Source organism: Embleya sp. NPDC055664 (assembly GCF_053618075.1).
In genome coordinates this window covers 1-108,274 of record NZ_JBSHGZ010000039.1, presented here as the reverse complement: position 1 = coordinate 108,274, position 108,274 = coordinate 1, and the positions used below count along the sequence as shown (strand labels likewise).

Here is a 108,274-nt window from a genome sequence, read left to right as displayed (position 1 = left end):
TGACCGGCCAACTGCCACCGGTCCCGTTGTGCCCGTTGCGACCGAGCCAGTCGCGCAGCATGTTCCATTCCTTCTGCGCCGCCCAGAAGACGTCGGCGCAGCCGGTTTCCTTGCTCGACGCCTGGCCGTTGCCCCAGGAGTCGGTGGACTTGGAGAAGATCGTGCCGGTGCTGTAGTCGGCGCAGGTCAGGCCCGGCCGGTTCGGGTCGCGCAGGGAGTAGGTGCCGCCCGAGTTGGTGGTGTCGATGGTCAGCGGACTCGGGCCGTTCCACTGGCTGTTCGCGCTGCCGGCCTTCACGTCGTCGATCTGGTCGAGCACCGTGCCCGTGCTCGCGTCGACGAAAACGTGCAGGCGGCTGGGGGCGGTCGCGGTACGGCCGACGACCACGGTTTCCCAGGCGAGGTTGCTCACGCCGTCCTTGACCCGGACGACCAGGCGGTGCGATTCCACCTTGTCCACGGCGGCGAGCCGGGCCTTCGACGCCGCCTCCGCGGCGCTCGCGTCGATGGTGGCCGTGGTCTTCGCGGCTATGCGGGTACCGGTGGCGGACTGGGTCGCGCGGACCCGGCCCTGGTTGTCGGCCAGCACGACCGCGTCCCCGCCGACGACCGGCAGGCCGTGGTAGGTGCGTTCGTACGCGACCGAGTAGAGACCGTTGACCCAGGGGGTCACCGTCTGGCGCTGGTACTGCTCGTCGGGACCCTTGGCAAGGGTGTCCAGACCGCTGGAGACGGCCTGGTCGGCGGCGGCTACCGCCAATGCCTGCGAGCCGGGAGGGGGAGACGGGTCGGCGGACGCCGACTGTGCGGTGGTGGAGACCGCCAATCCGGCGAGTACGGCCAGGACAGTCCCGGCCGTCACCGTTTTGCGATTCATCGAGGCTCCTTGAGTGGAAGGTAAACCTCGACCACGAACCGGCCTTCGTCGTACGCGTATTCGCGACGTGAGCGAACCGCCGACGAGCGTGACCGCCGGGTTCGTGCCCGATCGGCAAACGCTCACACGGCCGCGGTGTCCCGAACAATGCGGCTTCGCGAGGTCGGCAAAATCTGTCAAACTCCTTATCGGGCAGGGAAGTTGCGCCCAACGGAGAATGTCTCCACGAAGTTTGCGCACCGGCTGCCCGACCCGGGTGGGCCGGGCAGCCGGCGTGTCCGCTTCAGCTCAGCGGCAGCTCCAGGTGGGACGGATCCTCGTCGGAGAGGGCGAGCGAGATCGTGCTGTCCGCGACGGTGGCGTCGCCGTAGAACGGATCGATCGTGTCGATGACCAGCATCACCCGGTGGCCGGCCCGCACGTCGTAGCCGGTTGCCTGGAGCGCGATGTCGACGGAGACCGGTCGGCCGCTCTCCCCGCGCAGCTCGGTGAACGGCGCGTGCGTGATGATGTGCGCGTTGTCCTCGGCGTCGACGTCGAACAGGTAGGCGATCAACGTCGATTCGGCCGCGTCGACCGTGTAGGTCAGGTGCAGCCGGGGGACGCCGCGCAGCTTGGCCGGCACCGGCAGCGGTGCGGTGGCCCATACGCCCGCGTGCGCCCGCTTGATCTCGGCGGTCGGGTAGATCTTCGGGTTGCCGGCCAGTTCCGCGTTCCCGGTCCCGATGATCTTGTCCGCGACGGTGGCCGGGGTGTCCGTACCCGCCGCGAAGGTGACCTCTCCGCCGGCGCCGGGTTTGTCGGACAGGATGCCGTCGCCGCCGTTCTGCGGCGCGGACAGGTACAGCCGCTCGGTGCGTCCGGTGACCGCGCCCCAGGTCGGCTGCCCCTCCAGGGCCTTGCTCCACATGATCTCGGTGACCACCTCGTCCTCGAGGTCGATGCCGGTGTCGACACCCAGGAGGTGGTGGTCGAACCACCGGTGGGCGTCCTCCCAGATCCGGTTCGGCAGGCCGATGATGCCCGACATCTCCGGCCCGGAGTGGTCGCCGATGGACAGCAGGAGGCGTTTGGGGCCGGTCAGCGCGTTGAACATGGTCAGCAGCTGGTTGGTCGGGAACAACGTCTCGTGCCACGCGTTCGCGAACAGGACGGGCAGTGGTTGCTCACGATTGTTGATCGCCTCGATGTGGTGGATGGGCGAGCGCTCCCTGGCCCACTCCAGGGTGCCCTCGATGTCCTCGTTGTCGCGCACGTTGTCGAACCGGGTGCGGGTGTCCTCGCTGAGCCGCTTCTCGTCCGCGGCTTTGCGCAGGGTCTCCACCGCGGCGATGTGCCGGGTCTCGTTCTCGTAGAACGCCGCGCCCAGGTCGCCCCACGTGCTCAGGGCCACCACCGCCGTCACCCGGGGATCGTGCGCGGCCACCAACTGACTGATGCCCGACCCGTACGAGTCGCCGAGGAAGCCGACGCCGGAGGCCTCACCCTCGATCCGGGACAACACGTACGTGAGCGCCGCGATACCGTCCTGGACGTCGAGCGGGCCGGCCACCTCGACGTTGCCCTTGGACAGGCCGAACCCCCGGGCGGTGTAGGCCAGTACGTGATATCCCCTGAGCGCGAACCGGGTTGCCTGGGCCACGTAGAGGAGCCAGCCGAAGTGCGTCCACGGGGACGGCATCACGACCACCGGCCGAGCCCGGCCCCCGGGGTGCAGCCAGAGCGCGCCGTCCAGTTCGGTGCCGCCCGCACCGGGCACCCGCACCGGGCTGAACCGGACCAGTGCCCGGGCCTCCTCGATCTCGGCGGCCCGCGCGGGCGCGAGCCGTGTGGTGTCCCCGCTCTCCAACGCCTCGACCAACTGTGCCAAGGTCGCCTCGTCCACTTCCGGATACAGGCTGGTCGTGTGCGTTTCGTGTGAACTCACGTCGATCCCTTCCCACTTCGCGAACGTTTCGGCCGGGGCGTGATCGACCGGGCATGGCGGTCGGTGTCCACCCGGCAACACAGTGTCAGCGAACGATGGTGCGTGTGGCCGGAATGCGTGGAAAATCCGAAGTGGTAGAGCCCGTTCCGGTGCCGCCCGAGCGCCGGACGTCCGCGACCTCGCGGCGGCCCGCTTCGCTACCCTCGGCCGATCTGCCGGAATCGTCGAGCGGGCCGACCCGCGGATCGGATGGCCAGTCATGAGCGTTCCCCCGGAAGCCGAGCAGGGGCGGACCACGGTGACGATCTCCGCCGGATCGCTTCGGGGCGTGGCCCTGGCCGCCGGCGTCCACCGCTGGCTGGGCATTCCGTACGCCGCTGCTCCGGTGGGGGAGTCGCGCTTCGAGCGGCCGGTCGCGCACCCGGGCTGGGCCGGCGTGCGTGACGCCGACACGATGGGCCCGACCGCGCCGCAGGCGCCGTACCGGGGAGCCCTGGGGGAACTGCTGCCGACGGTGGTGATCGAGGGCGACGAATACCTCAACCTCAACATCTGGGCGCCGGCCGACGCGAGCGGGCTGCCGGTGATGGTGTGGGTGCACGGCGGCTCGCTCGCGCACGGGGCGAACGCGCTGCCCGGCTACGACGGCGCGGCGTTCGCTCGCGACGGCGTGGTGTATGTCGCGGTGAACTACCGGCTGGCGTCGGAGGGTTTCTCCGTGCTCGACGGCGCGCCGCGCAATGTCGGCCTCGCCGACGTGGTCGCGGCGCTGCGCTGGGTTCAGGCGGAGATCGCGGCCTTCGGCGGCGATCCGGCGCGGGTGACCGTGTTCGGCGAGTCCGCCGGATCGATCCTGCTCGGGGCGCTGGTCGCGCACCCGGACGCCGAGGCGCTGTTCGCGCGCGCGATCCTGCAGAGCGGGATGCCGGACGCGTTGCCGCCCGCGAAGGCCGGGCGGATCACCGCGCTGGTGGCCAAGAGGCTGGGCCGTGCCGAGACCCGGGCGGCGTTCGCCGAGGTGCCGCCGGACGAACTGGTCGCCGCCGAACAGGCGGTCACCGCCGGCGGCACACCGATGACCGGCGGCGCGGGGTTCGCCCTGGCGATCGGCGACGACCTGGTGCCCGCCCACCCACAGGTGGCGCTGCCGGCCGGCGCGGGCTCCGGCATCGGGTTGCTGCTCGGTTCGAACACCGAGGAATACCGGTTGTGGTTCGTGCCCACCGGTCTGCTCGATCGGGTCGGGCCGGTGTTGTTCGCGGGCGCGCGGCTGAAGTTCCGGATCGGCCGGCGGATCCTGGCCGCGTACCGGGCGGCGCGACCCGGCGCCGGGCGCGGCGAACTGCTCGGCGCGTTGGCCACGGATCTCCTGGTCCGGCTACCGATCAACCGCCTCGCGGATGCCCGCCTGGATCGTGGAGTCACCACCCACGTCTACGAGTTCGCCTGGCGCAGCCCGGTGCGCGACCTCGGCGCCGCGCACGCGATGGAGTTGCCGTTCGTCTTCGATGGGCTCGACTCCGGCGCGTGGACCTCGCTCACCGGCGACGCGCCGCCGCAGTCCCTCGCCGACGAGATGCACGCCGCCTGGGTGCGGTTCGCCAAGACCGGTGATCCCGGCTGGGAACCGTGGGACGCGCGGCGGCCGGTACGGGTGTTCGACGCGCCGACCACGACCACCGTGCTCGCCCCGCGCGAGGCCGAACGCGCCGCCTGGGGCTGATCGCCGCCCCGGCCGCCCGCCCGACGGCGAGCCCGACGGCGGCGGGGCGCCCGAAACCATAGGCTTCCGTCCACCGGCGCGGCCGGTGGATGGTATCGACACGGTTGAGGGTGCACGGATGAGCGCGCGTTTCGAGGAACTCGACTGGCGGACGACGCCGATGGGCGAGATCAGTCTGCGCCGCAGGCGCGACCCGGTCTCCGGCGAGGACGTGCACGAGGTCAAGCTCGGCGACGAGTTCCTGATGTCCAGCCTGTTCACGGCGGGCGAGATCGCGCTGACCCGGCTGGGCCTGGCCGAGTTGCCCGACGTCGAACTCGACGTCGTGGTGGGCGGTCTGGGCCTGGGCTACACCGCTCGCGCGGCGCTGGACGATCCGCGCGTACGCGACCTGATCGTGGTCGACGCGCTCGGCGAGGTGATCGACTGGCACCGGCGCGGCCTGGTCCCGCTCGGCGCCGGCCTCGCGGGTGATCCCCGCTGCCGGCTGGTCCAGGGCGACTTCTTCGCACTGGCGGGCGAGGCGCGCGGGTTGGATCCGCGGGAGCCGGGTCGGCGCTTCCACGCGATCCTGCTGGACGTCGACCACTCCCCGCGCCACGTGCTGCACCCGAGCCACGCCGCGCTGTACCGGCCCGCCGGGCTGCGCGCGCTGGCCGATCGGCTGCGTCCGGGCGGGGTGTTCGCGCTGTGGTCCAACGACCCGCCGGACCTGGAGTTCGGCGCGGTGCTCGGCGAGGTCTTCGCCGACTCGGCCGCGCACGTCGTCGACTTCGACAACCCGCTCCAGGGCGGTACGGCCACCAACACCGTGTACGTGGCCCGCACATTGGAGGAGCCCGCGTCCTGACCCGCCGTGAGGGCCGGCCGACGGGTCGGGACGCGGGTCGGGGTATCGGGCCCGGCGACAGGGCACGCGCCGCCGGACCCGACCCCGGTCATCAGGCGCGCAGGTGGTCGATCGCCGCGCGGGCCGCAAGCCCGATCGAGGCATCGGCCGCGGGCGCGCGAAAGCCCAGCGACTCCAGGCGCAGGAACACGCCCACCGCGTAGCGCTTGCCGTCGGGGTACTCGACCACGCCGACCTCGTTGCGCACGCCCCACAGGGTGCCGGTCTTGCCGGAGACCCGGATCTCGTCCGCGAATCCCGACGCGAGCCGGTGCGGCCAGATCTGCCGGCCCATGATGTCGCGCACCTCGGCGCAGGCCTCGGCGGAGCCCGCCTCGTCCCGCCAGATCGCGGCGAGCAGCTTGGTGATCTCGCGCGGGGTGGTCGCGGCGGTGCGCTTCGGGTCGCGCACGGTCAGCGCGCGGATCTGCTCGGGCGTGGCCCGGGCGACCTGCTCGTCGACGTTGCCGCTCGGGTCGACACCCAGGTCGTTCAGCACCGACTCGAACAGGTCCTTGCAGCCGGTGACGGAGGTGTCTCGGCAGTCCAGCGCGTCGAGGGTGGCCCGCACGTTGTCCCGGCCGACCAGGCGCAGCACGATGTCGGTCGCCGCATTGTCGCTCTGGGTGATCATCATGAAGGCGAGGTCGCGCGCGCTCATCTCCACGTCGTACATACAGCCGTCGGTGCCGATGCCGTCGCCCTCGCGGTCGGCGGCGGTGACCAGGTGCCGACCGGCCCGGTCGAGCCGGCCGTCGGCGGCCTGGCGGGCGTACTCCAGGACGATCGGCACCTTCAGGACCGACGCGAGCACGACCGGGTCGTCGGCCTGGTAGGCGACCTCGTCGGCGGTGTCGAGGTCGCGTACGTGCAGGAAACCGTCGACCCGGGCCGCGTCGAAGATCGCCCGGATGCGCTGTGTGGGCTCTACCGGCTCTCGATCGGTGCTCATGTCCGCTCCGTATGGGTGGTCGGATGCCCCGAAGGGCCGGTCGCCGGTGGTGGTTGCCGTTCGGCGCCGATGTGGGGTGCCAGGGGAGGCGGTGCGGGTGGGTCCGTGGTCGGTCGGGTCGCCCGCGAGAAGGTGGTGCGCGCGTGTCGTGCGACCGCGGTCGGTCCGGTTCACGACCCCTCGGCGGCCCCTGCCGAGCATCGTCCTCCGCGGTATGACTCGGCGTCGGTGATTCGGACAGGTTCGCCGACCGTTCTTCGTCCGGGACGACGATTCGGGGGTTTGTGACGCTGCCTACCGTGATCGTCCTCTGCGGCACCCGCCGCCGCCTTCCGAGGAGGTATCCCACGATGGGACGATCCGATGTGCCCGGGGCCGCTGCCCGGGTGCTGCCGACTCCCGAGTACCTAGCGACCCGTCTCGGCGAGCTGGCCAAGCGTGGCAATATCCCCGGCGCGAGCGTCGCGGTACGAATGGGCGACGAGACGGTCGCGGCCGCCACCGGCGTGCTCGACACGGAGATCGCGTACCCGGCCACGACCGAGTCGATCTTCCAGGTCGGTTCGATCACCAAGGTGTGGACGGCGACGCTGATCATGCAGCTGGTCGACGAGGGCGTGCTCGACCTCGACGCACCGGTGCGCACCTACCTCGCCGACTTCAAGCTGCTCGACGAGGCTGCCGCGGCGAGCGTGACGGTTCGTCAACTGCTGTGCCACACCGCGGGGTTCGAGGGCGACCTGTTCGAGGACTTCGGTCCCGGTGACGACGCGGTGGCGGGGCTGGTCGGGCATCTGGCCGACCACGGCGGGCGACTGTTCGCGCCCGGCGAGATGTTCTCCTACTGCAACAGCGGATACGTCGCCCTCGGTCGGATCGTCGAGGTGCTGACCGGGCAGACGTGGGAGGCCACGCTGCGCGAGCGGATCACCGTCCCGCTCGGACTGACCCGGGTGGCGACCGGCGCCGCCGAGGCGATCCTGCACCGGGTGGCGATCGGGCACGTGGAGGGCCCCGACGGGACGAGCGTGAAGGCGCCGGTATGGCAGCTGCCCCGCTCCAACGCGCCGGCCGGCTCGACGCTGGCCACCACCGCGACCGACCTGGTCGCGTTCGCCGCCGCGCACGTCGCGCGCGGCCTGCTGCCGGACGGCACCCGCCTGCTGTCCGAGGCGTCGGCCCTGGCCATGCGCGAGTCGCAGGTGGACGTGCCCGACATCGGCGCGGTCGGCACCGCGTGGGGCCTGGGCTGGAATCTGTTCGACTGGGCGGGCGGCCCGGTGATCGGCCACGACGGCGGCACCCTCGGCCAGGCCGCGATCCTGCGAGTGGCCCCCGAAAGCGGCGTCTCGATCGCGATCCTGACCAACGGCGGCGACTTGGGCGTGATGTACGAGCTGGTCCGCGAGGTGTTGGCGAGCACCGCGGGCGTCGCCATGCCCGAGCCCGTGGTGCCGCCCGTCGACCCGCCGGTGGTGGACGCGCGCTTTTTCGTCGGTCGCTACGCGTCGCAGGTACTGGCGATGGACGTGGTCGAGTCGGAGCGCGGCTTCGAGCTGACCATGCGCACCCTGGGCACCGCGGCCGAGATGATGGGCGAGAGCGTCCGGACGACCGAACTGGTGGCCCGCGACGCCCGCACGCTGATCGCCGTCGAGGCGAAGGGCGGGCAGCACGACCAGTACGCCTTCGTCGGCGACGGCGACCGGGCGCGCTTCGTCCACATGACCCGCGCGCTGCCCCGGGTGGTGGTCGGCGAGCCGGCTGCCACGTCCGGTGCCGAGCGGGTCGACGTCGACTCCTGTAGCGGAGGCGCGCGATGAGACGGGCCTCGCGCGGGGCCGCCGCGGTCCTCGCGCTGGGCCTGTTCGCCGCCGGCTGCGGCGGGACCGGCGCGGGCGGGAGTTCGGGGGACGGCGACACCGTCACCGTCGCGATCCCCAGCGACCCCAACGACCTGAACCCGATGACGACGCTGACGTCGTTCGCGGTCATGATGAACCGCTTCTCGTACGACGCGCTGATCAACATCCGCTCCGACGGGCGGATCGTCTCCGGCGTCGCGGAGAAGTGGACCGCCGACGCGAACTCGGCGACCTTCACCCTCCGGCGCGACGTGACGTGCGCGAACGGCGCGCGGCTGAGCGCGGCCGATGTCGCCGCCCAGTACAACTACATCGTCGATCCGGCCAACAAGTCGCCGCTGTACGGCCTGATGGTGCCCCCCGGGGTCACCGCCATCGCCGACGACGTCGCCAACACGGTGACCCTCAATGCGTCCCTGCCGACCCCGTTCCTGATCCGCAGCACCTCGATGTTGCGTCTGGTGTGCCCCTCCTCGCTCAAGGACTCCGGCAAGTTGGCGCGCACCTCCGACGGCACCGGCCCCTACCTGCTGAGCGAGGTGGTCGCGGGCGACCACTTCACCTTCGTCAAGCGCCCCGGCTACACCTGGGGGCCGGACGGCGTCGACAACACCGGGTCGCCGGACCGGGTGGTCTTCAAGGTCGTCGGCAACGAGTCGACCCGGACCAACCTGCTGCTCGGCGGGCAACTCGACATCGCGTCGGTGATGGGCCCCGACCGGGGCCGGCTCAGCGCCGCCGGGGTCAAGGCGGTGATCGAGCGGGACCCGATGGGGATGCTGATCTTCAACGAGGCACCGAACCGGGTCACCGCCGACGTCCGGGTGCGCCGGGCCCTGCTGTCCGCGCTCGACCTCAAGCAGATCGGCGCGGTGGCCACCGGCGGCAAGGGCATGGCCCCGCTGCGGCTCGGGATCACGATGAGCCCACCCTGTACCGAGGACTCGGTCACCGGCAACCTCCCGCCGCACGACGTGGCGCAGGCCGCGGCGCTGATGCGCGAGGCCGGGTGGAAGAAGGTCGGTGGGCGCTGGAGCAAGGACGGCAAACAACTGTCGATCTCGATGCCGTATCCCGCCGTCTTCGGTACCCAACTCGTCTCGGCCGTCGAACTGGCGGTCAAGCAGTGGCAGTCGTTCGGGGCGAAGGTGAGCACTCAGCCGACCACCGCGTCGACCAACGCCTCGGTCCTGATGGGTGGCCAGTGGGAGGTCGCGTGGGCGCCGCTCTCGGTGACCACGCCCGACCAGGCCATCCCGTTCTTCAGCGGGGCCAAGCCCCCCGACGGGCTCAACTTCGGATCGCTCGACAACCCCGAATACCAGCGCCTCGTGGGCGAGGCGATGGCCAAGCCCGACACCACCGGCTGTCCCGAATGGACGGCCGCCGAATCCGAGTTGATCAAGCGCGGCGACGTGGTGACGTTCGTGGACTCGATGACTCCCTATTTCGTTCGGGGCTACAGCTTCGAACTCGACGGTGGCGGCGTGGTGCCGTCCTCCCTGCACAAGGTCGGTGGCCGATGAGCACCGCAACCCTGTCCGGCCGGGTCATGGACTTCCGTCTCGGCCCCTGGACCTCCTTCTTCCTGCGGCGCACCGGTCGCCTGGTGGTCTCGCTGGCCGCCCTGGTGACCGCCGCGTTCGCGATGATCCACTTCGTCCCCGGCGACCCCGTCCGCGGCGCCCTGGGCATGAACGCCACTCCCGAGGCGGTCGCCGCCCGCAAGGAACAACTGGGCCTGAACGACTCGCTGATCACCCAGTACAAACACTTCGTGAGCGGGCTCTTCCACGGCGACCTCGGCGAATCGATCACCGCCCGGGTCTCGGTGTCGAGCATGATCGGCGACCGGCTCCCCGCCACCCTGGAGATCGCGATCTACGCGTTCATCCTGGTCATGGTGGTGTCCATCCCGCTGGGCATGGCGATGGCCGTGTTCACCCTCAACGGCCGCCGGCGCCGCAGCGAACTGGCCTTCGCCTCCTCGACCGGGGCGATCGTGGCCATCCCGGAATTCCTCCTCGCCGTCGGCCTGGCCTCGGTGTTCGGCGTCAGCCTCGGCTGGTTCCCGGTGGCGCTGCGCGAGGGGCCGGACTCCTACGTGCTGCCCGTACTGGCCCTGGCCATCACCCCGATCGCCGCGCTGTCGCGGATCGTTCGGGTCGAGGCGCTGCGCGTGTTCGAGACCGACTACATGCGCACCGCCCGCGCCAAACGGCTGCCGACCCGCCTGCTCTACCTGCGGCACGCGCTGCCGAACCTGCTCACCTCTTCGCTCACCCTCGGCGGCCTGATCCTCAGCAGCCTGCTCGCGGGCACCGTGCTGATCGAGAACGTCTTCGCCTGGCCCGGCCTGGGCATGACCATCGTCCAGGCGATCCTGCAGAAGGACTATCCGCTCGTTCAGGGCATCGTGCTCGTCTACGGAGCCGCCGCGCTCGCGATCCACTTCGCGGTCGACCTCGCCGTCGCCGTCGCCGACCCCAAGTCCACGATTCGCGGGAGCTGACGATGTCCAAGGCCCCTAGACTGCGCGAGGCGCTGCGCACCCCGATGGGGATCGCCACGGCGATCCTCAGCTCCCTGATCCTGCTCGTGGCGATCTTCGGCCCGATGCTGGCCGGCGACACCGCCGACCGGATCGACACCGACGCGATCGGCCGACACAGCGGCTCCGAGCACCTGTTCGGTACCGACGCGCTCGGTCGCGACATCGCCGCCCGGGTGGTGGTGGCCACCCGACACACCCTCGAACTGACCCTGTTCGCCACGTTGATCGCGGTGCTCGGCGGGCTGATCCTGGGTGTGCTCCCGGCGGTGCTCGGCCGGCGCGCCGGCCGGCTGATCACCGCGACGGTCAACCTGCTCGTGGCCTTCCCCGGCCTGCTGTTCGTGCTCTTCCTCGCGGTCATCTTCGGCGTCGGCACCTTCTCCGCCGCCTTCGCCATCGGCCTGGGTGCGGCCCCGGCCACTGCCCGGCTCGTGCAGAACCTGACCGCCTCCATCGCCGGCACCGACTATGTGGCCGCGGCGCGGATCCTGGGCGTCGGCCGGTTCCGGATCATCGTGCGGCACATCCTGCCCAACATCGCCGAACCGGTCGCGCTGTTCGTCGCCCAGGTCGCCGCCGGCATCCTGGTCGCCTTCTCCGGCCTGTCCTTCCTCGGCCTGGGCGTGCAGGCGCCCGACTACGACTGGGGGCGTCTGCTCAACGAACAACTCGACCGGGTCATGGTCGACCCGATGTCGGCGGTCGGCCCCGGCGCCGCGATCGTGCTGACCGGCATCACCTTCGGCCTGATCGGCGAGGTGGTCGCGGGTGCCAGCGGTGGTCGCGGCGCGAACCGGCCCGAGGCCGAGCCGGTCGTCTCGATCGACGAACAAGACGCCGCCGAGGCGGAGTCGGCCCTGCTCCACGTGGACCACCTGCGCGTGCGCTTCCCCGGACACACCGCCGTACACGATGTGTGCCTCAGCGTCACCGAGGGCGAGGCGGTCGGCATCGTCGGCGAGTCCGGCTCGGGCAAGAGCCTGACCGCGCTGGCCGCGGCCGGACTGGTCCCGCACCCCGGCCGGGTCAGCGCCCGTACCCTGCGCTTCGCCGACCGGGACCTGAACCGCCAGGCGCCCAAAGGCACTTCGCTGGCCATGGTGTTCCAGGACCCGATGGCCTCGCTCAACCCGGCGCTCACCGTGGGCCGGCAACTCGCCGAGGTCGCCGAGGTGCACCACGGCGCCGGCCGCGCGGCGGCACTGACCCGAGCGGTCGCCCGACTCGGCGCGGTGGGCATCATCAACCCCGAACAGCGGGTCGCCAAGCGCCCGCACGAGTTCTCCGGCGGCATGCGCCAGCGCGTGATGATCGCGATGGGCCTGATGGGCGAGCCCCGACTGATCATCGCCGACGAGCCGACCACCGCCCTCGATGTCACCGTCCAGGCCCAGGTGTTGGCCCTGCTGCGGGACGTACGGACCGAATCCGGCGCCGCGTTGCTGCTCATCTCGCACGACATCGCCGTCGTGTCGCAGGTGTGCGACCGGGTCGTGGTGATGTACGCAGGCCGCATCGTCGAGGAACTGCCGGTCGGCGACCTGGCCGACGGCGTCGCTCACCCGTACTCCGCCGCGCTGATCGGCGCGGTGCCGACCATGACCACCGACCGGGACGTCCCGCTGGCGACCATCCCCGGCCGCCCGCCGGAGCCCGGCGAGGAGAGCGTGGGCTGCCCGTTCGCGCCGCGCTGCGCCCGGGCGAGCGACCGCTGCCGGACGGAGGAGCCGGTCCTGGAACGTATCGGCCCCGGACGCCGCGTGGCGTGCTGGGACCCGATCACCACCGCCGTGCAGGAACTGGAGGAGGTTCGATGAAAGCCGCAGGTACGGTTGCCCCGGTCGCGGCCGAGGCCGACGCAGCGCCCGCCGGGGCCGGCACGTCCGGTTCGCTCGAACTGCGCCACATCACGGTGCGCTACGGCCGTGGCCGCTCGGCGGTGACCGCCGTCGACGACGTGTCCCTGGAGGTGCCGGCGGGCCGCGTGGTCGGCCTGGTCGGCGGCTCCGGATCGGGCAAGTCCACCCTTGGCCGGGCCGCGGTCGGGCTGGTGCCGATCACCGCGGGCAACGTCCTGGTGGACGGCGTCGACCAGGGTCGGCGGCCCGGGCGCAGGCCGGTGCAACTGGTCTTCCAGGACCCGTTCGCGTCGCTGAATCCCCGGCTGAGCGTGGGCGCCTCGGTGGCCGAGGCGGTGCCGCGCGAGGACCGGGCGCGGCGGGCGGAGGAGGTGGCCCGGTATCTCGACCTGGTCGGGATCGACCCGGGGATGAGCACCCGACTTCCGCGCGCGCTCTCCGGCGGCCAACGGCAACGGGTGGCGCTGGCCCGCGCGTTGGCCGCGCGACCGGCGGTCCTGGTGGCGGACGAGGTCACCTCGGCGCTCGACGTCTCGGTCCAGGGCGCGGTGCTCAACCTGATCCGCGACCTGCAGCGCGAGCTGGGCTTCGCGATGTTGTTCATCACGCACAACCTGGCCGTGGTGCGCTACCTCGCGGACCGGATCGCGGTGATGGACCGGGGTGTCCTGGTCGAGGAGGGGCCGGCCGCACAGGTCCTGGAGGACCCCGAACACGAGTACACGCGGGCGCTGTTGTCGGGCGTACCGCGGATCGGCGAGCCGCTGCCGGAGGGCGCGGGCATCGAGGGCGCGCAGACCGGGGAAGTGGCGCGGGCCGCCTCCGACGCGGACGAGGGAACGGAGACCGGGAACCTATGACCCCGACACCGGCGGGCGCGCGGATCGGCGGCGACCTGTACCGTGCCGAACCCGAGCCCGCACCCGATTCCGGTGCGCTCCGCGACCGCGCGACCGCGGCGGCCGTCCGCGCGGCTCGTGCGGCGCACGTCGAGATCCGCCAACTGCACACGCTGGACGAGGTGTCCGAGGTGTGCAAGCTGCTGGACGGCATCTGGCAGGTGGACTCGGCGAACCCCATGATGTTGCCCGAACTGCTGATGGTCCTGGCGCATGCCGGCGGCTATGTGGCGGGCACCTACGAGGGCGACCGGTTGACCGGCGCCTGCGTGGCTCTGCTCGCCACCGACGGCCTGCACTCGCACATTGCGGGCGTGGACGTGCGCTCGCGCGGACGCGAGGTGGGCCACGCGCTCAAGGTGCACCAGCGCGCGTGGTGCCTGGACCGCGGGATCACCCGGATCAGCTGGACGTTCGACCCCCTGGTGGGGCGCAACGCGTTCTTCAATCTGGCCAAGCTCGGTGCGGTGCCCGCCGAGTACCTGGTCGACTTCTACGGGCGTTTGACCGACGCGTTCAACGCCGGTGACCATACCGATCGGCTGCTGGTGCGCTGGGATCTGACCGCCCCTGGGGTGGCCCTCGCCTGCGAGGGGATCCCGCAGCCGGTGGACGACGCGGCCGCTCCGGGGGAGGAGGGGGTCGCGGTCGCTCTGGACGTGGGGGCCGATGGTCGACCCGTGCTCGGGCGCACCGATGCCGACGTGGTGATCGTCCGGGTGCCGCGCGACATCGACGCCCTGCGGCGTACCGATACGGACGCCGTACTCTCGTGGCGGCTGGCGGTGCGCGAGGTGCTCGGCGGCCTGATGGGGGAGGGCCGCGTGGTGCGCGGCTTCGGACGGCTCGGGGGCTATGTCGTGGACCGGCGACGAGACGGGGACTGAGCACACCTCGGCTCGGTTCGACCCGAAGGGCTGTGACGCACATGGTCCGGTTCGGTTCGGCGGCACGTGCGGCCGTTGGATCGAACCGGGCGTGGGCCGGAGATTTCCCCACTTTCGGCCCAAGATCGTTTAGACTCCCGCACACGGATCGGCCACCGGCGACACGGCCGCTCCGGTGCGTTCGACGGGGGCTCGTGTCGACCGAATGGATCCCCTCGTGACGGACCTGACCGACAACCGGCCGATATCCGCTCGGGCCGCCGTGCCCGCCGACGCCTCGACGGACCCGCGATGACCGCGCGTCCGCGCGCCGTGCTCGGGCGCATCATCGACGACCTCGGCTCGACCCTGTTCGAGGTCGCCGCCGGCGAAGCGGACCCGAACCGCGAGGTCACCGGCGTTCTCATCCACGACCCGGGCGACGAACCCGCGCACCCGCCCGGTGCGGTGGTGCTCGGCGTCGCGGTCTACGGGTCCTCGGCGATCGCCACCCTGGTGCACCGCGCGGCGGCGCTGGCCGCGTCGGCCGTCGTGGTGCGCGGGCCGCTCGCGGTGGACGCGGAGATCCGGGACGCGGTGGCGCGGACCGGCGTGGTGGTGCTCGCGCTGACCCCCGGGGCGTCCTGGTCCCAGGTCGCCACGCTGCTGCGCTCGCTGCTCGCGGTGGACGAGATCGGCAGCTCGCAGACCGGCGAAACCCTGGACGGCGCACCCTCCGGCGACCTGTTCGCGCTGGTCAACGCGATCGCCGCGCTACTGGACGGGCCGGTCACGGTGGAGGACCGCAGCGGGCGCGTACTGGCCTTCTCCAGCCGCCAGGACGAGGCGGACGAGCCGCGGATCGCCACCATCCTGGACCGCCAGGTGCCCGCCGAGTGGTTGCGGATCCTGGAGGAGCGCGGCGCGTTCCAGGCGCTGTATCGCAGCGAGGGGCCGGTGTACCTGCCGGGCGTCTCCGACATGCCCCGGGTGGCCATCGCGGTGCGCGCCGGGGACGAGATCCTGGGCTCGATCTGGGTCGTGGTGCGCGGGCCGCTGTCCGCCGAGTTGCAGCGGTCGCTGATCGAGGCGGCCAAGGTGGTCGCGCTGCACCTGCTGCGCCGACGGGCGGGCGCCGACGTGGAGCGCCGGTTGCGCACCGACCTGTTGGCCACGGTGCTCGAAGGCGGGCCGGCGGCGGTGGACGCGGCGGGCCGACTCGGCCTGGCGCACCAGCCGGCGTGTGTGCTCGCGCTCGCGGTGGTGGGCGACGCGGCACCGGCCGAACGCACCGCCGAGGAGCACCGGATCGTCGACGCGCTGGCGCTGCACCTGGCGGCGGTACATCCGCGGACCGCGACGGCCCGGCTCGGCGGCTTCACCTACGCGATCCTGCCGACCGAGTCGGACGCGCGGGCGGTACGGCTGGCCGAGGAGTTCCTGGCCCGGATCGGCGGTCGGATCGAGGCGGTGGTGGGCATCGGCCGGGTGGCCGCCCGCGCCGTCGACCTGCCCTCGTCCCGGGCGGACGCCGATCGTGCGCTGCGCGTGTTGCGCTCGGGCCGATCCCCGCTGCGGGTGGCCAGGCTGTGCGACGTGTACGTGTCGTCGCTGCTGGTCGAGGTGGCCGACCGGGTGGCTGCCACGGACGACGCGCCGGCCGGGCCGGTGGCCCGACTGCGGGCCTACGACGCCGAACACGACACCCATCTCACCGAGACGTTGGCGGCGTGGCTGGACACGTTCGGCGACGTGACCGCCGCCGCGGCGGCGGTGCATGTGCACCCGAACACGTTCCGCTATCGGCTGCGCCGGTTGTCCGAGGTGGGCGCGATCGACCTCGCCGACGGCGACGCGCGCTTCGACGCGATGTTTCAGCTCCGGCTGTACGGGGTGCACGGGAGCGGCCCGGCACGCCGGTCGCTCGACGCGGCGCGGCTGGTGCCGACGCCGATGCGGGGGACGGTGGGGTAGGGCCTCGTCAGGTGCCGAGCGGTCCCGGTTCGATCAGGAACAGCGCCGCGTCGCCGGGGAAGGCCGGGGCGAAGTGTGCCTCGATGTCGACCGCCAAGCGGTGCAGCGCGTCGGCGAAGTCGCCGCCCACGTGGCTCGGGGTGCGCTCGGCGAACGGGTAGGGCGTGCCGTCCGCGCCCGCGGCCTCGGCGAGTTCGTCCGTGTACAGCAGCACCCGCTCGCCCCGGCCCGCCGCGACGGTCAGCTCCGGCGGGCGGAACGTGCCGGGCGTCAGCGCGCCGATCGGCGGGGTTGCGTAGATGGGTTCCAGGCCGAGCACCCGCCGGCCGACGACCAGGAGCGGGTTCGGATAGCCGCGGTTGACCAGGGTCAGCGAGCCGTCGCCGGCCGGGCCGCCGGCGCGCTCGACCAGCAGGAGGCGGACGAGGGGGCGATGGCCGCGCGCATGGTCCTCGCGCAGGGCCAGCGCGATCCGGTGGGAGACCTCGGCCGGCGAGGGCACCTCGGCGGCGGCCGCACCGAACGCGGCGATCACCTCCGCCGCCAGATCGGGCGCGCACAGCGGATCGCCGGCCACGTCACCAAAGAGCGCCCGGGCCCCCAGCGGCGTCTCGCGAATCTCGCCGAACCAGCACCGATCGGGTGGGTCGGCCGGCTCCGCCGGGCCGGCGATTCGCCGAGCGGCCACGCGCAGCCCATCGACCCGGGCAAGGGTGGTTTCCCCCACCCTCGGCGCGACGGCGTACCCGGCAGGCGCGGGATGCACACGATCACTCGACGTGCTGCTGGACGGATCGGACTCGGGCGGCTGCGCGTCGGTGCTCACGGATCTCCTCGCCGGCGGGATACCTCCGACCAGTGTCACCCACCCACGAACCCCCGAAACGCCCCCAACCCCACCCACCACCCCCAACACCCACCCCGCGCCCACCTGCACTTGCCCCGCGCCCGCCCGGGCCTGCCACGCACCTGCCCGGCGCCGCTTCGGGCTCGCCCCGCGCCCGCCCGGGCCTGCCACGCACCTGCCCGGCGCCGCTTCGGGCTCGCCCCGCGCCCGCCCGGGCCTGCCCGCACTTGCCCCGCGTCCGCTCGGCCCCGTCCCGCGCCGGTTCGGGCCCGCTCCGCGTCCGCCCGGGCCTGCCCCGCGTCCGCTCGGCCCCGTCCCGCGCCGTCCCGCGCCCACCCGGGGCGTCCCGCAGCTGCCCTGCGCCGGCTCGGGCCCGCCCCGTGCCCGCCTGCGCCAACCCGGGCCTCTCCCGCATTTGACCCGCGTCCGCTCGGGCCCGGCTCGCGCCCCGTGCCGCGTTCACCTGGGCCGTCTCGTGGTCGTGGCTCCGTGTCCCGTGGCCGGCTCGTGTTTGTCCATCGGGGAGGCTTTGGGGGTTTGGGGGGTGGGCAGGGTTGGGGGAGGAGAGGGGTTGGTGTGGTGAGTGGTGGGGTTGAGACCGGGGCCATGACCTCGTTCGACGAGATTTATGATCGGCCGGATCCCCGGGGGTTCTTTCGGGCGCTCGGGGCGTGGGGCTACCAGACGCCGCATCATGCGCAGGACGTGTTTCGGCGGCTCGTCGCCACCCGGGCTGAAGGTGCCGCGGGCGTTGCGGTCCTGGACATGTGTTGCTCGTACGGGATCAACGCGGCGCTGCTCAACCACGACGTGACCCTCGCCGAGTTGTACGACCGGTACCGCTCCGCGCCCATAGTCGCGATGGACACCGCCGAGCTGATCGAGGCCGACCGCGAGTGGTACGCCGCCCGCCGCCGCGCCGACGCGGTGTCCGTGATCGGCCTGGACGCGGCGGCCAACGCCATCGCCTACGCGCGCGCCGTCGGCCTGCTCGACGCCGGGTTCGCCGAGAACCTGGAGGTCGCGCCGCCCTCGCCGGAACTGCTCGCCGCCACGCGCCCGGTCGGCCTGATCACCGTCACCGGCGGCGCCAGCTTCCTGTCCCCGCGCAGCTTCCGCCCCTTCCTGACCGACGCCCCGGCACCCGTGTGGGTGGCCGCGTTCGTCCTGCGCACCGGCTCCTACCGAGCCATCGCCGACGGACTCACCGCCCACGGCCTGGTCACCGAGAAGTTCGGCCCGCACACCTTCCCGCAACGCCGCTTCACCAGCGAACGGGAACAGCGCTACGCCGTGGACGCGGTGATCGCCGCCGCCGAGGACCCCGAAGGCCGCGAATCCGCGGGCTGGTTCCACGCCGCGCTGCACCTGTCCCGCCCCGCGGACCACACCACCACGTTCCCCCTCGCCACCCTCCTGCCCGACGGGCCGCGGGAGTGGATCTGACCCGACGGGGGTTCGCAGACACGCGCTAGACGAAGCGGATGTGCCGCAACCCCGTCCAGGCCCGGCGTACCCGAGCCCGTGCGGGGGAGTCGGTGTTGGGCGCCAGGGTCAACCCGGTCGACTCGGCGATCAGGTCGGCCACCCTCGGCGTGTCGATGTGGTCGGTGTGGATGTGCTCCGCGAACTCCGGGCCGGCCAGGCGTTCCAGGCACAGATCGAGCCGGGCGACCGCGAAGCTCTCCCGCCGCAGCGGCGCCTCCCGGCCCGCCACCACGCGCACCGCCCGCCCGAAGCCGCGCTCGGCCAACCGCCGCAACACCGTGCCCCGCTCGGCCAACAGCGCGAAGTGCCGTACGTCGTGGCCCCGTTCGCGCAGCCGGCCGACGATCTCCCGGAAATAGTCCGGCTCGATCAGCGTCATCGGCGCCAACACCGGCCCCGGATGCCTGGCCAGGGTCAGATCCAGCACCTCGTACACCCCCTGCCGCCACGCCGGCAGATCCTGGAAGTCGCCGCGCAGCGCCCGCGGCGTCATCCGGTGCAGCCCGAAACCGACCTCCTCCGGGTCGCAGAGCACACTGCCCGGCAGCCGCCGGTGCAGCTCGTGCGCCGTCTGCGTCTTGCCGCCCCCGAAGGGGCCGTTGATCCAGATGAGCATGCGCACGACCTTAAGCCGCCGACGCCGACGACCTACAACTCCCGTACCGGCACGCCCGCGAGGAAGGCCGCGACGTCCTCGACCGCCTCGGCGTACGCCAGTTCGTAGTTGCCCCGCGTCGCATACCCGATGTGCGGGGTGAGCACGGTGTTGGGCGCGGCCAGGATCGGGTCGTCCGCCGGGATCGGCTCCACGGGATACACGTCCAGCCCGGCCCCCGCGATCCGGCCCTCGTGCAGCGCGGCCAGCAGCGCGTCCCGGTCCACGATCGGCGCGCGCGAGGTGTTGACCAGATACGCGGTCGGGCGCATCAGAGTCAGTTCGGCCGCGCCGACCAGCGACCTGGTCCGCTCGCTGTAGCGCACATGCACGGTGACGAAGTCGGCGCGCCGGAACAACTCCTCCTTGGCCACCACCTCGACGCCGACCGCCGCGCCCTGTTCGGCGGTGAGGTTGCTGCTCCAAGCCAGCACCCGCATCCCGAACGCGGCGCCGACCCGGGCCACTCGGGTGCCCAGCTTGCCCAGACCGACCACGCCGAGCGTGGCGCCGGCGAGGTCGACGCCCACGCCGCGTTGCCAGGTACCGGCCCGCAGGCTCGTCTCCTCGGCGCCGGTGCCCTTGGCCAGTTCGAGGATCAGCGCCCACGTCAACTCCGCCGCCGGATGCGGGAGCAGACTCGTGCCACAGACGGTGACGCCCCGGGCACGCGCCGCCTCGACATCGATCGCGGCGTTGTTCATCCCCGTGGTGATCAGCAGCCGCAACGCGGGCAGCCGGTCGAGCAGTTCCGCCGCAAACGCGGTGCGCTCACGCATCGCCACCACCGCGTCGAACCCCGACAGGCGCTCGACCAACGTGTCGGGGTCGCGTACATGGTCCGGGAAGAAGACCGCCTCGGTGTCGTCCGGCAGCTTGCCCCAGCAGTCGAGCGCTGCGGCCTGCCCCTGATAGTCGTCGATCACGGCCACTCGAAACACGTGCGCCCCCTCGCCTGCGGCCCCCGTCGCGCGGCTCGCCCGGCCGGACCGGGTCCGACCCTACCCGCGGTGTCGGCGAGGTCAGCCGAGGGCCGCCAGGCCCGTGCGCAGGTCCTCCAGGTTCATCACCGGCCGGACGGCGACCTTGGCGCCCATCTCGAAGAACGGTTCGGCGATGGACGGCAACTGGGAGGAGTCCTGCATGTCGAACACCAGCAGACACGTACGGTCGCCCTCGAACGCGGCGAAGTAGGCCGCCTCGGGGTTCACCCGCTCGACGATGGACTGGATACGTTTGCCCAGCGACCCGTCCGCGATCGCCTGGTTGCCCACCTCGGTGTTCATCCGTGCGGAGAGAAGCATGCGCATCGATCTCACCTGCGTTTCGGTACGGATCGCGCTCGACACTCGCCTCGGGCGTCGCGGAGGACTCGATCACGTACGTTTCCAGCGTCCTCCCGTGCTCCCACCTGTGCAAACGCCCGGGCGCGCGACCGCGTATCGGGTGTGCCGTCGGGTATGCGAAAGGTATGAACGCGCGACGTCGCGCTTCGAGCAGGCGCCCTCCCGGCAGCGAGGCGGCCCATCCCCGCAGCGACCTCCCCGCGCGTCGGGTCATGTCCCGGATCGCGCTGCCGTTCTTCGTGGTCGCGTGCGCGGCGTGCGCCGTGGCCGCCGCCGGGGACGTCGCCGACAACGTGCGCACCCTCTGGCTGATCGCGGCGATCGTCTGCGCCGTCACGGCCGTGATCGCCTGGATCGACCTGCGGGTGATCGCCCGCCGGATGCGCGAGGAACGGACCCGGTCCGGCCGACCCGGGTGAGTCGATCGCCCTCGACGCACGGTCGGCGCGTCGTGACGGGGGATTTTGCGCGCGCACCGTGGTCGGCGCCGCCGCCCGCCCCTCCACCGGCGCCGCCGCACGCCGCGCCCGGGACCTCGCCGGCGCTCGCCGTGTCCGCCGGGTGCGCGGTGCCGGGGGTGGCCGGGCGCGCCGGTCCCGTTCCGGGCCGGCCCGCCGATGCTCGGCCCGGTCTCCCCCGCTCGGGCTCACCCGTCGTGCCGAAGTCGCCCGATCAGTGGGTGAGTTGCACCCGCGGAGCAGCGGTGCCCGGTTCGGTGTGCGCGGTCTCCTCGGTGTGACCCACCCGCCAGTAGCCCATGAACGCGATCGCGCGGGGGTCCATGCCGCGTTCGTCCTTGAGGTGTCGGCGCAGCGCCCGCACCCGACCGGCCTCGCCCGCGAGCCACGCGTAGCCGTGCTCGGTCGGCGGCCGGGCGTCGCGGACCGCCTCCAGGAGGCGGTGGTCCCCGGCCGGCGCGCCACCCCGGTGCAGCCAATTCACCCGTACGCCGGGCGGCGCGGCCAACCGCTGGCGGTCCGCCTCGGTGGTCACCTCGACGAACACGCTCCCCTCGGCGTCGGCCGGCAACGACTCGACGATGGACCCGATCGCCGGCAGCGCCGCGTGGTCCCCGACCAGAAGCAGGCGCCGGCCCGCCGGCGGCTCGAAGCTGTAGCCCCCGTTGCGGGCGGCGGTCGGTCCCAGCACCTCGATCGGGTCCCCGGGGCGGGCCGCGCGCGCCCAGCGCGACGCCGGCCCGCCGGGCGTGTGCAGCGCGAAGTCGATGTCGATCTCGACCGGATCCGAACGGTGCGCGCGCACGGTGTAGGTGCGCTGGTACGGCCGGTCCGCCTCGGGGATCCGCGCCCACGCCTCGCGCCAGGTCAGGTCCGCCCGGGTGATTCGGGGTGCCGGTCGACCCTCGCGCGGGACGAACAGCTTGATCCGCTGATCCGGCCCGCCGGGCACGAAGCTCGCCAGGCGTGGGCCGGTCAGGGTGATCCGGACCGCGTTGCGGGTGATCGGGGTGTTGCGGACCACGGTGAGGTGGAAGGGCCGGTACAGCCGCGCACGACGTTCACGTTCGGTGGTGATGGGAACTCGCCCTCTCGGACACGGGTCGACCGGTGGACGACACGGGACGATGTCGGAGTTAGGTTAGCCTAACCGCGTAGGTTTCACGATCACCCGCGACGCGCCGACACAGAGCCGAACGGGCTTGGCAAGGGCCGGATTTGGCCAGGAGGTATGGCTAGCCTAAGTTGGTCCGGGTCCCCGGCCGGTCCGGGTCGGGACGCCCGGCGGCGGGTGTGTTCGCCGAGGGCGGGGCGTGCCCGGGCCCGGCGTCCGGATCGACGAGTCGACATGTCCGAGGGGGAGCGATCACGCATGCGGCTGTACCTGCTCGCGCTCAACCCCACCGACTCGGTGACCGACGGCTTCCTGCCCGCCGCCCACCGACTGGGCCTGGACGTCACCCTGCTCACCGACCCCGCGTACGCGCCGGCTCACCTCGCGGTGTGCGGCGGCCGGGATTTCGTCGAGGTCGTGGAGTGCGACGTCCGTGACTTTCGCGCGGTGATCGACCGGATCGCCGACGGCCCCCGCCCCGACGCGGTGTTCAGCAACAGCGACCACCTCCAGGTGCAAACCGCCCTGGCCGCCGCCTGGTTCGACCTCCCGGCCAAGGACTGGCGGGCCGCGCTGCACGCCAAGAACAAGGCGTACATGCGCCGACGACTGGCCGCGACGGGCGTCGACCCGGTCTGGGCCGCCGAACTGGCGCCGGAGCGGGACGCGAAGGAACTGCTCCCGCTCGACCCGCCGTTCCCGTGCGTGGTCAAACCCCGCGAGGGCGTCGCGGGCGAGGACGTGGTGCTGGTCGCCGACGACGGGCAACTCTTGGCGCGCTGCGCCGAGATCCGCTCCCGTCGGCCCGGCGCGGCGCTGGTGGTCGAGGAGTTCCTGAGCGGCGAGCTGTACACCCTGGAAACCCTCGGCGACCGGAACGGCACACGGGTCGTGGCCGGATTCCACACCCACCTGTCACCGCCACCACACTTCATCGAACTGCGGCTGGATCTGGTCCCGCACCCGCCTGCCGCGAGCACCGCCGGCGTACTGGCCCGGCTCGACGCGCTCGGCGTCGGATTCGGGGCCTGTCACACCGAGTTCGTGCTCCAGAACGGTCGCCCCCGGATCATCGAGGTCAACTACCGCGCCATCGGCGACCAGTGCGACCTGCTGCTCGCCGACGTCCTGGGCATCCCGCTCTTCGAGTACATCCTGCGCGTGCACCTCGGCGACGACCTCCCCGCCGACCTCGGCGCGCACACCGACCGGCACGCCCGCATCGACTGGCCGTGCGCGGACCGTGCCGGCGTGCTCACCACCGCTCCGGGCCGCGAGGACACCACCTCCGACGCGGGTGTGCGCACCGACTACCACCCGCTGCGGGCGATCGGCGAACGACACGAACTGCACCACTCCAACCGGGACTACCTCGGCGTGCTGCGCACGATCGGTACCGACCGGTCGGCGGTCGACCACGCGGCCGAGGCGTTCCTCGCCGACCGCACGTGGGGCATCACCCCGTGACCGAACCCGCCGTCGCCGACCCGGCGCCACCCGACCCGGCCCCGCGCGGCGCGTCGGCGAACGCCCCCGACGGCGAACAACTGCGACGCGTGCTCGACGCCGTGCTGCGCGAGGACATCCTCGGACTGCGCTCCACCGCCGAGACCCTGCACCGGCCCGACGGCACCTGGTTGCGGCTGAACGCCCCGCACGGCGCGGCGAGTTGGCTGATCCCCGTACGCCCCGACGGCTTCCAGTGCGAGTACGCGGCCCGCGAACCGCTCCTGCTCGCCGAACACGACGGCACTCGACTGACCACCACCGACGCCGTGTTGGCCACCCTGCGCGACCTGGCCGACCCCCGCGACCGGTCCGGCTTCGACGACTTCGCCGAGGAGTGCCGCCAGTCGGCCCGGGCCGGCCGCGTCATGGCCGACGCCCTCCCGGCAGTCCGGGCCCGGCTCGCCGCCGACCACGGCCCGGACCCGAGCACCTGGACCGGATTGCGCGCCGGCCCGGCCCTGGACACCCTCGCCGCACACCTCGACCACCCCATCCACCCGACCCCGCGCGCCCGTTCCGGCCTGGACCACGCGGCGCTGCGCCGCTACGCCCCCGAACACCACCCGACCTTCCGGCTGCGCTGGGCCCTACTCCCGCACGACGCGGCCACGCTCACCGGCACCCTGCCCGACTGGTGGCCCACCCCCACCACACTCGGCCGCCCCGACCTGGAACACAGCCGGCTCGCGTTGCCCGTACACCCCCTCACCCTCGACCGGCTCCCGGACCCGGCCGTGCCCACCGCGCCGGCCCACCTGGACGTACGCCCGACCCTGTCGATGCGCACCGTCGCGGTGCTCGACCACCCCGGCGTACACCTCAAGCTCCCGCTGCCGATCGCCACCCTCGGCATGCGCAACCGACGCACCATCAAACCCGGCACCCTCGTCGACGGCGCCGCCGGCCAACGCCTGCTCGCCGCCGTCCTGGACCACGAACCCCGCTTACGGGAACGGGTGTTGCTCGCCGACGAACAGACCCACCTGCACGCCGGCCACGAACTGCTCGCCGTCCTGGTGCGCCGCTACCCGAACCTGCCCGACGACACCCTCGTACTTCCCGTCGCCGCCCTGCTCGCCCGGGTACACGACGGCACGTCCGTCCTGGACCGGGTCGCCGAACGCTGGTACGACGGCGACCGGTTCGCGCTGCTCGACGCCTACCTCACGCTGCTCCTGGACTGGCAGACCACACTCTTCCGGTACGGCGTCGCACTCGAATCGCACCCGCAGAACCTCTCCCTCGTACTCGCCGACGACCGACCCGTGCGTCTCCTGCTCAAGGACAACGACGGCCCCCGGATCAACCGGGCCCGCTGCCCGGTCGAGCACGACGGCTTCGACGACCCGCGCACCTACAGCCCCGACGACGGGCCGCTCGCCGCCCTGTTCGTCACCATCACCGTGCATCTGTGCGCCGGCGCCCTGGCATTCGCCCTGTCGGACCCCGAACGCGCCCGACTGCTGCGCCTGGTGCGCGACCGGCTGGCGGAGATGGCGGATCCGTGGTTGCGCCGCCGGATCCTCGACGCGGATCGGCTCCCGATCAAGGCGATGGTCACCGCCGGGACCCTGCTCACCAAGGAGCGCTCCGGCGCGGCCGACATCAACAAGCACTACACGACCGGACCGAACTACCTGCGCCGGCCGGCCGAAACCCCGTAACAGCCGGAGCAGCCCGCCCACCCCACGGCCCGAGCCGCACACCTCGCACCGCACATCGCCCACCTCGCACCGCACATCGCGCATCCCGCACCTCGCACCTGCCAAGAACCGCCGGAGTCGCCCATGTCGCCGCAGTCGGCCCGACCCACGACCACCGCGGCCCCCGCCGCCCAGGCCCCGCCCGCGCCGCCCTCGGCCGACGACGCCGTCGCGCACACCCTGCTCAACTGTCTGCTCCGGGAGGTCTGCGGTCCCGAACGGCACAGCGTGGTCGAGCCCGACGGCGGTCACCTGCGGTTGTGGCTGGCCCGATCCGGTACCGAACTGCGGGTCCGGCTGCGACGCACCTCCCTCCTCGGCGACCACCGTTTCACCGGGCCGGTGAGCGAACGACGCGGGCCCGGCTGGCATGCGGTGTCCTGGTCCGAGTTGGGCCGGCGGGTGCACCGCGAACTGGGCATGCGTACCGGAGTGCCCAACGACGAGTTCCTGGGTCAACTCGCCTCCAGCCACGCGGGCGTGACCGCCGGGCTGGCCCGCCGCGCCGCGCCGCCCGCGTCGCGCTACCTGGAGTCGGAACAGGCGCTGCTGTTCGGACACCGCTTCCACCCCACCCCCAAGGCACGCGGCACCGACCCGACCACCTGGGCCGCCTACGCCCCCGAGGCCCGCGCCGAGTTCCGGCTGCGACACCTGGCCGTACGCAGCGAACTCGTCGCCCAGGAACACATATCCGCCGCCGACACCGCCGTCCTGGACCGGTTCGCCCCGGTGCCGGCCGGGTACACCCTGCTGCCCGCACACCCGTGGCAGTACGAACTCCTCGCCGGCCACCCACGCCTGCGCGCCGCACTGCTCCGCGGCGACATCCGCGACCTGGGCGAGGCCGGCCCGCACTTCGCCGCGACCGCGTCGGTACGCACCCTCGCCGGCGCCGGGGTGTTCCTCAAGTTCAGCCTGAACGTGCGCATCACCAACTGCGTACGCAAGAACGCCGCCTACGAACTGTCCGGCGCCGTCGCGCTCACCCGGGCGCTGGCCCCGATCGCGGGCCGCACCGCCGTGCGTTACCCGGACTTCACCCTCCTCGGCGAGCCCGCCTACCGCAGCCTGTCGGCGGACGTCGCCCCCGAACTCCTCGAGGGTTTCGGGGTGATCGTCCGCGACGGGATCGACGCGCGGCTGCGGCCCGGGACCACGCCGCTGCTCGCCGCCGCCGTCGCCGCCGAGTACCCGACCGGGTCCGCGCACCTGTCCCGACTGCTCGACGGCGCCGGGCCCGACGAGGCGCTGCACTGGTGGGAGGACTACCTGCGGCTGCTCGTCCCGCCGGTGCTGGCCCACTACTTCGCGCACGGCGTGGTCCTGGAACCGCACCTCCAGAACGTCCTGGTCGCGGTGGACGCCGGCGGTCGGCCCCGGCAGGTGCTGATGCGCGACATGGAGGGGACCAAGCTGCTCCCCGGGCCGCACGCCGCCGTGCTGGCCGCACTGCCACCGTCCGTGGCCGCGCCGATGACCTACGACGCCCGGCGCGGCTGGGACCGGGTGGTCTACTGCCTGCTGGTCAACAACATCGCCGAAATGCTCGCCGCGCTGGTCGACATCCATCCGCACCTGGAGGCCCGCTGCTGGGCACTGGTCCGCGCGGTCCTGGCCGAGTGCGCCGCCGAACACGGCGATCCAGAACCGCTGCGCGCGCTGCTCGCGGGCGCGCCGCTGCCCGCCAAGGCCAACCTCCTCGCCCGCTGGGAACGGCGCGCCGACCGCGAGGCGGAATACGTCCGCATCCCCGCGCCGCCGGTCGGGCCGACCCCCGACGGCACAGCCCGCACCCCCGTCCGGAGCATGCGATGATCCCCCCGCACATCCGCGCCCACGTCACCGATCTCGCCCCCGAGGCGCTGCCCGCGTACCTGTACGACCGGGCCGGGCTGCGGGCACACGCGGCGGCGGTGCGCGCCGCGCTGCCCGAGCGGGTCGAGGTGTACTACGCGGCAAAGGCCAACCCGGCACCGGAGATCCTGACCGCGCTGGACGGTTCGGTGACCGGCTTCGAGGTCTCCTCGGGCGGTGAACTCGCCCATGTACGCGCCCACGTGCCCGATGCCCGGATCGCCTTCGGCGGCCCGGGCAAGACCGACGCCGAGCTGATCGCCGCGCTGCGGGCGGGCGTCGAGCGCATCCACGTGGAGAGCCGGGCCGAACTGCACCGCCTGATCGTGCTCGCCACCCGGCATACGCCCGATCGCGACGTCGATGTGTTGCTCCGGGTCAATCTGCCCCTGGGCGGCGGCCTGTTGCGCGGCGCGGCGCTGACCATGGGCGGCGATCCGTCCCCGTTCGGCCTGGACCCGGACGACGCCGGGGCGTGCCTGTACCTGCTGCGCGGTCCGGACGCGGGCCGGGTCCGGGTGCGTGGGATCCATGCCCACCTGGCCAGCGGACTGGACGCGGACACCCAGGTCGCCGTCGCCGCGCGGATCGTCGACTGGACCCGAACGGTCGCCGACCGGCACCGGATCGCCCTGCCGGAGGTCAATGTCGGCGGCGGCATGGCGGTCGACTACACCGACCCCACCGCCCGCTTCGACTGGTCCCGCCTGGGCGCGGGTCTGGCCGAAATCCTGGCCGACCGTGCGGACTTGTCCCTGCGCGTCGAACCGGGTCGGGCGCTGACCGCCTACTGCGGTTGGTACGCCACCGAGGTGCTGGACCTCAAGCACAGCCACGGCGCGGCCTTCGCGGTGCTCCGCGGCGGCACCCACCACCTGCGCACCCCCGCGGCCAAGGGACACGACCAGCCCTTCGTCGTCCTGGAGAGCCCACACCCGTGGCCGCATCCGTGGCCGCGCCCGCGGACGACCGCCGCCGAGGTCACCCTGGTCGGCCAACTGTGCACTCCCAAGGACGTGTTCGCCCGCCGTCGCCCGGTCGCCCGACTGGCGGTCGGCGACCGCGTCGTGTTCGCGATGGCCGGCGCCTACGCGTGGAACATCTCCCACCACGACTTCCTGATGCACCCCCACCCGACGTTCCACCACCTGTGACGGAGTGCTGCGTGCACACGCCTGCGGCCCCAAGCCGGTCGGCTTCGGGCCGCAGGGTGGTCGCACGCGGTGCCGGCGCACGGTGGTCGGCCGGTCCGGTGTCGACGGTCAGTGCTCGCCCGGCTTGGTGCCGACCGTGGAGATCAGCCGCCAACCCGTGGTGACCAGGTCCGGTTGCAGCACGATCTCCTGGAAGCGGTCCAGGAGTTCGTCGGCCACACCCAACGCAAGGAGCTGGGGCCGAAGTTGCCGGGCGTTGCAGGCGTACAGGCGGTGCGCCGGGCCCGGGCCCGCGCAATCGGGTTCGGTACGCACCGCCCGGATCCCGGTCAACCCCGCCTCGGCGAACGCCTCGTGCGTGGACGCCGCCCATTCCAGGTCGGCGCCCCGGTTGCGCAGCACCGCCAGGATGCCCTCGACCACCTCGGTGAAGATCTTGGCGTCGGTCGAATCGGCGCAGTTCAGCACGCGCGGCGCGGTCGGGCAGAACCAGTCCTCCAGGACCAGTACGCCGCCCGGCTCCAGGGCCTCGACCAGGCGGGTCAGGATCTCCCGACGCTCGGGTATGTGCAGTAGCACCAGCCGGCCGTGGATGCCCAGGAACGGGCGCGGCGGCAGGGTGTCGGTGCGCAGGTCGAGCGGGAAGGTGTGGATGGGCGCGCCACCCGTCGGCGCGGACACCGAGCGTGCGGCCAGGTCGGTGGCGTGCACGGCGCCGGACGGGCCTATCCGGCGGGAGAGTTCGCGGGCGATGCTGCCCAGGCCGTACCCGATCTCCAGCCACTCCTGGCCGGTCGGGGTGTCGAGCGAGTCCAGCACCATTCGGGTGGTCGGGTCGAGCAGGCGTTGCAGGGTCTCCAACTGGTAGGTGATGTCGTCGGCTTCGGCGAACGCGTACAAGGCCGGCTCCTCGCGTGGGTGGGGTGGAGGGTGGGGAGGGAGGGCGGATCAGCCGCCCAGCACGGCCAGCTGCTCGACCGCGACATTGGCCCGCTTGGGACCGTCGTTGCGCACCTCGAAGCGGTACCACTGCTGCACCGGCGAATGGGTGGCCGGGTTCAGCTGCATCACGCCGCGCGGGCTGTCGATCTGACCGACGTTGCCCAGGGCGGTGTTCACCGCCTCGGGAGTGAGCGGCTTCTTCTGCGCGCGGACCGCGCCGATGGCGCTGTCCAGGGAGCGGGCGATGTCCCACGCGGCGACCGCGTAGATCGTCGGGCTGCGGTCGGGGTGGCGCTGCTGCCACGCGGCGACGAAGGCGCGGTTCGCCGGGTTGTCCAGATCCGCACCGTAGGTGGCGAACGTGGTGATGCCGGCGGCGGCGTCGGACTGGGCGTCGAGTTGGCGTCCCTCGGTCAGCGGACCACTTGCGTACAGCGGGAGTTTGGCCGCCTCGGACGCCCGGTACTGCTTCACGAAGTCGACCGCCGCGGTGCCGGCGTAGAAGGTGTAGACCGCCTTGGCGCCGCTCTGCGCGATCTTGTTCAGGTACGGCAGGAAGTTCTGCGTGCCGGGGAACGGGGTGAACGTGGTTTTGCCGTCCGGATTGGCCAGTGTGCCACCGGCTTTGGTGAACGACTCGGTGAAGCCCTTGAGTTGGTCCCAGCCACCCTGGTAGTCCGGGCCGATTGCGTAGACCGGGCCGTTGACGTGCTCCTTGACCCAGGGCCCCGCGGCGGCGCCGGCCTCGTAGGACTGGGTGTTGAACGACCAGACGTGCGCGGTCAGTTTGGGGTCGGGGAACTCGGGGCGACCGGCCACGCCCATCAGCGCGGTGTTGTTGGCGGCGGCGATCGGCAACACGCCGGCCACGCTGCCGCCGCTGACGATGCCGGTGATGGCCAACACGTTCTGCTGCTTGACCAGTTCGGTCGCGGCCGGGACGGCGGTCGGCGGTCCCGCGCCCTCGTCGCGCACCACGATGTCCGCCTTGAGGCCGCCGAGCTTGCCGCCGTGTGTGTCCCGGTACAGCTCGAGGCCGGCGCGGGTGTCCTCGCCGACCGCGGCGTAGGGGCCGGTGGCCGGGGTGAGCAGGCCGATCTTGGCCACCTCGTCGGCGGCCTTGCCCTTGTCGTTCCCCGCCGCGCTGCCCGAGCACGCGGACAGCACGAGGAGGAGCCCGGTGGCGAGGGCCACGGGGGTGCGAGTGGAGCGGATCCGTCTACGTATGGAGCTGCGCATGTCGGTCTCTCTCTCGGACTGGAAGAGCACGGACGGAAGGAGCGTGGACGGGGGTGCCGCCGGACGGGCCGGGCGCCGACCGTCGTGGCGCGGACGGGATGCGCGAAACGGAGTGCGCGAAACGGGGCGCGCGATACGGGTCGAACTCCCCTCGGGTCGGCGGCTCACCCGCGACGGCACGGGACGCGGGTCTCGGGGTGTCCCGGGACGTGCGGGAGCCACGCGGGGCGCGATGCGCCGGATCGGCCGGTGGGCCGGGCGCGCGAGTACGCCGGGCGACTCGGGCGGATGGCCGGATCGCTCGGTGGGGCAGCCGGGCCGTTCGGATCAGAAGACCCGGCTGGGGGCGGGCATACGCGCGGGTTGCGGCTGGAGGCCGCGGCCGCGCGCGAGCGGGGTCAGCGACGGGCCGACCCGCTCCATCAACGCGTGCATCGCCCGGATCAACCCGCCGACGTCGGCGTTCCAGGTGGTCGCCACGATCAGCGCGGAGGGGTGGACCTGTCCGTCCGGGCCCGGAGCGGTGTTGCCCATGGTGAGCAGCAGGCCGTGCTCGGCCTGCGACATCAGCACACTGACCGGCCCCAGGCCCATCAGGTCGGCGCTGTAGTCCTGCATGAGCAGGGCTCCGGGTGCGCTCGACGCGATCTTCTCGGCGTTCGCGAGCCATGCCGCCTGCGACGCCTCGTCGGGGCGTATTCGACCGGGCAGCGCGGCCTGGGCGACCAGCAGCGAGTCCCCGCTGGCGGCCACCGCGTGCAACACGTCGGGGGCGTGGTCGTGGACGAACTGGCGCATGAAGTCGTCGAGCACGCTCTGGTCGACGGCGGGCTCGGTCATGGGGATTCCTTGGGGGTCCGGGTGAAGGGCAGATCGCGGGCGCCGCGGCCGAAGGAGGCGGCGGCGGCGCTGGCCTGCGCGATGTCACGGGTGGGTGGGGCGCTACGACGGAACTGGGTCGGTTGGCCCGTGCGCCGTGCCCGCCGCGGCAGGCCCTGGGCGGTCAACTCGGGCGCGAGGTTGGCGGGGAGCGGGCCGCCGGCGATCGGGCCGGGCAGGTGCGGGTCGGCGCCGTTCGCGGCGTCGCCGAGCGCGTCGGCGGGGCTGCTGCCGCTGCCGTTGGCGGTGAGCGGGTACGGGCCGTTCGCGAAGGGGCTGTGGCCGTTCGGGCCGCTCGCGAAGGGGCTGTGGGGGCCGCCTGCGTTCGGGCCGCTGCCATTGGCGCCGACGGCGATGGCGGCGGGTGCGGGTCGCGGTGCGATCGGCCGGGCGCCGTTGTCCACCCGGCGGCGGTGCCGGCCGACGGAGGCGATGATCGCGTGCGGCAGCACGATGTCGACGACCGTGCCGCCGTCGGTGCCTGGCCGCAGTTCGACGTCGATGCCCAGCGGGCGGGCCTGGAGCGCGACCACGGTCAGACCGGTCTGGCGCAGCGACGGCAGCGCGTCCACGTCGGCCTTGAGCCGCCGGTTGAGCAGGTCCGGGTCGTGGTGGCCGACGCCCTGGTCCAGGATCCGTACCAACACGCCCGCCTCGGTGCGCGCGGCGGTGATCTCCACCTCGTGCCGGCCGGAGAAGCGGGCCGCGTTGTCGACGATCTCGCCGATGATCTGGGTGACCGCGCCGACCGTGTCGCCGGCGAGGGTCACCGAGGTCGGGATGCCCTTGAACGCGATGTCGGGCAGGCGTTCGTAGCTGGTCACCCGCTGGGCGCCGGCGCGGACCACCTCGTAGAGCGGGGTGTCCGGCCACAGCCGGTTCGGCGGTTGCCCACTGAGCACGGCGATCGAGTCGGCGAGCCGCTTGGTGCCCTCGTTGCCGTGGTCGACCTCGAAGACCGTACCGAGCTGATCGACCGTCAGATTGGATTCCTGGAGCCGGTCGAGCGCGCTGCTGACCCGACTGGTCTGCACCCGGATGCGCCGGGCGACGTCGCCGAGCGCGTCGTTGTACTCGCGCTGGGCCAGCACCAGCGAGGCGCTGTGCTCGACCGTGCTGTACGCGAGGGTGGTCAGCGCGCGGGCCAGGTCGGCGATCTCGTCGGCGCCGCGCTCGCGTTCGGGCTTGGCGCCGAGCATCTTGAGCGCGTACGTCCGACCCGTCTCGTGCGGGGCCAGCGCGTCGCGCCGGCGCAGGTCGGCCTCCACGGCGGGCAGCGTCTCCTGCGTCATCACGGTGACCCGCTCGGCCAGGGTCTGCAGGCGCCGGTGCAGCAGTCGCCCGAGCCAGGCGGCGGCCGCGGCGGCGGCGAGCACCGCGCCGATCAGCACCGCGCCCTGGATGCCGGCCAGCCACCACCGGTGGTCGGCCACGTCGGCCACCTCGCGGGCCACGTCGGCGTCGGCCTCCTGCTCCACCGACCATACGCGGTCGGCCCGTTCGGCCAATGCCGCGCGCCAGACCTCGGGCTCCAGCGGGCCGCGCGTGAGCGCGTCCTCGGTCTGCGCGACGCGGATCATCTCCGGACCGGACAACGATCGGGCCAGTTGTTCGCGCCACTTCGACGGCGCGGTCACCGCGAACGCCTCCAGCGCCTGGTCGTGCGCGGCGCGCGCGGTGGAGGAGGCCTTGAGGACCGGGCCACCGAGCGGGTCGGCGCCCAACGAGCGCAGCACGGTGACCTGTTGCTGGCCGAGCGCGGCCCGGGCCTGGGCGAGTGCGGTGATCGCGCGCAGCCGGCCTGCGGTCTCGCCGGACACGCCGGAGTCGAGGGCGACCCGGGCGCGCAGGTCCACGGTGGTGCCGATCCAGGCCCAATAGCGCACGGCCGCCGCCGAGGTGGCCACGCCGCGCTGGTCGACCTGCGCGCGCAGTCCCGGCAGGCCGCGCAGCGCGATGTCGACGGCGGCCAGCGCGTCGCGTTCGGCGGTGGAGACGGGTTCCAGGCCGCGACGGCGGTCCTGGTAGCGGCGGATGGCGGTCTCGCTCGCGGCGATCGCGGTGCGGTAGTCGGCGCTGGTGATCGGTCCGGGGCCGCGCGAGAGCAGGGTGACCGCGGCGGCGCTCTCGGCCTGGAGCCGGCGGCCCACCTCGCCCGCGTCGGCGGAGACGCGGACCAGGTCGTGCGCGTGGTCGGCGGCCCGAGCCTGCTCGACCATGTCCAGGATCGCCGATCCGGCGAAGAAGACCATGCCCGCGGAGGGCACGACGACCATGAGGGTGATCAGCCCGCGGACCCGGGGCCGGATCCGGGCGGCGAATCGAATCCGCAGCGGAGGACGGGAGTTCGGGTCGACGGTCGGCAGCGACGCGAAGACCGTGCCGGTGGGTGGCGAGGGGTCGGGCGGCGCGTCGGCGGTCGGCTGTGCCGCGCTCGCCTGGGCCGCGCTCGCCTTGCGGGAGGGACGTATCCTCATCATCCGTGTTCGCCCCTCGTGCCCGGTCGGGTGTGCGCGGGCGGGTTCGGCGTCGACGGGTGCCGCGGACCGGCGGTCACGGTCACGACCGCGGCCGGACCGCGGGCGGCGGACGTCGGGAGGAGCCGGTTCGGCCGGCCGGCGCGGGTCGCGTGGGCGACGTGAGCGGGACGGCGGAGTAATCGCAACACGGGTAGTGATCCCTGAACGATGGTCGGCGGGGGAGGACTTGCGACGAGCGGGGGCCCGCGGGCGGGCCGCCGGCGAAGGGTTGCGGCGGCGTCGACGCGGTCGGTTCCGGCGGCCGGTGGATCGTGGGCCGGTCCGGGACGGGGTGGTCCGGGATCGGCGGATCCGGTGGGGGTCTGCGCCCGGTTCGGGCCGATCGGGTCGCGATCGGCCGGTAGCGGCGCCTCCGCTTCCGGTTCGCGGACATTCCGGTCACCCGGTGCCGGGCCTCGACACGATCCGGACCGGTGTCCGGGAGGGCGGGTGTCCGTGAGCGGGTCATGGCCGCTCGGGGCGGATGCGGGCCCGAGGCATCAGGGCACAGGATGCGGCCGGCTCCCGCGAGACCAAGTGGCGGCCCACGTGCGGGAGTTGGAGCCCCGTTGCGGCGCCCTCGGACAGTCGGCCCACCGCTCCGGGATCATTCGGTCGTGAGCTTTCGCCGCAAAAACGCCCATGAACGGATCACTCCTCGCAAGGGGGTGCGGGGTCGACCAGGAAACGCCCGATAGCGGCTGGGGCAACTGTTCGCATCGGTGCGCACACACACTGTCCCTGCGAATCCACCGGACGTCAAACGAAACTTGGGTCTCGTTGCGCCCCTGTTGTCACCGTCACGTCACCCGTCGAGGTCGTCGACGGCCGGGGCACGGGGTGGCCTCCGGCGGTATCGAACCGACCGGATGGCCGGGATGTCCGAGCCGATCCGCAGAACGAACGAAAGCCCGGTGAAAGGGGGTTGCCGGTCAATTGCGGGGCGGCGCCGACCGACGGCGCGCGCCGGTACGGGTGTTCGGCGCCGGCGCCCGTCGGGGGCGGATCGGGCGCCGCCCGAAGCCGGTTAGTGCGCCGCTCCCGGGCGCGACGGCCCGGGAGCGGTGTCCGCCGTCCCGGAAGTCGGCGGCATCGGCAGCGTCGCCCGTTCGGCCCTCGGTGTCCACGCAGGCGCTGTGCCATTTTGTGACAGTTGCGGAGCCCGGCATTGTCGCTACCGGGCCGGTCGCTCGAATCTGGTCTGGACCAATCTCCCGCATCCGTCCCCCAGGAGCGTCCGATGTCCCCAGTTCCGCACGCCGCCGTCGAATCGGCGAAACCCCATGTCCTCGGGCTGTTCCGAATCGTCATCGGATTGCTGTTCACCTGCCACGGCGCCGCGTCGTTGTTCGGCTTCCCGGACAGCGGGCGCGGGACCGTCCCCGCAGGCGAATGGCCCGGCTGGTACGCGGCAGTCATTCAACTCGTCGGCGGAGGGCTGGTGTTGCTCGGGTTGGGCACCCGCGCCGCCGCGTTCCTGTCCTCCGGCTCGATGGCCTACGCCTACTTCACCGAGCACCAGAAGGAGGACCTGTGGCCGCTGCAGAACGGCGGCGAACTCTCCGTCCTGTTCTGCTGGTCCCTGCTCCTGATCGTCGTCTTCGGAGCCGGCAGCTTCGCCCTCGACAACCTGCTCACCCGCAACACACCCCCCACCGAAGACGGCGGACACCCCGACTCGGACACACCCACCAAAACCCAAAGGCCGGCCAGGAAGCTCCAACCCACCAAGCCCAACGCCTCAACCGGTCCCAACGAATCCGCCCCGGCGGTAGTCGGCTGAGACCCAACCCGACCACCGCCCAAGCCACAAACACCCCAGCCACCACCCAACCCAAGCAGCCGCTCCGCAAGCAGCCGTTCCGGCACTTGAGCCAAGCAGCCGCTCCGGCACCTGTCCCCAAGCAGCCGGTCCGGCACTTGAGCCCATACAGCCGGGCCGGCGTTTGAGGCCAAGCAGCCGGGCCGGCGTTTGAGGCCACTTAGCCGGGCCGGCGTTTGAGGCCACTTAGCCCGGCCGGCGATTGAGGCCAAAAGCCCGGCCGGCGTTTGAGGCCAACGGCCACCCCGCGGCCCGAGCGTGGGGACGATCAACCCGGACTGTCGCGACGGATGCGGGCCGCCAGCCACAGATCGAACCGATCGTCCCCACTCTCCACTCGCCGCCCGGCCACCCGCATCGCCTTGTCCACCCGATTGCGCACGGTGTGCCGATGCACGTCCAGCCGCCGACTCGTCTCGTCCCACGACCCACCCGTCTCCAGCCACACGGCCAGTGTCGCGACCAACTCGCCCCCCGGATCGGCCGCATCGATCGGCCCCAGCACGGCGTCCGCGTAGCCCGCCAGCGTGCGCGCGTCCGCAAGACCCAGCAGCAACCGGCTCGCGGTCCCGTGCCGGGCCTCCACCGGATGCCCCGCCGCCCGGCTGACCGCCAGCAGACTGCGGGCCTGGCGGATCGACGACCCGGCCGCGTCCGGCTCGACCGCCGGCCCGACGCCCGCCGGCCGCCCGGGCGCGAACCGGCCCAGGATGGCGTACACGTCCAGATCCGCCCCGAACACCGCCTCCACCGCCCCGCCCGCCACCCGGACCAGCCCGCCGGGCAACGCCAGAGCCAGATCGGCGGCCAGTTCAGCCGCGTCCGCCGCATCCCCCACCGCCGGATCCCCGCCGTCCCCCGGCCCCATGTCGAGACCCACCACCACCCCGCGCACCGACCCCGCCGCCAGCCCCGCCGCCGCCAGTACGTCCCGCGCCTGCTCGGCCGTGGTCCCCGGAGCGAGCAGCCGGCCCAACAACGCGGCCCGCCGGCGACGTACCGGCTCGTCGGCCAGATGCCGCCGCTCCAACTCCAGGGACAGCAGGGACACCAACCCGGACACCAGCAGCCGAGCCGCCGACTCCACCGGCCCCGCCAGCACCAGCAGCCCGCGCAGCCGCCGGGCGCCCAGCGGCTGCACCTCCACCCGCACCCCCTCGGCGTCGCTGCTGCTCCCGCTGCCGTGCAGCCCGCGCGCGGCCACCCGGCGGATCAGGTCGGTACTGGCGGCCAGCAACGCCACCGCGTCCGGCGAGCCGTCGGCCCCCGGCGCCTCGGGCGGGCCCGCCAGACTGTCCGCGACCAGCCGGCCCACCGGGTCGGCGACGATCGCGTCCACCCCGGTCGCCGCCCGCCAGGCCCGCAGCGTGGCCAGCACGCCATTGCCCGACGCCGCCGCGATGGTCAACCGGCGCTGCGCCTCGAAGGCGTGCTCCAGGGCCAACCGCTGCTGCGCCGCCCGGGCCGCGAAGACCGCCTTTGTGACCGCGATGAACGGCACCTCGTCCGGCACGGTGAGCAGCGGCAGCCCGGCATCCCCGGCGGCCCGGATCAGCGGCTCGGGCGCCTTCTGGTGGGGCAGCTCCCGACCCAGACCGAGGACCAGCGCGCAGGCACCCGCGCCCGCGACATCGCGCACGTACGCGGCGCAGTCCCGATCGGTCATCGGCAGGAGCAGGCCGATCGTCATCAACAGCTCGCCGCCCTGAAGCCACTGCCCCGGGGTGAGCAGTTCGGACACATGCGCCGCCTCGACCCGGCGGTCCAGGTGCTCGGCACCGGACACTACGGCCAGGCGCAATTCGGGGAGGGCCACCAGGTCGGAAATGCGGATAATGCCGGGAAGGTCGGCCGAGTGCGATATGGGCATGGACATAGTGTCCACCCTCACCAATCAGATTCGACATCATATCGATCGTTTACGGTTGTTAACCGGGCGTACCTTCAGGCGTCACCCACCGACCGTCGACCCCGACGTGTCGACCGCGCAGGACGCAGGACCGCAGGAGAGCCCATGGACGCCACCAGGCCATCACGCGCAGCCCCGGCCGCCGCCCGCTCCGCCACTGCTCCCGCGACGGCCGTACGGGCCGCGAGCACCCCCGACACCGCGTCCGCCACCGGGCCCCGCCCCGGCGGCGTGGCGATCGAGACCCGCTCGATCGACTACGTCCCCGCCCGGGAGCGGCACGGCAAGGTCTGGCACCAGGGTCCGTTCTGGTTCACCGGCAACTTCGTGCTGACCACGATGGTCACCGGCTTCATCGGCCCCGCCCTCGGCCTGGGCCTGGGCTGGTCGATCCTGGCGGTCGTGCTCGGCGCCTGCTTCGGCACCTTCTTCATGGCGTTCCACGCCAACCAGGGCCCGCGGATGGGCCTGCCGCAGATGATCCAGTCGCGCGCCCAGTTCGGCATCCGCGGCGCGATCGTGCCGTTCGTCGCGGTCGTGTTCGTCTACGTCGGCTTCAACGTCTTCAACGTGGTCCTCGCCACCCAGGGCCTGCAGACCGTGCTGCCCGGCGGTTCGACGCTCTGGTACGCGGTACTGATCGCCATCGCGATCGTGCTCGCCGTGGTCGGTCACGACCTGCTGCACCTGGTCCAGCGCTGGCTGACATACGTCCTGATCGCCGTGTTCGGCGTGCTCAGCATCGGCGCGATCGTCAACCTCGACGTGTCCACGCCCGCCGGCGGCGGCGGGATGTCCTGGACCGCGTTCCTGGTGGTCTTCTCCGGCGCGGCCGGCTACCAGATCAGCTACGCCGTCTACGTCTCCGACTACTCCCGCTACCTGCCCGCCGACGTGCCCGCGCGCAAGGTGATCTGGTGGACGTACGCGGGCGCCGCGGGATCCGCGGCCTGGCTGATGTCGCTGGGCGCGCTGCTCGCCTCGGCGCTGCCGGACCCGGACGCGATCGCGGCGGTGCGGCAGGTGGGCAACGACATCGTGCCGGGCTTCGGTACGTTCGCCGTACTGGTGTCCGCGCTCGCGCTGATCAGCATCATGGCGGTGAACGCCTACGGCGCGATGCTCACCACGACCAGCGCGCTCGACGCGTTCCGGCCGGTGCGGCCGACCGTACGGGTGCGCGTGATCGGCATCGTGGCGATCGAGGCGATCGTCTTCGTGGTGGCGATCGTGCTGCCGGAGGACTATCTGGGCAGCTTCAACGACTTCATCCTCATGATGCTCTACGGCCTCATCCCGTGGACCGCGGTCAACCTCGTCGACTTCTACCTCGTCCGCCGGGGCCACTATGCGGTCACCGCGATCTTCGACCCGCGCGGCATCTACGGGCGCTGGTCCTGGCGCGGACTGACCGCCTACGCGGTCGGCTTCGCGGCGATGATCCCGTTCTTCAAGACCTCGTTCTTCACCGGACCGGTGGCCGACGCGCTGGACGGCGCGGACCTGTCCTTCGTGGTCGGACTGGTGGTCGGCGGCGCGCTGTACGCCTGGCTGTGCCGCGATCTGGACCTGACCGCGGAGCGCGCCGCCGAGCGGGCGAGCGAGGCCGAACTCGAAGGCGCCGACGCGCCGTCGGGGGCCTGACATGAGCGACCGCACCGGCGACGCGACCGAGACCGTGGTGGCCTGCGCGCAGCTCGCTCTGTCCGTCGGCGACATCGAGGGCAATCGGCGCACGGCGCTGGCCGCGATCGAGCGGGCCGCGGCGGCCGGCGCCGACGTGATCGTCCTGCCCGAACTGACCAACAGCGGCTACGTGATGCGCGACGCCGCCGAGGCCGCGGACTACGCCGAGCCGGTCAACGGGCCGACCGTGACCGGCTGGCGCGAGGCGACCCGGCGCCTCGGGGTGATCGTGGTCGGCGGGTTCGCCGAACGCGACGCCGACGGCGCCATCCGCAACTCGGCCGTCCTGGTCGACGCGAGCGGCGTACGGGCGTGCTACCGCAAGGCACACCTGTGGGGCCGCGAGGGCGAACTCTTCGTTCCCGGCGATGCGTTGCCGCCGGTGGTGCAGACCGACGCGGGCCGGATCGGGGTACTGGTCTGCTACGACGTCGAGTTCCCCGAATGGGTGCGGACCGCCACCCTGCGCGGCGCGGACCTGCTGTGCGCGCCGGTCAACTGGCCGTACGCGCCCCGGCCGGCGGGCGAACGGCCGGCGGAGGACGTCCGGGTCCAGGCGAACGCCGCGGTGAACCGGGTGTTCGTCGCCGCCTGCGACCGGGCCGGCCCCGAACGCGGCACGTCCTGGGTCGGCGGCTCGATCATCGTCGACCCGGACGGCTTCCCCCTTGCCGGCCCGCCGGCCGAGGACGCCGAACACCTGCTGCTCGCCCGCTGCCGACTCACCGAGGCCCGGGACAAGCGGATCGGCGCCCACAACGACGTATTCGCCGACCGACGGCCCGAGTTGTACGGGCCGGTGCTCGAACCGCCCCCGCTTCCCGCGTCGAACGCGAACTCGAACTCCGACTCGAACTCCGACTCGGATTCGAACTCGAACTCGAACTCGAACGAGCACACCACCGAAAGGACCGAGCGATGACCGGCGCCCCCCAGGGACCCATCGACGCCACGCGCGTTCCGCGCTTCGCGGGCCCCACCACCTTCGCGCGCCTGCCGCGTGCCGACGAGGTCGAGCGGGTCGATGTCGCCGTCGTGGGCGTGCCGTTCGACACCGGTGTCAGCTACCGGCCCGGCGCCCGCTTCGGTCCGGCGCACGTGCGCGCCTCCTCGAAACTGCTGCGGCCGTACAACCCCGCGCTGGACGTGTCGCCGTTCGCCGAGTTGCAGGTCGCCGACGCGGGCGACATCGCGGTCAACCCGTTCGACATCGGTGCCGCGATCGCCACGCTCGAAGCCGCCGCCCGCGAGTTCGCCGCGAGCGGCACCCGGCTGCTCACCATCGGTGGCGACCACACCATCGCACTGCCCCTGCTGCGTGCGGTCGCCGCCGAGCACGGGCCGGTCGCGGTGGTGCACTTCGACGCGCATCTGGACACGTGGGACACCTACTTCGGCGAGCCGTACACCCACGGCACGCCGTTCCGCCGCGCGTCGGAGGAGGGCCTGCTCGACCCGACCCGCTGCCTGCATGTGGGCATCCGGGGGCCGCTGTACGGCCCCGACGACCTGCGCGAGGACGGTGTGCTCGGCTTCCAGGTCGTACACAGCGACGACTACCAGGACGCCACCGTCGCGTCGGTGGTCGAGCGCATGCGGCGCCGGCTCGGCACCGGCCCGGTGTACGTCTCGGTCGACATCGACGTCCTGGACCCGGCGCACGCCCCCGGCACCGGCACCCCCGAGGCGGGTGGCCTGACCAGCCGCGAACTCCTCAACACCCTGCGCGGACTGGTGGGCCTGGACGTCGTCGGCGCGGACATCGTCGAGGTGGCCCCCGCCTACGACCACGCCGAACTCACCGGCATCGCCGCGGCCCACGTCGGCTACGAACTCCTATCCGTTTTGGCCCGCAACCAACGCGACGGCATCCCGGCCTGACGGTCCCCGAGCCGCCTCGGCCGACCGCACGGGGGACGGTCGGCCGAGGCGTTCCCACCACCCCATTGATCAGCTTTCGGCGGGCCCCGGCCAGGGGATTTCCCGGTCGCGGGATATGTTCGTGGGCGGTCCGGGGCCTACGGGAAGAGGTGGCGCGGTAATGGAGTACGTGAAGCTCGGCAGCACCGGGTTGGACGTCTCGCGGATCTGTCTCGGGTGTATGAGCTACGGGGTGCCCGAGCGTGGCAGCCATCCGTGGACGTTGCCCGAGGACGCGGCGCGGCCGTTGATTCGGCGCGCCGTGGAGGCCGGGATCAACTTCTTCGACACGGCGAACATCTACTCCGACGGGACCAGCGAGGAGATCGTCGGGCGTGCGTTGGCGGACTTCGCGCGGCGGGACGAGATCGTGATCGCCACGAAGCTGAACGGGCGGATGCGGCCGGGGCCGAACGCGGCCGGGCTCTCCCGCAAGGCCGTGCTGACCGAGATCGACAACTCGCTGCGCCGACTGGGCACGGATTACGTGGACCTGTACCAGATCCACCGCTGGGACACCGCGACCCCCATCGAGGAGACGATGGAGGCGCTGCACGACGTGGTCAAGGCCGGCAAGGCCCGCTACATCGGCGCGTCCTCGATGTACGCGTGGCAGTTCGCCAAGGCCCAGTACACCGCCGAGCGGCACGGCTGGACCCGGTTCGTCTCCATGCAGAACCACCTCAACCTGCTCTACCGCGAGGAGGAGCGGGAGATGTTGCCGCTGTGCGCGGACCAGGGCGTCGGGGTGATCCCGTGGAGCCCGCTGGCCCGGGGGCGGCTGACCCGCGACTGGGGTGCGGACAGCGCCCGCAGCGAGACCGACGAGTTCGGCAAAACGCTGTACGGCGAGGCGGATCGACCGATCGTCGAGGCGGTGGCCGAGATCGCCGAGGAGCGCGGGGTATCGCGGGCCCAGGTCGCGCTGGCGTGGATCGCGAGCCGACCCGGGGTGACCGCGCCGATCGTCGGCGCCGGGAAGCCGGTACACGTCGACGACGCCGTCGCGGCCCTGTCGCTGACCCTCACGGAGGCCGAGGTGGACCGGCTGGAACGCCCGTACACGCCGCGGCCGGTGGCGGGATTCGCCTGATCACCGGGTCGGGCGACCCGCCCGGTGACGCCGGGGTCGACGGGGGGTCGGCGGCGCGCGCGTACACTGCGCGCAGCCGATGCCTCGGTGGGTGTTCGGGGCGGCGCCGCCGGGATCGGCGTGTTTGCCGGGTCGGTGTCGATCCGGGCGGAAGAGGGCGTGGATGGCGGTGGAGCGCGGTCGCGACGCGCGCCGGGAGGTGTTCCTGTGGGGGCCGCCGGCGGCGATCGCGGTGCTGATCGCGGTACTTGCGGCGTGCAGTCGGGAATGGCTGCTGAGCGCGCTGATGGCGGGGACCGCGGGTGGTGTCGCCTTCGGGTTTCGCGTCCGGATCCGGCCCCGGCCTCGGCGGTAGTCCCACGGCGGCCGGCACAAGATCACCATCGGTGGGGTAACAGTCGCGGAACGGAGTGGCGATGTGACGGATTATCCGGGCGGTTGGCGGATAGCCTCCGGGACATAGGCGGGGATCCGCGGACGTCACCGGTGTGGACGGTAGGGACCGCAGTGGCGCCGAGGATGAGTCGGTCGGGGGGCAACTGTGTCCGAGGAGTGGTGGGTTCCGTCGAACGACGAGACGGAGATGGAGACTTCACCCGAGTGGGGACCCGGGGGAGTCGATATGGGGGTGCCCAGTGTCGCGCGGGTCTATGACGCGATCCTGGGCGGCAAGGATCATTTCGCGATCGACCGGGTGATCGCCGACAAGGCGATGGCCGTGATGCCCAACGCCCGTACGGGTGCTCGGGTGAATCGGGCGATCCTGGAGCGCGGTGTGCGCTATATGGCCCGGGAGGGCATCGATCAATTTCTCGACCTCGGGTCCGGATTACCCACCGCGCGCAATACCCACGAGGTGGCGCAGGAGGAGAATCCGCGCGCCCGGGTCGTCTACGTGGACAACGATCCGATCGTACTCGCGCACGGCCGCGCGTTGTTGGCGGAAAACGATCGCATCCGGGTGGTGAACGCCGACGTGCGGGATGCCCGGGACGTGCTCACCCGGCCGGAGATCACCGAACTCCTGGATCTGAAGCGGCCGTTGGGGCTGCTCATGGTCGCGGTGCTGCACCATCTCGCGGACGCGGACGATCCGGCGGGGCTGGTGCGCACCTACCGCGAGGCCCTGGTCCCGGACAGCTACCTGTTCATCACCCACTTCTGCGATTCCACGCCGGAGGGGCGCGAGTTGGAGCACCTGTTCCTGTCCACCCTCGGTAGTGGCCGCTTCCGCAGTAGAGCGACGATAGAGGGCTTCTTCGCGGGTACCGAAACGGTCGAGCCGGGTGTGGTGCTGCTGCCGCACTGGCGTCCCGACGCTCCGGTGACGGACGAATCGGCGTACGCGGGCCTGACCATGATCGGCGGCCTGGGCCGCGTTCCGGAGGCGTGAGGATCGGCCCGGAGGCGGCCGTACCGCCGCCCGGTGGTCCCGGACGGCGGCACGGTCGGTGCGTGGTGCTTGGCGCTTGGCGCCGAAGTCGGCGCCGTGTGGCGCTACTTGAGGCCGTTGTCGATTGCCGTCATCAGCGCTCCGTTGGGGGTGTCACCGGACATCTCCCAGATCATCGCGCCGAGTAGGTGTTTGGATTTCAGGTAGGCCGTCTTCTGGCCGATCGACCAGGCGTCGTCGAACGTCCACCACTGTCCGCCGGCTCCGGTGTAGCCGTAGGTCGAGACGGATTGCGCGTCGTGATAGACGGTCAGATTCGGCACGCTGCTCAGCAGGTTCTGATAGCCGCGGGTGCCGGCCTCCTCGGCGAACTGGCCCGGTGCGGCGCCGTTCGCGGACTGCCACTCGCCGTGTACCCCGCCGTCGGCCACCGCCTGCCAGCCCCGTCCGTAGAACGGGAAGCCGATGGTCAGCTTGCGTGGATTGACCCCGGCGTCGGTGTAGATCTTGACCGCGTCGTCGATGCTGAAGTGGGTCGGGTAGGGGTCCTGCGTGTCGGTGTAGAGGTTGGCCTGGTGGCCGGCGCGGTTGGGTTCCCACGAGTTGTCGCTGCCCGCGCCGTGGAAGTCGTAGCCCTGGATGTTGGCCACGTCCAGGGAGTCGAAGATCTTCGACAGGTCCCAGCCCTGGTTCACCTTGACCGGGTCGGCCGGGGTGAACGCGGTGAGCAGCTTGCGCTGTCCGCCGGTGGCGTCGAGCTGCTTGCGGAACTCGGCGAGCAGCAGGGTCAGGTTCTGCTTGTCGTTGACGTTGTAGTGGTTGCCGGCGTGCCCGTCGGGCGAGCCGGGCCACTCCCAGTCGATGTCGATGCCGTCGAACACGCCCGCGCCGGTGCCCGGGCCGCCCGCGCCGTTGTAGACCGGCAGGTCACCCTTGATCCAGGTGTCCACGCAGGACTTGACGAACTTCTGCCGGGACGCCTCGGTGGCCGCCGCGTCGGAGAAGAACTTCGAGTAGGTCCAGCCGCCGAGCGAGACCACCACCTTCAGGTGCGGGTACTTGGCCTTGAGCAGCTTGATCTGGTTGAAGTTGCCGCGCAGCTTGGCCCATCCGTCGTCGGCCACCCCGTTCACCGACTGCGAGGCCGACATCGGCCGGGCGTAGTCGGCGTCCGCGTCGCCCGCGCCGGTGCCCTGGTCGGGGTCCTGCGGGTTGGCGGTGGTGCCCTTGGTGACGCCGGCCATGCAGGTCAGGTTGACCGGATCGATGTTCTCGAAGGCGTAGTTGATCACGTCCAGCTTGGCGGCCGAGCCGGAGGTGTCCAGGTTCTTCACGAAGTACTGGCGGCCGTAGATGCCCCACTGGACGAAGTAACCGACGCGCAGGTTCTTGCCGGCGCCGGCGATGTCGTCGGTGGTCACGTCCACCGCGTTGGAGGCGGGCGAGGAGTTGTCCGCCGCGTCCCGGGCCTTGACCGTGAAGGTGTAGGCGGTGGCGGGGGACAGGCCGTCGACGGTGGCCGCGGTGGCGGTGCCGGCGACGGTGGTGGCCAGGGTGCCGTTGCGATAGACGTCGTACGCGGCCACGCCGACGTTGTCCGTCGACGCGTTCCAGGCCAGGGCGACGGTGGCGGACGTCTTGCCGGTACTGCGCAGCGTGCCCGGTGCGGTCGGCGGGGTCGGGTCGCTTGCCGGGTCGACGGTGGTCACCGTCACCGGGGCGCTCGCCGGGCCCAGGTTGCCGCGTTTGTCCTTGGCCCGGACCGCGTAGGTGTACGCGGTGGCCGGGGTCAGGTTGGTCAACGTGGCCGTGGTGGCGGTGGTGGTGGCGACGGTGGTGCCGCCGGAGGTCACCTCGTAGCCGGCCACCGGGTAGTCGCCGCCGGCCGCCGGGGTCCAGGCGAGCGAGATGGAGTGCGCGGTGATGGTGGTGGTGTGCGGCGTGCCGGGTGCGGTGGGCGGGACGTCGGGGGTGCCGTCGCACTTGTCGCCGTTGACGGTGCAGTGGGTGGGCGTGCCGGCGGGGCCGTTGCCGACGAACCAGTAGCTGAACGGGTCGGTGCTGCCGCCGGCGGCGATGGTGCCGTTGTAGTAGGCGTTCTTGACCGAGACGTGGCTGCCGGTGACGGTGGCGTCGCCGTAGTAGTTGCCGTTGACGGTGACCCCGGGTGGCAGGTCGAACTCGAGTTGCCAGCCGGTGACGGCGGCGGTGCCGCCGTTGTGTACGACGTAAGTGCCCTTCCACCACGAGCCGTTGTCCTGGACGGAGAACGTCGCGGTGAGCTTGCCGGCCGCCTGCGCGGCGCCGGCGTTGAGACCGGTGAGTACGGCCAGGGGCAGGGCCAGGACGGCGATCAGGACGGCCGCGCGGCTGCGCAGGCTGTTGCGGAATCTGCCGCGGAGTGTGCCGCGGACTGTGCGTGGGTGTGGGGACATGGCTCTCTCCCTGTGTGCGTGGAACAGGGCTGTGCGGAACCGTGCACGTGCGCGCCTCACCGGGGTGACCGCGTGACGGGGACGTCGGTCGCGGTCGAGAAGCGGTCGCCGGCGAAATTGGTCTGGACCAAAACGCCTCTAGGACGGTAAGTGGTCTGGACCAAAAGGTCAACAGTGGATGCGCGGGACGCGGCGCCGACGTCGGTTTTTGCCGGCCGGTGCGGCGGACCGCCCGTGCTCAGCGCGGGAGTTCGGCGCGGCGAACGGTCGGGGAGGTCAGCCCGACGGCGGCGCCGAGGGCACTGATCCCGGCGAAGATCGCATAGGCGGGGCCCGGGCCGCCGGCGGCGACGGTGGCGCCGAACAGGGGGAAGGCGATCGGGCCGAGGCCGAAGGCGGTCAGGCTGAGGACGGAGGCGACCCGGCCCTGGTAGGCGGGTTCGGTCGCGGTCTGCACGAGGGCGTGGCTCAGGCCGCCGTTGAGGCCGAACAGCAGGCCGGCGCAGGCCGCGACGGCGACGGCGACGGGCAGGGCGGTGGTCGCGCCGAGGGCGGCCAGGCCCGCGGAGCCGGCGGCCAGGGCGGCGATCAGGACGGCGCCGGCTCGGGGCAGCCGGCCGGTCACGGTGAGGAGCAGTGCGCTCGCGCCCGCGCCGATACCGAACGCGCCGGCGAGCCGGCCGGCTCCCGAGGCGCCCCAGCCGCGTGCGTCGGCCAGGACGACCATGCCCACGTTCAGCGGGCCGCCGGCGCCGAGTTCGATCAGCGCGCTCGCCAGGACGAGGCGACGGATCAGCGGGCGGCGGCGGATGTAGCGCAGGCCGTCGAGTAGTTCGCGCCACGCGGCGGCCCGCGAACGGCCGCCGGTGGGGGCCTCCGTCGCGGCGGCGGTCGATCCGGCGCCGGGTATCCGTACCGCGAGCAGCAGCACGAGGGAGAGCGCGAACAGCCCGCCCGCGACGGTGAACGCGGCGGCCGGGCCGCCGAGCGCCAGTGCGACGCCGGCCAAGGGCGGCCCGGCGGTCTGGCCGAGCCGGATGGACAGCGCGCGCATGCCCTGGACCCGGACCAGTTCCCCGGGCGCGGCCAGCAGCGGTGGGAGCGCGCCCACGGCCGGCATGAACAACGCGTCGACGACGCTGAACACCAGCGCGACGGCGATCAGCAGCCACAGCCCGGGTGCGGACAACGCCAGGACCGCCGCGGCGCCGAGCACGACGAGGCAGCGCACGGCATCGCTGCCGATCACCACCCGACGCGGCCCGAACAGGTCGGCGACCACACCGCCGCCGAGCATGAGCACCGCGCGGGGGATCGCCGCTATCGCCATGACCAACCCGACCCGCGCGGGCCCACCGTGCTGATTGGCGGCCCACCCCAGGGCGAGAAAGAACCCGCTGTCGCCGACCACGGAGGCCGTATACGCGACCAGCCAACGCAACACATTGCGATCACGATGCGCGGGTGACCCGGCAACGACGCTCGTTGCCGCCGCTGCACGCCTCATGTGCGGCCGGGTGCGCGAAGCGCTGTGTGCATGCGGGTCAGGATTTCGTCGAGGACTCCCGCCGATGTGGCGAAGTTCAGGCGGGCGAAGCCGTTTCCTTCGGGGCCGAAGGAGGGGCCGGAGAAGAGCAGGACCTTGGCGTGGTCGCGGAAGAAGACGTACGGGTCGTCACCCAGGCCCAGCGGGCGGCAGTCGAGCCAGGCCAGGAAGCCCGCCTCGGGGGAGTGGTGGCGGATGCCCTCGGGCAGTCCCGCGGCGAGGCGGCGGCGGTTGCGGTCGAGGAGGACGCGCACCTCGTCCAGCCACGCGTCGCCCTCCGCCCAGGCCGCCGTCAAGGCGGCCACGGCCAGCACGCCGACCTGCCCGAAGAGCAGCCCCCGCCGGGCGTCCACCGCGTCCCGCAGCTCCGGCGGGCCGATGTGCGCGGCGGCGCAGCGGATGCCCGCCAGGTTGAACGCCTTGCTGCCCGAGGTCACGGTGACCGTGCGAGCGGCGATCTCCGGCCCGAGGGACGCGAACGGGATGTGTACGTGCGGCGGGTGGGTCAGGTCCGCGTGTACCTCGTCGGAGATCACCAACAGGTCGTGCCGCAGGGCGAGTTCGGCCAGTCCTTCGAGTTCGTCCCGGCGTAGCACCCGGCCCGTGGGATTGTGCGGGTTGACCAGGAACAACACCCGGCAACGGTCCGCCCGGTCGAGCGTCGCGGCCACCCGGTCCGGGTCGAGCGTCCAGCCGTGCAGGCCCTCCTCGATCGGCACGGTCAGCGGTGGCCGGTCCATCCGGCGCAGGTCGTCGACGAACGGCGGGCAGGCGGGCGTGTGCAGGACGACCGCGTCGCCCGGGCGGGTGGCCAGGTGCAGGACCGCCGACATCGCCTGGTTGACGTCGGTGAACAGGCGCAGGTGGGTCGGCTCGGCGGCGAAGCCGAACCGGCGCTTCATCCGGGCCGCGAACACCTCGCCCAGCGGCGCCCCTTCGGTCGCGTCGAACCACACCGGGTAGCCCAGGTCGCCGTCGATCCGCCGGATCAGCGCGGCGCGGATCTCGGGCGCGATCGGGAAGTCCATGTCGCCGATCCACGCGGACAGCGTGTCCCGGGGTGCGTAGGCCCACTTCTCTCCGTCGCGACGGGCCAGGACATCCGGGTCGAGCGCGTCGAACACCCGGTGTCCGAAGGCAGGTTCGTGCCCGAAGGCGGGTTCGTGCCCGGCGGGGTACGAGGGTTCGAAGTCGGCCGCCGGCGCCGCGTCCGCGCTCATCGGCCGGACTCCTCGGCAGCGGCGGCCACGTCCGGTACAAAACCGGCCACGAGCCGCGAGCCGCCGGGCATACCGCCGCCCGGCTCCGCGCCCCCCGGCCTGTCGCCCGGCTCCGCGCCTCCCGGCCCGTCGTCCCGGTCGTCCGCCGTCTCGCCCTCCCCCTCCTCCGGCACGACCCCGACCCCGCCTCCGTCCCCCTCGCCGAGCAGCGGCGACGAGTCGTTGCGTACCGCCCCCCAGCGGCGTTCCGTTTCGCGGTGGATGTGCCAGATGTCGTCCTCGGCCAGCACCACCGAGACCACGCCCGGGAAGGCCTCCTCGAAGTAGGTGTAGGGACGCCGGTTGTCCACCCGGGGCGAGTGGTAGTCGAGCCGATCGTGCATGCCGTGTACGCGGGTGATCGGCGTGGCGGGATGGTAGGTGAGGATGTTCGGGCTGGCCAGGTCGATCAGGCGCGCGTCGATCAGGCCGCCCACCGCCTCGATCGTCTCGTCGATGCTGCCGCGCGTCTCCCCGTCGAGGCCGAACAACACCGAGGTGCCCACCCGCATCCCGTGCCGCTTGACCAGCGACACCGCCTCGCGCACCCGATGCGCCCACGGCCGGTCGGTGCCGCGCCGCAGATTCTTGTGGATGTGGTCCATCACCTGCGTCGACATGCTCTCGATGCCGACGTACACATACGAGCAGCCGGCCTCGCGCATCCGGTTCAGGATCTCGCTCGCCGCGTGCCGCTCCCGCAGCGCGATCAGGGTGTCCACGGTGAGTTGGGCACCCCATTCGAGGTTCCGCAGCCGGGCCGGATCGTCCGGCTCCGGCAGCAGCCGGGCGAAGCGCACCGGCAGCGCCGCCGGTCCACTCCGACGCAACTCCCGCAACCGTCCGCAGAATTCGGCGATGTCGCGCGAACGCCCGCTCCAGAACACCGAGTCGTCGAAGAACAGCGCTTCGGCGCCGTAGCCGACGTATTCACACACGCGTTCGAGCGCGCGGCCGATCGGATCCTCCCGGAACCGCTTGAGGCCGATGCCGAGCGTGGAGGACTCCGAGCAGAAATTGCAGTGATAGGGACAGGCGTTGGAGACCATCACGTGTGCCGTGCGTCGGATACCGCCGTCGGCGTGGGTGAAGATCGGGAAGCGCGAGCGGATCGCGAACGCCTCGTACGGCGAGGGCAACGAGCCCAGATCGAGCGAGGATCCGTCCTGCGGAAGCACGTCGAACCCGGATGCGGACAGCAGCACGATCACGGAACTGCCCACCGAGGGACCCTCTTTGTCGAGCAGCCCCTGAAGACAGGGCAACACCCGATCGCGGTCGACCCAGCGCCGGTCCAGGTCGGTGGCCAGGGCCAGGGCACGCATCAGCAGGTCGAGCGAGTGGTATGCCTCACCGGTGATCACCGCGTCGAACACCCGGGGTGCGCGCCCGTCGGCGATCACGGCGAGCGGACTGCTGGGGGCGAGCACCAGCCGTTCCCGATGCGGTACCCGGATCACCGTCTCGTCCGCGTGGCGTCCGCCGAGCACCACGAAGGCATCCGGGACCTCGGTGCGGACCAGGCCGGCGATCTCCAGGGCGTAGCGGTGCGCCGGGGAGACCGCGCTGATCAGCACGACCCTGGGCCGTACCCGGCGGAGCAACCGGATCCAGCGCACCCGGGCGGTCTCGTCCCAGATCCGGGGGTCGAAGACGGTCTGGTCGGTGTTCGGGTCGGTGCCGTAGTCGCGGTAGCCGTCGTGACCGGCCGTCATCCGGTAGGCGTGGTCCGGGAATCGGGTCCACTCCGGCGCCAGGTCGTTGTAGTGTTCGGCGCATTGGAGCCGCCCCGCGTCGGCGACGGCGCGGTGCACGGCGAGGCTGAGCGCGGCGTACAGGCACATCGGGTCGCCGGGGTAGGTGATCTCGCCCTCGGCCTGGGTCATCACGGGCGCCAGGACGCAGAGCACCGGGAAGTACCGCGTCGCCGTGCGGCCGGCGGCCAGGTCCGTCGCGAGTCGGTGCCTGCGCGTACTCAGGAGTTCCTGGAAGATCGCCGGCGCGGCGCCGCCGCCCGCGTCGTGGAATCTGATGTCCGCGCCGGCCGAGGTCGGTTCTTCGTCGACGGAATTGGTCATCGGCCCTCCAGGTCGGTCCCCGACGTGCCATCAGGCCGCCGACGGCCGAAATCCCGCGCGTGGGCCGCAGAACGATCCCCCATGACGCCGCACGTGCCGTCGCACGGGCATGGCGTCCACCATCGGCGAGGGTCCCGGGGGGCGAAAGTGTTGCCCTGTTGCCCAAACCAGGAAACAGCGCCTCACCGGGCGGCCCGTCGTGCCCGCCCGCGGCCCGGCGAAAGCCCTCGTGGGAGCCGTGATTCGGCGTGCCGTCGCACGTGGGGAGGTGTTTCCTCGAACGGGCAACAGGGCAACACTTTCGCCCTCCCGGCCGCCGGTCGATGGTGGTCCGCATGCGTCATCGCCGGTGCGGGCCGGACGGGTGACCAGACCCCGGAACCCATCCAACCCCCTGAATCCACCGAGCACACGCGTATGCGCAAGTCGGCCCCGGGCACCCCGTCCCGGGCCCGGATCGGCGATGGGAGAACTGCGTTGTCGCACGCCTCGCGGGAACCGGACGATCACGCGTCGCGGGAACCGGACGACCTGGTGGGGGTGTTCGCGGCGCGCGTCGCCGAACACCCGGACGCGACCGCGATCACCTGCGCGGAGCGGGCAGTCGACTACCGCGAACTCGACGAATCCTCCGACGCAGTACGCCGGTTCCTGGAGGCTCGCGGAGCGGACACCCACCTGGTCGACGACTGCGAGGTGTGCGGGCCGGAACTGGCCGACGAGGCGCCGGTCGGCGTGTTCATGGACCGGGGCGTCGACGTCGTCGCCGCCATGGTCGGCACGGTCAAGGCGGGACGCCCCTATGTACCGCTGGACATCCGCTCGCCGGCGGCCCGGTCGCGGCTGATCCTGGACGAGTGCGGTATCGGCCTGGTCCTGGTGGACACCGTCGAACGAGCCGCGCGTGTCCGCGAGTTCTGCGCCGAGTGGGTCGACGTGGTGTGCTTCGCGGACGCCGTGGCGCCGCCGGCGCCCGCGGCGACCGCACCCGTCGCGCCGCCCGGATCCGTGGCGGGGGCGCCCCCGCGCCCTCGATCGCCACGCCGGCTCGCGTACGTGATCCACACCTCCGGCTCCACCGGCGTGCCCAAGGGCGTCGAGATCGAACACCGCGACCTCGTCGCGTTCGCGGCCGATCCGTGCTGGTCGGACGGCCTGGATCGGCGGGTGCTCCAGTATTCGCCGCTGGCGTTCGACGCGTCGGTGTTCGAGATCTGGATGCCGCTGCTTCGCGGCGGCCGGGTGGTGGTGGCCCCGCCCGGCGAGGTGGACGCCGGCGTGGTCGCGCGGCTGATCAAGGAGGAGGGCGTCACCTGCGCCTTCGTCACGACCTCCCTGTTCAACGTGATGGTCGAGCAGGATCCGGCGGTCTTCGCGGGCATCGGCCAGGTGTGGATGGGCGGTGAGGCGGCCTCCCCGCTCGCCGTCTCGCGGGCGTTGCGGGCGGGCGGCGCCGGCACCGTGGTCAACGTGTACGGGCCCACCGAGGGCACCATTTTCGCCGCGTTCCATGTGCCGACCGAGCCGGTGGGCGCCCCCGTGCCGATCGGCTCGGCGATGGCGGGCGTGCGCACCTACGTCCTGGACGAGCGGCTGGACCCGGTCGAGACCGGCGCGGACGGCGAGCTGTGCCTGGGCGGGCGGGGCGTCGCGCGCGGATACCGGGGCCGCCCCGGGATCACCGCCGACCGGTTCGTACCCGACCCCTTCGCCGGCGGCGGCGCGCGGATGTACCGCACCGGCGACATCGTGCGCCGGCGGCCGGACGGCCTGCTCGAATTCGTCGGCCGCCGTGACCGCCAGGTCAAGGTACGCGGCTTCCGCATCGAACTCGGCGAGATCGAGAGCCGCCTCGTCCTGCGCCCCGACGTCGCGGGCGCCGCCGTGCTGGCCCTGCCGGACGCACACGGCGACAAGACGATCGTCGCCTACCTGGTCCCACGCCGGGACGCTTCGACCGGCGACGCGAACCCCCGCCCCGGCGAACCGGGTTGGGGACGATGGGTGGTGGGGGAGTTGGCTACGACCCTGCCCGCCTACATGGTGCCGACCGACTGTGTGGTCCTGGACGCCCTGCCGCTGACGCCCAACGGGAAGGTGGACTCGGCCGCGCTACCCGCCCCGACGTACGCCGTCGACGGCCGCGCGCCGCGTTCGGCCGTCGAGGAACTGCTGTGCGAGGTGTTCGCCGACCTGCTCGGCCTCGACCGGGTCGGCATCGACGACAACTTCATCGAGCTCGGCGGCCACTCGCTGCTGGCCACCCGCGCGGTCGCCCGGATCGCCGCCGCCGGAGCCGGACTCCTGCGGGTGGTCGACGTGTTCGAGGCGCCGACCCCGGCCGCACTCGCCCTCCGCCTGGACGCGGCGGCCCGGGCCCGGACCGCCGAACGCCCGCCGCCGACCCCCCGACCACGCCCCGACGTCATCCCGCTGTCCTTCGCCCAGCGGCGGTTGTGGCTGGTCAACCGCCTGGAGGGCAGCGCCAACCCGGACTACCACATCCCGCTGCTGTTCCGCCTGCACACCGAGCCCGACCTCGAAGCCCTGCGGGCCGCGCTGCGCGATGTGATCGAACGTCACGAGAGTCTGCGCACCGTCTTCCCCGTACACGACGACGCGCCGCGCCAACACATCCTCGACATCGACGAGTTCGAGGTGCGGATCCCCGTCACCGACTGTGCGGCCGACGCCGTGGACACCGAGATCACCCGCGCCGCCCGGGCGCCGTTCGACCTGACCACCCGGCTGCCGATCCGGGCCGAGCTGATCCGAACCCCGCACGAGAGCCTGCTGCTCGTGGTGGTCCACCACATCAGCGCCGATGGCTGGTCGCTCACCACGCTCACCCGCGACCTGGGCCGGGCCTACGCCGCCCGAAAGCGCGGTACCCGGCCCGACACGGCGCCGCTGCCACTGCAATACCGCGACTACGCCGCGTGGCAGCGCGAACAACTGGGCGACGAGAACGACCCGGACAGCCCGCTGGGCAGACAACTCGCCTACTGGACGGCGCGGTTGGCCGACGCCCCGGCCGGACTCACACTGCCCACCGATCGTCCGCGCCCGATCGTGGCCGGCCACGCGGGCGACGTGCACGCCTTCGAACTGCCCGCCGACCTGTGCACGGCCCTGGACGACCTGGCCCGCTCCGCGCACACCACGCTGTTCGTCGCGCTGCACACCGGCCTGGCCGGCCTGCTCACCCGACTCGGCGCGGGCGAGGACATCGTGGTGGGCAGCCCCATCGCGGGCCGCGCCGACGCCGTCCTCGACGACCTGATCGGCTTCTTCGTCAACACCGTGGTGCTGCGCACGGACACCTCCGGCGACCCCACCTTCGCCGAACTCCTCGCCAGAGTGGACCGGTCCTGGCTGCCCGCCTACGTGCACCAGGACGTCCCGTTCGACCTGCTCGTGGAGAAACTGAACCCGGTCCGCAGCCTGTCCCGACACCCGATCTTCCAGGTCTCGCTCGGCCTGCTGAACACCCCCGACGCGATCACCGGACTGCCCGGTCTGGCCGACCCGTGGACCCTGGCCAACACCCGATCCGCCAAGTTCGACCTCGCGTTCCACCTCTTCCCGCACCGCACCGAGACGGGCCGCCCGGCTCGGATCGACGCCACCGTGGAGTACGCCACCGACCTGTTCGACCGGGACACCGTCCGGCGCATGGCCGACCGACTGGTCCGCCTCCTGCGCGAGGCCGTCGCCCACCCGCACCGCCCGCTCGGCGCGCTCACCATCCTCGACGACGCCGAACTCGCGGACCTGCGCCCGATCGCGCCGGCCGCCCACTCGGAACACGACACCCTGGTGGCCGCCTTCCACGCCCGGGTCGCGGCGGACCCCGAAGCGCCGGCCGTCGGCGAAGGCGCCCTGAAGTACCGCGAGTTGGCCCGGCGCGCCCGGGCCCTCGCGGACGGACTGACCGACGTCGACGCGCCCGTCGCCCTGCTCCTGGATCCCGGCGTCGACGCGGTGACCGCGACCGTCGGCGTGATCGAGGCCGGCGGGATCTACGTGCCGCTCGACCCGACCCTGCCCGACCGGCGCCTGGCCACGATCCTCGCCGACAGCGGCGCCGGGACCGTACTGGTCGACCGCCCCGAGCGGGCGGCACGGGTCCGCACCCTGGTCGGCCCCAAAACCCGCGTCCTGCCGGTGGCCGACACGATCCGCGCCGGGACGGCGGCAGCCACCGGCTCGGCGCCCGTCGAGATCGACCCCGACCAGATCGCCTGCATCGCCTACACGAGCGACCCCACCGGCGCCCTCGTGGGCGTGTGTACGAGCCACCGCGACCTGCTCACCGCCCCGGATCACCCCGGCGAGTCGATCCTGCGTTCCTCCGGACCCACCGACGAGGCCGGCCCGTATTCGCCGTGGGTCCGGCTGCTGCGCGGTGGCGGCGTGGACACCGTGCGTGCACCGGATTCCCCGGCCCCACCGGCCGCCGGCGGCCCCCGAGCCCGGCTCGTGGACGAGACCGGCACCCTCGTCGGCATCGGCATGATCGGCGAACTGTGCCTGGCCGCACCCGGGATCGCCTCCGGCTACCTGGGCCGACCCGCGCTCACCGCCGAGCGCTTCGTGCCCGACCCGTACGGCCCACCCGGGTCGCGGATGTACCGCACCGGCGACCTCTTCCACCGCCGAGCCGACGGCAGCGCCGACCACGTTGGCCGGCGCGACCGGCAACTGCGCCTGGGCGGACGGCGGATCGAGCCCGCCGAGATCGAGGCGGCGCTGACCGAACACACCGGGGTGGCCGAGGCCGTGGTGGTGCGCCGCGACGACGAGCGCCTCGGCGAGATCCTGGTCGGCTACGTGGTGCCGGCCCCCGGCCACGGGGAACTCGGCGACGTGCTCAGGGCGTTCCTGGCCGATCGGCTGCCCACGCACCTGGTGCCGACCGCCCTGGTCCCGCTGCCCGCACTCCCGCGCACCCCGGCCGGCACCGTCGACGCGACGGCGCTGCCCGCCCTCGACCTCGCCGACCCCTCCCGCCCCCCGCGCACCGCCGAGGAACGGGCCCTGTGCGCGCTGTACGCCCGCACCCTCGACGTGCCCGAAGTGCGCCTCGACGACAGCTTCTTCGAACTCGGCGGAAACTCCCTGGCGGCGATCCGCCTGGTCGGTCGGCTGCGCGCGGATCACACGATCGAGGTGCCGGTCAAGAACGTCTTCCGCCACCCGACGCCCGCCGCGTTCCTGGCCGGCCTGCCCACCGAGGCACGGCTCCGGCTCACCGGGCCCGATCACGACCGCGACCCCGACGCGCACACCATCCCGCGCACCACCACCGCCGACGACCTCGTGCCGCTGTCCTTCGCCCAGCGCCGGTTGTGGTTCCTCGACCAACTCTGGCCGAACCGACCGGACTACAACCTGCCCGTCGCATTGCGCCTGACCGGCCCGCTGGACCCGGATCGGTTGCGTACCGCGCTCACCGGGCTGGTCACCCGGCACGACATCCTCCGCACCCGCTATGTGCTCCGCGACGACGAGGCACACCAACTCGTCGAACCGGCCGTGCCGATCGAGCCGCGTGAAGTCGACCTGCGCGCGCTGCCGATCGAGGAGGCGCTGCCCGCCGCCGACGCGGCGATCGCCGACGACCTCGGCCGACCGTTCGACCTCGCCGCCGCACCTCCGGTGCGCACGCTGCTGGTTCGGTTGGCCGACGACGACCACATCCTCTTCCTGGTTGTACACCACATCGCGACCGACGGCTGGTCCAGCGAGGTGTTGTGCCGCGAACTGGCCGACCGATACCGACTGGGCGCGCGGTACGAACCGGACCCGCCGGCACTGCGCTACGCCGACTACGCGGCCTGGGAGAGCGGCGCGGCGGCGGACCCGGCCCGCCGGGCGCAGGCCGACTACTGGCGCACCCACCTGGCCGGACTGACCTCGGTGGAACTGCCCGGTGACCGCCCGCGCCCGCCGGTCATGTCCGGCCGGGGCGAGCAATTCGACTTCGAGATCCCCGCCGACCTGCGCCGCCGACTCCTCGACCTGAGCCGGACCCACGAGAGCACGCCGTTCATCACCCTGCTCACCGCCTTCCAGGTGCTCGTCGCGCGGCGCACCGGGGCCCGCGACATCGCCGTCGGCACCCCCGTCGCCGGACGCGGGCACCCCGAACTGGACACACTGATCGGACTGTTCGTCAACACCTTGGTCCTGCGGGTCGATCTCGATCCCGCACTGGGCTTCGCCGACCTGATCGCCCGCACCCGCGCCGACGCGGCCACCGCCTACTCGCACCAGGACCTGCCGTTCGAGCAACTCGTCGACGAACTGCGGCCGGAGCGCGACCTCGGCCGCAACCCGCTGTTCCAGCTGATGTTCTCGATGGCGGACGTCAACCCCGCCGCCGCCGACTGGGGGGAACTCGCGGTCGCACCGCACCCGGTGCCGTTCCGCGCCGCCAAACTCGACCTGGAGATCGCCGTCGCCGAGCGAGGGGACACGTATCTGGGCAGCGTCTACTACGCCACCGACCTGTTCGACCCCGCCACGATCGAACGGCTGGCCCGCGACTATGTCCAGCTCCTCGCGGCGCTGGTCGAGCGACCGGACGCGCCGGTGGGCGGGCTCGGCCGGCAAGCCCGCCTCGGGGCGCCCGACGCCCTCGGGCCCGCGCCCGACCGGTCCGAGGCCCTCACGTCCCCCACGACCGGCGATGCCCGGCATGCGGCTGTGGAGGACCCCGAGTCCGGCGCCGAGCCGTACGCCCGATGGAACGACACCGCTTTCGACCACGACCTCGACCACTGCCTGCACGACCTGTTCGCCCGGCAGGCCCGCCGCACCCCGCACGCCACGGCCGTGATCGCCGGGCGGGAGAGCCTCGACTACGCCGAACTCGACATCCGCGCCGCCCGCTTCGCGCACCGGCTCGTGGCACACGGGGTCCGCCCCGGCCTCCCGGTCGGCCTGCGCCTGGACCGGGGTTCGGACCTGGCCGTCGCGCTGCTCGGGATCCTCAAGGCCGGCGGCGCCTACCTACCCCTCGACCCCGACCTGCCCCCGGCCCGGGCCCGACAACTCCTCGCCGAGGCGGGCACGGACATCTGCGTGGTCGACGCCTCGGCGGGCGACGCGCTGCCGGCCGACGCCGGGATCCGTACCATCACGGTCGACTCGACCGCACCCGACGCCCGGTCGGACATGCCGCCCGACGGCCGATTCGACACCCCACCCGACGTCCCGGTCGACCCCGACGACCTGGTCTCGATCTACTACACCTCCGGCTCGACCGGTAAGCCCAAGGGTGTGGCCAACCCGCACCGGGGCTGGGTCAACCGCATGTGGTGGATGCACCGCCGCCACGGTCTGGCCGTCGGCGACCGGGTGTTGCACAAGACCGTGCTCAGCTTCGACGACTCCGCGGTGGAGCTGTTCTGGCCATGGCTGGTCGGCGGCACCGTGGTCATGCTCGAACCCGGCCTGCACCGCGACCCCCGGGCGATCCTGCGCGCGGCCGTCGAACACGAGGTCGTGGTCCTCCAGTTCGTCCCCAGCATGCTCGGCCTGTTCCTCGACGAACTCGACGCCGTCGGGCCCGCGGGACTCGACCGGCTGCGGGTTGTGGTCTCCAGCGGCGAGGCGTTGCGTCCGGACCTGGTGGCCCGCTTCCGTACACATCTGGACGCGCAGGGTGCCCGGTTGCACAACCAGTGGGGGCCCACCGAGGCGTCCATCGACGCCACTCACCACGTCTGCGGCCCCGAGGACGCGAAAGCCGACACGGTGCCGATCGGCCTGCCCCTGGACAACTACCGGGTACACGTCCTGGACGCCGACCTGCGGCCGGTGCCGGTCGGCGTCGAGGGGGAACTGCACGTCGGCGGAACGGGTTTGGCGCGCGGCTACTGGAACGACCCGCGGCGCACCGCAGAGGCGTTCGTGCCCGACCCGGACACCCCGGGGGAGCGGCTGTACCGGACCGGCGACCGGGCGATCCGCCGCCCGGACGGCGAACTGCTGTTCCTGGGCCGGGTCGACCACCAGGTCAAGATTCGCGGCATCCGGGTCGAACTCGGGGAGATCGAGGCCATGTTGGTCGCGCACCCGGACGTCGCCGACGCCGTGGTCACCAAGTGGGAGCCCACCCCCGGCGACCACCGCCTGCTCGCCTACCTCGTGGCCGCCGCCGGCACCCGCCCCGAGCCCGAACACGTACGCGCCTACCTGGGCGAACGGCTGCCGCCGTATCTGGTGCCCACCCGCCTGACCCTGCTCGACGCACTGCCGCTGAGCCCGAACGGCAAGGTGGACCGCAGACGACTGCCCGCACCGGAACGAGACGCCCAACCGGCCCCGACACCCGGCTCGATCCGCGCCCCCGAGACCGACGCGGAACTCCTGGTCGCCGAGGTCTGGGCGCAATTCCTGGCCGCCGACGACGCCGACGCCGACTTCTTCGCCCTGGGGGGTCATTCGCTTCTGGCCACCCGGATCGTCTCCCGACTGCGCCGGGCCCTGGACGCCGAACTGCCACTGGTGCTGCTCTTCGAACATCCGACGATCGCCGGGCTCGCCGCCGCCATCGAGGCCGAACTGCTCGGCGCACCGACCGACGACGACTTGCCCGCCGGGGGCTGCGATGACTGAGCGCACCGGCGCGCGTGACCCGCGCCTGGTGGAACGACTGCGCGCGGCCCGGGCGCGGCTGGCCGATCCCGGGCCCGATTCCTCGGACACGTACTCGGGATCGTTGCCCCGGCGTCCGGCCGACGCTCCGATCGTGGCCTCGTTCGAGCAGGAACGGGTCTGGCTGGTCGACCGCATCCTGGGCCGGGCCCCGGAATACAACGTGCCGCAATGCATGTGGTTCCGGGACGAGTTCGACGCGGACGCGTTCGGCCGGGCACTTACCGCGCTGGTCGCCCGGCACGAGGTATTGCGGACCGTCTTCACCGAGGTCGACGGTCTGCCCCGGCCCGTGCTCCGGCCCGCGGACCCGGTGCCGATCGAGACCGTCGACGGCACCGAACTCGGCGATCCGGCCGACCCCGATGCCCTGCGCCGCCTCGCCCGAAGGGTCGCCGGCCTCGCCGACCGCCCGTTCGACCTGGCCGGCGAACTGCCCCTGCGTGCGGTCGTGCTGCGCTGCGTCGACCGTTCCGCGCTGGTGCTGCTGACGGTGCATCACATCGCCACCGACGGGCCGGCCATGGCCCGGACCTGGAACGAACTGGCACGCCTCTACGCCGCCGCCCGCGCTCGCCGGCCGCTGCCCATGGACCCGCCGGCCCGGCAGTACGCCGACTTCGCCGCCTGGCAGCGTGCCCGAGCTGCCGAGACCGAGGCCGCCGACCTGCGCTACTGGGCCGAACGACTGGCCGGGCTGCCCGAGCTCACCCTGCCCACCGACCATCCCCGGCCCGCCGCGAGCGAGCGCGCCGGTGCCGAGGTGCGTTTCACCCTGCCCACCGCGACCGCCGACCGGGTGCGCGCGTTGTCCATCCGACACGGCGCGACGCCGTTCATGACCCTGCTCGCCGGCTTCAAGGCACAACTCGCCCTGCTCGGCGGGCAGACCGACATCGCGGTCGGTACCCCGGTCGCCGGTCGGGACCGCCCCGAACTCGAGGCGATGCTCGGCACGTTCGTGAACACCGTGGTGCTGCGCACCGAACTGTCCGACTCGCCGAGCTTCGTCGACCTGATCGGCCGGGTGCGCGAAACCGCGCTCGGCGCGTACGCCCACCAGCGCCTGCCCTTCGCGCACCTGGTCGAGCACCTCCAGCCCCGCCGCGACCTGAGCCGAAACCCGCTGTTCCAGGTGCTGTTCGCACACCAGCACGAGTCGGCGCCGGATGCGCAAACGTGCTCCAGCCCGCGCCTGCGTCCGGTACCGCTGCCCGTCACCACCTCGAAGTTCGACCTTGCGCTCACCCTGACCGAGTGCGGCCCCGAAGCCCCGATCACCGGGTCGATCGTCTTCGACCCGGACCTCTTCGAGTCCGCGACCATCCATCGCCTGGCCGCCGGATACGTCCGCCTTCTGCACGCCGCCACCGCCTACCCGGACCTGCCTCCCGCCCGGCTTCCGCTCGCCGACCCGGCCGAGTCGGCCGCCCTCGTCCACGACTGGGGACGCGGCGAGGTCCGCGACCGGGACGGCGCCACGTTGCCCGAACTGATCGCCGCGCAGGCCCTACGCACCCCCGAGGCGATCGCGCTCGGCTGCGGCGAACGTACGGTGACCTACGCCGAACTGATCGAGCGAGCCGACCGGTTGGCCGCCCGGCTCGAAGCCCTGGACCTTTTGCCCGAGGGTGTGGTTGCGGTCTGCCTCGACCGCTCCGTCGACCTGGTGATCGCGTTGCTCGGAGTCCTGCGCGCGGGCGGAAGCTATCTGCCGATCGACCCGAGCCACGCCACGGCCCGCATCGGCGCCCTCCTCGCGGACAGCGAGACCCGACTGGTACTCACCCACGCCACGACCGCGCGGACCATGCCCTGGACCGACCTCGGGGTGCCGGTGCTCGACCTCGACACCGTCCCCGACCACGCGGAGGCCCCGCACCCGACCGCCGCCGCACCCGACCCGGACCAGGTGGCCTACCTGATCCACACCTCCGGGTCCACCGGCCGGCCCAAGGGCGTCATGGTCACCCATCGGGGTGTGGCCAACCTCGCCCGGGACATGATCGAACGCCTGCCCCTGGACGGATCGTCCGTGGTCGGCGCGCTGACCACGGTCTCGTTCGACATCGCGGTGCTGGAACTGCTCGTCCCGCTCGCGGCCGGCGCCCGGGTCCAGGTGCTCCCGCAGGCGGTGCTCGCGGACGGCGGTCGGCTCGGTGCCGCGCTGACCGACGCCGGCGCGACCGTGGTTCAGGCCACCCCCGCCGGCTGGGCGATGTTGCTGGACGCGGGCTGGCCCGGCGGCGAGATCCGGGCACTGTGCGGCGGCGAGGCACTGCCGGGACCGCTCGCCGAGCGCATCCGTGCACGGGTGGCGCGCCTGTGGAACGTGTACGGCCCGACCGAAACCACCATCTGGTCCGCCGCACACCTCGTGGAGTACACCCCCGCCACGCCCGGCCCGGGCACCCCCGACCCGGCCGCGCCACCACTCGGCCGCCCGCTGCTGAACACGTCGCTGTACGTACTCGACAACCGCCTCGCCGTCGTGCCCATCGGCGTGGTCGGCGAGCTGTACATCGGCGGCCTCGGCCTGGCGCGCGGCTACGCCGCCGACCCCGGCCGGACCGCCGAGCGGCTGCTGCCCGACCCCTTCGCGGCGAGCGCCGGTCGCGCGGGGGCCCGGATGTATCGCACCGGCGACCTGGTCCGCTACCGCCCCGACGGCCGGCTGGACTTCCTCGGCCGGGCCGACCACCAGGTCAAGATCCGGGGCCATCGCATCGAGCCCGGCGAGATCGAGGCCCGCCTGCTGGCCCACCCCGACATCACCCGAGCGGCGGTGCGGGTGCACGGCGAGGGGCTGGACCGGGTGCTCGTCGGCTATCTGGTGCGCCGCGCCGGGCACGACGACCGGGACCCCGGCGCGCTCGCCCGGGAGTGGCTGCGGGAGAGCCTGCCGGAATACCTGGTGCCGCCCCTGATCGTCGAACTCGACGCGCTGCCGCTGACGCCCAACGGCAAACTCGACCGCCGCGCGCTGCCCGACCCGCCCTCACCCCGGACGAGCGCCGCGTACGTCGCGCCTGTCGGCGACCGGGAGTCGCGGATCGCCGCGGTGTGGGCGTGGGTCCTGGACGTGGAACGGGTCGGTGCGCACGACGACTTCTTCGCATTGGGCGGGCACTCGCTGCGTGCGGCGCGCCTGGTCGCCGCGCTGCGCGCGGAGTTGGCCGTGGAGGCGCCCGTGCGGCTGGTGTTCGACCGGCCCACGGTGCGCGAGTTCGCCGCCGCGCTCGACCCGGGGCGGCCCGTCGAGCGCATCCCGCGGCGCGCCGAACCGGACCCGGCGCCACTGTCGTTCCTCCAGCGGCGACTGTGGTTCCTGGACCGGCTGCGCCCGGATCGGGCCGACTACAACGTGGCGTCCGTCCTGCGGCTGCGCGGCGGGGTGGATCCGGCCCTGCTGCGCCGGGCCGTCCAGGGCGTCCTGGCCCGACACGACGTGCTGCGCGGGCGGTTCGTGGCCGGCCCCGACGGTCCCGTACAGGTGACCGACCCGGTGTGGGTGCCGTGGGACGAGGTGTACGACCCGGGCGTGGCGGATCCGGGCGAGGCGGAAGCGACGGCGCTCGCCGAGGCGCGGCGGCGCTGCGCCGAGCCGTTCGACCTGGCGCGCGGGCCGCTGTTCCGGGCCACGCCGATCCGGATCGGCGCCGAGGACCAGCTGTTGGTGGTGGTCATGCACCATGCGGTCGTCGACGGTTGGTCGCTGCCGCTGTTCTGGGCGGAGGTCGGTGCCGGGTATCGGACGCTCGTCGGGTCCGGGTCCGGGTCCGGGTCCCGGTCCGGGTCCGGGTCCCGGTCCGGGTCCGAGTCCGGGTCCGGGTCGGCGTCGGCATCGGTATCGATGCCGCCCGAGCCTGCTCGACCGCCGTTGCAGTATGCCGACTTCGCCGCATGGGAGCGCGACGACACCGTTCGAGGCGAGGCCGACCTTGCCTATTGGCGCGAGAAGTTGGCCGGAGCGACCGCCACCGAGATCCCCGGCGACCGACGCCGACCGGCGATGTTCGACGAGGAAGGCGCCTCGGTCGACTTCGAGCTGCCGGAGACCGTGGCGCGGCGTACGGTCGAGGTGGCGCACGAGCTGGGGGCCACGCCGTTCGTGATCCTGTGCGCAGCGTTCGCGGTCACCGCGGCCCGGCTCTCCGGGAGCACGGACGTCGTGCTCGGGTCCCCGACCGCGGGTCGCGGTCGTCAGTATCCCGAACTGGCCAATGTGATCGGCCCGTTCGTCAACACCCTGGTACTGCGGGCGCACGCCGGGGAGGAGCGTGCGTTCGCGGACCTGGTGCGCGAGGTGCGGACCACCGTCCTGGACGCGACCGCGCATCAGGACCTGCCGTTCGAGCGGTTGGTGGAGGAGCTGCGGCCGGAGCGCGAACTGAGCCGACACCCCCTGTTCCAGATCATGTTCGCACTCGACCGGGACGAGGCCGATGCGCTCGACCTGCCCGGGGTGCGAACCGAGTCCGTACGGATCCCGCACCACAGCGCGAAGTTCGACCTCGGCCTGACCCTCACCGAACGCCCCGACGGCACGTTGACCGGTTCGCTGGCCTACGCCACGGCGCTCTACGACCCCACGACCGCGCACGGCATCGCGGACACCTTCCGGCGTGTGCTCACCGCGGCCCTCGCCCGCCCGGACCGCCCGGCGGCGGGACCCGAACTGCTCGATCCGGCCGCCGTACAACGCCTGTCGCCGATCGACGCGCCCACCGGGTCCGAGGACGTGTGCCTGCACACCCTGGTCGCCGCCCGCGCCGCCGAGCGACCGACGTCCCCGGCCCTGGAGTTCGGCGAACAGGTGCTCACCTACGCCGGGTTGGACCGGCGCGCCAACGGCCTGGCCCGGCGGCTGCGGGCGGCCGGCGCCCGGCCCGGCGTGTTCGTCGGCGTGTTGCTGCCCCGGTCGATCGAGCTGGTCGTGGGCCTGCTCGCGGTGTTCCGGACCGGCGCCGCCGCCGTACCGCTCGACCCGAGCCAACCCGCGGAGCGCATCCGGCTGTTGCTGTCCCACGCGGGTGCGTCCCTGGTGCTGACCGACGAGGCGTCACCGACCGGCGACGCGACGGACCGGTTCGCCGGGTCGGCGGTGGTGTCCGCGTCGACCATCGAGGCCGACAACCCTCCGGATTCCCCCGCCGGCCCGGCGGACCTCGCCTACGTGACCTTCACCTCCGGCTCCACCGGCCTGCCCAAGGCGGTGCCCACCACCCACGCGGCGGCGAGCCGGTATCTCCGCCTGCTCGCAGCCGAGTTCGGGATCGGCGCCGAGGACACCGTGCTCCAGGTGGCCGCCGTCTCCTTCGACGCGGCGATCCGGGACATCTTCGGCACCCTCGCCGCCGGCGCCCGCTTGGTGCTGCCGGCCGACGAACACGCACGCGACCCGAGGGCGATCCTGGCCACGATCGACCGGTGCGCGGTGACGGCGCTGCTGTCCGTGGTGCCGTCGCTGCTGGGGGTGTTGACCGCGGTCGCCGACGGCGATGCCGACGCGGTGCCGGCCGTGAGCCGGTTGCGGCTGATTCTGCTCAGCGGCGAGGAGCCGAGCGCGGAGGTGTTGCGCCGGGTGCGCCGACTGGGCACCGGGATCGTGGTGGTCAACCAGTACGGACCCACCGAGTGCACCATGACGTCCACGTTCCGGCGCATCACCGACGCCGACCTCGACGCCGGGTCGATCCCGATCGGCGCGCCGCTGCCCGGCACCCGGGCACTGGTCCTGGACGCCGCCGGTCGGCCGCTGCCCACCGGCGCGATCGGCGAACTGTACCTGGGCGGACCGGGGGTCTCGATCGGCTACCCGGGCGCGCCCGCGGCCACCGCCGAGCGCTTCGTGCCGGACCCGTACGGGCCGCCCGGCAGCCGCTGGTACCGCACCGGGGACCTGGCCCGGGTCGACTTCCACGGCCGACTGATCTTCCACGGCCGCCGCGACGACCAGGTCAAGGTGCGCGGCGTGCGGGTGGAACCCGGCGAGGTGGAGGCCGCGTTGCTGGCCCGGCCCGAGGTACGGGCGGCGGCCGTGGTGGCGCACCGGGGGCCGGCCGGCGCCGAGTTGGTGGCCTACGTGGTCGGCGCCGCCGGCCCGCCCGACCTGCGCGCGCTGCGCCGGGCGATCGCCGACGTACTGCCCGAGCACCTGCGCCCCGGCCACTACACCGCACTCGACGCGCTGCCCACCACCGCGCACGGCAAACTCGACCGCCGGGTCCTGGCAGCCCGCCCGCCGGCGCCCGAGCCGGATTCCGGCGAGGCGGTGGTGACGCCGCGCAACCGCGTCGAGATGCGGCTCCTGGGCGTATGGGAGGAGGTGCTCGGTCGGGCCCCGATCGGCGTGCACCAGGACTTCTTCGAACTCGGCGGCCATTCGCTCAAGGCGGTCGAACTGGTCGAGACGATCCGCCGCCGGACCGGCCTGGACCTGCCGCTGCACACCCTCTTCCGCAACCCCACCGTCGAACGGTTGGCCGCCGCCGCGACCGCCCTGGCCGAGCCCTCACCCGACGGGCCCGACCTGGTGGTCCCGCTCGGCGACGAACACCTGCCCGGACCGCCGCTGTTCCTGGTGCACCCGCAGTCCGGCGACGTGTGCTGCTACGTGCACCTGGTCCGCGAACTCGGCGACTGGCGCCCGGTCTACGGGATCGAGGCGATCGGGTACAGCAGCGACACCGCTCCGCTGACCGACCTGGGTGAGATGGCGCGGCGCTACGTCGAGGAGATCCGCAAGGTTGCTCCGAACGGCCCGTATCTGCTCGCGGGTTGGTCGTTCGGCGGCAATGTCGTGGTGGAGATGGCCGCGCTCCTGGAGGCCGCCGGCGAGGAGGTCGCGTTCGTCGGGGTGATCGACGCCCGCGCGTTCGGCGAGGACGAGGTCGAGGAGTGGTACGCGAACACCGGCGAACTGGCCCGCTTCGGCATTACCCAGGGCCTGACCCGCTCCGGCCTGAGCCGGGCCGACGACGACGCGGTGCTCACCCTGCTGGCCGGACACCTCACCGCGCAGGACCGGCTGTCCCGCTACGCCGACACCGGCACGCTGCGCCGGATGATCGACGTGTTCACCGCGAACGGGCGCGCCGCCGACGGTCATCGCTCCACCACCCGGGTTCGCGCCCCGCTGCACCTGTTCACCGCGAGCGAGCGACACCCGACGCTGACCAACCCCGCTGTGGTGCCCGCGAGTTGGGGACGGCGTACGCACGCCGCGCTGCACGTGGTGCCGGTGCCGGGCACCCACCACGACCTGGCCAACCCGCCACACGTGCCCGAGTTCGCCCGGCTGCTGCGCATCGGCGTGGACACCGCGCTGTGTCCCGACGGCCCCGCCGGATCGGCATCGTTCCCCGAGGAGGCTCGGCCTTGATCAAACGTATCGGCATCGTCGGCGGCGTCGGCCCGCTCGCGTCCGTGTACTTCTACGAACGTCTGCTGCGCCTGTCCGGCGCGAGCGACGACGCCGACTATCCCGCGGCGGTCCTGGTCTCCGAACCGATGCCCAGCCGGATCGAGCACCTGCTCGGACGGGGTGAGAGCCCGCTACCGCAACTACTCGCCACGGTGGAGCAGTTGGAGCGTGCCGGGGCAGATGCGATCGCGATCCCCTCGGCGACCACACACGCCTACCGGACCGAGCTGTGCGACGCGGTCGGCATACCCGTCTTCGACCTGCTCGCCGAGACCGGTGTCGCGCTGCGCCGCCGCCGGCTGCGTCGGCCGCTGCTGCTGGCCACCGAGGCGACGGCCGAACTGCGCCTGTACGAGCAGCACCTGGCGCCCGACACGATCGCCCGCTACCCGGACGCGGCACGGCAGGCGGAGACCGACGACTTCATCGAGCGGGTCAAGCGCGGCGTCCCGGTCGAGGCGTTGCGCGGGGAGTTCGCCCGCTGGATCGAGGGCCTGCTGCCGCGCCGGACGGGTGATCCGGACTGCATCGTGCTGGCCTGTACCGAACTGTCGGTGATCGCCCCGACCCGGGCGGGCCGCGTCCCGGTCGTGGACGTGACCGACGTGTTGGCGCGGGCGATCCTCGCCCCCGGAGACACCCCCTCGCGACCGGTGCGACCGGCCGCCACTTCATCGGAAACGCAACACAACGTGATGAGCGGAGAACAACCATGACGGTTGAGGACACCCGTTGGTCGGTCGTGATCAACGACGAGGAGCAGTACTCGATCTGGGCGGCCGGCCGCGATGTGCCGGTCGGTTGGCGGATCGTGCGGGTGGACGGCGTCGACGTCGAGGGGTCCCGGGAGGACTGCCTCGCGCACATCGAACGGGTGTGGACCGACATGCGTCCCAAGAGCCTGCGTGACCGGCTCGCCCGGCGGGCCGAGGCCGAGGCGCGGCAGTCCGCCGCGCGCCCGTCGGCGAGCTGAGCGGAAGGCGACGAACACGATGCGTGAGCCCACGCCGCAGGACAGCGCCCGGGCCCTGACCGGCTGGGCCGCAGAACAGGGCATCGAACCGGCCGAGTTGGAGCGAATCCACCGAGGTCTCGATCCCGACGACCCGGTACGATCCCGGGCCGGACACCTGCAATCCCCCGCGATCCTGGTGCCCGGACTGGCCGCCTCGCCCTGGCACGACCTCGACCGGTATCCGTGGGTCGACGCGTTGGAGAGCCGATACCCGCGCATCCGCGACGAGTTCGAGAAGCAGTTCGCGAGCGACGGGATCGACCGCCACCCCGAGGAGCGGGAACTGGCCGCGACCGGCGGCTGGAACGCATACCACTTCCACACCATGGGAACCACCTTCCCCGAACACCTGGCGCAATGCCCGGCCACGGCGGAGGCGTTGGCGGCGGTGCCCGGCGTGGCCGACGCCGGGATCTGCTACTTCTCGGTGCTGGCGCCGCGAACCCGGGTCAAGCCGCACTGCGGCTTCGTGAACACCCGGATCCGCTGCCATCTCGGCCTGATCGTGCCGCCGGACTGTCGCATGCGGGTGGGCACCGAGACCCGGTCCTGGCGGGAGGGCCGATGCTCGGTCTTCGACGACTCGTTCGAGCACGAGGTGGCCAACGACTCGGACCGCCCCCGGGCGGTGTTGCTCGTGGACACCTGGCACCCCGATCTGACCGACGTCGAGCGCCGGGCGATGGAGTTCGTGATGCGGATGTGGACGTCCGATGTGGACTGACCCGAGGGCGCCCGGCCCCGCACCGTCGGCCGCGCCGCCGCTGCCGCCGATCCGTCCCGCGTCGACCGACGCGGACGCGATCCGGGTACCGCCCGCCGAGTTGACCCTGTTCGTCGACTCGGTCTGCCGCCGCATGGGCGCCGGCGGACAGGTGGCCGGCGAGGTCGCGGAACACCTGGTCGGCGCGAACCTGGCCGGACACGACTCGCACGGCGTGTTGCGGCTGCCGCAATACGTCGCCGAGGCGGAGCGCGGCGACCTGATACCCGGCGCCCGGCCGCACGTGCTGCGCCGGCGCCGGGCGAGCGTACTGCTCGACGCGCGCCGCGGGTTCGGGCACTACTCGGCCCGGATGGCCTGCGAATTGGTGGCCTCCCTGGCCATCGAACACGGCGTCGGAGTGGTGGCCATCCGACACTGCGGCCACATCGGCCGGCTCGGCCACTACTGCGAACTGCTCGCGAACGCCGGTCTGGTCGGGATGCTCACCGTGGGAGCGGCCGGCCCGGGGGTCGGTGTGATGGCGCCCCCCGGCGGATCGGAGCGGTTCCTCGCGGCCAACCCCTGGGCACTCGGCGTGCCCGGCACCGATCACCCGGTCGTGGTGGACGTGTCGATGGCGCTGCTCGCCGAAGGCAAGATCACCGCCGCCGCGGCGCGCGGCGAGGCCCTGCCCGAGGGGTGTGTGGTGGACGCGGGACGGCGTCCCAGCCGGGACCCGGCCGACTACCTGGCGGGCGGCGCGCTGTTGCCGCTGGGCAGCCCGGTGGCCGCGCACAAGGGCTTCGGCCTGGCCCTCGGCGCGGCCCTGCTCGGCGGCCTGGCCGCGATCGGCGACGGCACGCCGACCCTGGCCGGCTCGCAGCGCCCGCCCGACTCCACCGGCCGGGGCGAGATCGCCGGCGTCTGTCTGATCGCGATCGACCCCGAGGCGTTCGGCGGCCTGGAGCCGTATCGGGCGATGATCGCGGACACCGCCGCGCTGATCGCCGACGCCGAGGCGGCCGGGGCACACGCGACCGTCCCCGGCGCCCCGGAACATCGCAGCCGACAGGCCCGCGCGACCGGGATCCCGCTGCCGCGCGCGACCGTGGCCGACCTGATCGCGGTCGGCGCCCGGTTCGACGTCCCGACCAGGCTGCCGCGCACGGGCGATGCCGACGTCGACCCGGGAGCCGCCGACCTCGCCGCGCCCCGGCCGGAACGTCCGTCGCGCCGGCCCTGAGCACACCCGAACGCCCCTGGTGGGCACGGAAGGAAGGAGCGCGGGATGCCCGCGTGGGTCAACGACAGTCGGCCGTTCCTGGACCGGTGGATCGACGAACAGCACCTGGACCGGTCCCGGTTGACCCGGATCCTGGACGGCCTGGAGGTCAGTTCCTGGCGGGAGCCCGCCGACGAGGACGCGGTGCAGCGCCCGGAAGTCCTGCTTCCCGGCCTCACCGCGCAACCGTGGTGGGACCGAAGGCAGTTTCCCTGGATCGCCGACCTGGAGGCCGGATACGCCGCGATCCGAGAGGAGTTCGAGGCGGTCGGCGGGCTGATCCCCGCCGACGCCGTCCGACACCCCAACTCCGGGAACCTGGCCGAGGCGGGCGACTGGAACGCGTACTACTTCCACCTGCTCGGCCGCTCCTACCCGGAGCACATCGCCCGCTGCCCGCGCACCATGAAGGTGCTGTCCGAGCCGGACGGGGTGGCCGATTCGGGCATGTGCTACTTCTCCATCATGGGTCCGCGCACCCATGTCGCGCCGCACTGCGGCTTCATCAACGCCCGGGTGCGGTGTCATCTGGCCCTGGTGGTGCCCGACGGCGGGCGGATGCGGGTCGCCGACGAGACCCGGACCTGGAGCGAGGGCCGAGCCATCGTCTTCGACGACTCGTTCGAGCACGAGGTGTGGAACGAGGCCGAATCGGGCCGCGCGGTGCTGCTCTTCGACGTCTGGCACCCGGAGTTGACCACGATCGAAAAACGTGCGCTGGCATACATGATGACCGTTTGGAAGACCTTCCTGTACGAGGACGACTAGGGATGGGCGACGAGACGGACGTCCCGGAGGTGCGGAGGTCGGAGGCGGGATCGGTGCCCGCGACCGCGCCGGCGACCGCTGGGCCCTGGCGGCTGTCCGGGTGGGCCCTGGTCAAATCCACCGGGTTTCCCTACGAGTTGCTGGAGGACCTGCGCATCCCGGACCCGGCCGACCGGCACGCGGGCGGGAAGGCCGCGGGTGGGCCGGCCGACGCGGACCCGATCGCCGAGTGTGTGCGCCGCCTGCTGCACACCTGCGCGGATCCGCGCTTCCTGGAGGCCGTCCTGCTCTCCAGCCGGGGAGCCTACGAACGCCTGCACCACTGGCTGCGGACCGACCCGGACCCGAGCCGGCTGCGCTCGGCCGACCGGCGACGGGTGTTGCTGGCCGCGATGTACCTCCAGCGCATGTGCGCCAAGAACGAGAGCACCAGCTTCTTCGGCCCGGTCGCCTGGGCCCGGGTACACCCCGACGAGCCGTTCCGGCTCGACCTCGGGGAGCCGGCCCCGGTGCGCCTGGCGACCGCCTGGACCCACTGGGCCGCACAGGCGATCGCCGACGTGATGAGTGCCGATCCCGACGTGCTCGCCGAGGTTGCGCCGCGCGTGCCGCCGAATCTGGTCGAGCGGGACGGGCGCCAGTTCACGGTCCGCTACGACCGGTGGCCGATCACCCTGGACGAACGGGCCGAGCCGCCCCGGACGCCGGCCGAGCGGGCGTTGTTCGCGCGCTGCGACGGGCGGAGCACCGCCGCCGAACTGGCCGCCGCCGAGGGCCTGGACCTCGACGGCACGCTCGATCTGCTGCGCGCGCTGGACCGGCGCGGCTCGGTGCGCTTCGGGCTGACCGTCCCGGTCGGCCTGATCGATCCGCTGCGCCCGCTCACCGAGTTCGCCACACGCCTGTCCGGCCCGGCGGGCCGGCGGTGGCGCGGCGTACTGGCCGAACTTGAGCTGCGCCGACGCCGGTTCCACGAGGCGCCGTCCCTGGCGGCGCGCCGCGAGGCACTGTCCGCCGTCGGGCGCACGTTCACCGAGGTGACCGGGGCCGCGGCGGACAAGGACGCGGGTCGGCACTACGCCGACCGGTCGATCCTGGTCGAGGACGGGCGTTTTCCCTGGCCGCGGTTCGACCTCGGCCGCCCGCTGCACCGGTATCTCACCGACGAGGCGCCGGTGCTCCTGGACCTGCTGTTCGAACTGTCGCTGGCCCGACGGCGACGGTTGGTCGCCGAGATCACCGAGTGGTTCGCCGACACGTTCGGCGGGCAAAGCGTGCCGCTGGAACGGGTGTTGGTCGCCGCCGAGGCGGCCGGGCTCGGCGAGCGGCTGCGCAAGATCGACGACCGGACCCGGATGGACGGACCCTCGGCACTCACCGACCGGCTGCGCGCCAACGCCGACCGACCCCGGGTGCGGCTCGACATGGACTGGGCGAAACGGGTCGCGGCAGAGGTCGACTTCGACACGTGGTGCGTGGCGGGCGCCGACCTGTTCGTGGCCGCGCCGGACGAGGCGGCGATCAATGCCGACGCGTTCACCGTCGTGGTCGGCGAAGTACACGGCCTGCACGATCAGTTGCTTCAGGGCCTGTGGCCGGCACTGCATCCGGACCGGGCCGGATTCGAGGCCGAGATCGGCGGCCTGATCGAGGGGCTGACCGACGCGCGGATCTGCGATCCGGTCCTGGCGCACGGGCGCAAGACGCTGGCCCGCGCCGAGGTGTTGCCCGAGGTGGAGTTCCTGGGCACCAGTCCCCGTCCGCCGGGACGAGTCGGCCGTGCCGCCGATCTGCGGGTGCGCCTCGACGACGGCGAACTCGTCCTGGAGTGCCCGACGTTGGGTCGGGTGCTGCTGACCAGACCGCCACTGCCGTCCTGGGGCGACGAGGTCGAGTCGATCTTCACGCCGTTCACCGGCGCCCGACTGATCGGTGCCGAGGACATGTTCCGCGCCCTCGACGACGTCCCGCACCTGCCCCGGCTGACCGTGGGCCGCACCGTCGTGCACCGGGAGACCTGGCGGATCCCCGCACCGGCGCCGCGATCCTGGAGCGGCCTGCACCCGGCCAACCGCACCCGAATGCGCCGGTTGCGCGACCGGTACGGGTTCCCCGACCAGGTGTATGTGCGCTTCGCCAGCGAACCCAAGCCGATCTTCGTGGACTTCGAAGTACCGGTGCTGGCCGACCTGTTCTCGCGCCACTACGACCGGGCACACGGCCCGATCGTGGTCTCGGAGATGTTGCCGGGGCCGGCCGACCTGTGGTTGCGCGACCACGCGGGTCGACACACCGCCGAACTCCGGTTCGGCTACTACCGGGCACGGGCGGGGGAGCGGAGCCGATGAATCGCGGACCGACCGGACCACCCTGCCTGGGGACGGAGTTCCCCCTGCCGAGCGCCGGTGCGGGCGAACTCGGGATCGGCGGCACCCCGCTCGTGCCACTGGTACTGCCCGTGTGCGGCATCGGGCGCCGGTTGTGGCTCAAGCTCGAAGGGGCCAACGCGTACGGATCGATCAAGGCCCGTACCGCGCACGCCCTGATCGAGCACCTGGAACACCAAGGCGGCCTGGAGCCGGGCGGATCGATCGTCGAGTCCACCTCCGGCAACCTGGGCGTTGCGCTCGCCGGCATCTGCCGCGCCCGGGGCTACCGGTGCACTCTCGTGGTGGACCGCGACACCCCGCGCCGGAGCATCACCCTGATGGCGGACGCGGGCGCCGACGTGGTCCTGGTCGAGCCGACGGCCGCCGGCAACCCGGTCGCCGAACGGCTGCGCATGGTGCGCCGGATCCTCGCCGCCGATCGGCGCATGCGCTGGACCGACCAGTACGGCAGCCCCGCCAACCCGAACGTGCACGAACGCTGGACCGGACCCGAACTCGCCCGGGGCATCGGTCGGGGCGTCGGTGCCGTCGGCCCGGACGCGGTGGTCGCGGCGATCTCCACCGGCGGCACCCTGGCGGGCTTGTCCGCCTACTTTCGCCGCGCCCACCCGAACACCACGATCGTCGGCGTGGACGCGGTCGGTTCGGTGGCGACCGGCGGGGAACGTGGCGCGCGACCGGCCAAGATCCCCGGCTTCGGCTCCGGCCGACGCTCGTCGTTCCTGCGCCCGGGCGATTGGGACGTATGCGTGCGCGTCGACGACGAATACGCCGCGCCGGCCTGCCGGGTCGTACGCGCCGCCACCGGCCTGACCCTGGGCGGCTCCTCCGGCGCCGCACTCCTGGGCGCCGTGGTCGCCGCCCGAGGCGATCCGGAACTGCGCGAGATCGGGGTGATCTGCCCGGACCTGGGCGCGGCGTATCTGAACACGATCTACGCGAGCCGTCGATCGCCGCCCCCCGAGTCCGAACCGGCCCTGCGCGAGGGCTTGGCCGACCTGGCCGCCGCCCGCAGACGCGGGTGAACCGTCCGGACCCGGGACCGCGAGGCCCGGGGCCGGGAGCAGGACGCCCGCCGTGCGGGTGGCAACGGAGAACACGCGGATGCGAAACGGAGCCGAGATGAAACCCCTGCCGCTGGTGTGCCTGCCCTTCGCCGGTGTCGGCGCCTCGATCTTCCGTACCTGGTGGGGGCGCGAAGGGCACGGCCTGAGCATCGTGCCGGTGCAACTGCCGGGCCGGGAGGAGCTGATCGACGACGAGCCGCACCGGGACATCGGCGCCGCGATCGACGAACTCGCCCCACGCGTGCTTGCCGCGCTGCGCGGTCGTACCGAGATCGCCGTGTTCGGACACAGCATGGGTGCCTTCCTGGGCTACGAGTTGGCGCATCGCCTGATCGACACCGCCGACATCCGCGTCGCGGTCCTGGTGGTCAGCGGCTCGCACGGCCCGTACCAATCGCGCCGGCGGCAGGTCACCGGCCTGTCCGACGAGCGATTCCTGGACGGGATCGCCGAGTTCGTCGGATATCGACCGGCCGCGCTGGACGACCCGGAGTTTCGCGAACTGCTGTTGCCCGTGCTGCGCGCGGACGCCGAGATGCACGAGCGCTACCGGCCGACCGCCGACCGGCCGCTGCCCGCGCCCATCCTCACCGTGCGCGGCAGTGCGGACGACATGGTCTCGGCGCGGGAGGTCGAGCAGTGGCAGGAGGTCACCACCGCGCCGCTGCTCACCGCCGAACTCCCGGGCGGGCACATGTATCCCACCGAACAGGCCGACGCGCTGCTGCGGCTGATCGCGGCCACGGTGGGCCAACCGGTGGGTCCGAGCCGATGAGCGCGGCGGAGATCCCGGGCCGCGCGCACGACGACGGCGCACCGCGCCTCGCGGACAGGACCGCCGTGATCACGGGGGCGGGTCGGGGGCTGGGTCGGGCCTGCGCGGTGCGCTACGCGGAGGCGGGCGCCGACCTGTTGCTGCTCGACGTGGCCTCGGACCACCCCGGCGTGCCGTATCCGCTGGCCTCCCCCGCCCAATTGGCGGAAACCGCGCGCCAGTGCTCGGAGTTCGGCGTCGAGGTGGTCACCTCGGTTGCGGACATCACCGACGCGTCGACAGTGGATCGGGCGATCGACCTGGCCCTGGACCGGTTCGGCGGCATCGATGTGCTGCTCAACAACGCCGGTATCGCCGCGCCTTCCGGCAAACCGATCCACGAAATCCGCGAGGACGAATGGCAGTTGATGCTCGACGTCGACCTGAGCGGCGCGTGGCGGCTGATGAAGGCGGTGGCGCCGGTGATGGTCGAACAGCGCGGCGGCAGCATCGTGAACGTCTCCTCGACCGCCGGCATGGTCGGCTACCGCAACTTCGCCGCCTACGTCGCGGCCAAACACGGCCTGATCGGCCTCACCCGCGCGGCGGCGCTCGACTACGCGCCCTACGGGGTGCGGGTCAACGCGCTGTGCCCGGGATCGGTACGCGACGACCCGCTCCTGGAGGGCCGCATGCTCGGCGAGATCGCCCGTTCCCTGGACGTCCCGGCCGACGAACACGAGGCAACCTTCGTCCAGGCCCAACCGACCAACTCCCTCGTCGAACCGGCGGACGTGGCCGGCGCGGCCCTGTGGCTGGCCGGCGACGAGGCCCGCCAGGTCACGGGAAGCCTGCTCGCGGTCGACGGGGGGTTCACGGTCCGATGAAGAACGAGGCTCGGATGCGAAAGAGCGAGGCGACGAACACGAACGCGGCGGGTAGCGCGGGTGGCTTTCGCCCCAAGCCGAGGATGGCCGTGGCGGGGCCGGCTGCGGCCGGCACGGGTGCGGGCGCGGGCGCCGGGTCGACGGGTGCGGCCCCCGCTCCGGCGGGTGTGGCGCCGTCTGCGGTGGGTGCGGGCTCCACAGCTCCCGACCCAGCGGACGCGGGGCCCGAGTCGATGGGTGCCGGGTCCGGTTCGAGGGGCTGTGCGGTGACAACGACCGTGGTGGATGCGGCGGTCGGGTCGACGGTGGCGAACGCGCGTCCCGAGTCGACCGTGTCGGACGCGGGCACCGGATCAGGGGACGTGGAGGCGGCGTCCGGGTTCACGGTCGATGGCGCCCTTGTGTCGGCCGCCCTTGCTGCGGCTTCCGGTTCGGCCGGTTCGGCTGCCGTGAGCGTGGCGACCACGCCCGCTGCTGTCGGCGTGGCTCCCGGTTCGAGCGCCTTGGGCGTGGCTTCCGGGTCTGCCGGTGGGGTGGTGTTCGGCGGGGTTGATGCGTCCGACGCACAGGGCGAGGCTCGCGTTTTGGTGTCGACCGGTCGCCGCCGAGGGCGTTCTGTGCGGGAGTTGCAGCTGGGGCGGGGCTGTCACAGCCTTGTGCGGCGGTTGCCGGTGGGGGTGGACGAGGAGACCGTGCGGCTCGGGTTGCCGCGCGTTGCCGAAGCCTGGCCGGGAGTAGGGTTCGGGGTCGCGTGGCGGCAGGTGCTGGCCGTGGGCTCGGATCATCCGCTCGCTCGACGGCGGCGGGAGCGTGAGGCCGAGCGACCGGTGCATCCGGCTGCCGGGCCGCTGCGGGTGTTGGTCCTGGAGTACGCCGACGGCGTCGCCGACCTCGTCCTGGTCGCGCAGCGGGCGGCGGTGTCGCCCTACGGGCTGCACCGGCTGGCCGCGGCGTTGTGCGGCGGCCCGATCCCGGCCGATCCGGTGACCGTACCTTCCGTGCCGACGCTCGCCACCGAACTGCCGGAGTTCCGGGCGAACCGCCCCGAGGCCGCGCCGGCCTGGGGGCTGGGGGAGCCGAGCGAGGTCGGGCGGATCGGGTGGGCGTCGGTGCCGCTGCCCGCGCTGCCCGGGCTGTACGAGCGGCTGCTCCCGGCGGCCGTGGCGCTCGTGTCGGCCCGGCACTCGGGCGAGCCGTGGCAGCGCTTGGCCGTCCTGGACGTCGCCGCCGAGACCGTGGCCGCCGCGACGCCGTACGGCCGATGCCGCCGACTTGGGTGGCATGTGCACGACGTGCGGGTGGACGAGGACGACACGGTCGGCCGCTACCTGCATCTGATCGCGGCGAGTTGCCCCGCCACCGGGTCGATCGCGGTCGCGCCGGCGGAACCGGGCCCCGCGCCGCAGACGGTGCTGATCACCGCCGCCGACGGCGCGCACGGGTGGACCGACTACCGCCCGTCCCTGGCCCCGATCGCGCCGCTCACGCTCTACGCCGCGGCGGACCCGACCGGCACCCCGATGCTGACCTGCCGCCACGACGCCGGACTGGTCGACGCCCCGGTCGCCGAGCGGATCTGCCGGCACATCGCGCGTGTCGTCCGCGAGTTGCACGCCGCCGCCGACACCGCGCCGCCGGCCACGATCACCTGGCTGAGCCCCGCCGAGACCCGGGACACGCTGCGCCTGGGCGGCGTGGACCGGCGGCTCGACCCGGCCTCCGACCGGGCGGACACGATCCACGCCCGCTTCACCGCGACGGCCGCCGACCGACCCGATGCGATCGCCCTCTCCGACGACGACGGGACGTACACCTACCGGGAGTTGGCCGCCCGCGCCACCCTCACGGCCCGCGGCCTCCGAGCGGCCGGCGCCGAACCCGGCGACCGCGTGGGCGTGTTCCTGGAACCGGACGCCGAGACCGTGGTGGTCCTCCTGGCCGTACTCACCGCCGGCTGCACCTACGTGCCGCTCGACGTACGCCATCCACCCGCCCGACTGCGGCACACCACGACGGACGCCGGCCTGCGCCTGGTGATCGGCGACCCGAAGACCTTCCCGACCGACCCGACCGACCCCGCCGACCCGACTGCCCCGACCGTCACCGTCCTCGACCCCGCGACGATCCGCCAACGCGCGACGGAGCACCCCGAGTTCACTCCGCCCGCCGTCGGCGCAGCGCATCCCGCCTACGTGATCTACACCTCCGGCTCCACCGGACGCCCGAAGGGCGTCGAGGTGCCGCACGGCAACGTTCTCGCGCTGCTCGACGCGACCCGCGACCTGCTCGCCCCGGGAGTCGACGACGTCTGGACCCTGTTCCACTCCACCGCGTTCGACTTCTCCGTCTGGGAGATCTGGGGCTGCCTGCTCGGCGGCGGCCATCTGGTGGTGGTGTCCTACTGGACGGCCCGCTCGGTCGAGGACTTCTACGACCTGCTGGTCGAGCGGCGCGTGACCGTGCTCAACCAGACGCCGTCGGCCTTCGCCCAACTCGTCGAGGTGGACCGCAGACGGGCCGAGGACCTGGTGCTGCGCCTGGTGGTCTTCGGCGGCGAGCCGTTGCATCCACCGATGGTGCGCCCCTGGTTCGAGCGGCACTCGTACTCGGAATGTCGGTTGGTGAACATGTACGGCATCACCGAGACGACCGTGCACGTCACCGCCCAGCCGCTGACCCCGACCCGGGCGGCCAACGAGGCGCGGTCCGTGGGCGCGCCGCTGCCGGGCTGGTGGGTGTCGGTGCGCGACCCGAGGGGACGGGTGCTACCGCCCGGGGTGGCGGGCGAGTTGTGGGTGGGCGGGGCCGGGGTGGCCATCGGCTACCTGGGCCGCCCCGAGCAGACGGCCGAACGATTCGTGGTGGATCCGCACACCGGGCAGCGGGTCTATCGCAGCGGCGATCGCGGGCGACTGCGCGCGGACGGCCGGATCGATCATCTGGGCCGCCTGGACACCCAGGTGAAGGTGCGCGGCTACCGCATCGAACTGGGTGAGATCGAGGCGGTGTTGCTGGAACACGCGAGCGTGATCGAGGCGGCGGCGGTGGTCCGCGGGGCGAGCCCCGGCGACGGCGCGGAGGCCCGGATCGACGCGTATCTGGTGCTGGTCGACGGCGGCGACCCGGCGCAGGTGTTGCGCGCGGCGCGGGCGGTGTTGCCGGAGTACATGGTGCCGGGCCGGGCGGTCGTGGTGCCGGCCCTGCCGCTGACGGTCAACGGGAAGGTCGACACCGACCGGCTCGCCGCACTGTCCGCGCCGGACGAAGACGCGGTGCCGGCTGCGAACGGTCCGGGCCCCGGTACGCCCTGCGGATTCGGTACGCCCGCCGAGTCCGCGACGGCCGCGACGGTGTGGGAGATCTGGCGGCGGGTGTTGGGCGCCGACGTCGGGCCGGACGAGGGCTTCTTCGAGGTCGGCGGCAACTCGCTGTCGGCGACCCGATTGCTCGCCGAGTTGCGGGCGGCCGGTCTGCCGCGGATCACGGTGCGGCAGTTCTACCGGCACGCCACGGTGTCGCGCCTGGTGGCGTTGTTGACCGAGGGCGCCGGGTGAGCGGGGCCGGCCCGGCGCCGTCGGGTACGTCAGCGGGCGGTCGGCCCGGGGTCGTCGGCGCCGACCCGGGCCTCCTCGTCGCCGGCGCGTTCGGCCGCGTACGCGCGCAGCAGGGTGGCGAGGCGGTACCGGTCGGGGCCGGTCTCCTCCAACAGGTGCACGCTGACCAGGCTTTCCAGCAGTCGGCGGGTGTGTCCGAGCGGGCGGCCGATCAACCCGGCGGCGACGGACGCCTCCAGGCGCCCGTCCGGATGCAGCCCGAGCAGGCGAAACGCCCGCGCGACCTCCGGGTCGAGGTCGCGATAGGACCCGAAGAACGCGGAGCGCAGCGCGAGGTGCGGGTCGTCGGCATCGGCCAGCAGGTCCAACCGGCTTTTCTCGTCGTCGAGTTCCTCGGCGAGGAGCGCGAGCGAGCGGTGCGGTCGGGTGGCCAGGCGTTCGGCGGCGATCCGCAGGGCCAGCGGCAGATGGGCACAGTGTCGGGCCAACTTCCGGGCCGCGTCCGCCTCGGCGAGCACCCGATCGGGGCCGACCACCGCGCACAGCAGCGCCACCGACTCGGCCGGCGACATCGGTCCGAGCGGAATCTTGGACGCGCCGGCGCGCACCGCGATCCCGGTCAGTCGGCGGCGACTGGTGACCACGGCGGCACAACCGGCGGTTCCCGGCAGCAGGGGCGTGACCTGCCGGGAGTCCGCCGCGTTGTCCAGGATCACCAGCATGCGCAGACCGGCCAGCAGGCTGCGGAACATCGCGGCGCGCTGTTCCAGGTCGGCCGGGATGGCGGGCGGACACACCCGCAGCGCGATCAGGAAGTCGGCCAACACCTCGGTCGGACGCACCGGTTCGGCATCGGGGGAGGAGCCGCGCAGGTCGCGGTAGAGCACGCCGCCGGGAAACGACTCGGACACCTGTCCGGCCCAGCGGATCATCAGCGCGCTTTTGCCTACGCCGGCCGGCCCGTCGATGGCGACCGTCAACGGCAGCCCGGTCTCCGTACTGTGTGCCAGGAGCGCGTCGAGATCTCGGAGTTCGCGTTCACGGCCGACGAATCCGGCGGTCGAGGGCGGGAGTTGGGCCGGACGCAGGCGGGGTGGGAGGTCGTCGGCCGCGGAGCCGGCCAATGCGGCCAGCACGCCCTCGGCCGCCAGTTCCCGGTCGCACAAGCGGGCCAACTGCATGGTCGGCGTCGACATGCCGTTCTCTATCTTGCTCAGCCAGCCCGGACTGTAGGCCACGAGCCCGGCCAACTGCCGCAGGGACAGGCCCTGTTGTCGACGATGATGGCGCAGGGCGGCGCCGAACGACACGGTGTGATCGTCCATGTTCACCTGCTGCAAGGGACCGAACCTTTCCTGTGTGGAAACTGTCGGCACTGCCCGGACGCACCCCGGGTGAGGTGGCCCGTCCGGGTCCGAAGGCCCTGGGGCTCTTGTGGAGCGCTCTCCCGACGCGGGTCGACGTCGGGATCCGGCGTGACCGGAGGGCCGAGGCCGGTCGGGCGACGAATGGGCGGGGGAGATGGTTGTACTGCCCATCCAGAGAGTCACCCTAGAGAGCGGAAGGCGGTGCCGGCAGATTGAAACGCGCCAAACACCCCGCCCCGAAGTCTGGTTGGGGTGCCGATGTGACAGTTGTTGCGTCAGTGGTGTTTGCGAGCTTTCGAATCCGACACGTGACCCGTCGGTCACGTTGCGACTACTCTACGCTGTGGGCGGAGTTCGCTCGACTCCGCTTCGCCGAACGCACATCCCCTGCGCCGAACGCGCGTCCCCCGTCGCGCGGTCCACGTCGAACGACCCGCGTCGCACCCCCCGTTGCGTGCGGCTCGCCTCGAACAAGTCACCCAGGGAGTCACGGTGACGATCCGTCGGATCAACCACGTCGTCATGTCCGTCCGCGACCTCGATCTCTCCACCCGGTTCTACCGTGACGTCGTGGGTCTGGAGGTGGTCAGCCGCCTGCCCGCCACCGCGCACTGGCCGGCCATGGCCCTGCTCCGCTCCGCACCGGCGTCGAGCATCCGCCACGATCTGGGCCTGATCGCCAACACCGGCCCGGGAGCGGTCGTCGGTCGCGGGCCGTACCACGTCGCCTTCGAGGTCGACACGATCGCCGACCTCCGACGCGCGCACCGCCGGTTGGCCGCGGTCGACGCACTCGGCGGCGGCATGGACCAGGACTTGCGCTTTTCCGTCCACGGTCACGACCCGGACGGGATCATGGTCGAGATCCTCTGGCGCGCCCCGGTGGGAGTCCGGTCCCATCCGGACGAACCAAGCTGTATGTCCGTCGACTTCGACCGCCCCCGCCAACACCTGCACGGCCGGCCGACCACCGATCGGGTGGTCGGCGCACCGGCCTGAGCCGGGCACGGAGCAGGCCGGCGCCCACGCCGCTCTGCACCCGCCCCGCCCGCCCCGGAGGGGCGTGGCCGGCCCGGTGGCCTCGGTGGTCTACCGTGCTGTGCAGCGTGACCTGACGGGCGTCGGCGACTCCGGCGCGTGTGTATCGAGAACGGGATCGGATCGTTGAGCGAGGAACAGCCCGACGCCGTGGTCGAGCGGGTCGCGGCCGGACACCTGATGCGCACCGGCCCGCACCCCGACGCCGCCGGCCGCCCCGATGCGGTGTCGGCCGTCGACCCGGACGCGGCATTGGTGACCGCCTGGTGCACCTGCCTGCTGTGGCGTTCGCGGCTGCCCTGGACCGCGCGGGAGCATACGGACGCCTTCGAGACCCACCTCGCCCGGGTACGCCGGGCCGCCCGGATCCTGCCGCCCGACCTGGTGGACGGCCGCTTCGCCTACCTGCCCTGCGCGGACGAGGCCGCGGCCCTCGCGGTCGCCGAGACCTGGATCGACCTGGGCAGCGCCCGCAGTCGGCTGTTCCTGGACGGCAGCGGGGTGGTGATCGCGTTCGCCGACGTACAGTTCCCGACCGAGGTCGCGCTGTGGGCGCTGCGCACCGACCGTACCGACCCCGCCGCCGCGTACCTGCTGCACGCGCTGGAGTATCTGGCCGGCCCGAACCGGACGGACTGAGCACCCGCCGGGAGGGCCGGGTCCGTGCGGATCGGCCGTCCCGGCGGTGGGCGTGGTGGTCAGAGCGCGACGGCCATCCGGCGGATCGCGTCGGTGACGATGTCCGGGTGCGTGCCCAGGTTGAGCCGGGCGTGTCCCGCGCCGCCGGTGCCGAAGTCGACGCCGCAGGTCAGCGCGACTTTGGCCCGGTCGAGGAAGTACGCCGCCGGGTGGTCGCCCAGGCCGAGGTCGCGGCAGTCGAGCCAGGCCAGGTAGGTGCTCTCGGCGGGGGTGTAGCGCACGGCCGGCAGGTGTTCGGCGAGCAGGTCGGCCAGGAGCCGCCGGTTCGCCGCGAGTCCGGCCAGGAGGGCGTCCAGCCAGCCGACACCGTCGCGCAGCGCGGCGGTGTGCGCGATCACGCCGACGTGGCTGGGGCCGTGGCTCACCTCTTCGGGCAGCGCGGCCAGTTCCTCGGCGGCGGCCGGGCCGGCGATGGCGAGCGCCGCCTTGAGCCCGGCCAGGTTCCAACCCTTTGACGCGGACATCAGGGACAGGCCGTCGGCGGTGCCCGGCACGCTCAGGTAGGGCACGTACCGGTCCGGCGGCGCCAGCGGCGCGTGGATCTCGTCCGCCACGACGCGCACCCCGTGCTCGGCGGACAGTCGGGCCACGGCAGCCAGTTCCGCCTCGGTGTGCACGGTCCCGGTCGGGTTGTGCGGGCTGCACAGCAGATAGGCGACCCGTCCGCCGGCGGCGGTCGCGGTACGGAAGGTGTCGGCCAGTACGTCGAGATCGATCCGGTGGTCCGCACCGAGCGGGGCCTCCACCACCTGTCGATCCATGTTTTTCAGGAACATGTAGAACGGCGGATACACGGGCGAGTTGACCACGACCCGATCGCCCGGTCCGGTGACCAGTTTGAGCATCTCGACGACGCCCTGCATCACGTCCGGCACGATCGCCGTACGCTCGACCGCGAGCGAGTGCCACCCCCACCGCTTGGCGGCGAAGTCGGCCAGGGCGGTGGCGTATTCGGTGCCGGCGGCATACCCCGTGTCGCCGAGCCGGACGGCGTCGGTCACGGCCTGGATGATCGGCTCGGCCAGGGGGACGTCCAACTCGGCCACCCACAGCGGAAGTACATCCTCCGGGTAGGCGTGCCACTTCATGCTGGTGCGCCGACGCAGCGTCTCCAACGTGAGCGCGCGCAGCGGATCGACATTCTCGGCGATGGGCTCCGACAGACTGTCCATGAAACCCACGATAAGCGAGCACCCGCCCGGGAGAAGAGGGTGTGACGAGGGCGAATGAACGGCGGGCCGCGCCGGATCCGGGTCGGGCACGCCCTAGGATCGACCGGATCGGCAAGTCGGTGTCGGGAGGATGCTTCGTGGGTGGCGCGCGGGTGCGGCGGATCGAGGTGCCGGACGTGGCGGCGCCCGCCGCGGAGTCGTCGGGAGCGGAGTTGCCGGGGGCCGAGTACGCCTCGGCGTTCGAGCTCGGGACGGCGACGGCTCGCGCGCGTACCCCCGAGCAGTGGGCCCGGGCGGCGTTCGAGGGGTCGCCGGCCGTATTTCGCGGGATGTTGCTGATCGGATGGACCCTCGTGCTCGGGTTGCGGCTGGGACCGCGGCCGTCGCCTACGCACGTGTCGGGCTGGTCGATCGCGACGTCCGACGCCGACTCGTGCACCGTCACGGCGAGTTCGCACATGATCACGGCACGCAACACGCTGCTTGTCCGGGACGACGCTGTCGTGTGGATCACTCGGGTGCGCCACGAGCGGCGCATCGGCCGTGTGGTGTGGGGCGCGATCGCGCCGATCCACCACCTGACCGTCCCGTGGATCCTGCGGCGTGCGAGCCGCAGCACGCTGCGCGGCTGACCGTACACACGCAGGACACTCGCCACCGGGGCCGGCCATGCGCCCGGGCCCTGCGCGAGTCGGGTCGGAGGGTTCTCGCGCCGATCGGTCACATTCGGCGCGCGAGGCGCGTCATAGCGGCGACGCCTGTGCCGATCGACACGATCCGGGAAGATCCATGACGTTCACCGAAAAAGCTCCCCCCACGGCCCCGCGAGCGGGGGTGTTCGCCCGCCTCGCCGGCTTCGCGCATCGCCGCAAATGGCTCGTCGTGGGGCTGTGGCTGGTCGTTCTCGTCGGCACCTGGGGCGTCGCCTCGACGGTCGGCGACGACTACCACGAGGACTACTCCATCCCGGGCGCCGAGTCGCAGCGGGCGTCGGACCTGCTCGCCGCACACGCCTCGGCCGAGGCCGGCGACACCCTCCAGATCGTGCTGCGCGACGAGGCCGGCCTGCGTACCGAGGCGACCCGGCAGCGGATCGACGCGATGCTCGGCAAGGTGGCGGGGCTGCCCAAGGTGGCGCAGGTGCGCGGCCTGTACGACGATCCGGCGGCGATCTCCCCCGACGGCCGGGTCGGCTATGCCACGGTGGTGCTCACCGGTACCTCGGAGGAGATGACCACCGCACAGACCGAGCGGATCTACGACACCGCGCGGTCGATGCGACACGACGGGCTGCGCGTCGAGTTGGGCGGCGAGGCGGCCCGGGCGATGGGTCGGAACGAGAGCAGTGGTGCCGAGGGCGCGGGGATCCTGGCCGCGCTGGTCATCCTGGTCTTCCTGTTCGGCACCCTGATCGCGGCCGGACTGCCCATCGTCACCGCGCTGTTCGCGGTCGGCTCGTCGATGGCCGTGGTGGTGGTCGCCTCCCGGGTGTTCACCATCGCGAGCTGGGTGCCGTTCGTGATGATCCTGGTCGGGCTCGGCGTGGGCATCGACTACGCGCTGCTGATCTTCGCGCGGTATCGCAGCGAACTGGTGCGCGGTACCGAGCCGGCGCGGGCCGCCACGATCTCCCTGGACGCGGCCGGGCGTTCGGTGTTCTTCGCCGGCTGTACGGTCATCGCCGCGTTGCTCGGGCTGGTCGCCCTCGGCCTCGGGTCGCTCCAGGGCATGGCGTTGGCGGTGGCGCTGACCGTGCTCGGCACGATGGTCGCGTCGCTGACCCTGCTGCCCGCGCTGCTCGCGATCTTCGGCGAACGTTTCTCCCGACAGTTCGTCGCCCGAGCGGCGGCCCGGGCCGCGAAGGGCAGGGCGCCCGAGGGCACACTCTGGCGGCGGGTCGGCACGGTGGCGCAACGTCGGCCGCTGGTCGCCCTGTTGGTCGCGGTACTGGCCCTCGGCGCGTTGTCGGTGCCTGCGCTCGGCTTGCGGCTCGGTTTCTCCGACGCGGGCAACGACCCGACGGGCACCACCAGTCGCAAGGCGTACGACCTGCTGTCCGACGGGTTCGGCGCGGGCTTCAACGGGCCCTTGATCGTGGTGGTCGAGGGCGGCGCGGGCGGTGCCCAGGCGGCCGGTACCGAGGCGACGACCGTGCTTCGGGCCACCCCCGGGGTGCGTACGGCGGTGGGACCGTTGGCCGTCGCGGACGGGCGGATCGCCACCGTGATGGTCTTTCCCACCTCCGCGCCGCAGGATCGGGCCACCACCGACCTGGTGGGCGCGTTGCGCGACGAGGTATTGCCTTCGGTGTCCAAGTCCACCGGTGCGCGGTTCCTGGTCGGCGGGGCCACCGCGGCGGCGGAGGACTACTCCGCCAAGGTCGCGGACCGGATGCCGCTGTTCATCGTGCTCGTCGTCGGCGTGGCCATCGTGTTGCTGATGATGGTGTTTCGTTCGCTGCTGATCCCGCTCAAGGCCGCGGTGTTGAACCTGCTGAGCATCGGGGCCGCGCTCGGTGCGATGACGTCGGTGTTCCAGCACGGCATGCTCGGCGCGGAGGCCGGTCCGATCGAACCCTGGGTCCCGGTCGTGGTGTTCGCGGTGATCTTCGGACTCTCGATGGACTACGAGATCTTCCTGGTCTCGCGGATCCACGAGGAGTGGAAGCGCACCCGGGACCACGGGTCGGCCGTGCGCGAGGGTCTGGCGCACACCGGCTCGGTGATCACCGCCGCGGGCGCGATCATGATCGTGGTGTTCGCCGCGTTCCTGCTCAGCCCGCAACGAGCGCTCCAGCAGCTGGGGTTGGGCATGGCGGTGGCGATCTTCGTGGACGCGGTGATCATCCGCTGCCTGATCGTGCCCGCGATCATGCAACTCCTGGGCACGCGTGCGTGGTGGTTGCCGGCGCCGCTGGCGAAGATGCTGCCGAGGTTGGAGTTGGAGAAGAGCGAGGCGAGCGAGGATCCGGGGCCGGGTGCCGCGTAGCCGGCGAACGGCTGAGCGGACGACGGGCGTTCAGCGCGAGGTGGGCTCGGCCGGGCGTGCCGGGGCGGTGGCGCGGCCGAAGCGCATCCCCCGGTCCTGGAGCGAACCGTGCTTGAGCAGCAGTACGTCGCGCGGGTAGTTCTGGTGCAGCCGCCACGGCGCGGTCGGGCCCTGCTTGGGCAACATCGCGGTGCCGCGCAGTACATAGCCGGACTTCAGGTCGAGCAGCGGTTCGAGCGGCGCGTCGGCGGGCGGAGCCTGTGGCATGCACACCTGGTAGCCGTGCGCGTCCATGTGGTTGAGCAGCCGGCAAACGTAGCGGCCGACCAGGTCGCACTTGAGCGTCCACGAGGCGTTGGTGTAGCCGAGGGCCAGGGCGAAATTGGGCACGCCGGATAGCATCATGCCCTTGTAGGCGACCGTTTCGGACAGTTCGATCGGAGTCCCGTCGACGGTCAACGTCATGCCGCCGACGGCCAGCAGGTTCAGGCCGGTCGCGGTGACCACGATGTCGGCGGGCAGTTCGGCGCCCGAGTCCAGTCGCAGTCCGGTTGCGGTGAAGCCGGCGATGGTGTCGGTGACGATCGAGGCCCGGCCGCCGCGCAGCGCGGCGAACAGGTCGCCGTCGGGCACGAAGCACATGCGCTGGTCCCACGGGTCGTAGCGGGGCGCGAAGTGGGTGTCCACGTCGTAGCCTTCGGGCAGTTGCCGGATGGCGCCCCTGCGCAGCACGGACTTCATCAGCCTCGGCGCGCCGCGCGAGAGGTGGAAGGCGAGCATGGTGAGGCCGACGTTCTTGGCCCGGATCAGCGGCAGCGCGGCGCGGTCCGGCAACACCCGACGCAGCCGTCGGCCCACCGTGTCGCGCGCGGGCAGCGCCATGACGTAGGTGGGCGAGCGCTGGAGCATGGTCACGTGCGCGGCGGTGTCGGCCATCGAGGGGACCAGGGTGACGGCGGTGGCGCCGCTGCCGATGACCACCACGCGCTTGTCGGTGTAGTCCAGGTCCTCGGGCCACGCCTGGGGGTGGACGACGGGTCCGGCGAAGTTCTCGATGCCGGGGAAGTCGGGGGTGTAGCCCTGGTCGTAGCGGTAGTAGCCGGTGCACACGAACAGGAACGAGCAGGTCAGCTCGACGACTTCGGTGGAAGGTGCCTCGTCGCCCGGATCGGATGCGGCCTCGTCGGCGGGGTTCGGCGATGGCGTCGGGGTCGGCGGTGCTGTTGATATCGGCGTCGGTATCGGCGTGGCCGAGGGTGCCTGCGTCGGGCGTCCGACCGGCCGCCGGGCGGCGCGTACCGTCCATCGCGCCTCGCCGCTCGACCACTCCGCGCCGAGCACCCGATGCCCGAAGCGCACCAGCCGATCCACGCCGTGTTCGCGCGCCGTGTCGCGGATGTAGTCGCGGATCGCCGCGCCGTCGGCGATCGCCTCGTTCGCGGTCCACGGCCGGAAGGAGTAGCCGAGGGTGTGCATGTCCGAATCGGAACGGATCCCGGGGTAGCGGAAGATGTCCCACGTGCCGCCGATCGCGTCCCGGCCCTCCAGGATCGATACGGACTTGCCCGGGGAGTGTCGGCGCAGGTGGCAGGCGGCGCCGATGCCGGACAGGCCGGCCCCGACGATCAGTACGTCGACGTGTTCCCTGGCCATGCCGTTCCCCATTCCGCGAGGGGCGCCCGACAGTGGGCGACGGGTGCGACATCCGAGCGAACGCCGGTGCGACGCACGGCTACCGGGCGGTAGCGTAGGCAACGGTATCGACGTGGCGTCGAGCCAGTCAACACAGTGTCGAGACGTTCGACGGGCGATAGGGTTCGGGGGTGACCGAGACCCCCGCCAAGGACAGCATCCGCCCGCGTCGGGGCCGGCGCGACTCGCGTCCCTCGGGCGACGATCGGGAGCGGGCCATCCTGGCCACCGCGGAGCGACTGCTCGGCGGGCGCGGCCTGGACGAGATCTCCATCGACGACCTGGCCCGCGGGGCGGGCATCTCGCGACCCACCTTCTACTTCTACTTCGCCTCCAAGGAGGCGGTCCTGCTCAGTCTGATCGACCGGGTGGTCGCCGAGGCCGACGCCGGTTCGGAGGGCATGCTCGAAGACCTGCCGGCGGACCCGACGGCCCACTGGCGATCGACGATCGACGCCTTCTTCGCGACCTTCCGGGCCCACCGCGCGGTCACCCTGGCCGCGGCCCGGGCCCACGGTACCAACCGCGAGGTACAGGAACTGTGGGCCCGCGTCATGGAGAACTGGATCCGCCGAGCCACGGCAGCCATCACGGCCGAACGCACCCGAGGGGCCGCCCCCGAAGGCCCCCCGGCCCGCGACCTGGCCATCGCACTCACCTCGATGAACGAACGAGTCCTACTGGCCACGCTCGCCGCCGACCAACCCTCCCTGTCCGAACCGGAAGCAGTAACCACGCTGCTCCACATCTGGCTGACCGCCATCTACCACCCCCCGACCCCACCCCACTGACCGCGCCACACCCCGTCTCGCGCGTCGGTTCGGGCCGTGCCTTGTCCCGCGCCCGGCTCCGCGCGTTCCACGCCCAGCCCCGCGCCGCCGCCGCGCCCCGCGCCCGGTCCCGCGTCTCGCGCCCGGCCCTTCGCCTGGACCCGCGCCTCGCGCCCAGCCCTTCGCCTCGGCCCGTGTCCGGTCCCGCGCCCGCGTCCGGTCCCGGGTCCGCTCCGCGTTCCGTGTCCGGTCCCGGGTCCGCTCCGCGCTCCGCGCTCCGCGTCCGCTCCGCGGTCGGCGGCGCGTTTTGTGTGCCGGGGCGCGGTTTGTTTGACGGAGTTTGACTGTGGTCTGGACCTGTTGACCTGGAGGTCTGGACCACTTTAGCGTTTTGGTGTTGCACCACGTGAGTTTCCGGGCCCGTCCCCGCCCGGGAGGTAGGCGTGCCACGCAGGACGTTCCTTCCGTGCCCGGCCGCGCTCGAACGGCCGGAAGGATATCGAGCATGAAGCGCAGGACCTCACGCCTGCTTGGGGTCGCCCTGGCGGTCGCCTTCGCGGTGGGCGGCTCCGTCGCCGCGTCCACCCCGGACGGCATTCAGGGCAGCGGCCGTCCGCACCTGGCGAAGGCCACCGGCACCGCCACCACCGCCGACCCGCCGGACGATCTCTGTCCGCGCAAGCCGAAGCCCTTCGGCAAGGTGATCCAGGGCTACTGGGAGAACTGGGACGGCGCGGTCAACGGCGTACACCCGCCGCTCGGCTGGATCCCGATCACCGACGCGCGCATCGCCGCGCACGGATACAACGTGCTCAACGCGGCGTTCCCGGTCATCCTCGGCGACGGCACCGTCCTGTGGGAGGACGGGATGGACTCGACGGTGAAGGTGGCCACCCCGGCCGAGATGTGCCAGGCCAAAGCGGCCGGCGCCACCATCCTGATGTCCATCGGCGGCGCCGCGGCCGGTATCGACCTCAACTCCCGTGCCGTGGCGGACCGGTTCATCGCGACCGTGGTGCCGATCCTGAAGAAGTACCAATTCGACGGCATCGACATCGACATCGAGACCGGCCTGGTCGGCGGCGGCAACATCAACACCCCGTCCACGTCGCAGGCCAACCTGATGCACATCATCGACGGCGTACTGGCCCAGATGCCACCGCAGTTCGGGCTGACGATGGCCCCCGAAACGGCCTACGTCACCGGCGGCAGCGTCACCTACGGCTCGATCTGGGGCGCGTATCTGCCGATCGTGAAGAAGTACGCGGACAACGGCCGGTTGTGGTGGCTGAACATGCAGTACTACAACGGCAACATGTACGGCTGCAACGGCGATTCCTACTCCGCCGGTACCGTTGCCGGCTTCACCGCGCAGACCGACTGCCTGAACCGTGGCCTGGTCGTCCAGGGCACCACGATCAAGGTTCCCTACGACAAGCAGGTCCCGGGTCTTCCCGCGCAACCGGGCGCGGGCGGCGGCTACATGTCGACCGGCCTGGTCTCCCAGGCGTGGAACAAGTACGGCGGCGCACTCAAGGGCCTGATGACCTGGTCGCTGAACTGGGACGGCTCGCGCAACTGGACTTTCGGCAACAACGTCAAGGCCCTCCAGGGCCGCTGACCGCGCCGACCGCACGGTACGGGCACGCAGGCACACCGGGCGGTCCCGTCACCCCCACCCCGGGGCGACGGGACCGCCACCGCGTCGGTGCGATCCGCATTCCTGGTGAACGCGGTATACGCCGAGTCGAGCCCCGACCACGGGTGGGCTACTGGCCGGCGCCACCCGTGGGCCCGAGCGGGAGCAGGATCGAGGGCTCCGGCGAGGGCAGGTAGGTCGCCGTAGGCGCCTCCCCGCGCACCTGGGCGAGGATGTTCCGCACCACGACCTCGGCGCGCCGCATGGCGTACGCGGCCATCTTGGACTCGGCCAGGTGGTCCCCGTTGATCCGCACCCCGTGGCAGCGGAACCGGATGTCGGCGGATATCCCGCCGCCTCCGGTGGTGTCCACGGTGAACGCCTTGGCCTGCCCGGCTCGCTCGGCGGCTGGGTGATCAGGGTCCTACCCGGGCGCAACTCCACGCCCAGCGCCGCGAGTTGGGCGAGCAGGTCGGCGCGCGGCTCGGGCCGGAAGCCGGGCATCAGCTGTTCGGCGGGATCCACTACGACCGCCTGCGGTCCGGCGTTCACCAGCAACACCCGTTCGGCGCCCGCCGGTTCGGTGCGGGACTCGCGGATCCGGCCCAGCGCGTCGGCGGAGACGTCGCCCCGGCCGCGCGATCCGGAGTCGGTTCAGGTGCGCAGGTGGGAGGCGCCGTTGAGGTCGAGGATCGTGCCGGATGCCCATTCGGCCTCCGGAGAGGTCAACCACAGGACCGCGGCGGCGATTTCGGCCGGATCGGCGACCCGGCCGAACGGGCTCTGGTCGCGGATCGCGGCACCCTCGGCACCGGACAGGCGGTGGGCCACCCGGTCGGTGTCGATGAAGCCCGGGGCGACGGAGGCGACCGCGATCCGGTGCGGGGCGAGCGCCACCGCCAGGGATTGACCCAGTGCGTGCAGTCCGGCCTTGGTGGCGCCGTAGGCGGGGTGGTCCGGCTCGCCGCGGAACGCGCCGCGCGAGCCGACGTTGACGATGCGGCCGCCGGTGCCGCGCGCGATCATGCCCCGGGTGACGAGGTGGCTCAGTCCGGCGGCGCCGACGAGGTTGACCGCGACGTGCCGCTGCCAGGCGGTCACCCACTCGGTGTAGTCGGTCGTGGCGGGGGGATGCGGGGTGTTGACGGCGGCGTTGTTGACCAGCACGTCGATGCCGCCCAGGGCCTCCTCCGCCTCGGCCACGAGCCGCTCGACCGCGTCCGGCTCGGCGAGGTCCGCGCCGATCAGTACGTGTCCCCGACCGGCCAGGCCGCCCAGCGTCTCCTCGGCCTCGTCCCGCCGCGACCCGTAGTGCACCACCACCCGGTCCCCGTGCGCGGCGAACGCCCGGGCGACGGCCCGACCCAGCCCTCGGGCGGCCCCGCTGACCAACACCCGCCGCCCCACGGCGGGAAAGCCCCACGTCTCATCGGACACGACGACCTCCTCATACAGCGTCGAACACCCGAGCCTACGAGGCCCCCGACGACGGTCGACGGCCGCACCCCGGCGGACCCAAGGCCGGCAGGAGAGCATCCCGGCGAGCGCCGACCGGAAGCGAAGCGCCCCGGCCCGCGCGTGCCGTCAACGCCGCACCTCGCCCCGCGCCGGCCGGCAACGAAGCGTCCCACCCGCGCGTGCGGTCAACACCTCACCTCGACTCGCGGCGACCGCCAACGCCGCCTCTCAGCCGACGCCGCGCCGGCGGCGGTGCAGCCCGAGCCGGAAGGCGCGCGCCGGTCGCCGCTGGGCCCGAGCCCACGGCGCCTGCCGACCGGCAGCGCCGCGCCCCACAGCCCCACGCGCGCGCTACGGGCGGTGCGCGCCCCACAGCCCCACGCCCGCCCTACGGGCGTTGCGCAGTCGTGGGCGACCCCTCAGGTTCCGTCGATCTGCAGTTCCACGAAGACGTCCGGGTCGAACGGGACCCACCGGGCCGGGCGGTCGCTGCCGACGATGCGCAGGCGGCACCAGTCCTCGCCGCGCCCGCCGTACCAGCGCGCGTTGATTCGTCCCAGGGCCCAACTGCCGTCCCGGTTACGGATCTCCACCGGCTCGTAGACCCGGCGGATCTCCTCCTCCGGAGGAGCCGTCACCCACTCGACTCCCATGCGTCGCTCTCGATGATCATTCAGCACAGTTCCACCCCCTGAATCGCAGGCGACCAAGCGGCCTCGCTCGCACCGAGCCCGCCGAAACCAAGCTTCTACACATCTGTAGAAACCTTACATGACGCCCATTCCGAAATCCGCCCCCGTCGACACCCCCGCCCCGGACACAACCACACGCCCGCCGCAGCGCGGCCGGCGCCGTGCCGGGGGCGGTGTCACAGTGGCGGGAAAGGATCTTGTTCGGGCTGATGTGCGGCGGGGGCTTGGTGAGCGAGGCGAGGTAGGGCCGTGAAACGTACTCCCGTGGTGTTCATCCATGGTTTGTGGCTGCATTCGACCAGCTGGCGGAATTGGATCGAACGATTCCGGAAGGCCGGCTACGAGCCGCTGGCGCCCGAGTGGCCCGGAGTGCCGGGCACCGTACTGGCCACCCGCCGGGACCCGCAGAGCCAGGCCGGGGTCGGCCTCGCCGAGATCGCCGCGGCGTACGCGGACGTGATTCGTGGCCTCGACACCCCACCGGTGCTGATCGGCCACTCCGTCGGCGGCTTCATCGCCCAGCAGCTGCTCGGCGAGGGCGTGGCCGCCGCGGCCGTGGCGATCTGTCCCGGCCAGATCAAGGGCGTCAAGGCGATCGGACCGGCCCAGGTGAAGTCGACATACGCCATCCTGCGCAACCCCGCCAACGCCAAGCGCGTGGTGTCGCTGAATCAGGCCCAGTTCCGGTACGGCTTCGCCAACACCGTGACCCGCAAGGAGTCGGAGGACCTGTTCGCGGCCTGGACGATCCCCAGTACGGCCCGCCCGCTCTTCCAACTGGCCCTGGGCAACCTCACCCGCAACTCCGCCGCCGAGGTCGCCACCGGGAACCAGTCGCGTGGACCACTCCTGCTGCTGTCCGCAAAGCAGGACCATACCGTCCCCGACGTGCTGACCCGCGCCACGCTCAAGCGCTACCGCAACTCCCGTGCCATCACGGACTATCGCTGCTTCGAGGACCGGGGCCACTCGCTGACCGTCGACAGCGGATGGCCGGAAATCGCGGAGAGCGCACTGCTCTGGCTCGCCGACGCCGGCTTCCCCGCCGCGGCCCCGACCCCGGCCTGACCCCCGGGCGTCAACCGCGGCCCCGCGCGGGCCAGTCGTGCGCCGGCGGGACGAGCGGAAACGTGGTGGCGCCGTACCACGGTTGCTGGTCCACGACGCCGTCGCCGGCGACCGTGACGGTCAGGCCGAAGTCGTGGATGGTCGGCCGGCCCCGGGCGTTCCACCAGTGCCAACTCGCCTCGACCTCGTGCCACAACCGACGCGGGCCCGACTGCCGGATGGTCGGCGCGTCCGTGCCGAAATCGGCCGCGGCGATCGAGTGACCCCGCCCGGTGTCGGCGCCGTACAGCCACAACGTCGCGCCGAATATCCCGTGCAGCACCGTCCGGGCCAGGCAATCGGGTACACACAGGCCCAGCACGAAGCCCACCGAGTCGAACGGCCCGCCCACCACGTCGTCGTAGCCCAACGTCGTGGTCGTCGCCCGGGCGTAGGCGGCCCAGTCGTCGGGCAGCGCCGCGCCGCCGTAGCGCCGCCAATCCGGCCGCTGGGCCCGCAGCTTCATGAACGCCGTGGCGAGCGTGAACGGCCCGCTCGCACCACGCCGATCGGCGCCCACCACCAGGCGCAGCGCGCAGTCGCCACTGCCGTAGTCGGTGCCCCACGGCAGCACGATCACCGCGCCGGGCGCGGCCTGTTCGATCCACGCCGCCGGCACCCGCCGCACCCCGGCGGTGACCTGGATCCGGTCGTACGGCCCGCCCGCCCGATGGCCCAGCGTGCCGTCGCCGGTGATCACCTCGACCAGATCGCCGAACCCGGCCGCCGCCAGATTCTCCCGGGCCCGCCGGGCCAGGTGCGGGTCGACCTCGATCGAGGTGACCCGGCAGCCGCGCGCGGCCAGCAGGCCGGCGCTGTAACCGGTCCCGGTGCCGACCTCCAACACCCGCATCCCCGGGGCCGCGTCGAGGTCGTACAACATCTCCGCGAGGGTCGAGGGCGTCGACGCCGACGACGTGGCCAACCGGCCCGCCTCGGTGCCGGAGTGCCGGCCGTCGTCCCACTGGGTCACCAGCGCCCGGTCCGAATAGACCGCGCGGCGCCACGCCTCCGGATCCCGGTCGCGATCGAGGAGCGCGTCGGTGTCGTCCGGCCAGATCCGGGCGGGCACGAAGTCCTCGCGCGCCACCATGCCGAACACCGACTCCCATCCCGCCGGGAGCACGTCCTTGCGCTTGAGCAGCGCCGTGAGCGTGTCGGGCCCCACCGTCATGAAACGCACCGTCGAGCGGCAACGACGGACCGAGCGGCCATCACGAACCAACCTTTCCGGAGGGTGACTACTCGCCGCACCCTAGAAACGCCGAAGCGTAATCGTCAAGGCGGGTGCGGAAGTTGGCGATATCGACTCCGCAACGGCGGCGAACGGCCCCGGCGTCCGGATCAGGCGGTAGGGGCGCCCGTGACCCGGCGTTCGCCGCCGTTGCGGCGCTGCCACTCGCGGTAGACGTCGGTGGCGGCGGTACGCGGCTCGTATCGCATCGGAAGCCGGCGCTCCTCCCACGGCTTGGCGAACTCCGCGTAGAAGGTGTCGAGTTCGAAGTACCTGCGGTCGTCGACGTAGTGCGGCGCGTAGTCGTCGCGGGTGGTCAGGAAGACGACCTCTTCGGGAGAGCAGTAGTAGAGCGAGCCCAGGCACATCGGGCACGGGTGGGCGAGGACGTAGATGGTGGCGCCGATCAGATGCTCCGTCCCCAGCTTTCGGCACGCCTCGTGGATCGCCAGGATCTCGGCGTGCGCCGTCGGATCGGCGGTCTGGGCCACCTTGTTCGCGCTCTCGGCGACGATCTCGCCGTCGCGGACGATCACCGTCGCGAAGGGCCGGCCACCCTCCTCGACGTTGCGGAGGGCGAGGTCGATGGTGCGTTGGGCGAAGTCCATGGGATTCCTCCGGATTTCCCGGTCATCGGGATTTTTTGGTCGTTCGGGTGAAGGTGTGCAGAAAGAGATGGGAAAGCCGGAATGTCAGAACGGCTTGGTCGGCAGATACTTGCCGTCCAACGTGATCACCGCGCGCTCGCCGCCCTCCGGGTCGGCGACCTTCCGCACGTCGAGGCGGAAGTTGATCGCGCTGATGATGCCGTCGCCGAACTGCTCGTGGATCAGCGCCTTGAGGGTGGTGCCGTAGACCATCAGCATCTCGTGGAAGCGGTAGATGGTCGGGTCGGTCGGCAGGCCCGGGGTGTCCGGGCCCCGGGTGGGGATGGCCTGGAGCAGTGCTGCGGCTTCCGGGCCCAGGTCCAGGAGTTCGGCGACCGCGTGGGCGGCGTCGGCGGGCAGCGGGTGCTGACCGAGGACGGCGGCGGTGACGAACGCGACGGACAGGCCGGTGGGTTCGGCGATCCGCTCCCAGGTCAGGTCCTTGCGGATCTTGGCCTCGACGGCGGTGGCGGCGAGCTGCTGCCGGGCGGTGGGGTCGAACAGGGCGTGCGGCATGGGGTTTCCTTACGAGGGTGTGTGAGGGAGGGGAGGGTCAGGCGGAGGGAAGGGTCAGGCCGGCAGGGCGATCGGCCGGCCCGTGGCGGCGTCCAGCGCGGTGACCGTGCCGGAGCCGATGTCGTAGACCCAGCCGTGCAGGGTCAGTGCGTGCCGGGCCAGGGCGCGGGCCACGCTCGGATGTGTGGCCAGGTTGGCGAGTTGGTCGGCGACGTTGCTCCGGACCAGCGCGCCCACCCGATCGGAGGCGTCCGCGGCCGGACGGGCCCGATCGGGGTTGGCGTGCCGGAGCCAGTCGGCGACCTGCGGCGTACCGGCCAGGTCGTGGCCCTCCGCGAGCGCGGTCATCGCCCCGCAGGCCGAGTGCCCGCAGACGATCACGTCCGTGACCGCCAGGACGGCGACCGCGTACTCGATGCTCGCGGCCACCCCGTCACCGCCGCCCGCGCCCGGTGTATGGGCCGGCACCAGATTGCCGGCTGTACGGATCACGAACAGCTCGCCCGGCTCGCTCTGGGTGATCAGCTCCGGCACCACGCGGGCGTCGGAGCAGCCGATGAAGAGCGTCGCGGGCCGATGGGCATGCGCCAGGCGGTCGAACAGCGGCGCCTTGGCCGGGAACACATCGCGCTGGAACCGGGTGACACCGGCGGTGAGGTGATGCATGGGCTGGCACTACTCCCTTACGAAGGTGACGGTGAAAGCGGGGCGCTCCCGCCCGACTGGATCCACCATGCATGACCTGTGCCTATAGCGTCCAAGGCGCAGTACCCATCGAAGCCATAGACATCACCTATAGTCGTCCCCATGGCCCCGGAACTACGGCACCTCCGCTACCTGCTCGCCGTCGCCGAGCACGGCAACTTCACCCGTGCGGCGGAGGAACTGCGTGTCTCGCAGCCGACTCTGTCCCAGCAGATCAAGCAGCTCGAACGCATCCTCGGAGTGCGCCTGCTCGACCGGAGCGGGCGCACGGTGCGGCCCACCGACGTCGGCGAGAGCTACCTGCACTACGCCCGCCGGGCCCTCCAGGACCTGGCCGCCGCCGAACGCGCCGTGCACGACGTGGCCGACCTGACCCGCGGCGGCCTGCGGCTCGCGGTGACGCCGACGTTCACCACGTACCTGGTCGGGCCGCTGACCGAGGAGTTGTACGCCCGTCACCCCGGGATCGCCCTCGACGTCGTGGAGACCACCCAGGACCGGATCGAATCCGGCCTGGCCGCGGACGAGTTCGACCTGGGCATCGCGTTTCGCGGCACACACCTGCCGGGCCTCGTCGGGACCGCGCTCGGCACCGAACGGCTCAGCCTCGTGGTCGGCGCGACCCGGCCGACCCCCGCCCCGGACGCCCCGCCGCTGCCGGTGCGCGACCTGGACGCTGAGCATCTGGCGCTGCTCAGCGACGACTTCGCCACCCGAGGGCACATCGACGAGTACTTCGCCCGGCACGGCGTACGGCCCGGGATCGCGGTCCAGGCGAACTCGATCCAGGCGCTGACCGAGATCGTCCGACGCACCCCGCTGGCCACCGTGCTGCCGGACGCGATCGCCCGCGACCATCCGCATCTGCGCCCGGTGGCCGTCGATCCGCCGCTGCCCGTGCGTACCGTCGTGCTGCTCCGCCGGGAGAGCGCCTACCGCAGCGCCGCCGCCCTCGCCTTCGAACGGCTGACGCGGGACGTGGTCCGGGCCCGCGACGACTTTCCGGAATCGGCCGGGTGAGCGCGGTGTCCGCTGCGTCCGCCGTGTCCGCTGTCCCGAGGCGGGTGGGCGCGCCGAGGTGAGTGGCCCCGCGCGCCGCCCGCTCAGCGGTCCATCAGCGCGCGTTCCTTGGCCGCGTGTACGGCCGCCGTGAGGCCGGCGATGTCGTAGGGGCCGTGGTGGCGGCGGCCGTTGACGAAGAAGGTCGGTGTACCGGTCACCCCGCTCAGGTCCGCCGACTCCTCGTCCTCGGCGACCCGATCGGCGCCCTGCCGGGTGCGCAACGCGAGGCGGAACTCGTCGACGTCCAGGCCCAGGGTGCGCGCGTGTTCGATCAGGTCGCTCGGCTTGAGCGCGTCCTGGTGTTCGAGGAGGTGGTCCATCATCTCCCAGAACGCGCCCTGATCCGCGGCGGCCTCGGCGGCGATCGCGGCCAGTCGGGCCCGGGGGTGCACGTCGGGCAGCGGCAGGTGGCGCCAGACGTAGCGCACGTCGCCGAAGTCGGCCAGCAGCTCGCGCACCACCGGCTCGGCCCGACCGCAGAACGGGCATTCGAAGTCGCCGTACTCGACCAGTGTCACCGGCGCGTCGATCGGGCCCCGGATGTGGTCGCGGTCAGGATCCACCGGCACCGCCAGGTCGACCAGGCTCTGCCCGGTGCCGAGCAGCGCCCGCGACCGGGCCGGACGCGGCAGCGCCGAGATCACCACCGACACCAGCCAGGTGACCACGAACGAGCACACCACGGCGCTGAGCACGCCGACCTTGGCCTCGTCCAACTGCTCGCCCTCGAAGGCGAGCGTTGCGATCAGCAGCGACACGGTGAAGCCCACACCCGCGATCGCGCCGCCGCCGACCACCGCGCCCCAGCCGACCGGCGGACGCAGCCGGCCCCCGCTGAGCCTGGTGGTCAGCGCACTGGCACCGATGATCCCGATCGGCTTGCCGAGCACGTAGGCGAACAGGATGCCGAGCGTGATCGGCGAGGTGAAGGCCCGGGAGAGCAGCCCGCCGTTCAGCGTGATCCCGGCGTTGGCCAACGCAAACAGCGGCACGATCACGTAGCTCGTCCACGGGTGGTACATCCGCTGCAGCCGCTCATTGGGCGACAGCGCCGCCGCCATGCCGCGTCGGGCGGTGCGTTCCAGCTCCGGGGTGGGCTGCTCGCGGAAGGAGCGGAACAGGCCGGTGGCCCGTTCCAGCTCGGCCCGCGACGCCGGGTGGGCGATGGTCAGCAGGCCGAACACCAGGCCGACCACGACCGGATCCACGCCGGACTTCAGCACCGCGACCCAGGTGATCACACCCAGCACCCCGTACGGGGCACCACGCCGGATCCGCGCGCCGCGCACCAGCAGGACCACCCCGAGCAGGGCCAGCGCGATCAGCAGCGGGGTTACGTCGATGTGGTCGCTGTAGGCGACGGCGATCACCACGAGGGCGACGAAGTCGTCGACCACGGCCACGGTCAGGATGAACGTATGCAGCCGGCGCGGGAACCGGCTGCCGAGCAGGGCGAGCATGCCCAGCGCGAACGCGGTGTCGGTGGACATCGCCGCGCCCCAGCCGTGCACGGAGGAGTCGCCCGCGTTGATCGCCAGATAGATCAGCACCGGTACGGCCATGCCGCTGAGCCCCGCCAGCAACGGCAGGGTCAGCCGGCGCCGCTCACGCAACTCGCCCAGGTCGAACTCGCGCCGGGCTTCGAGGCCGACCACGAAGAAGAACAGCGTCATCAGGCCGCTGTTGACCCACTCGCGCAGGTCGAGCGCGACACCGGAGTCGCCGAGCCGGATCGACAGGTGTGTGTGCCACAACGACTCGTAGGAGTCGGCGCCGATGTTCGCCCAGGCCAGCGCGGCCAGCGTGGCGACCAGGAGGACCGTCGCGCTGCCGCTCTCGGTACGGATGAACGCCCACCGCGCGGTGCGCGCCCCGCCCTCGTCGAGGGATTGGCCCGCGAGGCCGTCCCCGTTGCGCGGCTGCGTCATGCCTGTGCCCCCCCTGTACGTGTTCGGCGCTCCTCGGCCGGACCGGGTCAGAGGATATCCGTCGGCGCGCGGCTGATGATCTTCCCGGACATACCCGGCGTGGGATCGGGTCGGTTCGGCGTGATCTGCCGTGATCTGCGTGATCTGCGCCACGGGGCGCGGTCCGCTCAGACGGAGGCGGTTCCCGGGGCGGTGGCGGTGGGGGCGGGGGTCTTCTTCGGGCCGCCCTTGGGGAGCAGGAAGAACAGTGCCATGACCGGGATCAGATAGGCCGTCCAGACGGTGACCTGGAGGACCGTGGGGTCGGGCTGGAAGTTGAGGATGCCTTTGAGGAGGGTGCCGTACCAGGTGTCCGGGGGGATGGTGTCGCTGATGTCGAAGGCCCGGTTCGACAGGCCGGGGAGGTAGTCGGCCTCCTGGAGGTCGTGGACGCCGTACGCGAGTACGCCGGCGGCGACGACGACGAGTGCGGCGCCGGTCCAGAGGAAGAACCTGGCGAGGTTGATGCGGACGGCGCCGGCGTAGAAGAGGTAGCCGAGCACGACGGCGGTGGCCAGTCCGAGGGCGACGCCGATCATCGGCTCGGTGTTCTCGCCGGTGGAGCGGGCCGTGCCCCACACGATCACCGCGGTCTCCAGGCCCTCCCGCCCCACGGACAGGAACGCGGTCAACACCAGCGCACCCGTGCCCATCGCCAGCGCGTGGTCCAGCTTGCCCTGCAACTCCGCCTTGAGCGCGTGCGAGGTACGCCGCATCCAGAAGATCATCCACGTGACCAGGAGCACGGCCAGGATGGAGAGCGAACCGCCGAACAGCTCCTGCTGCTTGAAGGTCATCTCGGCCGACGTCAGTTCGAGGGTGGCCTCGAGGGCGACGCTGAGCGCGACGGCGGCGCCGATCCCGAGCCAGACGGCGGGCAGTGCGTCCCGGCGGTCGCTCTTGACGAGATAGGCGATCAGGATGCTGACCACGAGGGCTGCTTCCAGCCCCTCGCGCAGACCTATCAGGTAGTTGGCGAACACCAGGTGACTCCGCTCGATCGAACAAATCTCGGAATTTAGGCGAGGCTCACCAAAGCACCCGTTCGGATGCGTCGTCAACATGGGATCGGTCATGTCCGGGCGGGCGGGTGGCTGGGGCCGGGCGGTTTGGGGGCCAAAGGCTCAGGGGTGTCGGTGGTAGGCCTTGTTGGTGATGCGCCACCTTTCGTCGACGTGGGCCAGGAGGAAGACGTCGGTGAAGGTGTCGGTGCCGTGTCGCAGGGTCATGGTCGCGGTGGCGACGGTGCCGTGTACGTCGACGGTGTCGATGCGACGCGAGCGGGTCGGCTCGTCCGGGGCGGGCCGGCCGGGGAAGAGCGCGCAATATTCGTCGAGACCCCACGAGACGAACGCGCCGTCCCGGATGCCCTCGACGTGCGCGGTGGGCAGGAACGCGGCGCGGAAGTGGGCGGGGTCGCCGGTGGCGTGTCCGCGTATATAGGCGCGGAGGGGTTCGAGCACCGCGTCGGGGACGGCGGGGGTCAGGGCGGCGACGGCGATGTCGGCCTCGGGGTCGGCCGGGGTGCCGGCCAGGTCGGCCGCGCTGCGCAGCGGGGTACCGGACGCGGCGGCCAGCAGGTCCAGGTCCTTGGCCAGCGCGGCGATGGTGAACTGGGCGGGGGCGGCAGTGGGCCGGTTGCCTCCGCTCGTGAGCATGCTGCGTTTGCGGGCCACGAGTCCGCCGAGCAGGCCGAGTTCGAGTACGTCCAGCACCTCGGTTCGGGGCAGGCCGAGCGCGTCGCCCTGCCGCAGCGCCTCGCGCAGGGCCAGGACTCCGCCGGCGAGGCTGCTGTTGGCGATCAGCTTGAGGGCGGCGGCGGTACCGGCGTCGGCGACGGGCCGCACGGTGCCGAGCGCCGCCAACACCGGCCGCACCCGATCGAGCGTGTCGGGGTCGGCGCCGGCGAGGATGTCCAGGGTTCCGGCGGCGACGGCGGGCACCGAGCCGAGTACGGGCGCGTGCACGTAAGAGGCCCCGAGTTCATGGGCCGGCGCCGACGCGTCGGCGGGGGCGACCGTGCTCGTGTTCACCACGATGGCGTCGGGTCGAAGCGAGGCGCGGACCTGGTCGACAACCTCGCGGCAGGCCCGGCCGTCGAACAGCGCGAGGAGGACGACGTCGGCCTTCGCGACGGCGGTGGTCGGGTCGTCGGTGGTGTCGAAGAGGCCGCCGGTGCTGGGAGGCCCGGAGCGGGTCCAGCCGATGACCTCATGGGCGTGCTCGGCGAGTCGTGTCGCGACAGCGGTGCCCATGCGGCCCAGGCCGAGGACGGCGATCGTGCGCGGTGCGGTGGTCATGCGTCCCAGCGTGAAGCAGTGGCAGGCTCTGCGACAAGCGCAACTTCGGAAGGGCAGGCATGCGTATCTCGCATACGACCTGCCCGGAGCCGCCATACTTGTGCCCAGGCTCGTGCTGGAGGGGGCAAGTTGGATCTCACCGTGTGGCGGACCTTCGTGACGGTGTGTCGGGTCGGGTCGTTGTCGGCGGCGGCGGTCGAACTCGGCCACACCCAGTCGGCCGTCTCCCGGCAGATCGCCGGCCTGGAGCGGCGGCTCGGGGTGGCGCTGGTCGAGCGGCAGGTGCGTGGGGTGCGGCCGACGCCGGCCGGCGAGGTGTTCCGGCACCACGCCCTCGTCGTGCTCAACGAGGCGGATCGGGCGGTGCGCGCGGTTCGGGACGTACGAGACGGGACACCGGGTCGCCCGCTGACCGTCGGCGCGACGCCGTCCCTGGCCGCCGGGATCGTACCCGCCGCGATCCGGCGCCTCCTGGACGACGAAGGCCCGCTGCGGTGGAGCCTGCTGCCCGGATCGAGCGCCGACCTGTACGACCGGGTGCTCGCCCGCGACCTGGACATCGCCGTGGTCACGGACGCGCCGCCGGGCCTGCCGGACGACCCCCGGGTGGAACGACGGCTCCTGGGCGTCGACGAGATGGTGGTCGTCCTGCCCGCCGACCACCCGCACGCCGGCCGGGGCCCACTGCCGATCCACGAACTGGCCGACCAGACCTGGGTCGAGGACAACGACGGCTCGGCGGCCCTCCTACGCCGCCACGCCGCCCGCGCCGGAACCACCGCCCGAATCGACCTGGCGGCGGCCGACCTACCCGGCAAAATCGCCATGGTCGCCACCGGCCACGCCATCGCCCTGATCCCCGCCGCCCTGACCACCGCCCTACGCACAGACGTCACCACGGCGACCCTGGTAGACCCCCCAACCCGCGGCATCTACACGATCACCCCACAACACGACCAACACCCGGCGACAGCGGCCTTGTCCACCCACTTGGCGACAGCCTTCACCTGAGGTGCCTCCGCCGAAGGTCTCGGGCCGGCCGGAGCCGGGGCTGCTTCCGGCGTGCGTTGCGTGTGTGGTCGCGGGTGGCCGGTGCGGGGCCGGCCAGAGTCGGTGGTGGAACGCCGCCGGCGTGCGGGGCTCCGAGACTTGGGGCTTCCGACGAGGCGGGTGTGTCGGTCGGCGAAAAAGCGGCCGGCAGCGGCGGGCGGGGTGGGTGCTCGGGTCGGGTCCGCCGGGCGTGCGTTCCCGAGTGGGCTGGGTGCTTTCGGCGCGCGCTGCGCCTTGGGTTGCGGGTGGCTGGTGCGGGGCCGGCCAGAGTCGGTGGTGGGTCGCCGCCGGCGTGCGGGGCTCCGAGACTGCCGGTCCTCGGTGAGACAAGCGCCTTGCTCGGCGAAACCCGGCTGGCAGCGGGGAGCAGGGAGGGCGGTCGGGTCGGGTCCTCCAGAGGGCCTTCCCGAGTGGGTTGGGGTGCTTCGGGAGCGTTTGGAGGGGAGTTGGGGCTCGAAACCGGATCGCGATCGGTGGTTGTGGGCCCTGAGCTTCGGTGACCTGCGGTTTTGTAGTGTCGGGGCGGAAAGTCGGGCGTCGAGTGCCGGTTTCGTGCGCTCCGACCCCCTTGACGCCGCTGCGAAGACCAAAACCGCCCGATCGCAGCCGACTTCGGACGCCGCGACCTAGCAGAGGCCGTCGAGGAGACCACAAGTGCCCAGTAGGGGCCGAAACCGGATCCCGAGGCACCTCAAACGCTCCCACTTCGCGCTGACCTGCGGTTTTCTCCCCCACCGAGGCCACGACGCCTCACGTCGTCCGGTTTCGTAAACTCTCGCCTCTCACACACGCCCACTGCACCTCGAAATGCCCTGCCCGACCCACTCGGGACGGCTCCTCGGCGGGATCAACCGGACCGCCCTCCCTGCCCGCCGCTGCCGGCCGGTTTTCGCTAAGCGATGCATCCGTCTCGTCGGGAACCCGCCGTCTCGGAGCCCCGCACGCCGGCGGCGGCCCATCACCGACTCTGGCCGGCTCCGCACCAGCCACCCGCGACCCCAAGCGCAACGCACGCCGGAACGACCCAACCACCCGGGCAAGGTGCGGTCGGTCACGGTTCGTCTCGGCGGTGGGAGCCGGGGTCCGAGCCCGAGCCCGAGTCGGGGCGGTGTTTGCGTTGGCGGAGTACCTCCAGTGCGATCGGCAGAAGCGAGATCAGTACCACCACCGCCACGATCGGCAGCAGGTAGGTGTCCACGTTCGGTACGGACGAGCCGAGTCCGTAGCCTGCCAGGACCAGGCCGATCGCCCAGACCGTGCCGCCGATGATCTGCCACAGGGTGAAAGTGCGCACGGGCATCCCCAGTACGCCCGCCAGCGGGTTGAGCACCGTGCGCACGACCGGGACGAAGCGGGCCAGGACCACCGCCTTGGCGTGTCCGTACTTGCCGAGCAACTCCTCGGCCCGCGCCACGCCTTCGTGCAGGCTGCGGTTCTTGTACCGGCTCAGCAGCGCGCGTCCGCCGCGCCGGCCGAGGAGATAGCCGACCTGGGCGCCGAGCAGGGCTCCGACCACGGCGGCGAGCAACACCTGCCACAGGGTCAGGTGCACCCGGTTCGAGGAGCCCGGTACGCACAACAGTCCGGCGGTGAACAACAGCGAGTCGCCGGGCAGGAAGAAGCCGACCAGCAGGCCGGTCTCCGCGAACAACACCACGGCGATGCCGAGCGCCCCGAAGGCGGACAACAACGAACTCGCGTCCAGCACGTTCACGGCCAAGTCGGATACGGCCGACGAAGGCATGGGCGCTCCCTCCTTCGATAACGCGCGATCCGGTGTCGGTCGGCCGGGATTACGGCGCGGGGAACGACATACCGGAGCTCTGTCCCCGAAACGATGCCGTATCACGGCTCAGAGTCGGCCGAGAGCGCTGTGGGCCGGGCGGGTGACGCGATGAGGACGGGAGCAGGCGGGCCGGGCCGAGATGCGGACGGCTGAAAACCGCCCCACGGTGCGCCCTCTTCGCCACTGTTGTTATCGATATGCCGCATATTCGTGACCAATTCTCAGCCGTGGCCGGCAAGTGCGCGGGCATCGGGTCCACCATGACGCACCACGACTCATCGCGGGAGAACGGCTCCGACGAACTGGCCGCGCTGGTACGGCAGGCCCGGCAGTGGAGCGAGGCGTCCCCGGACGGCCCGGCCGAGCGACCGCTGCTCGACCCCTCGACGGACTCTCTCCGCGAACGTATGCGTCGCCGCCGCGCCAATCGCTCGAACGACGGCAACGCCCGGAACGACTAGGCCCTGTACGGAGTTGGGTTAGAGGGGGCGGCAGCGCCGGTCGCACGCCACGTGGATCTTGCAGGTCAACCCGCTGCGCAAGCGGCCGAGTGCCGCCGCCTTCAGTCGCGCGCGGCGTCATTCGGCCCGCCCGGGGTCGTCGTCCAGGGCGGGCCCGCCCCGGCGCGGAACGCGCTGGGCTTGAGTACGTGGAGAAAGTCTCGGACACGCGCCCCGGTCGACGTCCCGATGCGCGTGCCCGTCTGCGCCTGCCGGAGGGTCTACGCGGTCAGGGTCACAGTGCGTTCGGAGGACGTTCGCTTCGTTCCGGCGCGGTCGGTGACCGTGTAGTACAAGTAGTATCGCCTGTTGGTTTCCGGGGTGGGGATCGGGAACGACATGAACTGGGACGCCGCAAGCTCCTGTTCGGTCACGGTGTGATCCCCCTGACTCTGGCCACCCCAATAAAGGGTGATCGTGTCACCGGGCTCCCTAGCCGGATACTCGATGTGAACCGTAATCCCGTTGCGTGCTTGCGCTCTGCTGATGATGCCGTCGCGGTTTGCGAGGGGCACGGTCGGTGCGGGAAGCGGCTGTTCAGGCATGGTGGTCTCCATTCTCACGTGCGGCGCCCGGCGGTCCCGGCGCCATGAACCACTATGGCCAACCCAGGAGTCGGGTGGGTGGAGAACATGCAAGTCCACTGTGGGGGCACGGAAGTTCGCCTCCGGGAACCCCGAACGGCGCCTTGTCGCTCGGCGGACCGAACAAGAGAGAGACGAGGCAGAAATCGGCATGAAGGCCCCGCCCGGCAACACGATTGGATTTCGGACCGGGGACTGCGCACACGGTGGAGCACCAGCCTTCGGAGAACGCCATTCGACGAAGAGTTGCGGATGTCCGATGCAGCTCGGCTCCGCTTGCCGCCCGGCACCTCACGGTGCCGGGCGGTTTTGTCGTGCCCGAAAACGGAGGGCACCTGTCGGAGCAAGGTGCGATCCTGGGTCGAACCCCACGACCGTCCGCAGGAGCACACCCATGACGAGCCCACCCATGTTGGCGTTCTTGGCCCCACCCTCGGAGCCCGAGCCCGCTGTGGCGGTAGCGCCCTCCCGGCCACAGACGACTACGCCCTTCTCGGTTTCCGTGCCGGAACCGGCTGCGCTTGTCGTTGCCGAGCCGGACAGGAAGCCGGTCTACCACGCTGTGTCAGGGCATCTCGTGGGGTGGATCGTGGGCGCGGACTTCGTGGCTGTCGACGAGTAGATGCCGTGCCGAGATACGAGAAAATGGCCCCGGCCGCCCTCTGGGCGGCCGGGGCCATTCTGCGTTAGGCGGTCTTCGCCTCGGTGGGCTCGTCGTCCTGGTCGCCGTCCGCCAGGCCGAGATAGCCGATGATCGGCATCACCTCGTACTCGGGAGACGGCGCGTGCAGCGCTTCAACCGTCTTCCGGTCCTCGGTGCGCTGGGCCACTTCCCCCAGACCAAGCAATGCAGCAGTCAGGGTCAGCACGATCTCGGTAGGCAGGTCGAGCCCGTAGTGGGCCAGCAACAGGAGAACGGCGGCAACAAGGGCGTACAGGCGCACGCCGTGAGTTCGAACGAGAGTCGTCATTCCTTCACCTCTTCCTTCGGGGTCTTCGGGGCATGGGGGTACCTCCAAACGAGTGGGTGTGGACACGCAACGCGTTGGGAAGATCACCGCTGGTCGACAAGTGGTCGACCGGTGAGGGGACTTACATGTCTGAAGAACAAGCGGTACCCAACTCGAAGGGACCGGCGCCGGTTCGGATCCCAGCCACCACGGACCCGAACCTGATCCCGGCGGACCAGGTCAGGCCCGAGGACATCGGGACGCTGTCGATCGAGTACCGCGACGGTCAGCCCATCATCGTCGTCAGTGGCGGAACGACCGTTCCGGCCGAACTGACGGTTGAAAATGCAGCCGGGAACGCGGTCGGGGTCTTCGTGGCAGCCCCACGGTCAATCGCGGGACGCAACCCCTCTCCTCCTTGGGTTCGACTGGAGTGGGGCTCGAGTGACACCGTGTCGACCCGAGCAACCGGGGTCACTAGGTATGAAGTTGACCTTGGCGACTAGGGCCTGTACGCAGTTGGACTATCCGATGGGCTGAAGGCTGCGGATCCAGATGATCGAGCTTCGCAATTGGAGTCCTGCCAGGTAGCTTTCGGG

General features: G+C 72.3%; 76 protein-coding genes and 1 pseudogene. 44 read left to right on the top strand and 33 right to left on the bottom strand.

Annotated elements, in window-relative coordinates:
- Window positions 1-877: pseudogene (locus ACWGR4_RS40070) on the bottom strand (peptidase M28); the annotation flags it as partial.
- Window positions 878-1,160: 283 nt separating this feature from the next.
- Entirely contained in the window at window positions 1,161-2,804 is a 1,644-nt protein-coding gene (locus ACWGR4_RS40065; RefSeq protein WP_452131168.1) for a CocE/NonD family hydrolase, read from the bottom strand.
- A 259-nt stretch (window positions 2,805-3,063) separates the two neighbouring features.
- Here ACWGR4_RS40065 and ACWGR4_RS40060 point away from each other — a divergent pair, with 259 nt between their 5' ends.
- Together ACWGR4_RS40060 and ACWGR4_RS40055 are read left to right on the top strand one after the other, a co-directional pair.
- Window positions 3,064-4,527, top strand: coding sequence for a carboxylesterase/lipase family protein (locus ACWGR4_RS40060; RefSeq protein WP_452131167.1), 1,464 nt, complete (start codon window positions 3,064-3,066; stop codon window positions 4,525-4,527).
- Window positions 4,528-4,645: 118 nt separating this feature from the next.
- A complete protein-coding gene (locus tag ACWGR4_RS40055) occupies window positions 4,646-5,377 on the top strand; it encodes a spermidine synthase (protein WP_452131166.1) in 732 nt (243 codons plus the stop codon).
- A 91-nt stretch (window positions 5,378-5,468) separates the two neighbouring features.
- Here the strand turns inward: ACWGR4_RS40055 and ACWGR4_RS40050 are convergent, their stop codons facing one another.
- Complete coding sequence (locus tag ACWGR4_RS40050) at window positions 5,469-6,368, bottom strand: serine hydrolase (RefSeq protein WP_380007095.1); 900 nt, start codon at window positions 6,366-6,368, stop codon at window positions 5,469-5,471.
- A gap of 350 nt (window positions 6,369-6,718) precedes the next feature.
- Between ACWGR4_RS40050 and ACWGR4_RS40045 the strand changes: the two genes are divergently transcribed.
- The 7 genes from ACWGR4_RS40045 (at window position 6,719) to ACWGR4_RS40015 (ending at window position 16,385) form a co-directional block, all read left to right on the top strand.
- A complete protein-coding gene (locus tag ACWGR4_RS40045) occupies window positions 6,719-8,191 on the top strand; it encodes a serine hydrolase domain-containing protein (RefSeq protein ID WP_452131165.1) in 1,473 nt (490 codons plus the stop codon).
- Window positions 8,188-9,759: an ABC transporter substrate-binding protein gene (locus tag ACWGR4_RS40040; RefSeq protein WP_452131164.1), complete on the top strand. Its 1,572-nt coding sequence runs from the start codon at window positions 8,188-8,190 to the stop codon at window positions 9,757-9,759. Before ACWGR4_RS40045 ends, ACWGR4_RS40040 begins: the two co-directional genes overlap by 4 nt.
- Entirely contained in the window at window positions 9,756-10,745 is a 990-nt protein-coding gene (locus ACWGR4_RS40035; RefSeq protein ID WP_380007086.1) for an ABC transporter permease, read from the top strand. The genes ACWGR4_RS40040 and ACWGR4_RS40035 overlap by 4 nt, the downstream gene beginning before the upstream one ends.
- 2 nt (window positions 10,746-10,747) lie before the next feature.
- Complete coding sequence (locus tag ACWGR4_RS40030; RefSeq protein WP_452131163.1) at window positions 10,748-12,604, top strand: dipeptide/oligopeptide/nickel ABC transporter permease/ATP-binding protein; 1,857 nt, start codon at window positions 10,748-10,750, stop codon at window positions 12,602-12,604.
- The gene (locus ACWGR4_RS40025; RefSeq protein ID WP_452131162.1) at window positions 12,601-13,506 is read left to right on the top strand and encodes an ATP-binding cassette domain-containing protein; all 906 of its coding nucleotides are present in this window, start codon (window positions 12,601-12,603) and stop codon (window positions 13,504-13,506) included. Before ACWGR4_RS40030 ends, ACWGR4_RS40025 begins: the two co-directional genes overlap by 4 nt.
- Window positions 13,503-14,432, top strand: a complete 930-nt coding sequence (locus ACWGR4_RS40020) for a GNAT family N-acetyltransferase (RefSeq protein WP_380007077.1) — start codon at window positions 13,503-13,505, stop codon at window positions 14,430-14,432. The genes ACWGR4_RS40025 and ACWGR4_RS40020 overlap by 4 nt, the downstream gene beginning before the upstream one ends.
- 291 nt (window positions 14,433-14,723) lie before the next feature.
- Window positions 14,724-16,385 carry a PucR family transcriptional regulator gene (locus ACWGR4_RS40015; protein ID WP_380007074.1) on the top strand — a complete coding sequence of 554 codons (1,662 nt, stop codon included), beginning with the start codon at window positions 14,724-14,726 and terminating at the stop codon, window positions 16,383-16,385.
- Between the two features lie 7 nt (window positions 16,386-16,392).
- Here ACWGR4_RS40015 and ACWGR4_RS40010 read toward each other — a convergent pair whose 3' ends face one another.
- The gene (locus ACWGR4_RS40010; RefSeq protein ID WP_452131161.1) at window positions 16,393-17,211 is read right to left on the bottom strand and encodes a SpoIIE family protein phosphatase; all 819 of its coding nucleotides are present in this window, start codon (window positions 17,209-17,211) and stop codon (window positions 16,393-16,395) included.
- Between the two features lie 627 nt (window positions 17,212-17,838).
- On the opposite strand from ACWGR4_RS40010, the gene ACWGR4_RS40005 reads away from it, so the two are divergent.
- Entirely contained in the window at window positions 17,839-18,678 is an 840-nt protein-coding gene (locus ACWGR4_RS40005; protein WP_452131160.1) for a hypothetical protein, read from the top strand.
- Between the two features lie 25 nt (window positions 18,679-18,703).
- On the opposite strand, the gene ACWGR4_RS40000 is transcribed toward ACWGR4_RS40005, so the two are convergent.
- The 3 genes from ACWGR4_RS40000 to ACWGR4_RS39990 form a co-directional block, all read right to left on the bottom strand.
- Window positions 18,704-19,336: an AAA family ATPase gene (locus ACWGR4_RS40000; RefSeq protein ID WP_380007065.1), complete on the bottom strand. Its 633-nt coding sequence runs from the start codon at window positions 19,334-19,336 to the stop codon at window positions 18,704-18,706.
- A 32-nt stretch (window positions 19,337-19,368) separates the two neighbouring features.
- Complete coding sequence (locus ACWGR4_RS39995) at window positions 19,369-20,316, bottom strand: D-2-hydroxyacid dehydrogenase family protein (RefSeq protein ID WP_452131159.1); 948 nt, start codon at window positions 20,314-20,316, stop codon at window positions 19,369-19,371.
- Window positions 20,317-20,397: 81 nt separating this feature from the next.
- Entirely contained in the window at window positions 20,398-20,685 is a 288-nt protein-coding gene (locus tag ACWGR4_RS39990; protein WP_380007059.1) for a hypothetical protein, read from the bottom strand.
- A 248-nt stretch (window positions 20,686-20,933) separates the two neighbouring features.
- On the opposite strand from ACWGR4_RS39990, the gene ACWGR4_RS39985 reads away from it, so the two are divergent.
- The gene (locus tag ACWGR4_RS39985; protein ID WP_452131158.1) at window positions 20,934-21,140 is read left to right on the top strand and encodes a hypothetical protein; all 207 of its coding nucleotides are present in this window, start codon (window positions 20,934-20,936) and stop codon (window positions 21,138-21,140) included.
- A 253-nt stretch (window positions 21,141-21,393) separates the two neighbouring features.
- Here ACWGR4_RS39985 and ACWGR4_RS39980 read toward each other — a convergent pair whose 3' ends face one another.
- A complete protein-coding gene (locus ACWGR4_RS39980) occupies window positions 21,394-22,203 on the bottom strand; it encodes a siderophore-interacting protein (protein WP_452131157.1) in 810 nt (269 codons plus the stop codon).
- Window positions 22,204-22,551: 348 nt separating this feature from the next.
- On the opposite strand from ACWGR4_RS39980, the gene ACWGR4_RS39975 reads away from it, so the two are divergent.
- From ACWGR4_RS39975 to ACWGR4_RS39960, 4 genes are all read left to right on the top strand, one after another.
- Complete coding sequence (locus ACWGR4_RS39975) at window positions 22,552-23,760, top strand: ATP-grasp domain-containing protein (protein ID WP_452131169.1); 1,209 nt, start codon at window positions 22,552-22,554, stop codon at window positions 23,758-23,760.
- A complete protein-coding gene (locus tag ACWGR4_RS39970) occupies window positions 23,757-25,466 on the top strand; it encodes an IucA/IucC family protein (RefSeq protein WP_452131156.1) in 1,710 nt (569 codons plus the stop codon). Before ACWGR4_RS39975 ends, ACWGR4_RS39970 begins: the two co-directional genes overlap by 4 nt.
- A 123-nt stretch (window positions 25,467-25,589) precedes the next feature.
- The gene (locus ACWGR4_RS39965) at window positions 25,590-27,323 is read left to right on the top strand and encodes an IucA/IucC family protein (protein WP_452131155.1); all 1,734 of its coding nucleotides are present in this window, start codon (window positions 25,590-25,592) and stop codon (window positions 27,321-27,323) included.
- Window positions 27,320-28,516, top strand: a complete 1,197-nt coding sequence (locus ACWGR4_RS39960) for a type III PLP-dependent enzyme (RefSeq protein WP_452131154.1) — start codon at window positions 27,320-27,322, stop codon at window positions 28,514-28,516. The genes ACWGR4_RS39965 and ACWGR4_RS39960 overlap by 4 nt, the downstream gene beginning before the upstream one ends.
- A gap of 108 nt (window positions 28,517-28,624) precedes the next feature.
- On the opposite strand, the gene ACWGR4_RS39955 is transcribed toward ACWGR4_RS39960, so the two are convergent.
- The 4 genes from ACWGR4_RS39955 to ACWGR4_RS39940 all read right to left on the bottom strand — a co-directional run bounded on the left by ACWGR4_RS39955 (window position 28,625) and on the right by ACWGR4_RS39940 (window position 34,056).
- On the bottom strand, window positions 28,625-29,416 hold the full coding sequence (locus tag ACWGR4_RS39955; RefSeq protein WP_380007037.1) for a class I SAM-dependent methyltransferase: 792 nt from the start codon (window positions 29,414-29,416) through the stop codon (window positions 28,625-28,627).
- Window positions 29,417-29,464: 48 nt separating this feature from the next.
- Window positions 29,465-30,697 (bottom strand): ABC transporter substrate-binding protein, encoded by a 1,233-nt coding sequence (locus ACWGR4_RS39950; protein ID WP_380007034.1) that lies wholly within the window; start codon window positions 30,695-30,697, stop codon window positions 29,465-29,467.
- Between the two features lie 327 nt (window positions 30,698-31,024).
- On the bottom strand, window positions 31,025-31,537 hold the full coding sequence (locus ACWGR4_RS39945) for a hypothetical protein (RefSeq protein ID WP_452131153.1): 513 nt from the start codon (window positions 31,535-31,537) through the stop codon (window positions 31,025-31,027).
- Window positions 31,534-34,056, bottom strand: a complete 2,523-nt coding sequence (locus ACWGR4_RS39940) for a nitrate- and nitrite sensing domain-containing protein (protein WP_452131152.1) — start codon at window positions 34,054-34,056, stop codon at window positions 31,534-31,536. Before ACWGR4_RS39940 ends, ACWGR4_RS39945 begins: the two co-directional genes overlap by 4 nt.
- 1,279 nt (window positions 34,057-35,335) lie before the next feature.
- Here ACWGR4_RS39940 and ACWGR4_RS39935 point away from each other — a divergent pair.
- Window positions 35,336-35,878, top strand: coding sequence for a DoxX family protein (locus ACWGR4_RS39935; protein WP_380007023.1), 543 nt, complete (start codon window positions 35,336-35,338; stop codon window positions 35,876-35,878).
- A 307-nt stretch (window positions 35,879-36,185) separates the two neighbouring features.
- Here ACWGR4_RS39935 and ACWGR4_RS39930 read toward each other — a convergent pair whose 3' ends face one another.
- On the bottom strand, window positions 36,186-37,787 hold the full coding sequence (locus ACWGR4_RS39930; protein ID WP_452131151.1) for a PucR family transcriptional regulator: 1,602 nt from the start codon (window positions 37,785-37,787) through the stop codon (window positions 36,186-36,188).
- A 144-nt stretch (window positions 37,788-37,931) separates the two neighbouring features.
- Here ACWGR4_RS39930 and ACWGR4_RS39925 point away from each other — a divergent pair, with 144 nt between their 5' ends.
- From ACWGR4_RS39925 to ACWGR4_RS39900, 6 genes are all read left to right on the top strand, one after another.
- On the top strand, window positions 37,932-39,470 hold the full coding sequence (locus ACWGR4_RS39925; RefSeq protein ID WP_452131150.1) for a purine-cytosine permease family protein: 1,539 nt from the start codon (window positions 37,932-37,934) through the stop codon (window positions 39,468-39,470).
- Between the two features lies 1 nt (window position 39,471).
- The gene (locus ACWGR4_RS39920) at window positions 39,472-40,434 is read left to right on the top strand and encodes a nitrilase-related carbon-nitrogen hydrolase (RefSeq protein ID WP_452131149.1); all 963 of its coding nucleotides are present in this window, start codon (window positions 39,472-39,474) and stop codon (window positions 40,432-40,434) included.
- Complete coding sequence (gene speB, locus ACWGR4_RS39915; protein WP_452131148.1) at window positions 40,431-41,393, top strand: agmatinase; 963 nt, start codon at window positions 40,431-40,433, stop codon at window positions 41,391-41,393. The genes ACWGR4_RS39920 and speB overlap by 4 nt, the downstream gene beginning before the upstream one ends.
- Window positions 41,394-41,553: 160 nt before the next feature.
- A complete protein-coding gene (locus tag ACWGR4_RS39910; protein ID WP_452129862.1) occupies window positions 41,554-42,525 on the top strand; it encodes an aldo/keto reductase in 972 nt (323 codons plus the stop codon).
- Between the two features lie 163 nt (window positions 42,526-42,688).
- Window positions 42,689-42,880, top strand: a complete 192-nt coding sequence (locus ACWGR4_RS39905) for a hypothetical protein (protein ID WP_380007005.1) — start codon at window positions 42,689-42,691, stop codon at window positions 42,878-42,880.
- A 228-nt stretch (window positions 42,881-43,108) separates the two neighbouring features.
- Window positions 43,109-43,918 carry an SAM-dependent methyltransferase gene (locus tag ACWGR4_RS39900; RefSeq protein ID WP_380007002.1) on the top strand — a complete coding sequence of 270 codons (810 nt, stop codon included), beginning with the start codon at window positions 43,109-43,111 and terminating at the stop codon, window positions 43,916-43,918.
- Window positions 43,919-44,022: 104 nt separating this feature from the next.
- On the opposite strand, the gene ACWGR4_RS39895 is transcribed toward ACWGR4_RS39900, so the two are convergent.
- The 4 genes from ACWGR4_RS39895 to ACWGR4_RS39880 form a co-directional block, all read right to left on the bottom strand.
- The gene (locus ACWGR4_RS39895) at window positions 44,023-46,353 is read right to left on the bottom strand and encodes a glycosyl hydrolase family 18 protein (RefSeq protein ID WP_452129863.1); all 2,331 of its coding nucleotides are present in this window, start codon (window positions 46,351-46,353) and stop codon (window positions 44,023-44,025) included.
- Between the two features lie 238 nt (window positions 46,354-46,591).
- The gene (locus tag ACWGR4_RS39890; RefSeq protein ID WP_452129864.1) at window positions 46,592-47,860 is read right to left on the bottom strand and encodes an MFS transporter; all 1,269 of its coding nucleotides are present in this window, start codon (window positions 47,858-47,860) and stop codon (window positions 46,592-46,594) included.
- Window positions 47,857-49,119, bottom strand: a complete 1,263-nt coding sequence (locus ACWGR4_RS39885) for a MalY/PatB family protein (protein ID WP_452129865.1) — start codon at window positions 49,117-49,119, stop codon at window positions 47,857-47,859. The genes ACWGR4_RS39890 and ACWGR4_RS39885 overlap by 4 nt, the downstream gene beginning before the upstream one ends.
- Entirely contained in the window at window positions 49,116-51,236 is a 2,121-nt protein-coding gene (locus ACWGR4_RS39880) for a B12-binding domain-containing radical SAM protein (RefSeq protein ID WP_452129866.1), read from the bottom strand. Before ACWGR4_RS39880 ends, ACWGR4_RS39885 begins: the two co-directional genes overlap by 4 nt.
- A gap of 477 nt (window positions 51,237-51,713) precedes the next feature.
- Between ACWGR4_RS39880 and ACWGR4_RS39875 the strand changes: the two genes are divergently transcribed.
- The 12 genes from ACWGR4_RS39875 to ACWGR4_RS39820 all read left to right on the top strand — a co-directional run bounded on the left by ACWGR4_RS39875 (window position 51,714) and on the right by ACWGR4_RS39820 (window position 79,752).
- The gene (locus tag ACWGR4_RS39875; RefSeq protein WP_452129867.1) at window positions 51,714-59,864 is read left to right on the top strand and encodes an amino acid adenylation domain-containing protein; all 8,151 of its coding nucleotides are present in this window, start codon (window positions 51,714-51,716) and stop codon (window positions 59,862-59,864) included.
- Complete coding sequence (locus ACWGR4_RS39870; RefSeq protein ID WP_452129868.1) at window positions 59,857-67,287, top strand: amino acid adenylation domain-containing protein; 7,431 nt, start codon at window positions 59,857-59,859, stop codon at window positions 67,285-67,287. The genes ACWGR4_RS39875 and ACWGR4_RS39870 overlap by 8 nt, the downstream gene beginning before the upstream one ends.
- A complete protein-coding gene (locus ACWGR4_RS39865) occupies window positions 67,284-68,045 on the top strand; it encodes an aspartate/glutamate racemase family protein (RefSeq protein ID WP_452129869.1) in 762 nt (253 codons plus the stop codon). The genes ACWGR4_RS39870 and ACWGR4_RS39865 overlap by 4 nt, the downstream gene beginning before the upstream one ends.
- Window positions 68,042-68,302, top strand: coding sequence for an MbtH family protein (locus ACWGR4_RS39860; protein ID WP_126642037.1), 261 nt, complete (start codon window positions 68,042-68,044; stop codon window positions 68,300-68,302). Before ACWGR4_RS39865 ends, ACWGR4_RS39860 begins: the two co-directional genes overlap by 4 nt.
- Before the next feature lie 19 nt (window positions 68,303-68,321).
- Window positions 68,322-69,068, top strand: coding sequence for an aspartyl/asparaginyl beta-hydroxylase domain-containing protein (locus ACWGR4_RS39855; RefSeq protein WP_452129870.1), 747 nt, complete (start codon window positions 68,322-68,324; stop codon window positions 69,066-69,068).
- Window positions 69,058-70,293: an Ldh family oxidoreductase gene (locus ACWGR4_RS39850; protein WP_380006975.1), complete on the top strand. Its 1,236-nt coding sequence runs from the start codon at window positions 69,058-69,060 to the stop codon at window positions 70,291-70,293. Before ACWGR4_RS39855 ends, ACWGR4_RS39850 begins: the two co-directional genes overlap by 11 nt.
- A gap of 45 nt (window positions 70,294-70,338) precedes the next feature.
- Window positions 70,339-71,100: an aspartyl/asparaginyl beta-hydroxylase domain-containing protein gene (locus ACWGR4_RS39845; RefSeq protein WP_380006972.1), complete on the top strand. Its 762-nt coding sequence runs from the start codon at window positions 70,339-70,341 to the stop codon at window positions 71,098-71,100.
- Between the two features lie 2 nt (window positions 71,101-71,102).
- Window positions 71,103-73,448 carry a lantibiotic dehydratase gene (locus tag ACWGR4_RS39840; RefSeq protein WP_452129871.1) on the top strand — a complete coding sequence of 782 codons (2,346 nt, stop codon included), beginning with the start codon at window positions 71,103-71,105 and terminating at the stop codon, window positions 73,446-73,448.
- Complete coding sequence (locus ACWGR4_RS39835; protein WP_452129872.1) at window positions 73,445-74,515, top strand: pyridoxal-phosphate dependent enzyme; 1,071 nt, start codon at window positions 73,445-73,447, stop codon at window positions 74,513-74,515. Before ACWGR4_RS39840 ends, ACWGR4_RS39835 begins: the two co-directional genes overlap by 4 nt.
- 97 nt (window positions 74,516-74,612) lie before the next feature.
- A complete protein-coding gene (locus ACWGR4_RS39830) occupies window positions 74,613-75,332 on the top strand; it encodes a thioesterase II family protein (RefSeq protein ID WP_452129873.1) in 720 nt (239 codons plus the stop codon).
- A complete protein-coding gene (locus ACWGR4_RS39825; RefSeq protein ID WP_380006959.1) occupies window positions 75,329-76,198 on the top strand; it encodes an SDR family oxidoreductase in 870 nt (289 codons plus the stop codon). Before ACWGR4_RS39830 ends, ACWGR4_RS39825 begins: the two co-directional genes overlap by 4 nt.
- 617 nt (window positions 76,199-76,815) lie before the next feature.
- Window positions 76,816-79,752: a non-ribosomal peptide synthetase gene (locus ACWGR4_RS39820; protein ID WP_452129874.1), complete on the top strand. Its 2,937-nt coding sequence runs from the start codon at window positions 76,816-76,818 to the stop codon at window positions 79,750-79,752.
- Between the two features lie 29 nt (window positions 79,753-79,781).
- On the opposite strand, the gene ACWGR4_RS39815 is transcribed toward ACWGR4_RS39820, so the two are convergent.
- Window positions 79,782-81,083 (bottom strand): helix-turn-helix domain-containing protein, encoded by a 1,302-nt coding sequence (locus tag ACWGR4_RS39815; RefSeq protein WP_380007439.1) that lies wholly within the window; start codon window positions 81,081-81,083, stop codon window positions 79,782-79,784.
- Between the two features lie 528 nt (window positions 81,084-81,611).
- Here ACWGR4_RS39815 and ACWGR4_RS39810 point away from each other — a divergent pair.
- Both ACWGR4_RS39810 and ACWGR4_RS39805 read left to right on the top strand, forming a co-directional pair.
- Window positions 81,612-82,118, top strand: a complete 507-nt coding sequence (locus ACWGR4_RS39810; protein ID WP_452129875.1) for a VOC family protein — start codon at window positions 81,612-81,614, stop codon at window positions 82,116-82,118.
- Window positions 82,119-82,283: 165 nt separating this feature from the next.
- Window positions 82,284-82,796 carry a hypothetical protein gene (locus tag ACWGR4_RS39805; protein ID WP_452129876.1) on the top strand — a complete coding sequence of 171 codons (513 nt, stop codon included), beginning with the start codon at window positions 82,284-82,286 and terminating at the stop codon, window positions 82,794-82,796.
- A 59-nt stretch (window positions 82,797-82,855) separates the two neighbouring features.
- On the opposite strand, the gene ACWGR4_RS39800 is transcribed toward ACWGR4_RS39805, so the two are convergent.
- The gene (locus ACWGR4_RS39800; protein ID WP_452129877.1) at window positions 82,856-84,028 is read right to left on the bottom strand and encodes a MalY/PatB family protein; all 1,173 of its coding nucleotides are present in this window, start codon (window positions 84,026-84,028) and stop codon (window positions 82,856-82,858) included.
- A 137-nt stretch (window positions 84,029-84,165) separates the two neighbouring features.
- On the opposite strand from ACWGR4_RS39800, the gene ACWGR4_RS39795 reads away from it, so the two are divergent.
- Together ACWGR4_RS39795 and ACWGR4_RS39790 are read left to right on the top strand one after the other, a co-directional pair.
- On the top strand, window positions 84,166-84,660 hold the full coding sequence (locus tag ACWGR4_RS39795; RefSeq protein WP_452129878.1) for a DUF2867 domain-containing protein: 495 nt from the start codon (window positions 84,166-84,168) through the stop codon (window positions 84,658-84,660).
- 157 nt (window positions 84,661-84,817) lie between these two features.
- Window positions 84,818-87,016, top strand: coding sequence for an MMPL family transporter (locus ACWGR4_RS39790; RefSeq protein ID WP_452129879.1), 2,199 nt, complete (start codon window positions 84,818-84,820; stop codon window positions 87,014-87,016).
- Between the two features lie 30 nt (window positions 87,017-87,046).
- Here ACWGR4_RS39790 and ACWGR4_RS39785 read toward each other — a convergent pair whose 3' ends face one another.
- Window positions 87,047-88,669 (bottom strand): flavin-containing monooxygenase, encoded by a 1,623-nt coding sequence (locus ACWGR4_RS39785; RefSeq protein WP_452129880.1) that lies wholly within the window; start codon window positions 88,667-88,669, stop codon window positions 87,047-87,049.
- Between the two features lie 170 nt (window positions 88,670-88,839).
- On the opposite strand from ACWGR4_RS39785, the gene ACWGR4_RS39780 reads away from it, so the two are divergent.
- Window positions 88,840-89,499 (top strand): TetR/AcrR family transcriptional regulator, encoded by a 660-nt coding sequence (locus tag ACWGR4_RS39780; protein ID WP_380006935.1) that lies wholly within the window; start codon window positions 88,840-88,842, stop codon window positions 89,497-89,499.
- A 484-nt stretch (window positions 89,500-89,983) separates the two neighbouring features.
- Window positions 89,984-91,099: a chitinase gene (locus ACWGR4_RS39775; protein WP_380006932.1), complete on the top strand. Its 1,116-nt coding sequence runs from the start codon at window positions 89,984-89,986 to the stop codon at window positions 91,097-91,099.
- A 148-nt stretch (window positions 91,100-91,247) separates the two neighbouring features.
- Here ACWGR4_RS39775 and ACWGR4_RS39770 read toward each other — a convergent pair whose 3' ends face one another.
- The 3 genes from ACWGR4_RS39770 to ACWGR4_RS39760 form a co-directional block, all read right to left on the bottom strand.
- Window positions 91,248-91,490, bottom strand: coding sequence for a hypothetical protein (locus ACWGR4_RS39770; RefSeq protein WP_380006929.1), 243 nt, complete (start codon window positions 91,488-91,490; stop codon window positions 91,248-91,250).
- 281 nt (window positions 91,491-91,771) lie between these two features.
- Window positions 91,772-92,554 (bottom strand): SDR family NAD(P)-dependent oxidoreductase, encoded by a 783-nt coding sequence (locus ACWGR4_RS39765; protein ID WP_452129881.1) that lies wholly within the window; start codon window positions 92,552-92,554, stop codon window positions 91,772-91,774.
- Window positions 92,555-92,994: 440 nt separating this feature from the next.
- Window positions 92,995-93,213: a hypothetical protein gene (locus ACWGR4_RS39760; RefSeq protein ID WP_380006923.1), complete on the bottom strand. Its 219-nt coding sequence runs from the start codon at window positions 93,211-93,213 to the stop codon at window positions 92,995-92,997.
- 303 nt (window positions 93,214-93,516) lie between these two features.
- Between ACWGR4_RS39760 and ACWGR4_RS39755 the strand changes: the two genes are divergently transcribed.
- A complete protein-coding gene (locus tag ACWGR4_RS39755; protein WP_452129882.1) occupies window positions 93,517-94,335 on the top strand; it encodes an alpha/beta hydrolase in 819 nt (272 codons plus the stop codon).
- 10 nt (window positions 94,336-94,345) lie between these two features.
- On the opposite strand, the gene ACWGR4_RS39750 is transcribed toward ACWGR4_RS39755, so the two are convergent.
- The 4 genes from ACWGR4_RS39750 to ACWGR4_RS39735 form a co-directional block, all read right to left on the bottom strand.
- Window positions 94,346-95,548: a methyltransferase domain-containing protein gene (locus tag ACWGR4_RS39750; protein WP_380006917.1), complete on the bottom strand. Its 1,203-nt coding sequence runs from the start codon at window positions 95,546-95,548 to the stop codon at window positions 94,346-94,348.
- Window positions 95,549-95,718: 170 nt separating this feature from the next.
- Complete coding sequence (locus ACWGR4_RS39745; RefSeq protein WP_452129883.1) at window positions 95,719-96,216, bottom strand: nucleoside deaminase; 498 nt, start codon at window positions 96,214-96,216, stop codon at window positions 95,719-95,721.
- Between the two features lie 84 nt (window positions 96,217-96,300).
- On the bottom strand, window positions 96,301-96,771 hold the full coding sequence (gene cynS / locus ACWGR4_RS39740; RefSeq protein WP_380006911.1) for a cyanase: 471 nt from the start codon (window positions 96,769-96,771) through the stop codon (window positions 96,301-96,303).
- Between the two features lie 54 nt (window positions 96,772-96,825).
- Complete coding sequence (locus ACWGR4_RS39735) at window positions 96,826-97,437, bottom strand: carbonic anhydrase (RefSeq protein WP_380006908.1); 612 nt, start codon at window positions 97,435-97,437, stop codon at window positions 96,826-96,828.
- A 141-nt stretch (window positions 97,438-97,578) separates the two neighbouring features.
- On the opposite strand from ACWGR4_RS39735, the gene cynR reads away from it, so the two are divergent.
- Complete coding sequence (cynR, locus tag ACWGR4_RS39730; RefSeq protein ID WP_452129884.1) at window positions 97,579-98,496, top strand: transcriptional regulator CynR; 918 nt, start codon at window positions 97,579-97,581, stop codon at window positions 98,494-98,496.
- An 83-nt stretch (window positions 98,497-98,579) separates the two neighbouring features.
- Here the strand turns inward: cynR and nhaA are convergent, their stop codons facing one another.
- The 3 genes from nhaA to ACWGR4_RS39715 all read right to left on the bottom strand — a co-directional run bounded on the left by nhaA (window position 98,580) and on the right by ACWGR4_RS39715 (window position 102,805).
- A complete protein-coding gene (gene nhaA, locus ACWGR4_RS39725; RefSeq protein ID WP_452129885.1) occupies window positions 98,580-100,466 on the bottom strand; it encodes a Na+/H+ antiporter NhaA in 1,887 nt (628 codons plus the stop codon).
- 167 nt (window positions 100,467-100,633) lie between these two features.
- Window positions 100,634-101,488, bottom strand: coding sequence for an iron uptake transporter permease EfeU (efeU, locus tag ACWGR4_RS39720; protein WP_452129886.1), 855 nt, complete (start codon window positions 101,486-101,488; stop codon window positions 100,634-100,636).
- A gap of 141 nt (window positions 101,489-101,629) precedes the next feature.
- Window positions 101,630-102,805 carry a nuclear transport factor 2 family protein gene (locus ACWGR4_RS39715; protein ID WP_452129887.1) on the bottom strand — a complete coding sequence of 392 codons (1,176 nt, stop codon included), beginning with the start codon at window positions 102,803-102,805 and terminating at the stop codon, window positions 101,630-101,632.
- A 129-nt stretch (window positions 102,806-102,934) separates the two neighbouring features.
- Here ACWGR4_RS39715 and ACWGR4_RS39710 point away from each other — a divergent pair, with 129 nt between their 5' ends.
- Complete coding sequence (locus ACWGR4_RS39710) at window positions 102,935-103,816, top strand: LysR family transcriptional regulator (RefSeq protein WP_452129888.1); 882 nt, start codon at window positions 102,935-102,937, stop codon at window positions 103,814-103,816.
- Window positions 103,817-104,906: 1,090 nt separating this feature from the next.
- On the opposite strand, the gene ACWGR4_RS39705 is transcribed toward ACWGR4_RS39710, so the two are convergent.
- Entirely contained in the window at window positions 104,907-105,599 is a 693-nt protein-coding gene (locus ACWGR4_RS39705; RefSeq protein ID WP_452129889.1) for a DedA family protein, read from the bottom strand.
- Between the two features lie 302 nt (window positions 105,600-105,901).
- Here ACWGR4_RS39705 and ACWGR4_RS39700 point away from each other — a divergent pair, with 302 nt between their 5' ends.
- Window positions 105,902-106,102: a hypothetical protein gene (locus ACWGR4_RS39700; RefSeq protein WP_380006887.1), complete on the top strand. Its 201-nt coding sequence runs from the start codon at window positions 105,902-105,904 to the stop codon at window positions 106,100-106,102.
- 260 nt (window positions 106,103-106,362) lie between these two features.
- On the opposite strand, the gene ACWGR4_RS39695 is transcribed toward ACWGR4_RS39700, so the two are convergent.
- Together ACWGR4_RS39695 and ACWGR4_RS39690 are read right to left on the bottom strand one after the other, a co-directional pair.
- Window positions 106,363-106,686: a hypothetical protein gene (locus tag ACWGR4_RS39695; protein WP_391589693.1), complete on the bottom strand. Its 324-nt coding sequence runs from the start codon at window positions 106,684-106,686 to the stop codon at window positions 106,363-106,365.
- Between the two features lie 725 nt (window positions 106,687-107,411).
- Window positions 107,412-107,696: a hypothetical protein gene (locus ACWGR4_RS39690; protein ID WP_452134310.1), complete on the bottom strand. Its 285-nt coding sequence runs from the start codon at window positions 107,694-107,696 to the stop codon at window positions 107,412-107,414.
- Window positions 107,697-108,274: the final 578 nt, after the last annotated feature.

Coding starts and splice junctions, on each gene's coding strand:
- ACWGR4_RS40060 (WP_452131167.1), top strand. CDS start 3,064: ATGAGCGTTCCCCCGGAAGCCGAGCAGGGGCGGACCACGGTGACGATC.
- ACWGR4_RS40055 (WP_452131166.1), top strand. CDS start 4,646: ATGAGCGCGCGTTTCGAGGAACTCGACTGGCGGACGACGCCGATGGGC.
- ACWGR4_RS40050 (WP_380007095.1), bottom strand. CDS start 6,368: ATGAGCACCGATCGAGAGCCGGTAGAGCCCACACAGCGCATCCGGGCG.
- ACWGR4_RS40045 (WP_452131165.1), top strand. CDS start 6,719: ATGGGACGATCCGATGTGCCCGGGGCCGCTGCCCGGGTGCTGCCGACT.
- ACWGR4_RS40040 (WP_452131164.1), top strand. CDS start 8,188: ATGAGACGGGCCTCGCGCGGGGCCGCCGCGGTCCTCGCGCTGGGCCTG.
- ACWGR4_RS40035 (WP_380007086.1), top strand. CDS start 9,756: ATGAGCACCGCAACCCTGTCCGGCCGGGTCATGGACTTCCGTCTCGGC.
- ACWGR4_RS40030 (WP_452131163.1), top strand. CDS start 10,748: ATGTCCAAGGCCCCTAGACTGCGCGAGGCGCTGCGCACCCCGATGGGG.
- ACWGR4_RS40025 (WP_452131162.1), top strand. CDS start 12,601: ATGAAAGCCGCAGGTACGGTTGCCCCGGTCGCGGCCGAGGCCGACGCA.
- ACWGR4_RS40020 (WP_380007077.1), top strand. CDS start 13,503: ATGACCCCGACACCGGCGGGCGCGCGGATCGGCGGCGACCTGTACCGT.
- ACWGR4_RS40015 (WP_380007074.1), top strand. CDS start 14,724: ATGACCGCGCGTCCGCGCGCCGTGCTCGGGCGCATCATCGACGACCTC.
- ACWGR4_RS40005 (WP_452131160.1), top strand. CDS start 17,839: ATGACCTCGTTCGACGAGATTTATGATCGGCCGGATCCCCGGGGGTTC.
- ACWGR4_RS40000 (WP_380007065.1), bottom strand. CDS start 19,336: ATGCTCATCTGGATCAACGGCCCCTTCGGGGGCGGCAAGACGCAGACG.
- ACWGR4_RS39990 (WP_380007059.1), bottom strand. CDS start 20,685: ATGCGCATGCTTCTCTCCGCACGGATGAACACCGAGGTGGGCAACCAG.
- ACWGR4_RS39985 (WP_452131158.1), top strand. CDS start 20,934: ATGTCCCGGATCGCGCTGCCGTTCTTCGTGGTCGCGTGCGCGGCGTGC.
- ACWGR4_RS39975 (WP_452131169.1), top strand. CDS start 22,552: ATGCGGCTGTACCTGCTCGCGCTCAACCCCACCGACTCGGTGACCGAC.
- ACWGR4_RS39965 (WP_452131155.1), top strand. CDS start 25,590: ATGTCGCCGCAGTCGGCCCGACCCACGACCACCGCGGCCCCCGCCGCC.
- ACWGR4_RS39960 (WP_452131154.1), top strand. CDS start 27,320: ATGATCCCCCCGCACATCCGCGCCCACGTCACCGATCTCGCCCCCGAG.
- ACWGR4_RS39950 (WP_380007034.1), bottom strand. CDS start 30,697: ATGCGCAGCTCCATACGTAGACGGATCCGCTCCACTCGCACCCCCGTG.
- ACWGR4_RS39945 (WP_452131153.1), bottom strand. CDS start 31,537: ATGACCGAGCCCGCCGTCGACCAGAGCGTGCTCGACGACTTCATGCGC.
- ACWGR4_RS39940 (WP_452131152.1), bottom strand. CDS start 34,056: ATGATGAGGATACGTCCCTCCCGCAAGGCGAGCGCGGCCCAGGCGAGC.
- ACWGR4_RS39935 (WP_380007023.1), top strand. CDS start 35,336: ATGTCCCCAGTTCCGCACGCCGCCGTCGAATCGGCGAAACCCCATGTC.
- ACWGR4_RS39930 (WP_452131151.1), bottom strand. CDS start 37,787: ATGCCCATATCGCACTCGGCCGACCTTCCCGGCATTATCCGCATTTCC.
- ACWGR4_RS39925 (WP_452131150.1), top strand. CDS start 37,932: ATGGACGCCACCAGGCCATCACGCGCAGCCCCGGCCGCCGCCCGCTCC.
- ACWGR4_RS39920 (WP_452131149.1), top strand. CDS start 39,472: ATGAGCGACCGCACCGGCGACGCGACCGAGACCGTGGTGGCCTGCGCG.
- speB (WP_452131148.1), top strand. CDS start 40,431: ATGACCGGCGCCCCCCAGGGACCCATCGACGCCACGCGCGTTCCGCGC.
- ACWGR4_RS39910 (WP_452129862.1), top strand. CDS start 41,554: ATGGAGTACGTGAAGCTCGGCAGCACCGGGTTGGACGTCTCGCGGATC.
- ACWGR4_RS39905 (WP_380007005.1), top strand. CDS start 42,689: ATGGCGGTGGAGCGCGGTCGCGACGCGCGCCGGGAGGTGTTCCTGTGG.
- ACWGR4_RS39900 (WP_380007002.1), top strand. CDS start 43,109: ATGGAGACTTCACCCGAGTGGGGACCCGGGGGAGTCGATATGGGGGTG.
- ACWGR4_RS39895 (WP_452129863.1), bottom strand. CDS start 46,353: ATGTCCCCACACCCACGCACAGTCCGCGGCACACTCCGCGGCAGATTC.
- ACWGR4_RS39890 (WP_452129864.1), bottom strand. CDS start 47,860: ATGAGGCGTGCAGCGGCGGCAACGAGCGTCGTTGCCGGGTCACCCGCG.
- ACWGR4_RS39885 (WP_452129865.1), bottom strand. CDS start 49,119: ATGAGCGCGGACGCGGCGCCGGCGGCCGACTTCGAACCCTCGTACCCC.
- ACWGR4_RS39880 (WP_452129866.1), bottom strand. CDS start 51,236: ATGACCAATTCCGTCGACGAAGAACCGACCTCGGCCGGCGCGGACATC.
- ACWGR4_RS39870 (WP_452129868.1), top strand. CDS start 59,857: ATGACTGAGCGCACCGGCGCGCGTGACCCGCGCCTGGTGGAACGACTG.
- ACWGR4_RS39860 (WP_126642037.1), top strand. CDS start 68,042: ATGACGGTTGAGGACACCCGTTGGTCGGTCGTGATCAACGACGAGGAG.
- ACWGR4_RS39855 (WP_452129870.1), top strand. CDS start 68,322: ATGCGTGAGCCCACGCCGCAGGACAGCGCCCGGGCCCTGACCGGCTGG.
- ACWGR4_RS39850 (WP_380006975.1), top strand. CDS start 69,058: ATGTGGACTGACCCGAGGGCGCCCGGCCCCGCACCGTCGGCCGCGCCG.
- ACWGR4_RS39845 (WP_380006972.1), top strand. CDS start 70,339: ATGCCCGCGTGGGTCAACGACAGTCGGCCGTTCCTGGACCGGTGGATC.
- ACWGR4_RS39840 (WP_452129871.1), top strand. CDS start 71,103: ATGGGCGACGAGACGGACGTCCCGGAGGTGCGGAGGTCGGAGGCGGGA.
- ACWGR4_RS39835 (WP_452129872.1), top strand. CDS start 73,445: ATGAATCGCGGACCGACCGGACCACCCTGCCTGGGGACGGAGTTCCCC.
- ACWGR4_RS39830 (WP_452129873.1), top strand. CDS start 74,613: ATGAAACCCCTGCCGCTGGTGTGCCTGCCCTTCGCCGGTGTCGGCGCC.
- ACWGR4_RS39825 (WP_380006959.1), top strand. CDS start 75,329: ATGAGCGCGGCGGAGATCCCGGGCCGCGCGCACGACGACGGCGCACCG.
- ACWGR4_RS39800 (WP_452129877.1), bottom strand. CDS start 84,028: ATGGACAGTCTGTCGGAGCCCATCGCCGAGAATGTCGATCCGCTGCGC.
- ACWGR4_RS39790 (WP_452129879.1), top strand. CDS start 84,818: ATGACGTTCACCGAAAAAGCTCCCCCCACGGCCCCGCGAGCGGGGGTG.
- ACWGR4_RS39785 (WP_452129880.1), bottom strand. CDS start 88,669: ATGGCCAGGGAACACGTCGACGTACTGATCGTCGGGGCCGGCCTGTCC.
- ACWGR4_RS39775 (WP_380006932.1), top strand. CDS start 89,984: ATGAAGCGCAGGACCTCACGCCTGCTTGGGGTCGCCCTGGCGGTCGCC.
- ACWGR4_RS39750 (WP_380006917.1), bottom strand. CDS start 95,548: ATGACGGTGGGGCCCGACACGCTCACGGCGCTGCTCAAGCGCAAGGAC.
- ACWGR4_RS39745 (WP_452129883.1), bottom strand. CDS start 96,216: ATGGACTTCGCCCAACGCACCATCGACCTCGCCCTCCGCAACGTCGAG.
- cynS (WP_380006911.1), bottom strand. CDS start 96,771: ATGCCGCACGCCCTGTTCGACCCCACCGCCCGGCAGCAGCTCGCCGCC.
- ACWGR4_RS39735 (WP_380006908.1), bottom strand. CDS start 97,437: ATGCATCACCTCACCGCCGGTGTCACCCGGTTCCAGCGCGATGTGTTC.
- cynR (WP_452129884.1), top strand. CDS start 97,579: ATGGCCCCGGAACTACGGCACCTCCGCTACCTGCTCGCCGTCGCCGAG.
- nhaA (WP_452129885.1), bottom strand. CDS start 100,466: ATGACGCAGCCGCGCAACGGGGACGGCCTCGCGGGCCAATCCCTCGAC.
- ACWGR4_RS39715 (WP_452129887.1), bottom strand. CDS start 102,805: ATGACCACCGCACCGCGCACGATCGCCGTCCTCGGCCTGGGCCGCATG.
- ACWGR4_RS39705 (WP_452129889.1), bottom strand. CDS start 105,599: ATGCCTTCGTCGGCCGTATCCGACTTGGCCGTGAACGTGCTGGACGCG.
- ACWGR4_RS39700 (WP_380006887.1), top strand. CDS start 105,902: ATGACGCACCACGACTCATCGCGGGAGAACGGCTCCGACGAACTGGCC.
- ACWGR4_RS39695 (WP_391589693.1), bottom strand. CDS start 106,686: ATGCCTGAACAGCCGCTTCCCGCACCGACCGTGCCCCTCGCAAACCGC.
- ACWGR4_RS39690 (WP_452134310.1), bottom strand. CDS start 107,696: ATGACGACTCTCGTTCGAACTCACGGCGTGCGCCTGTACGCCCTTGTT.